Raw genomic sequence first — 112,242 nt, 5'->3', positions numbered from 1 at the left:
TGTTCAAGTCGCAGGCCGGCGGTATCCTCGGCATGTTCAACATGTTCGCCGGCGGCGGTATCAACCGCATGGCGATCTTCGCCCTGAACATCATGCCGTACATCTCGGCGTCCATCATCATCCAGCTTCTGACCACGGTTTCGCCGCAGCTCGAGGCGCTGAAGAAGGAAGGCGAGGCCGGCCGCAAGACGCTGAACCAGTATACCCGCTATCTCACGGTGATCCTCGCCGCGTTCCAGTCCTACGGCATCGCGGTCGGCCTGCAGGGCGCCGGTAACGTCGTCAGCGAGCCCGGGCCGTTCTTCCTGATCTCCACCGCGATCACGCTGACCGGCGGCACCATGTTCCTGATGTGGCTTGGCGAGCAGATCACCTCGCGCGGCATCGGCAACGGTATTTCGCTGATCATCCTGGCCGGCATCGTCGCCGAGTTGCCCTCGGCGCTCGCCAACATGCTCGAACTCGGCCGTCAGGGTGCGCTGTCGACCGCCCTGATCCTGGTCGTGATCGTGATGGCGGTCGTCGTGATCGCCTTCATCGTGTTCATGGAACGCGCGCAGCGGCGGCTCCTGATCCAGTATCCGAAGCGCCAGGTCGGCAACAAGATGTTCGAGGGCCAGTCCTCGCATCTGCCGCTCAAGCTCAACACCTCGGGCGTGATCCCGCCGATCTTCGCCTCGTCGCTGCTGTTGCTGCCGACCACGGTCGCTAACTTCAACGCCGGCAAGGGGCCGGAGTGGTTCCAGTGGCTCAACACCCAGCTCAGCCACGGCCGTCCGCTCTTCCTGTTCTGTTATCTCGCGCTGATCGTGTTCTTCGCGTTCTTCTATACCGCGATCGTGTTCAATCCGACCGAGACCGCGGACAATCTGAAGAAGCATGGCGGCTTCATCCCCGGCATCCGTCCGGGCGAGCGTACCGCCGAATATATCGACTACGTGTTGTCGCGCGTGACGGTGCTCGGCGCGATCTATCTCGCCATCGTCTGCCTGATTCCCGAAGTTCTGATCTCCTACGCCGCGGTGCCGTTCTACTTTGGCGGAACCTCGCTTCTGATCGTCGTCAGCGTGACGATGGATACGGTGGCGCAGGTGCAGGGCTATCTGCTCGCCCATCAGTATGAAGGGCTGATCCGTAAATCCAAGCTCAAGGGCCGCCGTCGATGAAATCTGAGCTGCCGCGCCGGATCGCTATCACGATCGGCGCGCTGCTCATCTTCCGGCTCGGCAGTCATGTCCCGCTTGCGGGCCTCTTGCCACAGATGCAGGCCGGCCTGCTGCTTTCATCGGGCGCTGCCGCCCGCATTTCGATTTTCGCGCTCTTCATCATTCCCTATCTGAGTGTCGCGATCGTCATGCAGCTTGTCGCTGTGGTGTGGGGCCGGCTGAGCGCGCTCGAACGATCGGGTGAGGCCGGCCGCCGCAAGATTGCCCGCTTCACGCTGATCCTGACGCTGCTGCTTGCGGCATTCCAGGCCTTCGGCGTCGCGTCCAGTCTTCAGGACGTTCCCGGCCTCGTCACCGAGCCCGGCGCTTGGTTCCTGCTGTCGGCCACTGCAACGATGGTGGGCGGCGTGTTCTTCCTGGTCTGGCTCAGCGAACAAATCACCCGCTACGGGATCGGCAACGGGCTCGCGCTCATTCTGTTCGTCGGCATCATCGTTTCGCTTCCGGCAGATATTTCCGCCGCCTTCCAGCTGCTGGGACAGGGCGCGATCTCCGGCAGCGTTCTGCTGCTGCTGGCCATCCTCGCGGTCGTGGGCATCGCTGTCATCGTCCTCGTCGAAGGCGCGCGGCGGAACGTGCCGGTGCAATATGCCGCGCGCCAGGCGGGAACACGCCTGCTTCCCGCGCGCTCCTCGGTGCTGCCGATCAAGATCAACAGCGCCGGGTTCCTGATCCCGGCCACCGTGACGCCGTGGATATTCTATCTTCCGCTGGTGCTTGCGACCCTGGCCTTCGGCCAGACACCGACGCTCGCCGCCGCCTACGACCACATCCAGTTCGCCCGGCCGGTCCACATGATCCTCGGATCCATTGCGGTCTTCGTGCTGGCTTTCATCTATACCGCCTATGTGCTTGATCCCGCGCGCATCGCCGAGGTCTTGCACAAGCGGGGCGGCGCGATTACAGACGTGGCGCCGGGCGAACCCACCGCCGACCATCTCGATCGCGTCGTGACGTTGACGACCTTCATCGGAGCCGTCTACCTCGTGGCCGTGTCGCTGATTCCGGAAGCCCTGGTGGCTTACGGTGAGCTGCCCTTTCTTTTTGGTGGTGGGTCGGCGCTGATTGTGGTTTGCACTATCCTTGATATCAAAACGCAGGTGCGCGGGCATTCGCTCACCAAGCCGGGGGGCGAATTGTCATGAGATTGATCCTTTTGGGGCCGCCGGGTGCGGGCAAGGGGACCCAGGCGCAACGGCTGGTCCACAAACACGAACTGATCCAGCTCTCCACCGGCGAGATGCTGCGCGCTGCGGTGGCCGCCCAGACGCCGATCGGCTTGCAGGCCAAGGACATCATGGCGAGCGGGTCGCTGGTGCCGGATGAAATCGTGATCGGCATCATCTCCGACCGCCTCGACCAGCCCGACATGAAGAACGGTTTCATCCTCGACGGCTTTCCGCGCACGGTGCCACAGGCCGCCGCCCTCGATGAGCTGCTGAAGAAGAAGCACATCAAGCTCGACGCCGTGATCGAACTGCGCGTCAACGAGAGCGCGCTGCTCGACCGCGTCGAGAGTCGCGTCGCCGAGATGCGGGCGAGGGGCGAGGAGGTGCGAATCGACGACACTCCGGAGGTGCTGTCGAAGCGGCTGGCGAGCTACCGGACCCTGACCGAGCCGCTGATTCACTACTATTCGGAGCGGCGGAAGCTGCTCACGGTCGATGGTATGATGACCATCGAGCACGTCACCCGGGAAATTAACCGGATCCTGTCCGCGATCGGCGCGGTGGAACCCAAAGCTTCAGCGAAGGCAGCTGCACCGGCCAAACAGGCCAAGGCAGGCGCCAGGAAGACCGCCAGGCCCGCGGGCAAAAAAGCCGCCAAATCCGCCGGGAAAGCCGCCAAATCCGCTCCAAAGGCCGCCAAAACGGCCTCCAAGGGGGCAAAAAAGGCCAAAAAGGCGACCAAGAAAACTGGCAAGAAAACTGGCAAGAAAACGGTCAAAAAGGCGGTCAAAAAGCCCGCCAAGAAGGCCGTGAAAAAGGTCACGAAAAAGCGAGCTAAACGATAGAGACGGTTGACGAAACCGAGTTGAATCCTTTAATAAGCCTCGCATCCAAGTCGGATAGTTTCAGACGATGCCGGGGCCCAAAGAATCTGAGGGGACGGGCGTCGTGTTCGCGTTTGCGGACACCTGCCCGAGTTAGCAAGAACATAGCCCGGTCCGCGAGGGATCGGTGACAGGAGAGAAGTCCGTGGCCCGTATTGCCGGCGTGAATATCCCGACCAACAAGCGCGTCTTGATCGCGCTCCAGTACATCCATGGCATCGGCCAGAAGAACGCGGCCGAGATCATCGAGAAGGTGAAGATTCCCGCCGAGCGCCGCGTCAGCCAGCTCAGCGACCAGGAAGTTCTGCAGATCCGCGAAGTCATCGACCGCGACTATCTGGTCGAGGGCGATCTTCGTCGTGAAGTCGGCATCAACATCAAGCGTTTGATGGACCTCGGCTGCTATCGCGGTCTGCGTCATCGCCGCGGCCTGCCGGTGCGTGGCCAGCGCACCCACACCAATGCGCGCACGCGCAAGGGCCCGGCCAAGTCGATTGCCGGCAAGAAGAAATAAGCTCGCGAACAGCTGACGCGAGGCGGCGAATTTCCATTCGCTCCTCACCGTCTGCTTTTCGCGTTTTAGGTGTAGCCGCTGGCACTACGGCGGCGTTTGAGATCACAGGAAAGGTTTTGGAATGGGCAAGGAAGCCACCCGCATACGTCGCCGCGAACGCAAGAACATCGCCTCCGGCATCGCGCATGTGAATTCGTCGTTCAACAACACGACCATCACCATCACCGACGCGCAGGGCAACACCATTGCCTGGTCGTCGGCCGGCACGATGGGCTTCAAGGGTTCGCGCAAGTCGACCCCCTATGCCGCGCAGGTCGCGGCCGAAGACGTTTCCAAGAAGGCGCAGGAACACGGCATGCGCACGCTGGAAGTGGAAGTTGCGGGCCCCGGTTCGGGCCGTGAGTCGGCGCTTCGCGCGCTGCAGGCGGCGGGCTTCACCGTCACATCGATTCGCGACGTGACGACGATCCCGCACAATGGTTGCCGTCCGCGCAAGCGTCGGCGCGTTTGATTTTTTGGTCGCGGGCGGATTTATCCGCCGCGCGATTGCCTTGGAATTTCGACAGCCGCGGGCTGATCCGCGATCTCCAACGTCAGTTGCGGGCACGACTGGCCCAAAGGACTGACACATGGGTGACACAGTGACGATCCAGAAAAATTGGCAAGAACTTATCCGACCGAACAAGCTGCAGGTAACGCCGGGCACCGATGCGGCCCGGTTTGCGACCGTTGTCGCAGAACCCCTCGAGCGCGGCTTCGGCCAGACCCTCGGTAACGCGCTGCGCCGCATCCTGCTGTCGTCGCTGCAGGGTGCCGCGGTGCAGTCGGTGCACATCGACGGCGTGCTGCACGAGTTCTCCTCGATCGCGGGCGTTCGCGAGGACGTCACCGACATCGTGCTCAACATCAAGGACATCTCGATCAAGATGCAGGGCGAAGGCCCCAAGCGCATGGTCGTGAAGAAGCAGGGCCCGGGCGTCGTCACCGCCGGCGACATCCAGACCGTCGGCGACGTCGTTGTGCTCAATCCCGACCTGCAGATCTGCACGCTGGACGAGGGCGCTGAAATCCGCATGGAATTCACGGTCGCTGCCGGCAAGGGCTATGTCGCCGCCGAGCGTAACCGTCCGGAAGACGCGCCGATCGGCCTGATCCCGGTCGACAGCCTGTTCTCGCCGGTCCGCAAGGTCTCCTACAAGGTCGAGAACACCCGCGAGGGCCAGATCCTCGACTACGACAAGCTGACCATGACGATCGAAACCAATGGTGCGATCACGCCGGAAGACTCGGTGGCCTATGCCGCCCGCATCCTGCAGGATCAGCTCAACGTGTTCGTGAACTTCGAAGAGCCGCGCAAGGAAGTGGCGCAGGAGATCATCCCCGATCTCGCGTTCAACCCGGCGTTCCTCAAGAAGGTCGACGAACTGGAGTTGTCGGTGCGTTCGGCAAACTGCCTGAAGAACGACAACATCGTCTACATCGGCGACCTGGTGCAGAAGTCGGAAGCGGAAATGCTCCGTACCCCGAACTTCGGCCGCAAGTCGCTGAACGAGATCAAGGAAGTGCTGGCCCAGATGGGTCTGCATCTCGGCATGGAAGTGCCGGGCTGGCCGCCGGAGAACATCGACGAGCTCGCCAAGCGCTTCGAAGACCACTATTGATTTAGCAATGACCGCGATGGCCGGGCGAAAGCGCGGCCATTGCATTTTGGGCGAACGCAGGCGGCCCACCTGAGCAACAAGTCCGACGAACCGTCGCGACAGATCAAGTATTGAGGAATTCAACATGCGTCACGGCAAGGTTCATCGGAAGCTCAACCGCACCGCCGAGCATCGCAAAGCGATGTTCGCCAACATGTGCGCGGCGCTGATCAAGCACGAGCAGATCGTCACCACATTGCCCAAGGCCAAGGAATTGCGGCCGATCGTCGAGAAGCTCGTCACGCTCGGCAAGAAGGGCGGTCTCGCCATGCGCCGCCAGGCGATCTCCGAAATGCGCGACAAGGACCAGGTTCGCAAGCTGTTCGACGTGCTGGCATCCCGCTACAAGGACCGCCAGGGCGGCTATACCCGCATCATCAAGGCCGGCTTCCGCTATGGCGATAACGCCCCGATGGCCGTGATCGAATTCGTCGACCGCGACGTCGACGCCAAGGGCAAGGACTCCGGCCCGGTGCAGGAAAAGTCCGCCGAAGCGGCGTAAGGTTTTCCGAAATCAGTTTCCAAAAGCGGCGCTTCGGCGCCGCTTTTTTTGTTTTCGTCGTTCCGGCCTTGAGCTCAGATGCGCAATTGCGCATCGGGGAACCCATAACCACAGGAAGTAGTTTTGCGGCAAGGCATTAGCCACTCTGCCTTATCGAGAGATCACGCGGTATGGGTCCCCCGATGCGCAATTGCGCATCTGAGCCTTCGCCGGGACGACGATAGAGTTGTGTCAGCCATGCCGGCCCACCAATTGCGGCCGCGCCCGCTTCCGATATCTCCATCATCAATGAAGGGAGATATCCAGTGAACATCGATCTTTTGGGAAAAACCGCGCTGGTCACGGGCTCGACCGCCGGCATCGGACACGCCATCGCCAAGGGCCTCGCCGCGACCGGCGCCAGCGTGGTCGTCAATGGACGCTCGCAAGCCAAGGTTGACGCCGCGTCAGGGGCAATCACCAAGGCCGTGCCGGGCGCCAAGGTCCGCGGCGTTGCCGCCGATGTCTCGACCGCTGCGGGATGCAAGGCGCTGCTGGCCGCGCTGCCCAGCGTCGACATCCTGATCAACAATGCCGGGATATTCGAGCCCAAGGGCTTCTTCGATATTCCCGACGAGGACTGGAGCCGCTTCTACGAGGTCAATGTGATGTCGGGCGTGCGGCTGTCGCGCGCCTATATGCCGGGCATGTTGACGCGCAACTGGGGACGCATCGTTTTCATCTCCTCCGAATCCGGGCTGAACATTCCAAAGGAGATGATCCATTACGGCATGACCAAGACCGCGCAGCTTGCGGTCGCGCGGGGCCTCGCCGAACTGACCCGCGGCACCGCCGTAACCGTCACTTCGGTATTGCCGGGGCCGACGATGTCAGAGGGTGTCGAGACCTTCGTCAGGGATCTGGCAAAGCAGAATGGCCAGTCGGTCGAGGAGGCGGCTTCCAGCTTTGTGAAACAGCATCGCCCGACCTCGCTGCTGCAGCGCTTTGCCAGCGTTCAGGAGATCGCCAACATGGTGGTCTATGTCAGCTCGAAGGAAGCCTCCGCCACCAACGGCGCCGCGCTCCGTGTCGAAGGCGGGATCGTGCAAACCATCGCGTGAGGCGGTGCCGGCGTGTGTGCACGGCGCGCGGCGTCGCATATCCGACTAACGCGAATTGCCTAAGACAAAAAGGGCCGCCATTTCGCGCGGCCCTTTTTAGTGCAACTACCAGCGGCGGTAGTAGGCGCGATGGTACCGCGGACCGTAGAAGCGCGGACCGTAGGCGTAGACCGGACGATATACGCGGCGAACATAGGGGCCACCATAGTAGCCGCCGTAGTAGCCCGGTGCGTAACCACCATAATAGGCGGGCGCGTACCCGCCGCCGTAATAGGCTGGCGCGTAGCCGCCGCCATAATACCCGTAGCCTGGGCCGTACCCGTAGCCCGGACCGTAGGCGTAAGCGTTCGACGCAATTCCGCCGATCACCGCTCCCGCCAGCAGTCCGCCAGCGATCCCCGGGAAAAATCCGCCGCCGCGCCAGCGCGCTTCCGCGGGCGAGGGTGCCGCGATCGCCGTCAGGCCGAGGACGGCCGCAAGTGCCAGGATCAAAGGTGCTTTCCTCATGGAACACTCCTTTCCGCAAATCCGTAAAGCAGACGCTCAATAAACACATTCAAGTGAAGTTCGTTGCACGCGGCAAGCGGCCGGACGGCCGGGCGGCAGATTTAATATTCATGAACGGGGGTTCAGGCGGCTTTCAGTGCCGCCGTCGCAAGGCACATGGAGCGCCGGCTGATGTTTGTGAAGGGGGTGGCGCCGGCGTGAATGCGCCCGCGATGCCGGCATCGTCAGTCGAAATCGCGGAATCCCGGCTTGCCGGCAATCGGCTTCTGGCGGCCCAGCCAGGCGAGGTCGGGAACGGGGCGGGCGGTCGCCGGATTGGCTGACAGCAGCGCCTCGATCTCGCGGGCCACCGACAGCGTCGCAAGATCGCCGCCTCGCGGTCCGATCACCTGGATACCGAACGGCATTCCGGCGCCGTCGCGGCCCGCCGGTATCGCCACCGCGGGATGCCCGACATTGGTGACCGCATAGGCCATCGCCAGCCAATGGAAATAGGATTTTGTCGGGCGGCCATCGATGACGGCAGGGTACAATTCCGACCACGGCCGCGGGCTGATCGTGATCGCGGGCGCGAGAACGAAATCGTGCTCGCCGAAAAACTCCTGCCAGCGCCGGTACATCTCGGTCTGCATCGACAGCGCGCGCGCGACGTCCAGCGCCGAATAGCCGAGGCCCTCGGCGACGTTGTCGCGAATGTTGGGGCCGACCTTGTCCGGGTGTTTTTCCGCAAGCTCGCGGTGGCGGCCGAGGAAGGCGACGGCGCGCAGGACCGCGAATACCTCGTCGGCATTGCTGCAATCCGGATGGGTCCATTCGACGCTGCGGAACGCCGATCCGAAGGTTGCAAGCCTGGTCCTGAAGGTTTCGGCGATCGCGCGCTCCGTTGGCGCGAAGCCGAAGTCGGTCGTCGCCGCAATTCGCAGAGCGCCGAGGTCGGTCGTCGGTGGATCGCGATAGGCGGCGGGCGCTGGCGAGCCGCCGGCGTGAAGGATCGCAGAAAGCGGATCCCGCGCGTCGCGGTCCAGCATGCAGGACAGCATCAGGCAGGCGTCCGAAACGGTGCGTGCCATCGGGCCGAGCTGCGAGATCTGCAGCCAGGCCATGTTGCGGCTGTTGCTTGCGATCAACCCGGGCGAGGGACGGAATCCCACCACGCCGCAAAAGGCGGCGGGATTGCGCACCGATCCGCCGGTGTCGGAGCCGGTCGCCAGCGGCACCATGCCGGTGGCAAGCGCCACCGCCGATCCGCCGGACGAGCCGGCCGCGGACCGATCGGGGTCGAAGGGATTGCCGGTCGCGCCATGCAGCGCGTTGCGGGTGTTGCCGCCCGCGCCCCATTCGGGGACGTTGGTCTTGCCGACGACGATCGCTCCGGCGCGCCTGAGCATCGCGACGATGGCTTCGTCATTCCCAGCAATATTGTCGGCGAACAGCACGCTGCCGAAACTCGTCGGCAGCCCCTTGGCGTCGATCAGGTCCTTGACCCCCAGCGGCAGCCCGTGCAGCGGCCCGAGCTGATCGCCGCGCATCACAGCGGCCTCGCTCTGTCGCGCCGTCTCGCGCGCAGAATCGAACCCACGCGCGATCATGGCGTTCACCGCCGGATCGATCGCCTCGATGCGGCCGATGCAGCTATCGAGCAGTTCGACCGGCGAAAGCTTGCGCTCCCCGATCAGCGCCCGCGCCGTCACCGCGGAGAGGTCGCAGGGTTCGGTCATATCAGGATCACTCTTCCTTGATGCCGGCTGCCTGCGCCAGCGCCTTCATCTCGGCGATTTCCTTGCCGACGAATCCCGGCCAGTCCGTATAGCGCTTGAACGCCGGCTCGAATCCGACCTTCTGGAAGCGCTCGATCACCGCCGGGGTCGCGATCGCCTCTTCAAGCATCCCCGCCAGCCTGTCGCGGATCGCGGCGGGCGTTCCCTTTGGCACGACCAATGTACCCCAGGAGATGATGTCGGCCTTGGGATAGCCGAGTTCGGCGAGCGTCGGAACATCCGGGAGGAACGTCGAGCGTTTGGCAGAGAAGATGGCGAGCGGCCGTACGGTGCCTGCCTCGGTCTGAGGCTTGACCGCGATCACCGTGTCGACGTGATACTCGATATGCTTGCCGATCAGATCGTTCATCGCCGGCGCGCTGCCCTTGTAGGGCAGGTGCACCATCTTGATGCCGGCGCTCGACTTGAACAGTTCGCCGGCAAAATGGGAAATGGTCGCCGCGCCAAAGGAAGCCAGCGACAGCTTGTCGGGATTGGCCTTGGCGGCGGCGACGAGGGCGGCGACATCCTTGATCGGGTTGTCGCGGTGGGTCACCAGCACCATGCCGATGGTGCCGATCTGGCCTATCGGCTCGAAGTCCTTTGCGCTGTCGAAGGGCACGGTCTCCTTCACCGCGTTCTGCAGGGTGAAGGTAGAGTTCGAGGAGAAGAACAACGTATAACCATCCGGCGCGGCATTGGCCGCCTCCCGCGCGCCGATGGTGGTGCCGCCGCCGGGGCGGTTCATGACGATCACCGGCTTGCGGAGCCGCCCTTCCAGTTCGCTGGCGATAATGCGGCCGACGACATCGGAGGCCCCGCCGGCCGGGAAGGGCAGGATCAACTGGAGCTGCTTTTCGGGATAGTTCGCCTGCGCCACCGCCACGTTGGCGCTTCCGATCAGGCCGGCCGACGCCATCGCGGCCAATAGAAACATCCGTATCATGTCGAACACGTACTCCTGTCTTACCTAAACCCCGGCAATTCGCGCCGGGGTCTTCGGCGACAGCCGTCCCGGATCGATGAGGGACAAGCTCCCTTGAATCGGGTCCCCGATCAACCCAATTATGGGCCCGCTACCATCCCTCCAGCACGATCTTGCCGCGCGACTTGCCGCTCTCCAGAAGCGCATGCGCGCGTTTGAGGTTGGCGGCGTTGATGCTGCCAAAGGTCTGGTCGAGCGTGGTGCGCAGCACGCCCTTGTCGATGAGGTCGGCAACGTCGTTCAGCAGCATATGCTGGGCGATCATGTCCGGGGTCTGGAACGAAGAGCGTGTGAACATCGATTCCCAATGCACCGAGATCGCCTTGCCCTTGAAGGCGCTCATGGTGAATTCCGGGGGATCGTCGATCAGACCAAATTTGCCCTGCGGCGCCATCAGGTCGGCGATTCCCTTGTAGTGCTGATCGGTGTAGGTGAGGCTGGCGACCAAGCCAACCGGCGGCACTTTCAACTGCTCGATCTGCTCCTTCATCGGCTTGCCATGATCGATCACGGCATGCGCGCCGAGATCGAGGCACCACTTTTTCGATTCCGGCCGGGTCGCGGTGGCAACCACGGTGAGGCCGGTGAGGCGGCGCGCGAGCTGGATCAGGATCGAGCCGACGCCCCCGGCGCCGCCGGTAATCAATAGCGTGCGCGGATCGACGCTCTTGCCCGGCACCGCGCCGAGCCGGTCGAACAACAACTCCCAGGCGGTGATCGAGGTCAGCGGCAGCGCGGCGGCCTGCGCAAAGGAGAGTGATTTCGGTTTGCGGCCGACAATGCGCTCATCGACCAAATGGAATTCCGAATTGGTGCCCTGGCGCAGGATCGAGCCGGCGTAGAACACTTCATCGCCCGGCCTGAACAGCGTCACCTCAGGCCCGACCGCATCAACGACACCGGCTGCGTCATAGCCCAAAATCTTGGTCTCGCCTTCGGGCGGCGCGGCGCGCTTGCGCACCTTGTAATCGACGGGGTTGGCCGAGATCGCCTTCACGGCAACGCGGATGTCGCGGCCTTTCGGCTCCGGCTTGGCGGTCTCGAAATCGATCAGCGAATTCGCTTCCTCGATCGGGAGCGATTTTTGGTATCCGACGGCCTTCATGGCTGCTGTCTCCTGACTGTTCAAAACAGGTGGTCCAAACTTGATGCGTTTTCCGGGAGTGAACCGGTCGCCACCCACGGAGCAATTCCGCGGGCATGCTTCGGTTGAAAACGCTGTGGCCCTACCTGTCGCGCTGGCGTCAATTTGGCAAGTACTGTAAAATCGGGGAACTAGTCCCTGTTTGGATACTATTGGAAAATAACGCATGAAAAGGCGGAATTTTGCCCATCGGCCCGGCTGCTCGGTGGAAGCCACCCTCGACCTGATCGACGGCAAGTGGAAGGGCGTGATCCTGTTCCACCTGCAGGCCGGTACCCAGCGATTTGGGGAGTTGCGGCGGCGGATGCCCGGCATTACCCAGCGCATGCTGACCAAGCAGCTGCGCGCGCTGGAGGATGACAAACTGGTGGTCCGCAAGGTCTATGCCGAGGTGCCGCCGCGGGTCGAGTATACCCTCTCGGAGCTCGGCGAGAGCCTGCGCCCCGTGATCGATACGCTGAAGGCGTGGGGGGAGAGCCATCGGGACCGATTGTCCTGTGGACCCGCGCCGGAAACCATCAAAGCGCCCGATCGCGCAGCGTAGTTGTGGACCGCTTTGTCTTCTCTCGTTGCCGCCCCGCATCTATATCTGACGCACCAAATTACGGGATCTCCTGCATGTTGATTCGCTCTCTTGCCCTGCTACTGGTTTCCGCGATCGTTGCCACGCCGGCGCTGGCGCAGGACCGCCGCGTGCCGTCGTCGGGGGCCGAGCTGCGGCTATCCTTTGCGCCGATCGTGCAGCGGGTGCAGCCGGCGGTGGTAAACGTCTATGCCGCCAAGACGGTGCAGAACCGCAATCCCTTGCTGGACGATCCGATGTTCCGCCGCTTCTTCGGCGTGCCCGGCCAGCAGCCCGAGCAGATGCAACGTTCGCTGGGTTCGGGCGTGATGGTCGATGCCTCCGGCCTCGTCGTCACCAACAACCACGTCATCGAAGGCGCCGATCAGGTCAAGATATCGCTGGCCGACAAGCGCGAATTCGAAGCCGAGATCGTGCTGAAAGACAGCCGCACCGATCTGGCGGTGCTGCGCATCAAGGACTCCAAGGAGAAATTCACGACGATCGACTTTGCCAATTCCGATGAATTGCTGGTCGGCGACGTCGTGCTCGCGATCGGCAATCCCTTCGGTGTCGGCCAGACCGTGACGCAAGGTATCATCTCGGCGCTGGCGCGCACGCAAGTAGGCATCACCGACTACCAGTTCTTCATCCAGACCGATGCCGCGATCAACCCCGGCAATTCCGGCGGCGCGCTGGTCGACATGACCGGCAAGCTTGCCGGCATCAACACCGCGATTTTTTCGCGCTCCGGCGGCTCGCAGGGCATCGGCTTTGCGATTCCTGCCAACATGGTGCGGGTGGTCGTGGCGTCCGCCAAGAGCGGCGGCAAGGCGGTGAAGCGCCCGTATCTCGGCGCCAAGTTGCAGGCGGTGACGCCCGAGATCGCGGAGACGCTGGGGCTCAAATCGCCGACCGGTGCGCTGGTCGCCAACGTCGCGGCGAACAGCCCGGCAGCGCGCGCCGGATTGAAACTGTCCGACCTGATCGTGGCCATCGATGGACAGGTGATCGACGATCCCAACGCGTTCGACTATCGCTTTGCCACCCGTCCGCTGGGTGGTTCGGCGCAGATCGACGTGCAGCGCGCCGGCAAGACCGTGAAGTTGGCGGTGCCGTTGGAAACCGCGCCCGACACCAACCGCGACGAGATCGTGCTGACCGCGCGCTCGCCGTTCCAGGGCGCGAAGGTCGCCAACATCTCGCCGGCGGTTGCCGACGAGCTGCGGCTCGACGCTTCGACCGAAGGCGTCGTCGTGATCGATCTCGCCGATGGCGGAACCGCCGCCGGCGTCGGCTTCCAGAAGGGCGACATCATCCTCGCGGTCAATAGCCAGAAGATCGCCAAGACCAGCGATCTCGACAAGGCGTCCAAGACCTCGGCACGGATCTGGCGCATCACGGTGGTGCGCGGCGGCCAGCAGATCAACGTGACGCTCGGCGGATGAGCCCGAAGCAGCCACGCGAAGCTGCCAACCTCTTTGCCGCGGCAGGGATGGAGCAGGACGCGCCGCGTCCGCTGCCGGACCGGCTGCGCCCGCAGTCATTGTCAGATGTCGTCGGCCAGGATCACATCCTCGGCCCCGACGGCGCGCTGACGCGGATGCTGGAAACGCGCACGCTGGGCTCGCTGGTGTTCTGGGGACCGCCCGGCACCGGCAAGACCACGGTGGCGCGGCTGCTCGCCGATGCCACCGAACTGCATTTCGAGCAGATCTCCGCGGTATTTTCCGGCGTCGCCGATCTGAAGAAAGTGTTCGACGCCGCGCGCGCCCGCCGCGAGACCGGCAAGGGCACGCTGCTGTTCGTCGACGAGGTGCATCGCTTCAACCGTGCGCAGCAAGATTCGTTTCTGCCCGTGATGGAAGACGGCACCGTGGTGCTGGTCGGCGCCACCACCGAAAATCCGTCGTTCGAACTCAACGCGGCGCTTCTGTCGCGGGCCCGCGTGCTGGTGTTTCATTCACTTGATGCGGTGGCGGTGGAACAGCTCTACGCCCATGCCGAAAAGATCGAGAGCAAAAAGCTGCCGCTCGATGCCGAGGCCCGCGCCGTGCTGGTGCGGATGGCCGACGGCGACGGCCGCGCCGCGCTGACGCTTGCCGAAGAAGTCTGGCGCGCCGCGCGCAAGGGTGAGGTCTTCAACGCCGAGAAGTTGCAGGACATCCTGCAGCGCCGCGCGCCGATCTACGACAAATCCGCCGACGGCCACTACAACCTGATCTCGGCGCTGCATAAGGCGGTGCGCGGCTCCGATCCGGATGCGGCGCTGTATTATCTCGCGCGCATGATGGACGCTGGCGAAGACCCGCTGTTCCTGGCGCGGCGGGTGGTGCGCATGGCGGTCGAGGACATTGGCCTTGCCGATCCGCAGGCGCTGGTGATCTGCAACGCCGCCAAGGACGCCTATGATTTCCTCGGCCATCCCGAGGGCGAACTGGCGATCGCGCAGGCCGTGATATATCTCGCCACCGCGCCGAAATCGAACGCCGCCTACAAGGCCTTTGGCGCGGCGATGCGCACGGCGAAGGAGGGCGGTTCGCTGCTGCCGCCAAAACACATCCTCAACTCGCCGACCAAGCTGATGAAGTCGGAAGGCTACGGTTCCGGCTACGAATACGACCACGATGCGCCCGATGCGTTTTCCGGCCAGGACTATTTCCCGGAAGCGCTGGGACGCCAGACATTTTATGATCCGCCCGACCGCGGCTTCGAGCGCGAAATCCGCAAGCGGCTGGACTATTGGGCGAAGCTGCGGCGGGAACGCAGTGGGGGAAGCGCTGAATGATTGGTCTGAAGTGCCCTGGCTTGTTCGCTTTCGCGTGCGCGCTTCTTGCGGTGGGGTTTGCGCATTCCGCGTCGGCTGACATCGTGGAAGTTGCACCGGGGATACAGGTGACGAAGCGTACCTATGCGGCGCCGAGCAAGGAGCAGCCGTTCTTTGGATTCGCAGCCAAGACCGACGCGGAGCGGGAGGAGGACGACAAGTTCGTCAAGGCGCTGGTGCAGGCGGCCGGGACCAAGGAGAAGGCCCTGGACGAAGTGGTCAAGCGTGGTTGGCGGGCGCTTGGATCGGGCAAGTACCCCGAAGCTGCACTGCGATTCAATCAGGCCTATCTCGTGGCTCCCGAACAGAGCGTCGTCTATCACGGCCTGGCGGCGATTGCGCAAATTCGCTTCAAGGACCTCGACTTTGCCGAAGAACTGTTCCGGATTGCGCAGAAGCAGCCCAATCCGTTGAAGATGCTGAATGCGGACTACGGCCGCGTGCTTCTGGTCGCCAAGCGGCCAAAGGAGGCGCAGCCGGTGCTGGAGCAGGCGGTCAAGGACACGCCGGACTTCGGCGACGCCTGGATCAATCTCGCCCACGCCCGCCTGCAAAATGGCGACCGCGAGGCCGCCTGCACGGCGGCCGACGTGGCGATGAAGCAGCGTCCATCCAGCAACGCGAGCGTCGATCTCAATCGCTTGAGAAATGACGCGCAGTGCAAGTGAGCACCCGGAGTTCCGCCTGCTCGAGCGGCCATCAACCTTTCGCGAATTGAACGCAGGCCAGGGCGAACGTAAGCACGCCGGCGATCACCAGATACAGCGCCGTTCGCTTCCGCGACTCGATGGCCCCACGTGCCAGCGAGACGGCCAGAGTTCCTCCGGCTGTCACGACATGCTTCAATACGATTTGCCGCACGAACGGATTGCTGATTTTCATCGCGATGCGTTCGACCTGCTCTCGGCCCTGGCCGGCAAACTCGCTGCTGAGCGATTGGTCGAAAATGCGGAGCGCCATTCGGAATACTAGAACGAAACCTGATCCGACGACAATCATCGCCGTACCCAGGATGGCGATCAGAATTCCCACGAAGATGGACATTCCCGTGATCCCTTCGATTGGCGTCCGCAAGCCGCGCCGGCCCGTTCGGCAAGCTCCACGGGCACGCTCGGCAGATCATGAGCATCTTCGGGAATAGCTCAGTGACAAAGGTCACACCGGCCGGACGCTTTCGTCGTCGCGGATGGAGGACCGCTTCGTGAGGGTTCAGCGCGGGTATTGCCGGGCACATAGAGCCGGGAGCAAAGCTACTTGCCCGTCTTCACGAACTCCAGGATCTCATCGGTCAGCCGCGTATCTGACGTGTTGATCGCGTAGACCTCCGACATGTGGCTGTGCTGCGGCAGCATGAAGGTGCGCGCGCACCCCTCGGCGCTTTTGCAGGTGGCCTGTTTCAGCAATTCGTATTGCTCGATGAAGCGCGGTGGATCGAGTTCGGCGGCAGTGGCCATCAATGGAATCTTTGTCTCCAGCAAGCCTCGCAGCGAGGATCGTTCGGCATAGCGCGAGGGATCGGAACCGAAATAGGTGATCTCGGCGTCCCCGACCGGCGATGCCGTCAGGTCGTAGATGCCGGAGACCATGATCGCCCCCGCAAGGCCGCCGCCCTTCACCTTGTGAAGTTCGGGGTGCGATACGTAGTTGGCGACATGCACCGCGCCGGCGGATTGCCCCATCAGGAAGACGCGCGCCGGATCGCCGCCACGCTCGGTGATTTTCTCGGTCACCCATTGCACCACCGACGCAAGGTCTTCGGCGCTGGCCGGATAAACGAATTGCGGCGCGAGGCGGTAGGTGGCGTTGACGCCGACAAAGCCGTTCTTTACCGCCCACAGCATGATGTTGTCGTAAAAGGGACTGCCGGGATTGCGCTTGTTGCCGGCAACAAAGCCGCCGCCGTGGATGAAGATCAGTACCGGTCGGGCGGATGAATTCGTGTCCGGCGTAAACACGTCGAGCAGATGTCGCTCCGCCGCGCCGTATTTGACGTCGCGCTCGGTCTTGACGCCCTCATAGGGCTCCTTTTGCTGCATCGGCGCGTAGAGCGCGGCGGTCTTGGGCGGGTCAATGGTGCGCCCGAGCTCCAGCAGCTTCCACGCCAGATCCTCCGACATCGGGGGCTGCTGTGCGAGGGCTGAACCTGCCCACATGGCTGCGATCACGGCCAGCAACACCTTCACGGCCCATGTCGTCGATTTCATCCCGCAACTCCCATTTGCATCTAAACCATAATCCGGCCGCTGCCCGACAAGGCTGACAAGCTTCCGCACGCGCACACGAGTATCAGGTGGATCTGGCGCGAGGCCAAATGCAGCGGAAATTGAAGCCGGATCGGCCGGGTTTTGCTCCGACATTCCCCGGAACGGGCCGATTCACCGTGACGATTCGCTGCATTTGCGCTAGGCAACGACCTTATCCGGAGCCAAGCCAATCATGAGCCGTCGCGTCAAAAAACCTCTCCGCCCGGCGGGCGACCGCCCCAAGGGCGCGCGTCCCTATCGGGGCTCGAAAGCCGAGCGGCCGGCCCATCGTCCGGGCGGCAAGCCGCCGGCGCGTTTTGCGGCCGCGGCGCCCCGCGCGCCGAAACCGACGCCTTACGTGCCCGAGCCGGAGAAGATCGTCGCGGAGCCACCGCCGCTGCCGACCAAGGTCCAGACCGTGGTCGTGACCGCGGACGAGAACAACATGCGCGTCGATCGCTTCCTCGAGGCGCGTTTCCCGGGGCTGTCATTCTCCCACATCCAGCGCATCGTTCGCAAAGGCGAGCTGCGCGTCAACGGCAAGCGCGCCGACAGCAAGGACCGGATCGAGGAGGGGCAGAGCATCCGGATTCCGCCGCTCAAGCTCGACACGCCGAAGGTCGGCGGCACGCTCTCGGAGGCCGCGACCAAGACGCTGCAGGCGCTCAAGGACATGATCCTGTTCGAGGATGCCGACGTCATGGTGCTGAACAAGCCGGCGGGGCTTGCGGTGCAGGGCGGCTCCGGCATCACGCGCAATGTCGACGACATGCTGGAAGTGATGCGCGACGCCAAGGGACAAAAACCAAGACTGGTGCACCGGCTGGACCGGGAAACGTCGGGCTGTCTGTTGATCGCAAAGACACGCTTCGCCGCCACCGCGCTGACCGGCTCGTTCCGCCATCGCTCCGCGCGCAAGATTTACTGGGCGATGGTGGCGGGCGTACCGAAGCCGAAGCAGGGCCGCATCTCGACCTATCTCGCCAAGGAGGAGAGCGAGGACGACACCATCATGCGGATCGCCAAGCATGGCGACGAAGGCGCCAGCCACGCGGTGACCTATTACGCCGTGGTCGAGACCTCGGCGCAAAAGCTCGCCTGGGTGTCGCTGAAGCCGGTGACGGGGCGAACCCATCAATTGCGCGCGCATATGGCGCATATCGACCATGCCATCGTCGGCGATCCCAAATACTTCAACAAGGAAAACTGGGACCTGCCGGGCGGCATCCAGAACCGCCTGCATCTCTTGGCGCGCCGGATCGTGATCCCGCATCCGCGCGGCGGTGTGATCGACGCGACCGCGCCGCTGCCGCCGCACATGCTGCAATCCTGGAACCTGCTCGGCCTCGAGGCCGACCGGTTCGATCCGATCGAGAACGCGCCGGAGGAGTAAGACGTTCGATCTGTCAGCGCGCCGCCATCAATTTTCCGGGAGCGCAAGAACGATCAAATCGAGGGCGTGCTAATCAGCTATCGCCCGGTCCGGTTTGTTTTGGCACCAGGCTGCCATCGTGAACAAAGGATCGGCATATGATCGGGACTTGGCTCCGCGCTGCGCTTTTCTGTTTTCTTCTGGGTGAGGCTGCCGCGCTCGGCGCTCCAGCCAGAGCGGAAACTCTCGCGCTAGCGGGTGGCCGCGTGTACGCATCGCCCGACGCAACGCCGCTTGCCGATGCGTTGGTTGTAACGACCGACGGCGTCATCACCGCGATCGGCAGCCGCAGCGAAGTGCAAATCCCACAGGATGCCCGCGTCATCGATTGCACCGGCAAGACCGTCGTTGCCGGCTTCTGGAACAGCCACGTTCACTTCACGCAAGGCGTTTGGAAAAACGCCGGCACCGCGCCGGCGGCGCCGCTGCAGGACCATATGCAGGAGATGCTGACGAAATGGGGTTTCACCACCGTATGGGACCTCGGTTCCGATCCGCGTGACTCGCTTCCTCTCCGCAAGCGCGTCAATGCCGGTGAAATCCTCGGCCCAAGCATATTCTTCGCCGGCAACATTTTCCCCAAAGGCGGCCATCCCGCCTATCTGCCGCCCGAACTGCAACTGCCCGAGGCCGCCACGCCGGAGGAGGCTGCGCAAATGACGCGCGCTTACTTGGGAATGGGCCTCGATGGCATGAAGTTGTTCACCGGCGTCTATATGGGCGACAAGCCCGTCGTGAATATGGACGTGGCGATCGCCAAGGCGGCGGTCGACCTGGCGCATGCGCAGGGCAAGCCGGTGTTCGCGCATCCGCAAAACAAGACTGGAATGGAGACGGTGGTCGAGGCCGGAGTCGATGTGCTGGCGCATATCATTCCCGGGCAACCGGGCTACAGCCCCGAGCAGCTCGCAAAATTCAAAGCGCAAGGCATTGCATTGATCCCGACGCTGTCGCTGTTTGCGAAAACTATCGGCGGTCCAGCCCTGGCTGCGCGCCTCGTCGATTCCGGCGTCCAGCAGATCAAGGCGTTTTCAGGCAACGGCGGCGCCATTCTGTTCGGCACCGATGTCGGCTTCACCACGATCTATGACACGTCGGTCGAATACGAACTGATGCACCGGGCGCTTTCGGAAAAGGAAGTGCTGGCCACGCTCACAACCAACCCGGCCAAATATTTCAAGGCGGCCAGGAAGGGTAAAGTAGAAAAGGGCTTTGACGCCGATCTCGTGGTCCTTGACGGCGACCCGATGGCTGACGTCGGCAACCTTGCGAAAGTCGCCTACACCATCCGTGCAGGGCAGGTGATCTATCGCAAGCCGTGAAGGCTCAGCGCTTGAACTGCGTGAGAAACAGCCGCAAGGAATCTTGTGCGCTTTCGATGTCCGAAATCACCCAACCGTCAGGCCCCTTGACGGCGATGAAATTCAGCGTGACGGCGCGGCCGTTATTATTGAAGCTGGCGGTGACATAGGTCTTGTCGAATTCCGTGCGCAGGATTTTTGTCGAGACCGGGCCGATTTTCCAGCTCGGGCTCTGCACCATGAAATCGTACGGCGCCTCGCGCGGGGCGATCCACGCGCTTCGCAGACTGCGGTCGAAAAACTGCTCCGCGATTTCGGCGCTACGCGGCAATCCCTTCGACAGATCGGACGAGCCCTTACCGTAATAGGCGTAGACATTGCGGACCAGGGATTCCGGCGTGCGGAACCCGGCTTGCGCGGGCAGGGCGGCCAAAACAGCCGTCGAAATCAGGATCGCAGCAAGGAATTTCACGGCTTTCATGGGCTCTGTCTCGGCCTTATCCGGGTTTCACGGGCCTATTTTGCCGGTAAATGACATCAGGCGAAAGCCTTGCGCGCGCTTCGAATCGACCTGTTTTCTCCGCTGAACCGGTGTCCATTTCGCCCAAAAGCGCTATAAGGCGCGAATGCGTGAATTAATCGATGAAGTGGCCGGCCAGTCTCCGTTCGACCCCGAGGAGGCGGTGCGGCGCGCGACGCGCGTGCCACAGCGCAAGCGCTTTTATACCAGTGCCGGCGTCGGCGAGGCGGACGGCGGCTTTACCGTCACGCTTGACGGCAAGCCGATCCGCACGCCCTCCGGCCGCCATGTCGTCGCGCCCAACGCTGTTATTGCGGAGGCGATCGCGGCGGAATGGAATGCGCAAGTCGAGACCATCAACCCCCTGACCATGCCGCTGACACGGTTTGCCAACAGCGTTGGCGAAGGGGTCGTCGATCGTGTCGACGCGGTCGCCGACGACGTCGCAAAATATCTCGGCACCGATTTGCTGTTCTATCGCGCCGGCCATCCCGAAGCGCTGGTCGCAAAAGAAGCCGCGCATTGGGACCCCGTGGTGTTCTGGGCCGCCAATGAACTCGGCGCCCATTTCATGCTGGCCGAGGGGATCGTGCACGTCACCCAGCCGGAAACAGCGATCCAGGCGGCGCGCTCGGTGTTCCCAGGCGATCCCTGGTCGATCGCGGCGATGCATGTGGTGACGACGCTGACTGGCTCGGCGCTGCTGGCGCTGGCGCTGTTCCACGGCGTGCGCAACGCCGACGAGGTCTGGGCCGCCGCCCATGTCGATGAGGACTGGAACATCGAAAAATGGGGCCTCGACGAGGAGGTCGCGGCCCGCAGGGCAGCCCGGCTGGTCGATTTCACCGCCGCGGTCACCATTCTGAAGGCCTTGAAGCCTTGAATCAGGTGGTCGGTTAACGAGAGGTTTACGACGCCGGGGTAGCCTCAAGCCCTGGCCGAGACCTCTGATATGGCGATCTCTATCAACAATTCCGTGCTTCCGGTGCTTGCCGCCCAAGAGGTCGGCGGCGTGGCGCCCGAGCTCGTGCTGGCGCAGGGCAGTGTGGTCAATGCGCAGGTCCTGAAAATTCTCGACGCCAATCTGGTGCGGATCGCGATATCAGCGCTTTCCATCGATGTGGCCACGGAGATTCCGCTGCAGGCGGGACAGTCACTGCAACTGGCGGTGTCGCAGACCAAGGACGGGATCAGGCTTGCACTGGTCGGGCAGGGCGGCGTCGCCAATGATGCCGTCACGCTGTCGCCGCAGGCGCTGGTCGACGCGGCGGCCAACCGACCGACAATCGTAGCCCCCTCCAAAAACGTCCTGACGCCGCTGGAACGCGCGGCGGTGTCGGTCGCAGCGCAGAGTGCGGCGACCGAGCAGGACAGTCTCGCGCCATTGTTCGCCAATCTCGGCGCCGCGGTGTCATCCGCTAACCTGCCGCCGAAACTGCAGCAGGCCATCGCGCAGGTGCTGGCGCAACAGACCAGCCTCGACCAGAATCTCGACGGCGGTGACATCAAGACCGCGTTCCAGAAATCCGGAATTTTCCTCGAGGCGTCGCTGGCCTCAGGCGCGGTGCCATCGTCAGGCGCGCCCGATCTCAAGGCCGCGCTGATCGTGCTGCGCCAGACGCTGCAATCGGCGCTCGGCGGGGACGCAACGGTGACCACGAAAGCGCCGCCGGCACAGGCCGGTTTGCCGAATGCCGCACCCAGCCTTGCGCCTTCTGGGACTCCCGATCTCGACGTCCACGAAATCCTGCTGCCGCAGGCCCGGTTGCCTGTGGCTCAGGAGATTGCCCAAACGCGCGGCGGCCTGCAGGGTGCGCTCGCCCAGGCCCTCAATTCCGGACCGAGCGCGGGCGCGACCATGAACCTGCTGCAGGAAGCGCTGCAGCAACTCGGCACTCCCGCGCGCACGGCAACACTATCGAAGGCCGCACCCGGTGACGACGTCACCGTTCACACCAACACGCCGCCGCCGCCGTTTCGCGGCGCGTCGCCGACCGCGCAGCCGGTCGCGTTACCCTCGCTCGCGCCGGACGCGCCGCTCGCCACCACGGCGCATCATCTGCTCGACGACACCGATGCGGCGATTGCGCGGCAGACCCTGCTGCAGGTCGCCTCGCTGCCGGACCGCATCGACGTTACAGGGCCGAAGGTCGACGCGACGACGCCGCGTTGGAATTTTGAAATCCCGTTCGTGACGCCGCAGGGCACGGCGATGGCGCAGTTCGAGATTGCCCGCGACGGCAGCGCCAGCGAGGTCGAGGCCGCCAAGCGGGTATGGCGGGCGCGGTTTTCTCTCGATGTCGAGCCGACGGGGCCGATTCATGCGCAGGTGTCGCTATCAGGCGAAAAAACATCGGTGCGGATGTGGGCGGAACGATCAGCCACCGCCGCGCAGCTGCGCGCCGGTGCTGCGGAATTGAGCCAGGCACTCACCAGGGCCGAACTGCAGCCCGGCGAGATCGTGATCCGCGACGGCGCGCCGCCGCAGGCCGCCCCCGCCAAAGCCGGGCATTTCCTGGATCGCGCGCTATGAGCGTCGAGGCGAGAAACCAGCTTGCGGTCGCGTTGCACTACGACAAGAAAGGCGCGCCGCGCGTCGTCGCCAAGGGCAAGGGCACCATCGGCGCCAAGATCATCGAACTCGCCAAGGCCCACGACATCCCGATCGAGGAGAACGAGGTGCTGGCGGGCGCGCTGTCCCATGTCGAGATCGGCGACGAAATTCCGGAAGAGCTCTACAAGGCGGTCGCCGAGGTGCTGATCTTCGTCCTGCGGCTGTCGGGGCGAATTCGCTAGCTGCGCTTTGTACCGGTCGCAACCGCGATCACCGCTTCTCCGCCTTCGACAAGCGCCCGCGCAGGGCCCTTCTTGCCAAGCACCTGGCTGTTGGCAAACGCACCGTCAATCAACAGCACAAGCTGATCGGCCAGGCTCTCGGGCGACCTCGCCTTGATTGCCTTGGCGAGCGCCAGGAATCGCTGATGCAGCTCGGACTTGTTTTTTTGCGCAACGGCGCGACCGGGCAGGCCGGGTTGCGGAAACTCGATCGCCATATTGAGAAACGGGCAACCGCGATAGCGCGGACCGGTGATGTAGGCCGCGAGCCATTTCAAATGTTCGCTCAACTCCTGCCGCGGCCGATCCTTGTTCGCCGCAGCCACCTTGTCCCAGTGCGCAAAGAAATCCCGGTGCTCGCGCTCCAGGAACGCGGCCACCAGATCGTCCTTGGTTGGGAACCAGCGATAGAGGCTGGTTTTGGCCGCGCCGGATTCGGCAACGACGGTATCAACCCCGACCGCGCGAATGCCGTCACGGTAAAATAGCTCGCTGGCCACGTTCAGAATCTTCTCGCGCACCGGGCTGCTTTGCCGGGGCCGGCGCTTGTTCGTCGCTTCGGTCGCTTCCGCCATCGCACGGCATCCTCTTTGGAACTTTCACGTCGCTTGACAGTACAGACCTGTCCGTACTACATCAATAGATACAGACCTGTAGCGTTTATGGGTCCGAAACGAAGAGTGGAGGATCCGTGATGACGCATCAGATTGGTATCTACGGCGGCGCGGGGCACACCGCGAAAATGGTGGCGGCCGAACTGCGGGATCGGGGCTTCGTGCCGGTTCTGGGCGGACGCAATCGCGCCAAACTGGAGGCCGCGGCGCAGGGGCTGAACGGCGTGGAGGTTCGCACCGCCGATATCGCGCGTAGCGATGAACTGCGTGCGTTCCTGAGCGGCTGTAGCGCGGTGGTCAATTGCGCGGGGCCGTTTCAGGCCACGGCCATGCCGATTGCCTCGCTCGCGGTAGAACAGGGCATTCACTATTTCGATTTCACGACCGATGCTTCGATCGTCAACGCGCTTCATCTGGAGTTGGGCAAGGCGGCTGCGGCGAAGAAGCTGGTGATTGCACCGGCGATCGGCTTCTACGGGTCGCTCGCTGAATTGATGGTGCGCGCCAGCGCGCCTGATCTTGCTGCGGCCGACGATGTCCTGATCGCCTATTCCGTCATGGGCTGGAAGCCGACGATTGGATCGCTCAAGGCCATGGCCGAACTCGGCGGGCGGCGTGGCGTCCATACCAATGGACGGTTCGAGATCCGCACCGGCGATCCCAGGTTTTCGACGTTCAGCTTTCCCGCGCCGGTGGGAGAGGCGCCGGTCTTGCTGGATTACCCGGCGCCCGAAGTCGTGACCATCCCGCGCTACCTCACAACATCAGAGATAAGGGTGATGATGACGGTAGGGACCGTAAAGGATCTGCGCGCCGCGCCGGCGCCGGATTCCGTATCCGACGAGGAGCGTGCCGGAACTGACTATATCATCGTGACGGAAGTCACCGCGGCGGGCCGGGTCTATCGGGCCACGCTGAGGGGCGGCGATATCTACCGTATCACCGCGCCGATCATCGGCGAATGCGTCGAACGCGCGCTGACGGATCGCGCGTGCATCCATGGGGTGGTTTCCGCAGCGGAGGCTTTCGACGCCGCGGACATGCTGCAGCAGGTCGCCCGGCATGGGCTGACCGTCTCATTCAACTGACCAGGGAGGACGACGATGACTGTTATGACGATGCCTGCAACCGCCATTCCGAATTATCAGGACGTTGCGCGCCGCTATGCGGACGCGTGGAATGCCCATGATGTCGGCGCCATCATGGCGATGCACAGCGACGATACGCTCTACCATCTGCATGGAGAGGTCGAAGTCCATCGCGGCCGCAAGGCGGTGACCGACAAATTCACGACCCAGCTCAAACAGGTGCCGGACATCCATTTCGCGCTGAAGTCGCTCTATGGCAGCGGCGACCATTTTGTGTTCGAGGCCGTGATCACCTACACCCGAAACGGCGAACAGGCGCGGTTCGACGGCATTGACCTCATTACGATTCGCGACGGTCTGGTCGTCAGCAAGAACTCCTATATGGTCAAGGCGGAGTAGGGTCGGCCGTATCGCCACGGTTTTACCACGATGTGAGTGAACTTGGCGGCGGCCGGTCATTGCGTCCGGCCGTTGCAGAGGTGCTCTTTCGTGATCAATCGCCGCCATGCGCTCGGACTTGTTGCCGCCGCAAGTCTTTTGCCTTCGCGCAGCTTCGCCAATGTCTCCTATCAGCGCAGCGAATTTCGCGACGATCTGGCAAAACGGTTTTTCGACCTGGGAACGGTCGGCACCTTCGTCGGCTACAAGGTCGACGATTATCTGATGATCGCCAGCGACAAGGTCCGCTCGGGAGAGGACAAGCTACCGGCTTCCACCTTCAAGATTCCGAATTCGCTGATTGCGCTGGAGACCGGCGTGGTCGAGGACCCGGACAAGGATATCTTCAAGTGGGACGGGGTGACGCGCAGCATCGCGGCCTGGAACCAGGACCACACGCTGCGCTCGGCGATCGCGGTCTCCGCGGTGCCGGTCTATCAGGAGATCGCGCGGCGCATTGGCTTAGAGCGGATGCAGAAATATCTCGACCTGTTCGAGTATGGCAACCGCGACATCGGCGGCGGCATCGATCAGTTCTGGCTGACCGGAAATCTCCGCATCGATCCCATCCAGCAGATCGATTTCGTCGACCGGCTGCGGCGCGGCGTGCTGCCGGTCGGCAAGCGCTGTCAGGAGCTGGTGCGCGACATCCTCCCCGTAACGAAGGTCGGCGACGCCACGATCCGCGCCAAGAGCGGTTTGCTGGGCGCCGAGCAGGGCAAGCCGTCCCTGGGCTGGATGGTCGGCTGGGCCGAGAAGGGCAGCATGCAAACCGTGTTCGCGATGAACATGGATTGCAAGGAGCCCGCCCATATCGCCGCGCGCATGACGGTGACGCAGCAATGCCTGTCGGACATTGTCGCGATTTAATGTCCCCGCTTCTGGCGGCCGGGATCGCGCTGAACTAGCATTCCCTGCGATGGCAAATCGCCATCAACGGGGCTTTGGCATGCTGCATCGCCGCGCTGTCGTGCTGGGTGGGTTGGCGCTTTCGCTCGGTGCCGGCTACGCGCGGGCACAGGCTCCTGCCGAGGAGAGTCTTTCGACGATCCTGAAGGAGCGGGTGGATATCGGCCGCGAAACCACCGGCCTCGTTGCCGTCGTTCTCGATGGCGGCCGGCGCATCGATGCCGCCTACGGCCGCTCCGACGCCGCTGACAACCGTGCGCTCGATGCCGACAGCGTTTTCGAGATCGGATCGATCAGCAAGGTTTTTACCGCGCTGCTGTTTGCCGACATGGTGGTGCGCGGCGAAGTGTCTTCCGGTGATCCCGTCGCCAAATTGCTGCCCGCGAACGTTCGCGTGCCCGAATTCCAGGACAAACCGATCACGCTGCTCGATCTTGCGACCTATATGTCGGGCCTGCCGCGCATGCCTTCCAATTTTGCGGCGAAAGACAAGAGCAATCCCTTCGCCGATTACACGGTCGAGAACCTCTACGCTTTCCTGGCCGACCACCAGCTGCGCTTCATGCCCGGTACCCATTATGAATACGCCAATCTGGGCTTCGGTCTGCTCGGTCATGCGTTGGCGCTCCGCGCCGGCATGAGTTACGAAGAACTCGTGATCTCCCGCATCTGCGCACCGCTTGGCATGGACGATACACGGATCACGCTGTCGGGTTCGATGCAGTCGCGGCTGGCGCGCGGACACAACTCCAGGCTCGAGCCGGTGGCGAACTGGGACATTCCCACACTTGCCGGCGCCGGCGCGCTGCGCTCGACCGCGAATGATCTGTTCAAATTCCTGGAAATGGCCCTCGGCAACAGGTCGTCGCCGCTGGCGCCGGCCATGGCCATGACGCTGGGCGAGCGCCACCCGACCGAGCGGCCGAGAGTGGAGGTCGGCCTCGGTTGGTTCCTGAGCACCAGCTACAAGGATGAGATCGTCTGGAAGGATGGCGGCACCGGCGGCTATGCCACGTTCGTTGGGTTCTCGATGAAATCGCACCGAGCCAGCATCCTGCTGTCCAACACGGCCGACTACGGGCCGAACCTCAGGCTCGGTGTCCATCTCGTCAATTCTGCCTACGCGCTGCCAAAACTGCGCCGCGCGGTGCCGGTCGATCCGGCGGTGCTTGCGAGCTATGCCGGCCGCTACATGCTGGCCCCGACCTTCGTGCTGACGGTCCGCGCCGAGGGCGGTCGGCTGTTCGTCCAGGCGACAGCGCAGCCGGAGTACGAAGTGTTTGCCGAGGACGACACCAATTTCTTCTATCGCGTCGTCGACGCCCAGATCACCTTCGATCGCCTCGACAACGGCGCGACGCTGCCGCTGACGCTGACACTGCATCAGAACGGCAGGGATCGGCCGGGACGGCGGCTGCAATGATCCGGTATTGCGCTTCCCGCTACCCCAATTTGAACAGCGCCTGCAAAAAGTCGCTCACGGCCTTGCGCGCTTCCGCGGCGGTCGCCGGGTTGCCGCCGACATGCGGGTTGAGCTCGATGCAGGCGTCCTTGTAGCTGAACGGCGCCTTGGTATCGGCATTCATCAAGACGCCGCCTTCGCCCTCGCTGAGCTTGCAGCTGCGCGCGGTCTGCGAATTGGCCGAGACCGTCGTCGCGCTGAGGCCGAGCAGGCCGGAATCGAAGCCGTGCGGGGAGTCCGGATATTCGGTCAGCACCACGTCGCGCTTGGCTTCCTGTAGCCGCGCCAGATAGGCCTTGCAGCTCGAGACCGGATTATAATCGTCGGGCGTGCCGTGATGGATCCGGATCGGGCGCGCCGCGATCTCGGTGTCGGTGGCGTAGGTCGTCGAGCAATCCGGATAGAACGGGATGTAGGCGGCGAATTGCGCGCCGGACTTGTTCCACAGTTTGTTGAAGCGATCGAGGCTGGCGTAGAGCGTGGCCTGTCCGCCGCGCGAAAATCCCATCAGCACGATCCGCTCAGGATCGACGCGCGGATGCTTGGCGAGGATCTCCAGCGAGCGGTAGATATCGACGATGAAATTGAGCCGGCCGAGCAGGCCCTGGTTCGGGCCAACAGCGGTGAGACCGCGGCCGGAGAAGCCGTCGATCACGAAGGTCGAAATCCCCAGGCTGTTGAGCTGACGCACCCACGGATCCATCCCGGCGCCGACGCCGCTCGAGCCGTGCATCAGCACCACGACCGGCAGTTTTCCAGTGCCTTGCGCGATGCGGAATGAACCGGCGACGGTGACCTGCTTGCCGTTGGCGTCGCCGTTCAAAAATTGCTGGTCCGAAATCGTCAGCGACGGGATCGCGTAGATTTCGGTCCGCGCGGCGACTTCCTTCGGGATCGATTGCGCGTTGGCCTCAGGCGAGCTCAGGAGAATCCCGCCGCAGAAGATCGCGGCCGTAACGGCGAAGCGCCAGTCTCTCAGCATCGGTGTACCCCCAGTGTTTTTCGTTGTGGGGGCAACTAGACCAAGCAGGGCAATACCTGTCAAACCGGACAGCCCTAGGTCGATTTCTTCCCGATCCGCCCGAGATGGGTGAAGCCAAACCCGGTGGCATATTTCAGCCCGTAGCCGAGCGCGCGGTCGAAGCCGATATGGGCGAGCCAGATCATCGCGACCGACAGCACCAAAGGCTCGGCCGTCACAAAGCCGACCGTCATCAGCGCCATCGGCACCATGTAGGTGTGGGCGGCGTTGTAGAGCATCGCCCCGAAGCGCGGCCCGAAAAAATAGGCGGCGAAGCTGAGGTCGGGCGCCAGGAACAGGGCAGCGTAGACCCACCACGATCCGTCCCAGACCCAGTAGAGCAGCGTCATCCCCAGAAATAGCGCCAGGCCTTCCAGCCGGAGCATGGTTCGCAGGCCCCCGGTAACGGTCCCGGTAGGCTCGGCGGTCGCAGTATCCGTCAATTGCATCCCCTGTGCAGAGGTGCGGATATAGGTGCATTTCCGCACCGGTACCAGAGGGCATGGAGGGGTGTTTCCGGTTCGCAAAAGGCCGTGTTAGAACCCCGGCCAATTCGGACCTATGACGGGCGGCAGCAAATGAAAGATATCCTGGACACCCTCGAAGAACGGCGCGCCGGCGCCAAGCTCGGCGGCGGCGAGAAGCGCATCGAGGCGCAGCACGCCCGCGGCAAGCTGACCGCGCGGGAGCGCATCGAACTGCTGCTCGACAAGGGCTCGTTCGAGGAATTCGACATGTTCGTCGAGCACCGCTCGGTCGAATTCGGCATGGAAAAGAACAAGATCCCCGGCGACGGCGTCGTCACCGGCTGGGGCACCGTCAACGGCCGCAAGACCTTCGTGTTCGCCAAGGATTTTACCGTGTTCGGCGGTTCGCTGTCGGAGACCCACGCGCTGAAAATTACAAAACTGCAGGACATGGCGATGAAGGCGCGGGCGCCGATCATCGGGCTCTATGATGCCGGCGGCGCGCGCATCCAGGAAGGCGTCGCGGCCCTCGCAGGCTATTCCTACGTTTTCCGGCGCAACGTCATTGCGTCAGGCGTGATCCCGCAGATCTCAGTCATCATGGGCCCCTGCGCCGGTGGCGACGTCTATTCGCCCGCGATGACCGACTTCATCTTCATGGTGAAGAACACGAGCTACATGTTCGTCACCGGGCCCGACGTGGTCAAAACCGTCACCAACGAAGTGGTCACGGCCGAGGAACTCGGCGGCGCCTCCGTGCACGCCACGCGCTCCTCGATCGCCGACGGCGCGTTCGACAACGACGTCGAGACGCTGCTGCAGATGCGCCGGCTGATCGACTTCCTGCCCAGCAACAACACCGACGGCGTGCCGGAATGGCCGAGCTTCGACAATATCGAACGCCTCGATATCTCCCTGGACACGCTGATCCCCGACAATCCGAACAAGCCCTACGACATGAAAGAACTGATCCTGAAGGTCGTGGACGAGGGCGACTTCTTCGAAATCTCGGAGACGTTTGCGAAAAACATCGTCACCGGCTTTGGCCGCATCGCCGGCCGCACCGTCGGTTTCGTCGCCAACCAGCCGATGGTGCTGGCGGGCGTGCTCGACAGCGATGCATCACGGAAAGCCGCGCGTTTCGTTCGGTTCTGCGACGCCTTCAACATCCCGATCGTGACCTTTGTCGACGTGCCGGGCTTCCTGCCGGGCACCGCGCAGGAATATGGCGGCCTGATCAAGCACGGCGCAAAACTGCTGTTCGCCTATTCGCAATGCACGGTGCCGCTGGTAACGGTCATCACCCGCAAGGCCTATGGCGGCGCCTTCGACGTGATGGCGTCCAAGGAAATCGGCGCCGACATGAACTACGCCTGGCCGACCGCCCAGATCGCCGTGATGGGCGCCAAGGGCGCGGTGGAAATCATCTTCCGCAGCGACATCGGCGACGCCGACAAGATCGCCGCGCGAACAAAGGAATACGAAGACCGCTTCCTGTCCCCCTTCATCGCCGCCGAACGCGGCTACATCGACGACGTCATCATGCCGCATTCGACAAGAAAGCGGATCGCGCGAGCGCTGGCGATGCTGAAAGACAAGAAGGTCGAGATGCCGGCGAAGAAGCACGACAATTTGCCGTTGTGAGCGCTTCGTAGAGTGGGTTAGCGAAGCGTAACCCACCATCTTTGATCTTCGCGCCGGCAAGTGATGGGTATCGCTTCGCTCCACCCATCCTACGCAGCGTTAGCGGCCCGCCAGAAACCCCAGCACCAGCTCATTGTATTTCCCCGGCGCCTCCAGAAACACCAGATGCCCGGTGTCCGGTATCACCTCGGCGCGGGCGTTCGGCATTTTGGCGGCGAGCACCTTGGCGAGGTCGGCGTTGTGGCCCATCTTCGTCCGCAGCGCTTCGGGTGCATTGGCTTTGCCCGGTGCGTTGTGATCGTCGGCGCCCATGATGAACAGGGTCGGCCGCGTGATCAGCGGTATTTCATGCGCCACCGGCTCGCGGTAGATCATTTGCGCGGAGCTTACGAAGGCGCGCAGCCAGCGCGGATATTCGGCGCTGCCCTTGATGTTGAAGCGCGCATCGATGAACGGCGTCACCTGGTCCGCCGGCAGTTTTAGCGCATAGTTGGTTTCGAGCTGCTTGCGATATCCGTCAGCGGTCAGTTTGTCCTCGTTCTCCAGAATCTTTTCGGTCGGCGTCGGCGGCACATAGAGACGGTAATCCTCGAGCCCGATCGGCGCGGTCAGCACGAGATGATCGACCCGGTCAGGGTAGGCGCGGGCGATCCGCACGCCGAGCATTCCGCCGAGCGAATGGGCGACGATGTCGGCCTTGGCGATTTGCAGATGATCCAGCAGCGCCATCGTGTTGCGCGCGAGCGTGTCGAAATGCAGCTCGCCCTGCGGCTTGGAGGATTTGCCGAAGCCGATCTGGTCCGGCACCACCACGCGATAGCCTGCGTCCGAAAGAGTCTTGATCACCGGCGCCCAATAGCTCGACGGGAAATTGCGGCCGTGCAGCAGCACCACGGTGCGCCCGTTCGGCTGCGTCGGCGCGACATCCATATAGGCCATCCGCACTTGCTCGCCGTCGTTCGTGAGCGGCAGCAGGCTTACCGGATAGGGGTAGGCAAACCCTTCGAGGCCGATGCCATAGGGTTCGCGCGCGGTGGCGCCGGCTGGTGCATGAAGTGAAGCGAGCAGGGCGCTGGCCAGCGCCGCGGCACAAAGACGATTCATTGGGAACTCCGACGGCGTTGGCCTCGCGTGGCGGCATCGGAATCACGACGCGATGTCCACTTCAGGCAACGACATACCGGCGTTATGGTTTCGAGTGGAAGGGGGGAGCCATTCACGAAACGTCACCATCGCTTGATCGGGATCGCGCTCCGTCAAATGGCGCGGAAAAGGGGTTTAGCTCGATGCCTTGATCACCGGCGCCAACAGCGCGTAGGGTGACTTTCCACCAATTCCGGTATCTGCCCGTCAATGATTGAAGACGACCCGACCGAAGAGATTTCACGGATCGAAGCGCGGCTTGAGGAGCTTGCCGAGGCCGCCGAGCGATGCCGGAAGTATATTCTGGCTTCCAAAGCGGCGATCGCCGGCGGCGCCGCGCTATTGCTTGTGACGATGCTTGGCCTGTTCGGAGTCGGCATAGTTTCCGCGCTCGGATCGATCGCGATGATCCTGGGCGGAATTGTCTCGCTCGGATCGAATGTCAGCACCTTGCGGCAGACGGAGGAAGCCATCGGCGCCGCCGAGCTGCTCCGGTCCGATCTGATCAGCAGGATCGACCTGCGGATGGTTGCCGACGCGCCGATGAAACTGGCCTGACGGGCGGCGGTCGCCTTGATGGACGCAGTCGCGCGCGCGAGCCAACAATTATTGTTTTGATCCGGTCCAGCTTCCAGCACATCCATCGGATCGCCGGAACGAACCTCCGCCGCTGCGGCCCGAGAAACGGCGGGACATGGTCCAGCTCAGGCTCCCGGCGCTGCCGGTTCCGGACACCGAGCCGTTCGAGCTGACTTGACCGGTGCCGTATTGCCCCACCATCCTGCCGCTGGTGACGACCACCGTGTCGGTGGAGCTGGCGCAGGGCGTGCCGACGCTGGTAAGAACCCATGCTCCATCCAGATTGCCACCGCCGCCCCCGCTGCTTCGCGGTGCCCGGCGCGGTGCCTCCGCTTCGGGCTTGCTGCGTCGTGCCGGCTTTTCGGGTTCAACCGCCCGGGGCGTCGTGCGCGAACCGGACAGCGATTTTTCGTCATTGCCGATGCTGCCGCCCGCGCTCCCTGATTGCGCACGGGCCATATCAGGCAAGGCGACTATGGCTGACAGCAGGGCGGCTTTGACAATAAATCGAATGACGTTTTGCATAATAAATTGGTGTCCAATGAAGAGGGTCCTGGCGGCCGGACCCATCGGCAAAATAGCGCGCCGATCTGCGGGCAAGACTTGCCGGTCTCGCCGCACTCGTCAAGCGCTGCGCCCTTCGGACTTTGGACAGTGCCGCTAAGCGCGGTAGGCTGGATCAGCTAACTGAAATCCACCAATTAAATCTGGAGCGTCCCCAGGGAGCTACGGCTACGCCCGCGCCATGATTCCCGTTTGGCCTGCTCGCAAGCCGCGACCAGAAAAAATCCACCACGCCGACGCCGCCCACGCACCATGCGAAAAAGAACTCGGCCCGGGCATAGCTGTGCGCGCCCAACAGCGTGTCGAATAGTGCGAGGATGAAGCCCGTTGCAACCCAGACGATATCGCCGTCCGTGGGAGGTTTTCGTTTGAAGGCGTGAAGCACGGCTGCGTAAGCCAGTGCTACTGATACGGCCACGCTGCCCCAGGCCGTAGCGGCGACGACGTACAAGCCCGGCACGGCCTGACAAGCCTCTCCGCACCACGCCTGCGCGGATTGGGCCAAAGCGGAATGATAGGCGGCGTGAGCCACACCGCCGAGCAGCAGGGCGAAGCAGACCACATGACGGAGCGTGCGGAGCGCCGTTTGATGCTGGCTGGTCCAGGCGTCAAAGCGCGCCACCGCTGCGCGGAAAGCTTGTTTAGTGGATTGAACCAACTGCATGGGCAGTTAGACGTGGTGAACGGCTGGAAGGTTCAGGCCGATATCTCTTGTCGTCCCGGCCTTGAGCCGGGACCTATAACCACCGATGCCGATGTTATGCCAAGCTGGAGCTACAATCCCTTTCGCAACCAACGTCGGTGGTTATGGGTCCCGGCGTTCGCCGGGACGACGAGACTCAAATCAGAACCGCCACCCCCTCACTTCATCCCCATGCAGCTCGCATAGAACGTCGTGGTCGCCGGCCAGTCCGAGAACATACCGCGGATGCCGACCTGTTTTGCGAGCACATCGAGCACCGTCAGCGTGTCGCCGTCGCGGTCGATGGCTGGTTTGATCGAGCGATGATAGAAGCCGCCGCCCTTGTTCAGCGGGCCGTCGCGCTCCAGCGACCAGCCGATCAGGTCGAGGCCGGCGGCCTTCGCGGCCTTGGCGTATTCCGACGGAATGATTTCCTTTTTGTCGTTCAGCGTTAGCATGGTCCAGATCGGCGGCGCCAGGATTCTGACGCCAGACGACTTGAGTTCGGCCATCGACGGCTTCCAGGTCTCGGGCTTGGCGGGATCAAGACCCTGCTTCTCGTAACGCTCCTCGAGATAGACCGCCTGCGCGCCGAACGCCGGCTCGGTCTTTATCCAGAACAGCACGTCGGCCAGATTAAAGCTTTGCGCGAACACGTCGCTGGCCGGAATGCCCGCGGCCTTGTACGCCTGCAGCATTTGCGCGGCGTACTTCTCCTGGGTGTAGTCGCCGTCGAACGGCATCGGTACTTCCGGCGACTTCAGCTCGGGCGTGAACTTGGCGCCGAGGCTCTTGATCAGCGCGATGCTTTCGTCATGCGTCATCAGCGTGCCGGAAGCGGCGTAGAGATCCGTGCGCCAGCGCGGCGTGCCGTTCTGGTAATCGGCCACGTTGGTGGCATCGGGATTGAAGCTGTCCATCTTCGCGGTCAGCGACTTGAACTCGGCGAGCGTGATGTCGCTGGTGCAGCACTTGGCGGAGGCCTTCTTGCCGGCGGCCGGGTCGGATGGGCTGAAACCTTGCGTGCATTTGGCGGCTAGCGCCGGCACCGACAGGATGTTGGTGGTGGTGTGCAGATCGCATTGTGCATGCCGGCACACCAGCTGGCGGTCTTTGGTGAAGGTCACGTCGCATTCGATGATGCCGGCGCCCATCCGGGCTGCGGCGGTATAGGATTCCTTGGTATGTTCGGGAAATTGCATCGCCGCGCCGCGATGGCCGATCGAAAAGTCGGTCTTGTGGAACGGGCCGGTGCACTGGCTGAGCTTTTCCTTGAGCGGGCCATCCTTCATCTTGTCGACGAGGTAGAACGGGCGCGGGCCGATCTGCGCCTCGCGGGGCAGGGGCACGCTTTGCGCCGCGGCGGGGGCGGCGGGCGCAAACAGCGCGACCGCGGAGAATAGAACCAGAAGGCGGCGAGAGTGCATGAACGAACCTCGGAAGTGGCGGAGTAAAAAACGGATATCACCACGACATTATGACGTCTGCGTGTGGGGTTGCGCTCGCTTGGCGTTTATCTACAGTTCGCGCGGTCGCACGGTGGCGATCTTGCGCAAAATAACAATCGGGAGGAACCGAAATGCCGAAAGCCCTGTTCGTCGTCCGCGCCACCGTGACGGATGCCGCAAAGCGTCAGGCGTTCGATGCCTGGTATTCGCGCGAGCATCTGCCGGACGCGGTCAAATCGTTCGGCGCCGAGAAAGCGTGGCGCTACTGGAGCCTCAGCGATCCCGCACTGCATCACGCGATGTATCAGTTTTCCGACGAGGCCGCGCTCGATCGCGCGACCAAAGCTCCCGACATGACCCGACTGATCGCCGATTTCAACCGCGACTGGCCCGACGTGACGCGCACGCGCGAGGTGCTGGTGCTGGCGGAGGAGTTTGGGAAGTAACTCACCGTCGTCCCGGCGAAGGCCGGGACCCATAGCCACCGGCGGCAGTTGTTGCGCACGCTGGTGGTGATCTTCCTTTTCCAGCAACAGTGGCCGCGGCGTATGGGTCCCGGCCTTCGCCGGGACGACGTTCGTGGCGACAGGCAAAGCTGAACGCGCAGTTCATCTGGCATTCATCTCGGCGCACCGAAACTCTCCTGCTCAATCCAACCGATCGCAGAGGAGGAGATGTCATGGAGCGCCGGCACTTTCTGAAACTCGCCTTTGGATTTGTAGCAGGTGGTGTCGCACTTGCGGCCGGCGCACAGGCCGCCCCGCTGACGCCGCAGCCGCTGGTTCCGGATGGCCAACTCCCTGCCAATCCGGATGCGCAACCCGCCGTCACGACTGGCGATGAGGTCGATCGGCTTCAGCCAGAGGAAGTGCGCGGGGGTCGAGGCCGTGGCCGCGGATGGGGTCGTGGCCGTGGCTGGGGCCGAGGCCGGGGATGGGGCCGTCGTCGCTGGGGCTGGGGCCGTCGTCGTTGGGGCTGGCGCCGCCGGCGCTGGGGCTGGCGCCGCAGGCATTACGGCTGGCGTCGCCGCTACTGGCGCCGTCGTTACTGGCGTCGCCGCTACTGGTAAGGTTCGCGGGTCCGGGGCGGGGATGGCATTTGCCGTCCCTGCCTTGTTCGGCTCGGCGTGCACTTCATTCCATCCGGCTATCTGATTTTCGGCGACGGCTCGAAATTCGCCTGCGTGTCCTGCGTGTGAAGGCGTTTCAGCTTTCCGCCATCCTCGATCAGATAAAAATGGTTGCCGACGATACCCTTTTCGTTGCGGGCGCCGCGAAAAACGATCATGCGGCTGTTGGCGCGGCTGACGACCGGATCGAAATCATCTGACACCTCGCGCCAGCCGGAGACCGTGAACAGCTCGATGATCTTGCCGGTGCGCGCATCGAGCAAGGTGGGCGCGACGCAGCTCGAGCCGCAGGGCAGCTTGACCACGATGTAACGGCCCGCCGCATCGATCTTCCCGTCGTCGGCTGCGGCGAGAAAAGTCTCCCGGCGGGCGCGCAAATCCGGCGTCACCGGGCGCGGTTTTGCGACTTTGCCGGCGTAGACCTTGGCCGGATGGTCCGCGAATTTGGGTGGTCCTTCGGCATGCGCCGATAGGGTGAGGCAGGCCAGCGCGAGCGCGGTGGCGACAGAGCGGAGGGAATTCATGGCTGCTTGCCTGGAAACGTGCACCCCGCTTCGTCTGCGTGACAAGCCGCCACGTTCAATGTGGTCCTGCCCATAAAAAAGCCCCGCCGGAGCGGGGCCTTTTGCCGAATTAAATCATGTTACCGAACGCGGCAGCGCCCGTAGGCCCAGACCATGCCGTAGGGGCAAACCCGGCCGCCGGGCCGCACCACCACAACCGGGGGCCGCACAACTGCACGCGGCGCGACGTAGACGGCGCGCGGCGCCACCACAACGGCGCGCTTGGGCTGGCAGCCGCCATAGGGACCGCGATAATAGCCAGGGCCGCATCCGCCCGCGGCGTTGGCCGCGCTGAAGCTCGCAAACGAGGCTGCGACCAAGACTGCAGCGAAAAGGTACTTCATGTTTTCTCCCGATTTTAAGCCGCCATGCGGCGCGGTTCCGAACCTAGTCACGGAGACCTGAATAGAAAATGAATGTTGTCGATTCGTGAAACAGCAGCAAGAAATTGCCGGTTGAGCGGCTGTCACATTCCCGTTGCCGCGCCTCATTTGCGGCCAATTCGTAAACAAACGGGCTGCACGAATTAAGCTTCGCTCGGGCCGAACAGCGCCGCGAACCGCTTCTCGCCGTTGCGCGTGAAATTGACGACGCGGCTGCCCGGCGCGGTATCGCGCGCGGCCCAGTTCAATTCGGTGAACCGGCTCATGACAGCCGCACCCAACGTGCCGGCGAGGTGGTGCCGCCGTTCGCTCCAGTCGAGGCAGGCCTTGCAGACCGGCCGGCGCGGATGCGCCAGCGTGTCGGCGTCGATCTGCAGCGACTTCGCCATGAAGCGCTTGCCTTCACCGGTGAGTTCGATGGTCTCCTTGCTTTGCCGGACCAGCTTCTGCTTCTTCATGCTGTCGAGCATTTGCACGCCGAGATCGCCGGCGAGGTGGTCGTAGCAAATCCGCGCCCGGCGCAGCGCCGGATCCTTTGGCCCGGTGCGCACGCGCATGTGGCCGGCACGGGCGGCAAGCCCCGCTAGGCCCTCGAGCACGCCGGCGACATCGGGGTCGGCGAGGCGGTAGTAGCGGTGACGGCCCTGCTTCTCCTGCTCGATCAGCCCGCCGGCTTCCAGTTTGGCCAGATGCGAACTCGCCGTCTGCGGCGTGATCCCGGCCTCGTGCGCCAACTCGGTCGCGGTCAGCGCGCGGCCGGTCATCAGCCCGGTCAGCATGTTCGCGCGCGCGGGGTCGCCGACCAGGGAAGCAACCATTGCGATGTCGGGGCCTGCTTTCATAGTTCGATGATAGCCGAAGCATCGACGACGATCAAGCGGGTAGTGTTGCCTTGAACGTCATTGCGAGCGAAGCGAAGCAATCCATCGCGCCACACGCGGAGGAATGGATTGCTTCGTCGCTGCGCTCGCAATGACGACAACAAAGACCGGAGTCCCACATGACCATCACCGTCTTCATCCGCTACCAGCTCGATCCGTTCAAGCGTGCGATGTTCGAGGAATACTCGAAAAACTGGCTCACCATCATTCCCCGATGCGGCGGCGACCTGATCGGCTACTGGATGCCGCATGAAGGCACCAACAACATCGCCTTCGCGCTGATCTCGTTCGACAGCCTCGCGGCCTACGAGAGCTACCGGGCGCGGCTGCGCGCCGACAAGGAAGGCATGGCCAACTTCAGCTTCGCCGAGGAGAACCAGTTCATCCTCGCCGAAGAGCGCACGTTCCTGCGCAAGGTCGTGGCATGAGCGTCTGGCGGAGGCGGCGTCGCGTACCTATGTTGGCCGCGCCAACAAACAATTCGGGGAGTGACCATGCTGACAACTGCTGACAAACGCGCCGCCTTCAAGAAGTTGCACGAGAGCGGCTGCTTCATCATTCCCAATCCGTTCGACGTCGGCAGCGCGAAGGCGTTGCAGCATCTCGGCTTCAAGGCGCTGGCGTCCACCAGCGCCGGTTTTGCCTGGGCCATTGCCAAGGCCGACAACGCCGTCACCGTCGACGACGTCTGCGATCATCTCGCCGCGATCTCTGCTGCAGTCGACATTCCCGTCAATGCCGATTTCGAGGACGGCTTTGCGCATGAGGCGGACAAGGTCGGCGTCAACGTCGCGCGCGCGGTCAAGACCGGCATCGCCGGCCTTTCGATCGAGGATTTCACCGGCGACAATGCCAAGCCGCTGTTCGACCGTGAGCTCGCTATCGATCGCATCAGGGCGGCGCGCCAGGCGATCGACGCCGACAATAGCGGCGTGCTGCTCACCGGCCGCTGCGAGGCGTTCCTGCGCGGGGTGAAGGACATGAAGCTCGTGATCGACCGGCTCACCGCGTATGCCGAGGCCGGCGCCGACGTTCTCTATGCGCCCGGCATCTCGACGCCGGAAGAAATTTCGGCGGTCGTGAAAGCGGTCGCGCCAAGACCGGTCAATCTTTTGGTCGGCGCGGCCGGGCCTTCGCTGAAAATTGCCGGCGATCTCGGCGTCCGCCGTATCAGCGTCGGCGGTGCGCTCGCGCGGATGGCGTGGGCCGGCTTCATGAAGGCATCGAAGGAGATGGCGGAGCAGGGCACGTTCACGGAGTTCGCGAACGGCTATCCTGGCGGCGAACTCAACAAGATGTTCAGCTAACACCTTCAAAGAAAAACGCAGCGGGCGAAATGCCCGCTGCGCTGTCGTTTCATATCACTCGTCAGATTACGCTTGCTTCAGCCGTTACTGCTTGGCCGGTGCGTCAGCCGGAGCGGGCGGCGCCGCCGGCGAGGGCGCTGCCGGACGCGGCGGCGCGGCACCGGTGGTCGTGCCGGGCTGGTTGTTGGACTTCGGCGTTACGTCACGCATGCCCGGAGGCGCCGCGGGGGTAGCCGGCTGTGTTTGCGCGGTCTGGCTGGACGGCGTGGTGCCGGCCTCGTTGACGCTGGTATTGTTCAGACCATAGAACAACGCACCCATCACCACGGCGATGGCAATCGCGAACATCGCGATCTTGGTGCCGTTGGCCGGAGCCTCGGCGAGCTGCGGGTCGGCCTGTATCTCGTTGTCGAGACTGTTCATACGTGCCTGACGGCGGATTTCGTCATCACTCAGATTGGCACGATACGGGTCGTTCGGATTGTAGGTCATCAATCAGTTCCTCCGTTAGAACCCCAAAGTGTTTAGCGGAGATACAATGGCTGGCGCGGCCGGATGTTCCGCGTCAATCTTGCAACCGGTTAATGATGGAACCCGTGATTCGCAGGTTCCATCGGATCACGAGGTTGCGAAGAGGCTGCAAAAGAGGTTGCCATGTGGGCCCTGCCGCCCAGCGATACCGTGCTGCACCTGCTGTCTTATGTGGCCCTGACCGCGCAGGCGATGACGGCCGCCCTGGCCGCCGGGCGCCGCAGCATGGATTGGGCCGGCGTATGCATGCTGGGTTGCATTACCGCGCTCGGCGGCGGAACCATCCGTGACGTGCTGCTCGGGCACTACCCGCTGGTCTGGGTGAAGAACCCGTCCTACCTGGCGCTGACCGCGATTGCGGCTTTCGTGACCATCCTGATTGCGCGCCATGTGCACCGGCTCAACCTCGCATTCCTGGTGCTCGATGCGATCGGCCTCGTGGTGTTCACGATGGCCGGCTGCGACGTCGCCCGGCAAGTCGGCGCGCCGCTGCCGATCGTGATCGTCGCCGGCATGATCACGGGCTGCGCCGGCGGCGTGCTGCGCGATATCCTCTGCAACGACGTGCCGCTGCTGTTTCGCTCAGAACTCTACGCCAGCGTTTCCGTCGTCACCGGGCTGTTCTACGTCACCGCCTTCGGGTTGCAGTTGAATCACGAGCTCTGGACCGGATTGACGTTCGTGCTCGGGCTGACGCTGCGGCTGCTCGCGATCCGCTACAAATGGGAAATGCCGAAATTCGTCTTCGGCGGCGATCAGCGCTGACCGACGAACGCAGCGCACCATAACGCTTTAGCCAGAATCGCCTGCAGCCAAAGGCCGCTTGGGGCGTTATCCCCAAACGCAGGGCAGCCGGCCACGTCATGCCGTTTCGTGCCGGGGCGGTCCGGCGACACAAAGCGAAACCGGCCGGCGTTCTTCCCGGCACGAAATTGCGATCTTTGATCGCGTGGCTGACTTGCCGAGATTTGTGGTGCGGGAAGCGGAAAATCCGACATAGACTGGTTCTAAGAAGTTCTGACGCCTACATAAAACACAGCCTTGCTCAGAAATCGTCTTGGCGATCAAAGCGGCTGGCAAAAGAGGGCTTAAATGGGAATCAACCAGGGTCCGATCAGTCTCGATCAGAAATACACCCAAGGAAGCGGCCATATCTTCCTGACCGGCATCCAGGCGCTGGTGCGGCTGCCGATGGCGCAGATCCGCCGCGACCGCGCCGCCGGGCTCAACACCGCAGGCTTCATTTCAGGCTATCGCGGCTCGCCCCTTGGCGGTTACGACCAGCAGCTGTTCGCCGCCCGCAAACATCTCGAGCAATACAACATCAAATTCCAGCCCGGCGTGAACGAGGATCTCGCGGCCACCGCGGTCTGGGGCTCGCAGCAGCTCAATCTGTCGCCCGGCGCCAACTATGATGGCGTGGTCGGTATCTGGTACGGCAAGGGCCCCGGCGTCGATCGCTGCGGCGACGTATTCCGTCACGGCAATGCGGCAGGCTCGGCCAAGAACGGCGGCGTGCTGGTTCTCGCGGGCGACGACCACGGCGCCAAATCCTCCACCGTGCCGCATCAGTCGGACCATGCCTTCATGTCGGCGCTGATGCCCTATCTCTATCCCTCCAGCATCCATGAAATGATCGAGATGGGTTTGCTGGGTATCGCGATGTCGCGCTACTCGGGCTGCTGGGTCGGCATGAAGGTGATCACCGAGACGGTGGAAACCACCGCCGAGATCGACCTCACCGACGAGATGACGCCGTTCGTGATCCCGACCGATTTCGAACTGCCGGAGGGCGGCCTCAACCTGCGCTGGCCCGACGACCGCTTTGCGCAGGACCGCCGCTTGCAGGACTACAAGGGCTTTGCCGCGATCGCCTTTGCCCGCGCCAACAAGGTCAACCGCGTCACCATGGATTCGCCGAATGCCCGCTACGGCATCATGGCGTCAGGCAAGAGCTACGAGGATATCCGCCAGGCGCTGCGCGAACTCGGCATCACGCCTGAAATCGCCGCCAAGATTGGTCTCAGGCTTTACAAGATCGGCATGCCCTGGCCGCTGGAGCCGGAAGGGGTCAGGCAGTTCGCGGTGGGTCTCGAAGAAATCTTCATCATCGAAGAGCGCCGCGAGATCGTCGAGAACCAGGTCAAGCAGGAGCTGTTCAACTGGCGCGACGATGTCCGCCCCCGCATCATCGGCAAGATGGACGACCACGACAAGCGCTTCCTGCCGTTTGCCGAAGAGCTCAGCGTCGCCTCGCTGGCAAGCTCGCTCACCGAGCGGCTGCTTCGACTTAATCTCAATCCTGAAATCGCGGCACAGCTGCGCGCCAAGGCCGACTGGTTCAACGGCCGGCAGGCAACGCAGATGCAGGCGGTCGCGCCGATCACCCGCACCCCGTATTTCTGTTCGGGCTGCCCGCACAACACGTCGACAAAAGTGCCGGAAGGCAGCCGCGCCTTTGCCGGCATCGGTTGCCACTTCATGGCGCTGTGGATGGACCGCTCGACCGAGACGTTCACCCATATGGGCGGCGAGGGCGTGCCCTGGGTCGGTGTCGCGCCGTTTACGAAAGAAGAGCACGTGTTCGCCAATCTCGGCGACGGCACGTATTTCCATTCCGGCAGCCTCGCGATCCGCCAGGCGGTCGCCTCCGGCGCCAACATCACCTACAAGATCCTCTATAACGACGCGACCGCGATGACCGGCGGACAGCATGTCGACGGCGAATTGTCGCCGCAGCAGATCACCTTCCAGCTTCACGCCGAAGGCATCCGCGAAATCTATGTGGTCTCGGAAAATCCCGACGCCTATCCGGCCTCCGAGATCGCGCCCGGCGTCAAGACCGCGCATCGCGACGAACTCGACACGGTCCAGAAGACGCTGCGCAAGGTAAAGGGCGCCTCCGCGATCGTGTTCGTGCAGACCTGCGCCGCCGAAAAGCGTCGCCGCCGCAAGCGTGGCACGCTGGAAGACCCGGCGCGTCGCGTCATGATCAATCCGGCCGTCTGCGAAGGCTGCGGCGATTGCTCGGTGCAGTCGAACTGCATCTCGGTCGAGCCGCTGGAAACCGAGCTGGGGCGCAAGCGCACCATCAACCAGTCGACCTGCAACAAGGACTATTCCTGCCTGAAGGGCTTTTGCCCGTCCTTCGTCACCATCGACGGCGGCAAGATGCGCAAACGCGCGGCGGCGGGCGTTGGCGACATCGGCGAGCTGCCGGAGCCTGCCTCGAGGCCGGCGCTGGACCGTCCCTATAACGTCGCCGTCGGCGGCGTCGGCGGCACCGGCGTGCTAACCATCGGTGCATTGCTCGGCATGGCCGCGCATATCGAGGGCAAGGCCAGCATGATCCTCGACATGTCCGGCCTCGCCCAAAAGGGCGGCGCGGTGCTGAGCCATGTACGTCTGTCAGAACACACCGCCGACGTCACCTGTTCGCGCATCGTCACCGGTACCGCCGATCTCGTGCTGGCGGCCGACGAGGTGGTGGCCGTGTCCAAGGAAACCATCACGCTCTGCGAATCCGGCCGCACCACCGGCATCATCAACACCCACCTCATTCCGATCGCCGATTTCATCCTCAACCGCGATTTCAATTTCCAGGCCCGCAAGGTCAACCACGTGCTGGAGACCGCGCTACGCAAGGATTCGTCGTTCTTCGATTTCACCAAGCCTGCCGAAATGCTGCTCGGCGATTCCATCGCCACCAACATGATGATGATGGGCTTTGCCTATCAGAAGGGCCTGTTGCCGCTCTCGGCGAAAGCCATCGAACAGGCGATCGAGGTCAACGGGGTTGCGATCAAGCTGAACATCCAGGCGTTCCAGCTCGGACGCCTCGCCGCGCACGATCCGGCAAAGCTGATCGCGATGATGAAGGACCAGGACGGGAGCGTGGCACCCAAGACGCTGGATGCGATGTCGCTCGAGGAGATCATCGCCCACCGCAGCAACCTCCTGACCGAATATCAGGACGCCAAACTCGCCGCCCGCTATCAGGCGCTGGTCAAGAAGGTCCGCGACGCCGCCATCGATGGCGGTTACGACGAGGCCTTGCCGCGCGCGGTCGCGATCAACTATGCCAAGCTGCTCGCCTACAAGGACGAGTACGAAGTCGCACGGCTCTACACCGACGGCCGCTTCGAAAAGCAGCTTCGCGACCAGTTCGAGGGCGATTTCAAGTTCTCATTCAACCTCGCGCCGCCGATCCTCGGTGGCGGCCTCGACGCGCTGGGCCGGCCGAAGAAGCGCGCGTTCGGCGCGTGGATGATGCCGGTGTTCCGGATGCTGGCGAAGATGAAGGGCCTGCGCGGCACTGCGTTCGACTTCTTCGGCCACAGCGCCGACCGCAAGCTGGAACGCGACCTGATCGCCGGCTATGAGAAGGACGTCGCGACCGTGCTCGGCCTGCTGTCGCCGCTCACGCTCGACATCGCGGTCGAAATCCTCTCGCTGCCCGACCGCATCCGCGGCTACGGCCCGGTGAAGGAAAAGGCCGTGCACGACGCCAAGGCCCGCTATACCCAACTCGCCGCCGACCTCGTCAACCCGCCGCCGGCGCCAAGGCAGATCGCGGCGGAGTAGGGCGAGCCCTCACGACATCGTCGTCCCGGCCTTGAGCTCAGATGCGCAATTGCGCATCGGGGGACCCATAGCCACCGATCTCAGTTTTGCGAATGCTGGAGCTCCAGCATGCCTAAAACGCAAAAGACCTCCGAGCCGAAGCTGGAGGCCTTCACTGTCACGAGGGGTACATCCGCCCTTCGCGACACTACTGGCGCGCATTGCTGCGCTATGGTTGATAGTCATAATCCATGACCGTCAACGTTTTATGACGTTGAAAGTTTCTTTGGCATAGACGCGCTGCGCGCACTCGCGGCCGACCTCGTCAACCCGCCGCCGGTGCCGTGGCAGATCGCGGCGGAGTAGCGAGCGCTCTCACAATGTCGTCGTCCCGGCCTGGTGCGCAATTGCGCACCGGGCCGGGACGACGGAGAGAGCAGAATCCGCCTTACGGACTAGGTTTCGTCATTGCGAGCGAAGCAATCCACCCTTTCTTCGCGCGACCCGGTGGCTCGCAATGACGGCGTGGAGAGAGCGGGTGCGACAAAACAACCCGACGGGCAAATCAATTCTGGTTTACGGAAATCGTGTCAAGCCCTAAATTTCCGAAAATCAAAAATATTTCTCTTTCCTTCGGCCCAAATCACCGGCACATTCTCGCCATCCCGTCCCACTCAGAGGGGCGTTGGCCATCGTCACAACGAGGGACGGGGATGCGGTGGACGCTGATGTTGCGATTGACGGTCGCGGCAAAGGCGTACGGCAAAAGCGTGTGGTCCTGGCGCCCGTAACGGCGTCAAGCTCTGAAGAAGCTAACGCTTCCGAGGGGCGACGGTGGCAATAGAGGCCGTCTCACCGGGGAGAGCGCGTCATAAGCCGTAAAGCCATTGCGCAGGGAAGGCTGGGTGTTCTCCGCTGCCCTGTATGCTCGTGTGCAGCCTACTTAGCACAATTCGCACACGAGACCGCGGGTGCAGCGCGCATCCGGCATTCCCTGCGCCCTCTATTTTCGAGGGCAAGGAAGTTACTTGCAAACCTCGGGCGCAATCCGTCGCGAGAATGCGAAGTCGCGTTTGGATGATGGTGCAATGACAAACACCGCCGTCGTCCCGGCGAACGCCGGGACCCATACGCCGCGGCCCATCGGTAGGAACGCTGGCGTTAGCGACCTGCTCCAACAACAACCGCTGCGGAGTACGGGTCCCCTGATGCGCAATTGCGCATCTGAGTTCGCCGGGACGACGCTAGAGCGGAGCACGCTTCCTCAAAACGCCTTGCTCAAAAACCGCGAGCCCTTGAGCCCGTAGCGCCACGGAAAATCCACGGCCTTGGTGATGCCGATGCGAATGCCGGTGACGATTTCCGCGTCGCCAATCCGCGCATGCAAGCTGATCGGCGGCGCATCGAGCGGCAATTCGCTGTGCTTGATCGTGATGCCCAGCGCCTCGCACAATTTGCCGGGCCCCGAACACAGGGTGCGCTCGTCGTGCAATCCGCGGCGGCGGCGCATCGCGGGAATGCCGTGGGTTGGCTGCAGCGCGCGGATCAGAACCGCGCTGGCCGAGCCTTCTTTCTCGCAGACGAAATTGACGCACCAGTGAATGCCGTAGGAGCGATAGACGTAGGAAAAACCGGGCGGACCGAACATCACGAGGTTCCGCGGCGTCGGCCCCCGGTACGAATGCGCGGCCGGATCGGTGTGATGATAGGCCTCGACCTCGACAATGATGCCGCCGACGCCATCGACCAGCAACGTGGCGCCGATCAGGTCGGGCGCCACCTCATGCACGCTGCGGGCGAAAAACGCGCGTTTCAGCGCCTTGCCGAGGCGAGGGGCCTTTGTTTCGGCCGGTTGGGGGTTTTGAGTCATTTGAGGTGGGAATCAACGGGAACAGGAGGAATGCTCCCAACATGATGCATGTTTCTGCTAGGTTCTGCGAGGTTGCGGCGCAGCGCGACACGGATTAGCTAGGGTTTCCAAGAGTTTTCGGACATTTTCGGACTTAACATGGTCGTTCTCGTCGATACCGTCTCATCCAACCAGGTTCGCCCGCGCCACCCCGAAAAGGTGAACCGGCCGGATGCGCTGTCGCCGCCGAAACCGGACTGGATCAGGGTGCGCGCGCCGAACACCCGCGGCTACGCCGATACCCGCAAAATCGTCAAGGAGAACGGCCTCGTCACGGTCTGCGAGGAAGCCGGCTGCCCGAATATCGGCGAGTGCTGGGACAAGAAGCACGCCACCTTCATGATCATGGGGGACACCTGCACGCGCGCTTGCGCGTTCTGCAACGTCAAGACCGGGATGCCCGGCGCGCTCGATGCCGCCGAGCCGGAACATGTCGCGGAGGCCACCTCCAAGCTCGGGCTCGCCCATATCGTCGTGACCTCAGTGGATCGCGACGATCTCGCCGATGGCGGCGCCGAGCATTTTGCCCAAACCATCCGCGCGATCCGCGCCCGCTGTCCGACCACGACGATCGAGATCCTGACGCCGGATTTCCTTCGCAAGGAAGGCGCGCTGGAGATCGTCGCAGCAGCAAAACCCGACGTGTTCAACCACAATCTGGAAACCGTGCCGTCGCGCTATCTCACGGTGCGGCCGGGCGCTCGCTACTTCCATTCGATCCGGCTGTTGCAGCGGGTCAAGGAAATCGATCCGACCATCTTCACCAAGTCCGGCATCATGGTGGGCCTCGGTGAGGAACGCCACGAGGTGCTGCAGGTGATGGACGATCTGCGCTCGGCGGACGTCGACTTCCTCACCATCGGGCAATATCTGCAGCCGACCCGCAAGCACCACGCGGTGATGCGCTACGTCACCCCGGACGAGTTCGCAGGCTACGAGAAGGTCGCCTACACCAAGGGCTTCCTGATGGTGTCGGCGAGTCCGCTGACCCGCTCTTCGCATCATGCTGGCGATGATTTCGCCAAGCTGCAGGCGGCGCGCGCGGCGCGATCCCGCTGATTCCGGGCGTGGTGTTATGGATCGAATTCTTGTCATGGGCTCGCCCGGATCGGGCAAGTCGACATTTTCGCGTCGGCTATCTCAAATCACCGGCATCCCGGTCGTGTCGCTGGATGCGCTCTATTGGAAGCCGGGCTGGAAGCCGTCGGACGCCACCGAGTTTGAAGCACGCGTCACCGAGGCGGTGCGCCTGCCTCGCTGGATCATCGACGGCGATTATATCTGGTGGGCCGGCGATATCAGGCGCAGCGTTGCCGATGCCGTCATCTGGTTTGACCTGCCAAGGCGAAGCTGCATGGTCGGCCTCATGAGCAGGATCGCTACGAGCTTTGGACGCGTGCGGCCAGAGATGGCGGAGGGCTGTCCGGAACGGATCAACGTCGAGTTCTTGCGCTACGTCTGGACATATCGACGGGAGCAAAGGCCGAAATTGCTGCAATATCTAGAGGGGCTTCGAGCTGATCAATTCCTGATCTGCTTTACCGACAGGGCACAGGCGCACCGGTATCTGGCGAGTTTTGGACGGCGGGAAGGCGCGGAGGGCGTGCACTGATGCCGCGCTTTTCAAGTAAGCGGCGGGCGCATCACACCGCCCAGCAGATGTTCGATCTGGTCGCCGACGTCGAGCGCTATCCGGAATTCGTGCCGTTGTGCCATTCGCTGAAGATCCGCCAGCGCACGGCGCAACCTGACGGTACCGAGATCGTGGTTGCCGACATGACGGTGTCGTTCAAGCTGGTCCGGGAATCCTTCACCAGCCGGGTGACGCTGGACCGTCCCAATCTGAAGATCATGGTGGAGTATCTGAAGGGCCCGTTCAGCAATCTGGAAAACCGCTGGTCCTTCGAACCCAAATCCGAAACGGACTGCGATGTCGGCTTCTTCTTGTCCTACGAATTCAAGAGCCGGATGCTGGCGATGCTGATGGGCACGATGTTCGACGCCGCGTTCCAGCGTTTTGCCGCGGCGTTCGAAAAGCGGGCGGATGTGGTTTATGGAAAGCGGGCGTGACATGACGGCATTGGAACGCGTCGGCTTCATTGGTCTCGGCGGAATGGGGCGCGGGCTGGTCAAGAACCTCCTCGCCAAGGGCGTCGCCGTCACGGCCTACGACCTGAACCCTGAGGCGGTCGCCATTGCCAAATCGCAGGGAGCGACGGCGGCGGGCGGTCTTCGCGATATCGGCGAATGCCGCATCATCATGATTTGCGTCAATGCCGCCGAGGACGTCGAGGCGCTGCTGACGGGACCCGACGGACTGCTCGCCCACCCGGCGCCGAACTTCGTCGTCGTTGATCACACCACCGGCAGCCCGCAAATGGTCGATAAACTCGATCGGCTGGTGCGTGCGGCCGGCGGGCGTTATGCCGAGGCGCCGATGACGCGAACCCCGAAGCACGCGGACGCCGGCAAGGTCAACGTGCTCTACGGCGGGGAGGCCGATTTGCTCGGCGAGCTCAGGCCTTATTTCGAGCGCTATGCGGAGAACATCTTCCACATCGGCCCGCTCGGTCACGCCATCCGCCTCAAGCTGATCCACAACTACATCGCGTTTGCCAACGTCGCGGCGTGGTGCGAGGGGTTTGCGCTGGCGGCAAAGGACGGCCTCGATCTCAAGCAGCTGATCACCATCATCTCGGCCGCGGGCGGCAAGAGCGGCATGCTCGACCTCTACGGCCAGGCGACGCTCGACGGCGACTTTACCCCGCTGATGTCGCTGGCGAACGCCCGCAAGGACGTGCGCTATTACGCGCGCTGGCTGGAAGACGCCGGATTGCCGGGTTTCATGGCCGATGCCGTGCACCAGACCTACCGGCAGGCCGCCTTGCTCGGCCATGACGGCGAGTCCTGCACCGCCGTGATCAAGGCTTACGAGGCCGTCACCGGTGTCGAGGCTCGCGTCCGGCCGCAAGATCGAAATGAAAGCAATTGAATGCTAAACGACATGCGGAACGGAAGGACCCTATGATGGACATCAAGGCACCCATGCGAAGCGGCGGGCATATTCTGATCGATCAACTGGCCCTGCACGGCGCCGACACCGTATTCGGCGTGCCCGGGGAAAGCTTTCTGGCTGCGCTGGACGGCATGTACCAGAACCAGCGGGTCCACTTCGTCAATTCCCGGCATGAGGGCGGCGCGGCCATGATGGCCGACGCCTATGGCAAGCTCACCGGAAAGCCCGGCATTGCCTTTGCGACGCGCGGCCCCGGCGCCACCAACGCCTCCGCGGGCGTTCATGTCGCGTTTCAGGATTCGACGCCGATGATCCTGCTGCTCGGCCAGGTCGGGCGCGACATGATGGAACGCGAAGCGTTCCAGGAAATCGACTACCGTCAGATGTTCGGGCCGATGACCAAATGGGTGGCGCAGATCGACGACGCGCGGCGAATTCCCGAATTCATCTCGCGGGCGTTTTATACCGCGACTTCCGGCCGGCCCGGGCCTGTCGTGCTGGCGCTGCCCGAGGACATGCTGACCGACGAGGCTGACGTTCCGGATGCGCAGCCTTACAAGCCGCAAACCGTCGCGCCGGGCGCGGAAAGCCTGCAACAGTTCGAGGAGTTGCTGGCCGCGGCACGCAAGCCGTTGCTGATCGTTGGCGGCGGCGGATGGAGCGACAAGGCGCGCCGCGACCTCGAAGCGTTCGCGACCGCACATGAGGTGCCCGTCAGCGCTTCATTCCGCTGCCAGGATTATTTCGACAATCTGCACGCCGCCTACGCCGGCCATGTCGGTATCGGCATCTCCCCGAAATTCGCCGAACGGATTCGTGACAGCGATCTGATCATCGCGCTCGGCGCCCGGCTCGGGGAAATCACGACATCGGGCTACAGCCTGTTCGATATTCCGCAGCCGAAGCAGCCGCTGGTTCACATCTATCCGGATCCCGAGGAGATCGGCCGCGTCTATGCGCCGAAACTGGGCGTCATTTCCGGAAGCGCGGCGTTCGCGGCCGCGATAGCCAAGCTGAAGCCGAAGCATCAGCCGCGCGGCGACGAACTCAAGGCGGCGCATGCGGACTATCTCGCCTTCAACGAGCCGACCCGTTCGCCCGGCGACGTCCAGCTTTCGCGGATCGTGCGCGATCTCAGCGATCGGTTGCCGGAGGATGCGATCATCTGCAACGGCGCCGGCAATTATGCCGTCTGGGTTCATCGCTTCTGGCGCTACCGCCAGTTCCGGACCGAACTCGCGCCGACATGCGGTTCAATGGGATACGGCTTGCCGGCGGCGGTGGCGGCCAAGCATCTGCACCCGAACCGGCCGGTGATCGCATTCGCCGGCGACGGCTGCTTCCAGATGACCGGGAACGAGTTCATGACCGCGGTCGAAAATCGGCTGCCCCTCATCGTGATCGTCTGCAACAACGGCATGTACGGCACCATCCGCATGCATCAGGAGCGGCACTATCCCGGCCGGGTGTCCGGCACCAATCTGGTGAACCCTGATTTCGCCGCGCTCGCGCGTGCCTTTGGCGGCTTCGGCGCCCGGGTCGACCGTACCGAAGATTTTGCAAAGGCGTTTGACGAGGCGGTGGCCTCGCGCTTGCCCGCGATCATCGAACTCACGATCAGCCCGGAGGCACTGACGCCGGCGGCTTCGCTCAGCGAAACCCGCGCCAAGGCTTTGGCCGCGGCGAAGTGATAAGGCGGATCGCTAGGATCTCGATGGCCGCCGTCGCTTGACGGCGCTGCCCCGGGTCGATCGCGCGACACGCGGGCGGAGCCGGCTCACGGCCTCGCGGCGCGGTTTGACGGATGCCTGCGGTCCGCGCGCCAGTTCCATCAGCATGCGCAGCGCCTCGACCACCGAGCGCTGGCGCACGGTGGTACGGCCGATCGCGCCGAAACGGCATTCGCGGTGCAGGATGCGGCCGTCACGCGAGGCGACCGCGAAATGCACGAGTCCAACCGGCTTGCCGGGGGTGGCACCACCGGGACCGGCAATGCCGGTGATGGAGACGGCGAGGTCGACGCCGGCCTTCTCCAGGGCGCCGACCGCCATCGCGGTGGCGGTTTCCTTGCTGACCGCACCGAAGGTCGCCAGCGTCGTTACCTTGACGCCGAGCATCGCGCGCTTGGCATCGTTGGAATATGTGACAAAGCCGCGGTCGATGACGTCGGAGGAGCCGGGAATATCCGTGAGCGCGCCCGCGACCAGGCCGCCAGTGCAGGATTCCGCGGTCGCAATCGTCAGCTTGCGCATCCGGCATAGATCGAGCAGCGAGCGGGAGAGGGCGCGGGCGTCGCTGCCGCTCATGCTATTCGCTCCGACCTTGATCGTCCCAAGGCAGACGGATGGTGGCGCTCGCGGTCGCGGCGATGCCTTCCTCGCGGCCGGTAAAACCGAGCCGTTCGCTGGTGGTCGCCTTGACGGCGACGCGAGAGATGTCGAGCCCGGTGATCTCGGCGATGCGCGCGCGCATGACATCGCGCAGCGGGCCGATCTTGGGTCGCTCGCAGATCAAGGTGGCCTCGAGATTGGCGATGCGGCCGCCGCGGGCGGTGACGCGATCGACCGCATATTTGAGGAACTTGTCGGAAGCGGCGCCTTTCCACTGCGGATCGCTGGGTGGGAAGTGCGAACCGATATCGCCGTCCGCCAGCGCGCCGAGGATGGCATCGACCATGGCGTGCAGGCCGACGTCGCCGTCGGAATGGGCGAGAAAGCCGCGGGTGTGCGGCACGCGGACGCCGCAGATCATCAGATGATCGCCGTCGCCGAAGGCGTGCACGTCGTAGCCGGTGCCGGTCCTGATGTCGCCGAGCATGGCGCCGAGGCGGGCTTCCTCGCGGACGAAATCTTCAGGGGTCGTGAGCTTCATGTTCGCAGGATCGCCTTCAAAGGTCGCCACCGTCAATCCCGCCCATTCGGCGAGCGCGGCATCATCGGTGAAATCGCTGCGGCCCTCGCGCGCGGCGCGGCGATGCGCTTCGAGGATCACGTCGAAACGAAACGCCTGCGGCGTCTGGGCAATGCGCAGCCGCGCGCGGTCCGGCGTGGCTTCCACATCGCCGGCCTCACCGACCTGTTTGATCGTATCGGTGACGGCGATCGCCGGCACGGCGGCGCCGGTGCGGCCGGCGGCGTCGATCGCGCGCGAAATCACCGCCGGCGTCACGAATGGCCGCGCCGCGTCGTGGATCAGAACGATGTCGGGCTTCTCGCTGGCAAGCGCCTCGAGCCCGGCATGCACCGACGCCTGGCGCGTCGCGCCGCCGTTGGTGGGGGGGTTATGGCGCAAACCGGCGACGGCCTCATTGAAGACCGCTGCGTCGTCGGAATTCACAACCGGTTGCACGGCGAAGACGTCGGGGTGGCGGCAGAACGCTTCCATCGCGCGGAAGATCACGGTCTGCCCGCCGATCGTACGGTATTGTTTGGGCCCTCCCGCGCCGGCGCGAAGTCCGCGCCCGGCTGCGACGAGGATGGCTGCTGTACGCTCCGGTTTCGACATTTGACTCAATTACGGACGGATCGGGTTGAGGAGAGGGGATCGGGCCCCTGCGGCGCACAGCCCTTACCATGCCGAATGCGTAAAAACAGAGCGTTTCCCAATAGCTGTGGGAAAAGCAGTTTTTGTTGCAGTGCACTTGCACAAATGATAGAACTGTCTAAAGTGTAGGCATGAAGCTTGACTGCACAAGATTTGTGCTCACAATATGCGCCGACAGTAGCAATGCCGCTGCTGCCAGACCAATGAGAACACCGTGACCGGCCTGGACGATCCTCGCCCTAAGACCTTGAAGATAGGCGATATTTCGGTCGCTAACCGGGTTCTCCTGGCGCCGATGTCCGGCGTTACCGACGCCCCCTTTCGACGCCTTGCCGCCGCCCTTGGGGCGGGACTCGTCGTGTCAGAGATGACCGCCAGCGACGATCTCGTACATGGCCGGCCGATGTCGGTGTTGCGCTGCGAGGCGACCGGGATCGGCCCGCACGTGGTTCAGCTTGCAGGCTGTCAAACCCACTGGATGGCGGAAGGGGCCAGGATTGCCGAGGCGGCCGGCGCCGACATCATCGATATCAATATGGGTTGCCCGGCGCGTCACGTGACCGGCGGCCAGTCCGGCTCGGCGCTGATGCGCGATCTCGACCATGCGCTCAAACTGATCGAGGCGACGATCGCTGCCGTCAAGGTTCCGGTGACGCTGAAGATGCGGCTCGGCTGGGACCACGGCTCGCTCAACGCCCCCGAACTCGCGCGCCGCGCGGAAGCTGCCGGCGTGCAGATGATCACGGTGCACGGCCGCACGCGCTGCCAGTTCTACAAGGGCGAGGCGGACTGGAGCGCGGTGCGCGCGGTCAAGGACGCGGTCTCGGTTCCGCTCGTCGTCAATGGCGACATCACGTCGTTCGAGAAGGCGGTGAGCGCGCTCGAAATGTCTGACGCCGATGCCGTGATGATCGGGCGCGGCGCGCAGGGACAGCCCTGGCTGCCCGGCCAGATCGGACGCCAGCTGCAAACCGGAAAGCCCGAAGCCGCGCCCTCGCTGGCCGAACAGCTCGCCCACATCCGCGCGCTCTATGACGAAGTCTGCCGTCTCTACGGTTTGCGTATCGGCCTCAAGCACGCGCGCAAGCATCTCGGCTGGGCGCTCGAGATCGCTGCCGAATGCAGCCGCGCGCCGGCGGAGAAACTCAAGAGCTGGCGGCAGAAGATACTGACGTCGGAGGATCCGCACCGGGTACATCGATCGCTCCAGGACGCCTACGACGATTTTGCATGGAGTGCTGCAGCATGAATTCAGCCGCAGAACAACGCCGGCGACTGCCGTCCGAAAGCGATGCGATCCTCAATGCGCTGCCGAATCCGGTGCTGCTGATCGCGCCCGACGGGCGCATCGTCGACGCCAACATCGCCGCGGAATCCTTTTTCGAGATTTCGACCCAGTTCCTGCAACGACAGTCGCTGAAGGAACTGGTGCCATTCGGAAGTCCGCTGCTGGCGCTGATCGATCAGGTGCGATCGAGCGGCTCGCCGGTCAACGAATACAAGGTCGATCTCGGTACGCCCAGGATCGGCGGCGACCGCCAGGTCGATCTTCACGTCGCGCCGCTGACGGAGCGGCCGGGCCACATCGTCGTGATGCTGCAGGAGCGCACGATCGCGGACAAGATGGACCGGCAATTGACGCATCGGAGCGCGGCGCGTTCGGTGATCGCGCTGGCGGCGATGCTGGCGCATGAAATCAAGAACCCGTTGTCCGGCATTCGCGGAGCGGCACAATTGCTCGAGCAGGCGGCCTCATCCGAGGACCGTATGCTGACGCGGCTGATCTGCGACGAGGCCGACCGCATCGTCACGCTGGTCGACCGTATGGAAGTGTTCGGCGACGACCGGCCGGTGGCGCGCGGTCCGGTCAACATTCATTCCGTGCTCGACCACGTCAAACGGCTGGCGCAATCGGGCTTTGCCCGCAACGTCCGCTTCGTCGAGGAATACGATCCGTCGCTGCCGCCGGTGCTGGCCAATCAGGACCAGCTCATTCAGGTCTTCCTCAATCTGGTGAAGAACGCCGCCGAAGCGGTCGCCGATCTCGGCAGCGACGCCGAAATCCAGCTCACCACCGCGTTCCGCCCGGGGGTCCGCCTGTCGGTACCGGGCAAGAAGTCGCGGGTATCGCTGCCGCTTGAATTCTGCGTCAAGGACAACGGCTCCGGCGTGCCGGAAGACCTGTTGCCGAACCTGTTCGATCCGTTCGTGACCACCAAGCAAACCGGCAGCGGGCTCGGTCTCGCGCTCGTCGCAAAAATCGTCGGCGATCACGGCGGTATCATCGAATGCGAATCCCAGCCGCGGAAGACGACGTTCCGCGTGCTGCTGCCGATGTTCAGCTCCACCAAACAATTCGACCAAAGCAATCGCGATGACGTTTCGGGTACGCCATCGCCTGCCTCACAGGCCGCAAGATGAGGAATAATGATGCCCGCAGGTAGTATACTTGTCGCTGATGACGACACCGCCATCCGCACAGTTCTAAACCAGGCTCTCTCGCGCGCCGGATACGAGGTGCGCCTGACCGGAAACGCGGCGACGCTGTGGCGATGGGTGAGCCAGGGCGAGGGCGACCTCGTCATCACCGACGTCGTGATGCCCGACGAGAATGCGTTCGACCTGCTGCCGCGGATCAAGAAGATGCGGCCGAACCTTCCCGTCATCGTCATGAGCGCGCAGAACACCTTCATGACGGCGATCCGGGCCTCGGAGCGTGGCGCCTATGAATATCTGCCGAAGCCGTTCGACCTGAAGGAGCTGATCACCATCGTCGGGCGCGCCTTGGCTGAGCCGAAGGAGCGCGTGGCGAGTTCTGCCGACGAAGGCGAATTCGACTCTATCCCGCTGGTCGGCCGCTCGCCGGCAATGCAGGAAATCTACCGCGTGCTGGCGCGTCTGATGCAGACCGACCTCACGGTGATGATCTCCGGTGAATCCGGCACCGGCAAGGAGTTGGTCGCTCGCGCGCTGCATGACTACGGCAAGCGGCGCAACGGCCCCTTCGTGGCGGTCAACATGGCGGCAATCCCGCGCGATCTGATCGAGTCCGAACTGTTCGGCCATGAACGCGGCGCGTTCACCGGCGCCAATACGCGGGCTTCCGGCCGGTTCGAACAGGCCGAGGGCGGTACGCTGTTTCTCGACGAAATCGGCGACATGCCGATGGAAGCGCAAACCAGGTTGCTGCGGGTACTGCAGCAGGGCGAATACACCACGGTGGGTGGGCGCACCCCGATCAAGACCGACGTGCGGATCGTGGCGGCGAGCAACAAAGACCTGCGCATCCTGATTCAGCAGGGCCTGTTCCGGGAGGACCTGTTCTTCCGTCTCAACGTGGTGCCGCTCCGGCTGCCGCCGCTGCGCGAGCGCATCGAGGATCTGCCCGACCTGATCCGGCATTTCTTCTCGCTCGCCGAGAAAGACGGGCTGCCGCCCAAGAAGCTGGATACGCTGGCGCTGGAGCGGCTCAAGCAGCACCGCTGGCCCGGCAACGTGCGCGAGCTTGAAAATCTCGCACGCCGGCTCGCAGCGCTCTATCCGCAGGACGTCATCACGGGCTCAGTGATCGACGGCGAGTTGGCGCCGCCGGCCGTGGCGTCGGGTGGCAATGCGCCGCTCGGTGTCGAGAATCTCGGCGGCGCGGTCGAGGCCTACCTGTCATCGCACTTCTCGGGCTTCCCGAACGGCGTCCCGCCGCCGGGCCTCTACCATCGCATCCTCAAGGAAATCGAGGTGCCGCTGCTCACGGCGGCGCTCGCGGCGACACGGGGCAACCAAATCCGCGCCGCCGATTTGCTCGGCCTCAACCGCAATACGCTGCGGAAGAAGATCAGGGATCTGGATATTCAGGTCTACCGCAGCGGGGGCTAGCCGGTTAGATCTCGTCGAAATCCTGGTATCGAACGCTTTCGCGGCGGGGCGCGCCGCGGAATTGTCGCAATTTGGCAACATTGTGATATGAATGCATCAGTCCGCGGCAGGCGGACACAAAGCCTTTCAGCTCACCGATTGCCGGAATGACCACCGCAGAGACCTCGGCGCCTACGTTTGACCCGTCGCTTGCCCAATCCACAGGAGGAATCCTGCGGAAATGGGTGGCGCCGTTTGCCGTCGGGATCGCGCTGCTGTCGGCGTTCCTGACCTTTGTCGTGCTCAGCGGCCTGACGCCGATCGAACCTTCGCGCAACGTCGTCTACTCCTTCCTGTTGATCAATGCCGCGACCATCCTGCTGCTGGTTGCCATCATCATCCGCGAAGTCTGGCTGGTGGTGCAGGCGCGGCGCCGTGGCAAGGCGGCGGCAAGGCTGCACGTCCAGATCGTGGGTCTTTTCTCGGTGATTGCCGTGCTGCCGGCGGTGCTGGTGGCGATCGTGGCCAACATCACCATCGATCGCGGCCTCGACCGGCTATTCTCGGGCCCGACGCGGGAGGTGATCCAGAATTCGCTGATCATCGCGCGGGCCTACACGTACGAGCACGCGCAGCTCATCAATGGTGACATCCTGGGCATGGCCAATGATATCGCCAACGCGTGGCCGTTGTTCGTCCAGGACCGGCGTACGTTTCTGGAATTGCTGACGGCGAGTGCCTCCAAGCGCAACTTGCCGGGCACGATGCTGCTCGACAAGGAAGGCAACGTCGTGGTGTCGGCGCAAACCGGCATCAGGCAAGCCTTTGCGACGCCGCCAAAGGAATTGCTCGACAATGTCGGCGAGGACAAACCCGAGATTTCGGTTTTCCCGGAGGAGAATTACGTCGCAGCGGTGGTCCGCCTGCGGGCCTTCGACGATACCTTTCTCTACGTCGCGCGCCTGCTCGATGCACGGGTGGTTGGCCAGTTGCGGCAGACCCAAGCCAGCGTCGCCGAATATGCCCAGATCGAAGCACGCCGGCTCGGCATTCAGGTCGCTTTCGCGCTGATGTTCGCAGTGATCGCGCTTACGATCCTGATGGCGTCAGTGCTGATCGGGTTGAACTTTGCCAACTGGCTGGTGGCGCCGATCCGTAATTTGATGAGCGCCGCCAACATCGTCTCCACCGGCGATCTGCATGTCCAGGTACCCGTCCATAAATCGGAAGGCGATCTGGCCCAATTGGGCGAGACCTTCAACAAGATGACCCAGGAACTGCGCACCCAGCGCGACGAACTGGTCAGCGCCAGCGACCTGATCGACAGCCGCCGCCGTTTCATCGAAGCGGTGCTGTCCTCGGCCAGCGCGGGCATCATCGGCGTCGATGCCTCCGGCAGCGTCGGTATCCTGAACCGTTCGGCGGAAAAACTCATCGGTCACGTGGAATCAGAAACGCTCGATCATCCGCTGTCGGACGTGCTGCCCGAACTCGACGACATGATGAAGACCGCGCGCGAGGGTACGCAGAAGCTGGTGCAGGGCCAGATCACCATCACCCGCGACGGCCATGAGAGCAATCTGTCGGTCCGCGTCAGCGCCGAACAGACTGGGCAATCGCGCGACAGTTACATCATCACGCTCGATGACATCACGGATCTGGTTTCCGCGCAGCGCACCTCGGCCTGGGGCGACGTGGCGCGCCGCATCGCCCACGAAATCAAGAATCCGCTGACGCCGATCCAGCTTTCGGCCGAACGTATCCGACGCAAGTTCGGCAAGGTCATTATCGAGGACAAGGGCATCTTCGAGCAATGCACCGACACCATCGTGCGCCAGGTCGACGACATCAGGCGGATGGTCGACGAGTTCTCCCGCTTTGCGCGGATGCCGAAGCCGGTAATGGAAGGCGAGGACGTCGCCGATACCGTACGGCAGGCGGTATTCCTGATGAAGGTCGGGCATCCCGACCTCGATATCGAGACCGAAATCAAGCAAGACCCGATCCGGGCGCAGTTCGACCGCCGGCTGATTTCGCAGGCTTTGACCAACATCATCAAGAACGCGACCGAAGCAATCGAGCAGGTTCCGCCGGACGAGCTTGGCAAGGGTCGTATCGATGTCGTCGCCGCGCAAGAGAACGACGACATCGTGATCGACGTGATAGACAACGGTATCGGCCTGCCGAAGACCGCGCGTTCGCGCCTGCTAGAGCCTTACGTGACGACGCGGCAGAAGGGCACCGGCCTTGGGCTCGCGATCGTCGGGCGGGTGCTGGAGGACCATGGCGGCCGCATCGAGCTCAAGGATGCGTCTGACTTTCGGCCGGGGCAGCGCGGGGCCTGGATGCGGCTCCGCTTTGCCGTCTCCGGCCAGGCGCCGAAGGCCGAATCGAAAGAACCGGCTGCGGCCGTAAAAGGGCAGGGCGACGAAACAAAAGCGCCGGCTTCCGAAACCAATGAGGCGGCAAACGCGACTAATGATGAACCAAAAATCAAAGCCGCAACAGGCAACTGACAAGACAGGTGTAACCCATGGCCAGTGACATTCTGATTGTCGACGACGAAGCAGATATCCGGGACCTTGTTGCGGGCATTCTGGACGATGAGGGTTTCAGCACCCGGACCGCGCGTGACAGCGATTCGGCGCTTGCCGAGATCGCCAACCGCCGCCCCCACCTGGTGTTTCTCGACATCTGGCTGCAGGGCTCCAAGCTCGACGGCCTGCAATTGCTCGAGCAAATCAAGAAGGATCACGCCGACGTGCCGGTGGTGATGATCTCCGGCCACGGCAACATCGAGACCGCGGTCGCCGCCATCAAGCGCGGCGCCTATGACTTCATCGAAAAGCCCTTCAAATCGGACCGCCTGATCCTGGTGGCGACGCGGGCGCTGGAAACCTCGCGCCTCAAGCGCGAGGTAAAAGAACTCAAGCAACTGGCTCCGGCTGCTAGCGTTCTGACCGGGCGCTCGGCCTGCATGAACCAGCTGCGCCAGACCGTCGACCGGGCCGCCAAGGCCAACAGCCGCATCCTGATCGTCGGCCCTCCTGGTTCAGGCAAGGAGCTGGCGGCGCGGACACTGCATCACGCCTCGAGCCGCGCCGAAGGGCCGTTCGTCGTCATCAACGCAGCGGCGATCACGCCGGAGCGGATGGAAGTCGAAATGTTCGGGGTTGAGCAGACCAATGGCGAACAGGCGCGCAAGGCTGGCGCGCTCGAAGAGGCTCATGGCGGCACGCTGTTCATCGACGAAATCGCCGACATGCCGCGCGAAACCCAGAACAAGATCCTGCGCGTGCTGGTCGATCAGACCTTCCAGCGTTCGGGCGGCACCGCCAAGGTCCATGTCGACGTCCGCATCGTCTCCTCGACCGCGCGCAATCTGGAAGAGGAGATCGCCGAAGGGCGATTCCGCGAGGACCTTTATCACCGGCTATCGGTGGTGCCGATCCGGGTGCCCCCGCTGTCGGAACGCCGCGAAGATATTCCCGAACTGATCGACTACTTCATGGATCAGATTTCGATCGCGACCGGCTTGCCGAAACGCCAGATTGGCCAGGATGCGATGGCGGTATTGCAGTCGCATGTCTGGCCCGGCAACGTCCGCCAGCTCCGCAACAACGTCGAGCGGGTGATGATTCTGGCCGGCGGCGGGCCGGAAGCGATCGTCACTGCCGACATGCTGCCGCAGGACGTCGGCTCGATGGTGCCGGCCATGCCGACCAGCAACAATGGCGAGCACATCATGGGCTTGCCGCTGCGCGAAGCGCGCGAAGTGTTCGAGCGCGATTATCTGATTGCCCAGATCAGCCGGTTCTCGGGCAACATCTCTCGCACAGCGGAATTCGTCGGCATGGAGCGCTCGGCCCTGCATCGCAAGCTCAAAGCGCTCGGGGTTGGTTGAAGTTTATGCCGATCGGCATCCGGCCGGCGGCCGCGCCGATCCATGCACTTGCTTGAGAATATTCGTCTCTTTCCGGAGTTTTACGGAGAATGGTCACTGGGTTCCGCGGGGGTGACGCGCGAACTGGCTTGCCTAAAAAGCGCGCCTGCCTTCTAATCATTCCGCCGAGCCGACCAGAGGGGGATCTCAGGGGAAGCCGGCGACCGGGGCAGGCTCCGTGAGAGAGCAACAACCGGTTAAATAAAAAGAAGCACAAGACGGCGGGACAAAAACAATGGCGGCAGACCGCGCACAAAACCTACAAGACACCTTCCTAAATCACGTTCGCAAAACCAAAACGCCACTAACGATCTTTCTGGTCAACGGAGTAAAGCTGCAGGGGATTGTCACCTGGTTCGACAATTTCTGCCTGCTGCTTCGGCGCGACGGTCACTCGCAGCTTGTATACAAGCACGCGATCTCGACCATCATGCCGGGCGCTCCGATCCAGTTGTTCGAAGGCGGTGAGGATGCTCCGGCTTGAGAGTGACCTGATTGGAACCCCTCAATCGTGAAGGGGGCGCCGACCGTCCGCGGTCGGCGGGGGGCAGACAGACCGGGCGGGTGATCGTCATCGGTCCTTATTTGCGTATGCGCCGCGGCGACGCCGATGCGCAGGCGAACGAGGCTGTGCGCGATTCCGAGGCGCGGCTGGAGGAGGCCGCAGGTCTGGCGCGCGCCATCGACCTGGCGGTCGCCGATTCCCTGATCGCTCCGATCAGCCAGATCAGGCCCGCGACCTATCTCGGCAAGGGCAAGGTCGAGGAGATCCTCGGCCTCATCAAAGGCCATGACATCGAACTCGTGGTGATGGACTGCGCGTTGTCGCCGATCCAGCAGCGCAATCTCGAGAAGGCCTGGGACACCAAGGTGCTCGACCGTACCGGATTGATTCTGGAAATCTTCGGCCGTCGCGCCAAGACCAAGGAAGGCTCGCTGCAGGTCGAGCTTGCGCATTTGAATTATCAGCGCAGCCGGCTGGTGCGATCATGGACCCATCTGGAGCGCCAGCGCGGCGGCTTCGGATTCATGGGCGGCCCCGGCGAGACCCAGATCGAGGCCGACCGCCGCCTGATCGGCGACCGCATCACGCGCCTTGAGAACGAAATCAAGAAGGTGCAGGCGACGCGACGGCTGCATCGTGCCGGCCGGCAGCGGGTGCCGTATCGCGTCGTCGCACTGGTCGGCTACACCAACGCCGGCAAATCGACGCTGTTCAACCGCCTGACGCGTGCCGACGTGCAGGCCGCCGACATGCTCTTTGCTACGTTGGATCCTACATTGCGCGCGCTGACCCTGCCGCATGGCGGCAAGGCGATGCTGTCGGACACCGTGGGATTCATCTCCAACCTGCCGACGCAACTGGTTGCGGCGTTTCGCGCGACGCTGGAAGAGGTGCTCGAAGCGGATATCATCCTGCACGTCCGCGACATCTCGCATGAGGACGCGGAAGCTCAGGAGCGCGACGTCGACGCCGTGCTGCGCCAACTGGGGATCGATCCGGAAGCTGGCGCGCGCATCCTCGAAGTCTGGAACAAGATCGATCGCTTCGATCCCGAAGAGCGCGACAATCTGCGCAACATCGCCGCGCGCCGACCGCCGGAGCGGCCGTGCTTTCTGGTTTCCGCCGAGACCGGCGAGGGGATCGAAGCTCTGCTAACCGCGATCGAGGATCGGCTCGCCGCCTTCCGCATGACGCTCGATCTTTCGATCGACGCCTCCGATGGCGCCGGCATCAGCTGGCTGCATCGTAACGCCGAAGTGCTCACCAAGGAGCTTCACGGCGAGCGGTTCGACATGACGGTGCGGGTAGACGAGACCAAGCGCGATATCGTGGTGTCTCGGTTCGGGGCCGTGCCCCACGCGGCCTAGGCCGCGAGGGCAACAAGCGACAGGGCGAACGCTGCCAGGCAGATCAGCACACGCGCCCGATGCCAGCCGGCCCAGCGCGCCAGTACGGCCGGCAAATCCTCAGGCGACACCGCGTGCCGTGCAAAGGCATCGTTCGCCGACCTGAAATAAACCAAATAGATCGCGACCAGACTCCACGCCAGAACGGCTGCGGTGATCGCCGCGGTGGTGCGCGGCCCAAACCCCTCGGATTGCAGCACGATCTGTATCGCAGCCAGCACAGCGGCCATTGGCGCAGCCGTTGTCAACGGCGCAAAGAAGCGGTACAGGCGCGGCCCATAGCTTGGATGTAGCGCGTAGAACGTGTCCGCAGACAGCGTGCGCCAGTAAGGCAGCAGCAGCCGGTCTTCGGCCAGCAATGCACCAGCGAGAAGGCCAAGGCTGGCGGCCGCCACGAAAGGAAGCAGTTGGCTCACCAAACCGCTCAAAGGCATGGCCCCTCAATTGAGACAATATCGCGGGACGGTATCGGCCAGCTGATGCAGGTTCAAGCCTTCGCTACCGTTGTCGGCTCCGCCGGCCGCTCCTCGCCCTTGGCCTCATTCCACAATGCGTCCATCTCGGCGAGCGAGGCGTTATCGAGCGAGCGGCCCTTGGCCGTCAACGCGCGCTCGATGTAGGCAAAGCGGCGCTCGAATTTCGCGTTGGTGCCGCGCAGCGCGGCTTCGGGATCGGCGCCGACATGCCGCGCCAGATTGACCAGGGCGAACAGGAGGTCGCCGGTTTCGCTTGCGAGCTCCTCGGTATCGCCCTTGTCGAGCGCGGCCTCGATCTCGTCGGCCTCTTCGCGGATTTTATGCAGCACGGCCCGAGGATCGTTCCAGTCGAAGCCGACGGTCGAGGCCTTGCGCTGCAATTCCATCGCGCGCGTCAGCGCGGGCTGACCGGCCTTGATGCTCGATAGCAACGATTTGGGTCCGGCCGGCTCCGGCGGCCGGCGCGCGGCACGTTCGGCCTTCTCCTCGGCCTTGATGCGCTCCCAGGCGCTCTTGACGCCGGCCGGCTGGATGTTGCCGTCCTTGTCGGCGAAGACGTGCGGGTGCCGCCGGATCATCTTTTTCGTGATCGCCTCGACTACGTCGCCGAAAGCAAAGGCGTTCTGTTCTTCGGCCATACGCGCATGATAGACGACCTGCAGCAGGAGATCGCCGAGTTCCTCACGGAGATCATCGAGATCGCCGCGGGTGATGGCGTCGACGACCTCATAGGCCTCTTCGATGGTGTAGGGCGCAATCGTCGCAAAATTCTGTTCGAGATCCCACGGGCAACCGGTGACCGGCGTGCGCAGCGCCGCCATGATTTCGAGCAGCCGGGAAATATCGCGGGAAGGGGTCATGGGTTTACCGACGCCGGGGAAAGGACAGACCTTGGCTTTATGCCGCAAGCGGCGAACCGATCCCAGCGGAACGCGCCGAAACCGGATTGATTTCCACCGATTGGCCTGCGCGCCCGGGAATGGTAATGGGGCTCCATGAGCGATCCGTTCCAATCCGAAACCGCGCTGGTGCTGTTTTCCGGCGGACAGGATTCCACCACCTGCCTGGCCTGGGCCCTGCAGCGCTTCGCGCGCGTGGAAATGTTGGGATTCAGCTACGGCCAGCGCCACGCAATTGAGCTTGGGTGCCGGGATCGTCTGCTATCGGGCATCAAATCATTGCAGCCGGATTGGGCCGCGAGGCTCGGGGAGAGCCATACGCTGGAGATTCCGACGCTGGCGGAGATTTCCGACACCGCGTTGACGCGCGATGTCGCCATCGCGATGGGCGAGGACGGGCTGCCCAATACGTTCGTGCCCGGCCGCAATCTGGTGTTTTTGACGTTTGCCGCGGCGCTGGCGTACCGGCGCGGCATCCGCCACATCATCGGCGGCATGTGCGAGACGGATTATTCCGGCTATCCGGATTGCCGTGACGAGACCATCAAGGCGCTGCAATCCGCGCTCAATCTCGGCATGGCCAGACAATTCGAACTGCACACACCGCTGATGTGGCTGGACAAGGCCTCGACCTGGAAGCTTGCACATGATCTCGGCGGGGCAGGGCTGGTCGACCTGATCCGCGAACATTCCCACACCTGTTATCTCGGCGAGCGGGGCGACCAGCACGATTGGGGCTATGGCTGCGGCGAATGCCCGGCCTGCGCCTTACGCGCCAAGGGCTGGCGCGAATATGCGGCTACCTAGTTATTTGTCTTGACGCATTTTCTTAACGCGAACCGGTGTCCACCCCGGATCAAGTCCGGGGCAGGCTTTCGCTCGAAAACGCTTTAGCTAGTGAAATCCGAACGAGTGCGGCAACCACAGCGACACGGCGGGGATGTAGGTCACGATCATCAGCACCGCGAACATCACGTAATAGAACGGCCAGATCTCGCGCATGATGTCGTCGACCGACACCTTGCCGATCGCGCAACCGACGAACAACGTTGTACCCACCGGCGGCGTCAACAGGCCGATGCCCAGATTGAGCAGCATGACGATGCCGAAATGCACGGGATCGATGCCGAAGCTCTTGACCACCGGCAGCAGGATCGGTGTGCAGATCAGCAACAGCGGCGCGAGATCGAGCGCCGTGCCCAGCACCAGCAGCATGATGTTGAGCCACATCAGCAGCACGTATTTATTGGCTGAAATGGCGACGAAGAATTCCGTCATCTTGGCGGGCATCTGCATCACGGCGGCGATGTAGCCGAAGCAGGATGCGGTGGCGACCAGCGTCAGCACCATGGCCACGGTCTGCAGCGTCCGGTAGGCCAGCTGCGGCAGTTCCGACCATTTGTAGTCGCGGTAGATGAACATGGTGACGAAGAACGCCCAGACGCAGGCCACCGCGCCGGCCTCGATCGGCGTAAAGACGCCCGTGAGGATGCCGCCGAGCACGATCACAAGCGTCACGATGCCCCAGAGGGCTTCGACCAGCATTTTGGCGGCCTGTCGGATCGGCACCGGCTCGCCCTTCGGATGCTTGTCGCGATAGGCGTAGAACAAGCACAACAGCATCAGCGAGAAGCCCAGCAGCAGGCCGGGCAGGATTCCCGCCAGGAACAGGCTCGTGATCGAGACGACCCCGCCGGTCGCCAGCGAATAGATCACGGCGTTGTGGCTCGGCGGCACGACGATGGCCTGCAGCGAGGCGCTGATGGTGACGTTCGTTGCGAAGACCCGCGGGTAACCCTTTTTGGCCATCTGCGGGATCATGACCGAGCCGATCGCGGACGTATCTGCGACGGAAGAGCCGGAGATGCCGCTCATGATCGTCGTTGCAAGAATATTGACTTGCGACAGTCCGCCGCGAATACGCGTGAAACCGACGATGACGGCGGCAAAGTCCACCAACCGTCGCGCCATGCCGCCCTCGGCCATGATCGCGCCGGCCAGGACAAAAAACGGAATGGTCAGCATCGACACCTTGCCGACACCGCTAGACAGTTGCTGCATGATCGCGGCGACCGGAAGGTCGATCCACAGCGCGCCGACCAGCGCGGACAGCGCCATGGCATAGGCGATCGGCATGCCGATGGCGAAGAACACACACATGCTGAGAAGGAGAACTGCGATATCCATCGGACGTCCGTGCTGGAAGAGAAACGTTATTCGATAGGGACGTGGGGATCGCCGCCGCTTGACGGCGGAGGCCCGATGGTCAGCCGTTCGATCACGAACAGCAGCATCATCGCGCCGCTGATCGGGATCGGCAGGTAAGTGATGCCGACGGAAAGCCAGGGAAACTCATCGACTGAATTTCCCCAAGTCGCCAGAGCGAGCTTCATGCCCCACACCATCATGAAAACCGCCACGGCCCCCATCAGCAGTTCGCTGATCACGGCTGCTGCCCCGCGCAGGCGAGGGGGCAGAAGATCGGTGCCCACGGTCATGTTCATGTGGATGCGCTGGCGATAGCAATTCGCGGCGCCGATGAAGGTGATGCCAACCGTCAGCAAGACGGCCAGCGGCTCAGGCCAGGACGAGGCGCTGTTGAGAACGTAGCGGGTGTAAACCGCCCAGGGAATGATCGCCGAGACCAGGACGAGCGCCGCACACGCGATCACGGCGCCGGTCCAGTAGACTGCGTTCATGGCACTGCGGAACAGTCCGGCTCCGGGATCGCCGGCCACTCCAGTCTGCGTACTCATCCGCCGGGCCTACTTCACGGCGTCGATGCGCTTGACCATCTCGGCATATTTGGCGCCGTATTTGTCCCACACCGGCTTGACCGCCTCGCGCCACGGCTTCTTGTCGACGTCCATGATCATCTCGGTGCCGGCGGCCTTCATCTTGTCGATCGCGACTTTCTCCGCCTCGTGCCACAGCACGCGCTGTTCGGCCTGGCATTCCTTCGACAGTTTCTTGATCAGCGCCTGATCGGCCGGCGTCAGTTTCTGCCACGAGATCTTCGAGAAGACGAGCAGTTCGGGAATGATCAGATGCTCGGTCATGGTGAAGTATTTTGCGACCTGATTGTGGTTCTGGGCGATGAAGGAGGGCGGGTTGTTCTCCGCGCCGTCGATGACGCCGGTCTGCATCGAGCTGAAGACCTGGTCGAAGCCCAGGGCGACGCCGTTGCCGCCAAGCGCGTTCATCGTATCGACGAACAGCGGGTTACCCATCATGCGGACCTTGAGGCCCTTCAAATCCGCCATCGTCTTGATCGGCCGCTTGCTGTTGTAGATGTTGCGCGAGCCCGCATTCATCCAGCACAGCGCGATCAGATTGGTCTTCTCATTCGCCGAAATCTTCGCCAGCAGCTCGTCGCCGATCTCGCCATCGATCACCGCTTCCATGTGCTTGGAATCGCGAAACACGAACGGCATGTTGAAGACGTTGACGTCGTCCACGACCGGGCCGACGGCGCCGACGGAAATCCGGGCCATCTGCAGCGCGCCGAGCTGAGCCTGCTCGATCATCTCCTTTTCGCCGCCAAGCTGCATCGACGGGAACATCTGAATGCTAAGGCGGCCGTCGGTGGCGGTTTCCAGCTTCTTGCCCATGCGCACCACGGCCTCGACCGTCGGGTAGCCGAGCGGATGAACGTCCGATGCTCTGATGACCATCTTGGTCTGGGCGAACGCGCGTCCCGCACCGCCGATGCCGCCCGTCGCAGCCAACGCAAACGTCGCGGCTCCAGCTCCGAGAAAATCTCTGCGCTTCATGATTGTCCTCCCTCGATGTTTTATTTGTCGCTGCCGGCATCGTTGGCCGACAGCCTTATTTTCGTGAACAGACTATGCAGTCCGGATTGGCGAAGTAAACAGGGACCGATGCCGCGGCAGATTAATTATTGGATCGAATGATCCATTGATTGGATGGTTCAGGCACCGGCGGCCAATCGCGGGCGATCGACACGTTGGAAACAACGGGCCTCAAAGGGCGCGTACGTGAGCCTAGCCGAAATCGCCCGGCGTCAGCTCGATCGGCGCACCGTGCGGGGTACGGTCGGCGGCGTGATCCCAGGCATCCCGATAGCGGTGCAGGACATCCGACGTCGTGACGCCCTTGGCGGCGACCAGCGTCTCCAGCGTCGCCAGCCAGTGCTGGTAATAGGTCTCGCCCGTATCGGGATCGCCGGCGGCCTGGGCGCGCTTGATCTCTGCGCCGAGTGTCTCCGCCCATTCCTTCCAGGTGAAAACCCCGACTTCGTGCAGTGCCAGCGCCATGGCAAAGGCGCGGGCTTCCCAGGGCTCCCGAAACACCGGGCCATCCTCGTCGCGGGGCACGCCGGGGACGGCAACCGCCGCCCGCATCGCCTGTTGCGGGGTCAAGTTCATCACACGCGCTCCAGGTAGGATTCCCAGGCGTCGACGGATATGCTGAGCGTCGGATCGGTGTCCTTGCCCCACAATTCAGGTCCGTCGAACCGCACCGTATAGAGCCATTGCGGGCTCTCGCCGACGCCGAGCGAATTGAGATCGGCGAACACGTGGCACCCGTGATTGAGCTCGATCGTGCCGAGATGCCCGCGGACATATTGCGGCAGCCGCGTGTGCGTCTGCGGATGAATCTCTTTCATCCGCACCGTTTCGCCGACCGCGAACAGCGCAGGCGACGTTGCCGTCCGTTCGGTCGACGCGCCACGCCGGATCGTCGGCACGACGTCTTGCGGGGGCAGGGTCTTTACGTCGGGCTTGGGCGGCGAGAGCACCTTGCCGGCCTCGATTTCCTCTGATGTCACCAGTCCGCGTTCGATCATCAACGTTTCCAGACCGGCGAGCCAGATCTGGAAATAGCTCTTGCTGAGGTAATCCTCGGGCGGACGGTTCTCGCGCGCAAAGCGCGACATGTCGATGTTCCAGCCGCCGGGACGTGACATCGCGACCGTCAGCGCAAAGGCGCGGCGCTCCCATTCGCCATGAAACACCGGCTCGTTCGGCTCGGGCACGACGGGGCCAAAGCCTTTGGCGCCGCCCATATCGTGCGCGCCGTCCATCAGGCGGTCTCGCCAGGCTGTTTCGGCAATCCGGTGCCGATCATGCTGTCGCGGGTGACGAGTTCGGCCAGCTGCTCGGCGCTCCAGCCGTCCGTGCCTTTGGGCCGCATCGGCAGCACGAGGTAGCGGATTTCGGCGGTGGAATCCCAGACGCGGATCCTTGTCGTCTCGGGCAGGGCGACGCCAAAATCCTGCAACACGCCGCGCGGATCGGAGACGGCGCGGGAGCGGTAGGGCGCGGATTTGTACCACACCGGCGGCAGCCCGAGCACCGGATGCGGATAGCAGGAGCACAGCGTGCACACGACCATGTTGTGCTGTTCGGGCGTGTTCTCGACCACCACCATGTGCTCGCCTTGCCGCCCGCTATAGTCGAGCTCGGCGATTGCCGCCGTCGCATCCTTCATCAGCCGCGCGTGATAGGCCGGATCGCTCCAGGCTTTTGCGACCACGCGGATGCCGTTGCGCGGGCCGATCTTCTTTTCATACAGGTCGATCAGGAGGTCGAGCGAGGCCGGATCGACATAGCCCTTTTCGGTCAGGATCGATTCCAGAGCCCGCACCCGCAGCTCGGTCTCCGACAATTCCGAATGGTCGTGATCGTGGTGGTGATGATGGTCGTGATGATCGTGGTCATGGCCTGTCATGCGGCCAAGATAGTCGCAAAATCCGGGCTATGTCGAGGCGAAGACTCTGCTAGCATTTGGCCATGGGGATTGGGGCAGGGCGCATCGCAATCGCGGCGGCAGCGGCCATTTCGGCTTGGCTTCCGATTTGGTTTCCGGCCGGCGATGCGCGCGCTGCCAACGGCGCCTATGCGGTCGATGCCGCCGACATCGCCGAGGTCGGCTCCTGCAAGGTCGAGAGCTGGCTGCAGGCGGCGACCAATACGGATTTTACAGCCGTGGCCAATCCATCCTGCGCGGTGAATATTTTCAGGCCGGTGGAATTAAGCATGCAGACGGTCCGGTCGCGCAGCGACGGCGACTGGAGCACCAGCCTCGCGCCCAAGGCCAAGTGGAACTTCATTCCGACCGGAGTGGGACGGTTCGGCCTGTCGTTTTATGCAGGCGGATCGTTCGACGCGTTGACCGGAGATAACCTCACCGCGTTCGCGGTCGTGCCGGTGACCTACAGGCTGTCCGAGACGATGCGGATCAATCTCAACGGCGGCTGGATGTGGGACCGCATGGCCGACCGGCATTACCTGATCTACGGCGCCGGCTTTGACTGGAAGCTCTCGGACACGTTGCAGTGGACCATCGAAGCGTTTGGCCAGGCCGGCCAGTCGGACGAGCCGAGCGCGGTCCGGCCGCGATTCCAGACCGGCATTCGCTACCGGCCCAACGACATATTCTCGGTCGACCTGATCTACGGCCACAATATATCGGGCGAAAACGCCAACTGGATCACGCTTGGCACCACGATCCGCTTTCCGGTCCCGGGAGGCAAACCCGACCACCAGCGTACGGGCCATTTGTGAGCCTCCACACGGCCGGTTGCACCGCCGGGCGGGAGGGGCCGGCATGCAAACAGCGTGCGGGCCGACCGCGGACTTCTGCGCTAAGGTTCTCAAAAATCACGGGTAGGGAGACGCCGCTTGACCGGGTTTGTCACCATTGAAAGAGGCCTTGGGCCCGATGGCCGTATCGCCGTCGTCCGCTTCGACCGCGGCGATGGCATCAACGCAATGTCGCCGGAGGCGATGCGCCAGCTTACCGATGCCGCCCGCAGCTTTGAGGATGACGGCGCGACCTCGGTCGTGGTGCTGACCGGCGCCGCCAAGGCATTCACGGCCGGCTTCGATCTCAAGGACCCCGAGGGCCGGGCGCGGAAAACCATGGACCTCGGCACCCTGCGCCGCCACCTGAAGCTCGGGCCGCGCCTGACGCGGGCCTGGCAGGACATGGAACAGATCACGATCGGCGCTATCGAAGGCTTCTGTGTCGGCGGCGGCGTCGCGCTGGCGGTGGCGCTGGATTTCCGGGTCATGGCCCGTGATGCCCATTTGCGCGTGCCCGAGGTTGGGCTCGGCATGAACATGAGCTGGCAGAGCGTGCCGCGCATGCTGCACCTGATGGGACCGGCGCGGACCAAGCAGGCCGTGATCCTGGCCGACCACCGCATCACGGCGGCCGAGGCTCATGAATGGCGGCTGGTCGAGGAGGTCGCCGATCCCGGCAAAGCATTCGACGCCGCCATGGCGCTCGCCGGCAAGGTCGCGGCCCAGCCACCGCTGTCGGTCGCCATGACCAAGCTGACGGTCAACCGGCTCACGCACGCGCTCGACGATCTCACCAGCCATATGGACGTCGACCAGTTCGCGCTGGCGAGCCTGAGCGAGGATCACAAGGAAGGTGTCGCTGCGTTCCTGGAGCGGCGCAAGCCGCGGTTCAAGGGGCGGTAGGATCGGGCTTCGAGCGGGCGTAGCCGTGCCGCCTCGTGGCTGTTGCCAATATCCGAGATTCGCATAAGGTATATTATGGAATATTTATATCTACAATTAGATCAGATATTTAGTGTGAATTCCTTCCAAGCCAGGTCAGATTGATCCGGTTTTTCGATCCAGACTGCCGGCCCCAAACATCTCGCAAAAGCCAACGCATGACTGCTCGCGGCTGTGTCCCGAAAACCGATATTGCCGCGGCCGGCGGACGCTGCAATAAGCCGCCCGGCGAGATCGCTCGCAGCATCCGGTCCGCATAGGATTGGGTCTCAAGAACAACAACCCTCAAGGGAGAAACCAGATGAGCTTTTCACGACGCACGCTTCTCAAGGCATCCGCTGCGTCAGCGGTGCTGGGTGGCATCGGCGCGCCGTTTGTGGCGCGTGCCCAGACCGCCGAATTCACCTACAAATATGCCAACAACCTCCCGGACGGCCATCCGCTGAACGCCCGCGCCAAGGAGATGGCGGCGGCGATCAAGGCCGAGACCAATGGCCGGTTCGACCTGCAGATTTTCCCGAACAACCAGCTCGGTTCCGACACCGACATGTTGAGCCAGATCAGATCCGGCGGCGTCGAATTCTTCACGCTGTCAGGCCTGATCCTGGCGACGCTGGTGCCGGCGGCGTCCATCAGTGGCATCGGCTTCGCTTTCCCGGATTACGACACGGTCTGGAAGGCCATGGATGGCGGGCTGGGCGCCTATGTCCGCGGCGAGATCACCAAGGCCAACCTCGTGGTCATGGACAAGATCTGGGACAACGGGTTCCGCCAGACCACGTCGTCGAGCAAGCCGATCAACGGGCCTGAGGACCTCAAGGGCTTCAAGATCCGGGTGCCGGTTTCGCCGCTGTGGACCTCGATGTTCAAGGCGTTCGATGCGGCGCCCGCCTCGATCAATTTCAGCGAGGTCTATTCCGCGCTGCAGACCAAGATCGTCGAGGGCCAGGAAAATCCGCTGGCGATCATCTCGACCGCCAAACTCTACGAAGTTCAGAAATTCTGTTCGCTGACCAACCACATGTGGGACGGCTTCTGGTTCCTGGCCAACCGCCGCGCGTGGGAAAAACTCCCGGAGGATGTCCGGACCATCGTCACCAAAAACATCAACGCCGCGGGCGTCAAGGAACGCGAAGACGTCGCCAAGCTCAATGCCGGACTGCAGCAGGAATTGGCCGGCAAAGGCCTTGTCTTCAACCAGCCCAACGTGACGCCGTTCCGAGACAAACTTCGCTCGGCCGGCTTCTATGCGGAATGGAAGGGCAAATACGGCGAACAGGCTTGGGAGCTGCTGGAAAAGTCCGTCGGCAAGCTGTCGTAGCCGGATAGGGGTCTCAGACCCTTATCCTGTCTTTTGTTCATGCTGTGGTGCAGGGCGCTGCGATGGCTCATGCCGAACTGACCGAGAACGTGACCGGCGAGGTGGCAGAGCCCCCTCGCCGCCGTTCCCTGCTCGCGTCCACTGAAAACTTCCTTGGGATGCTGGTTGAGATCCCGGCAGCGCTCCTGGTCGTCGCCGAGATCGTCATCCTGTTCGCGGGCGTGGTGGCGCGCTACGGGATGCACCGGCCGTTGATCTGGTCGGACGAACTGGCCTCGATGCTGTTCCTGTGGCTGGCGATGCTGGGGGCTGCCGTGGCGTTCCGGCGAGCCGAGCACATGCGGATGACGGCAGTGGTCGCGAGCGCCAAGCCTGCGCTGCGCGCCTATCTCGATGTGGTAGCGACTTCGGCCGCGCTGGCGTTCCTTCTGATGATCGCCTGGCCGGCCTTTGAATATGCCTACGAGGAAAGTTACATCACCACGCCGGCACTGCAGGTCACCAATATCTGGCGGGCGGCGGCGCTACCGGTCGGCATCGCTCTGATGGCGCTGTTTGCGTTGCTGCGGCTGATGCGGGCGGGCAACGTCCGTACCGTATGCGCGGCCATCCTGTCCGTTGCGCTTGTCATCGCGGCCTTCTGGCTGCTGAAGGGCTCGCTAAAGCCGCTGGGCAATCTCAACCTGATCATCTTCTTCGTCGGCGTGGCCGGCTTCTGCGTGTTCGCGGGCGTTCCCATTGCGTTCGGCTTTGGGCTGGCGACCTATGGCTATCTCGCGCTGACGACCAATACGCCACTGATGGTGCTGGTCGGCCGCATGGACGAGGGCATGAGCCACCTCATCCTGCTGTCGGTGCCGCTGTTCGTGTTTCTGGGGTTGCTGATCGAGATGACCGGCATGGCGCGCGCCATGGTGGCGTTCCTGGCGAGCCTGCTGGGGCATGTCCGGGGCGGGCTGCATTACGTGCTGGTCGGCGCGATGTATCTGGTTTCGGGCATCTCCGGCTCCAAGGCCGCCGACATGGCTGCCGTTGCCCCGGTGCTGTTTCCGGAAATGAAGGCGCGGGGCGCCAAGCCGGGCGATCTGGTCGCCCTGCTCTCGGCCACCGGCGCCCAGACCGAAACCATCCCGCCCAGTCTGGTGCTGATCACGATCGGCTCGGTCACCGGCGTATCGATTGCGGCGCTGTTCACCGGCGGCCTGCTGCCGGGCGTGGTGCTGGCGATCACCCTGTCGGCGCTGGTGTGGTGGCGCTACCGCGACGAGGACCTGACACATGTCGCCAGGGCCAGCGGCGGCGAGATCGTCCGTGCGTTCATCATCGCCCTGCCCGCCGTGGCGCTGCCTTTTGTAATCCGCTACGCCGTGGTCGAGGGCATCGCGACCGCGACCGAGGTCTCCACCATCGGGATCGTCTACGCCTTCGTCGTTGGCTACCTGATCTACGGGCTGTTGATCTACCGCAATTTCGACTGGCGGCGGATCATGCCGATGTTGGTCGAGACCGCGTGCCTGTCGGGCGCCATCCTGCTGATCATCGGTTGCGCCACCGGAATGGCCTGGGGCCTGACCCAGTCCGGCTTCTCGCGGACGCTGGCGGCGGCCATGACCGGCCTGCCCGGCGGTTCGGCGACCTTCATCGCGGTGTCGATCGTGGCCTTCGTTATCCTCGGCAGCGTGCTCGAGGGCATCCCGGCGATCGTGCTGTTCGGGCCGCTGTTGTTTCCGATCGCGCGTGCGGTCGGGGTGCACGAGGTTCACTATGCCATGATCGTTATTCTGGCGATGGGTATCGGGCTATTCGCGCCGCCGTTCGGAGTGGGCTATTATGCCGCCTGCGCCATCGGACGCGTCGATCCGGCCGAAGGGATCAGGCCGATCTGGGGCTATCTGCTGGCGCTGATGGTCGGACTCATTATTGTGGCGATCTTTCCGTGGATTTCGATCGGGTTCTTGTAGGTTCAATTTTACTGACGGGACAAAGCCGATGAGCGCAGCCCAAACTCCAGACCAAGGTCAATACAGCATCGGATTGGACAAGACGCCGGCGAATTACGTGCCGCTGACGCCGCTGAGCTTCCTCGCCCGCAGCGCGGCTGTCTATCCCGATGCCGTCAGCACCGTCTACGAAGGCCGCGTCTTCACCTGGTCGGAGACCCATGAGCGCTGTCGGCGCTTTGCCTCATACCTCGCCGGTCGCGGCATCGGCCATGGCGATACGGTGGCGGCGATGCTGCCGAATATTCCCGCGATGAACGAATTGCACTTCGCGGTGCCGATGGCGGGCGCGGTGCTGAATGCACTCAACATCCGGCTCGACGCGCCCTCGATTGCGTTTCAGCTCGATCATGGCGGCGCCAAAATCATCCTGGTCGATCCGGAATTTTCCGGCGTGATCGCGGAAGCGCTGACGCTGATGAAGGGACCCAAACCTTATGTCATCGACGTCGACGATGCGGCATTTGCCGGCGGCAAGCGGATCGGCGAACTCGAATATGAAGCGGCGGCGGCGCAGGGCGATGCTGGTTTTGTGGCACGACTGCCCGGCGATGAATGGGACGCGATCGCGCTGAGCTATACGTCGGGCACCACGGGCAACCCGAAGGGCGTCGTGACGCATCACCGCGGCGCCTACCTCAACGCCGTCAGCAACATCCTGGCGGGCAATCTCGGCCAGCATCCGGTCTATCTCTGGACGCTGCCGATGTTTCACTGCAACGGCTGGTGCTTTCCGTGGACGGTCGCGGCCTCCGCCGGCATCAATGTCTGCCTGCGTAAGGTGGATCCGTCGAAGATTTTCGAACTGATCCCCAAACACCGCGTCACCCACATGTGCGGCGCGCCGATCGTCTACAACACGCTGATCAATGCGCCGGACGCCCCGAAGGGCGCCAAGGCGCGGCCCGTGGTCGGGTTGATTGCAGGCGCAGCGCCTCCTGTTGCCGTGCTCGAAGGCGCCGAGAGCATCGGCATCAAGCTGACGCATGTCTACGGCCTGACCGAGGTCTATGGCCCGGCGTCGGTCTGCGCCGAGCAACCGGGCTGGGACGAACTGCCGGCCGATCAGCGCGCGCAGCTCAAGCGCCGGCAGGGCGTGCCCTACCCGCTGCAGGAAGGCGTCACGGTGCTCGATCCCGAAACCATGCGCGAAGTGCCGCGCGACGGCGAGACCATCGGCGAGGTGATGTTCCGCGGCAACATCGTGATGAAGGGCTATCTGAAGAACGAGAAGGCGACGAGCGAAGCGTTTGCCGGCGGCTGGTTTCACACCGGCGATCTCGGCGTGCTCGATGCGAGCGGCTACGTCATCATCAAGGACCGCTCCAAGGACATCATCATTTCCGGCGGCGAAAACATCTCCTCCGTCGAGGTCGAGGACATCCTCTACAAACACCCGGCCGTGCTGTTCGCGGCTGTGGTCGCCAAGCCGGATCCGAAATGGGGCGAAGTGCCCTGCGCCTTCGTCGAGCTGAAGGACGGCGCGAAAGCAACCGAAGCCGACATCATCGCGTTCTGCCGCGGCCACATGTCCGGCTTCAAGACCCCGAAGGCCGTGGTGTTCGGGGTCATTCCGAAAACGTCGACCGGGAAGATTCAAAAATTCCTGCTGCGCAACCAGGTGGATTCCGCGAAGGCGATTTCGGCCTAGGTTTGTAGGGTGGGCAAAAGCGAAGCGTGCCCACCACGCTTGCGCGAATCTGACGAACGATGGTGGGCACGGCGCTTACGCGCCTTTGTCCACCCTACAGCCTACCCCTGCTCTCTCCTGACCGGTGGATAATACTGCGGCGCCTCAGCTCGCTCGTACATGCCGTAGTCGCGCATGACCTCGAAGACGCGGAAATACTCCGTCGTGGGATCGGTAAATAGCCGCGCACCGAATGCGGCACCGCCCGCTTCGTCCGGCACGTCGATCAGGTGGGCATACTGTCCTTCGCGATAGACGCTCGTGAACGCGTCACGGCGCCAATCGGTTGCGACTGGAAGTTCGGCGCTTCGCGATTCCGCCGCCAGCACATAGGTCGGCGGCCGGCGCGAAGGATCGTTGTAGGGCGTCCGCTTCTTCGCCTGCCAGACAGGTTGTCCCGGCCTTTCTTCGTGAATGACCTGAGCGACGCGAATGCGGTAGTCCGAAAAGACCTTTTCGCGGCCGGCCGTCTGGACCTCGTGATGGTGGCCGTGGGCCCGCCAGGCCGTCAGGGCGCCCTCGTCCTGCCATATCTGGTAGGACAGCAGCAGGTTCTCCTGTGTCAAACTCCTGAAGCGATCAATGAAAAGACAGCCACCCATGGCCTCAAGCTCGGGCTTCAGTGAAGCGGCGAGATTGAGATACTGGTCCCGGCGCCCGGGCCTTGTTTGAACTTCGAAGAACAGGCCGATCATTAAACTACCCTGCTTTTCTCCCAACGTAGTCCGTTTGCTCCACCCGCTCCAGCGTCAACCGTCATGGGCCGGATCACGCCAGCCTGCAGAGGCTGGCGCAGCACTTCATAATCCTGTTGGTGATGACAAGAAGCGGCGCGGCTTGAAGCGTGCGCGGACGATCTAGCTCTTTCCGCTCGCCGGCGGCTGCTCGACGAACACGACCGGCGTTCCCTTTTTGATGCTCCTGCCCAACAAGCCGGCATCCCAATTGGTCAGCCGAACGCAACCGTTGGATTCAGACTTGCTGACCGTCGAAGGGTTGGACGTGCCGTGGATGCCGTATCCTTCGGCCGACAACCCGATCCAATAGGATCCCGCCGGATTATTCGGGCCGGGTTTGATGGTGAACACCTCTTTTGATTTAACGCCCTTGAATTTGTAGTCGGGATTATAGCGATAATTCGGGTTGGCATCGACGGACACCACCTTGAGCGTGCCGCTGGGTGTCGGCTTTTCCTTACTCCCCACTGTCGCTGGAAAAAACCCGACAAGCTCACCGGACGAGGTGAAGACCTTTACCGTCTGACCTGATTTGTCCACCTCGATGCGGTCACCTTTCAATTTGGCGTCCTTGCCAGGCACGGCCGCGACCAGAACGATTTCACTAACCTGGTCGAACTTCTTCTTGGGGTTGAGAGCTTCCAGCAGCCCTTCACTCATGTGAAATTTCTCGGCGATGGCTTCGCGCGGGCTGGTGTAGCCGAGAGCTTTGAGGTGCCGCATATCTTCCATCCTGGCGGGCAGCTTTTCCAGGAAGGGTCCCTTGATGTCGCCGCTGGAAATCTTGTACTCGATAACGACAGCGTCCGAGCTCGTCCCCGCAAGCGCTTTCCATACCTCTGGCGTCAGCGCCTGAGCAGGCTTCAAGCCTTTCGCCTCGGCGAAGGCCTTTAACGCCTTCTGCGCGTTTTCGCCGAGCTTGCCGTCGATTTCTCCCGGAGAAAACCGCGCGCGATCCAGCAGGACTTGGGCCTTAATGACGAGAGGATCGACTTTCCTTTCTGCCGGAGGTTTTGCAGATTCAAATTCTGCATTGTTGATCGACGCGGCGTCCAGTCCGGCCGCCGGCAATACCAGAGAGACCCACAGAACCGGTGCGGCCAACAAGCGGCGGATCATCTCGGCTCTCCTGAAAGCGGAACTCCGGTGATAATCAGTTCGTGCCGACGAAGTTCCGCCGGGCTGCCGGAGCCTCAGCCGGTCCGCTCCAGCGTTAGCCGCATCCCGTCAAAAGCCGGGATCACGTCAGCCGGCAGGCTCTGGCGCAGCACCTCGTAATCGAGGTCGGAATGCATGTTGGTGATGACGGCGCGGCGCGGCTTGAAGCGCCCGATCCAGGACAGCGCGTCGTTGATGCTGAAATGGCTGGGATGCCCGGCATAGCGCAGCCCGTCGATGATCCAGAGCTCGAGGTTTTCGAGCAATGGCCAGCTCTCCTCGGGAATGTCGTGGACGTCGGGTGTGTAGGCGGCATCCCCAATGCGAAATCCCAGCGCGGGAATCTTGCCGTGGTGAACCAGGAAGGCGGAAAGCTCCACCGGGCCGCCCTTCCCTTGCGTGGTGTGGCTCTCGCCAGCTTCGATGGAATGACGCGTCAGGATTGGCGGGTAATCGCTACCCTCGGGCGAGATGAAGCAATAGGAGAACCGCGCCATGATGTCTTTCGCGGTCGACTGATTGAAGTAGACGGGAATGCGGCGGCGCTGGTGCAGCACGACCGAGCGCAGATCGTCGATGCCGTGGGTCTGGTCGGCGTGCTCATGCGTCAGGAACACCGCGTCGATATGGTCGACATTGGCGTCGATCAATTGCTCGCGCAGGTCGGGCGAAGTGTCGATCACGATCCGCGTGGTGCCGTGGGCGCCCGTGCGCTCAACCAGCAGCGAACAACGGCGGCGACGATTCCTGGGGTTGTCGGGATCGCAGGCACCCCAACCGAGCGCCGGACGCGGCACGCCGGCGGAGGAACCACAGCCGAGGATTGTCAGCGTCAGCGTCATGCGGCCGCTTTCGGCGCGGGTACCTTGGAGAACAGGCGAAAGAAGTTTTCGGTGGTCTGCCGCGAGATCTCCTCGAGCGAAACCCCGCGCGCCTCCGCCAGCACCTTGGCCACCTCGACCACGTAGGATGGTTCGTTGCGTTTGCCACGGAATTTGCCGGGCGCCAGATACGGCGCGTCGGTTTCGACCATGATGCGATCGGCCGGCAGGTCGGCGGCGAGTTCGCGCAAGGCTTCTGATTTCTTGAACGTCAGGATGCCCGTGAACGAGATCGAAAGTCCCAGCGCGATCGCCTGCATCGCCAGTTCGCGTCCGCCAGTGTAGCAATGCAGCACGGCACGAAACGGTCCCTTGGCCATTTCCTCCTCGAGGATGCGACCGCAACCTTCATCGGCGTCGCGGGTGTGAATGACCAGCGGCAGGCCGGTTGCGCGCGCGGCGGCAATGTGGGCGCGAAAGCCGCGCTCCTGCGCCTCCGGCGAGCCGTCGTCGTAGAAATTATCCAGCCCCGCCTCACCCAGTGCGACCACCTTCGGGTGCTTCGTCAGCTCGATCAGCTCGGCTGCCGGAATGCCGTCTTCCTCATCGGCGTGATGCGGGTGGGTGCCGACCGAGCAATAGACGTTCGGAAACCGCTCGGCGATTTGCAGCAAGCCGCCAAGCCGCCTCACCCGCGTCGAAATAGTGACGATGCGGCCGATTCCGGCGCTCTCGGCGCGCGCAACGATGCCGTCGAGATCCTCGGCGAAATCGGGAAAGTCGAGATGACAGTGGCTGTCGACGAGCATGGCGTTCGAACCGATCAATCTGCCTTTGGTTCGACGTAGCGCGGAAACACCCCGACCGGCGCCGGCAACGCGGTGCCGGCGGCGATCCGCGTGGAAAGCGCTGCAAAATTGCGCGACTTGATGTCCGTTGGGATGCCGAGGCTGTCGAGCAGCTTGCCGGAGGATTCCGGCATCACCGGCTGTGCCAGGATGGCGATCTGGCGCACGACTTCCGCGGTCACGTACAACACGGTCTTCTGCCGCGCCGGATCGGTCTTCGCCAGCGCCCACGGCGCCTCGCCCGCGAAATAGCGGTTGGCTTCCGCCACCACGGCCCACACCGCGCTCAGCCATTGATGGATCTGCTGCGTCGCCATCGCCGTGCGCGACGCCTCCAGCATGGCATCGGCCTGCGCCAGGATCGCCTTGTCGTTGTCGCTGAACTCGCCGGGCTCCGGCAGGATGCCGCCGAGTTGCTTTGCGATCATCGACAGCGAACGCTGCGCCAGATTGCCGAGATCGTTGGCAAGGTCCGCATTCGTCCGAGTGACGATGGCCTCGTGGTTGTAACTGCCGTCCTGACCGAACGACACTTCACGCATAAAGAAATAGCGCACCTGATCGACGCCGTATTGCGCCGCCATCGCGAAGGGATCGACGACGTTGCCGACAGACTTCGACATCTTCTCGCCGCGGTTGAGCAGGAAGCCGTGGCTGAAGACCCGTTGGGGAATCTCGACGCCAGCCGACATCAGGAAAGCGGGCCAGTATACGGCGTGGAAGCGCACGATATCCTTGCCGGTGACATGCAGACTGGCCGGCCAGTAACGCTGGAAGTCGGCGCCATCAACATCCGGATAGCCGGCGGCCGTGATATAATTCGTCAACGCATCCAACCAGACGTACATGACATGCGACGGGGAGCCCGGCACCTTGATGCCCCAGTCGAACGTCGTCCGCGAGACCGACAGGTCCTGCAAACCACCTCTGACAAAACTCGCGACTTCGTTCAGCCGCTCGCGGGGGAGCACGAAGTCGGGAACGCGCGCATAGAGGTCGAGCAGCTTGTCCTGATAGGCCGACAGGCGGAAGAAATAAGTCTCCTCCTCGGTCCACTCGACCGGCGAGCCTAGCGGCTCGCGGCGAACACCGTCGGCGTCAACGGTGGTTTCCGTTTCGTCGAAATAGGCTTCCTGACGCACCGAATACCAGCCGGCATATTTGCCGAGATAGATGTCGCCGTTGTTCTCGATCGCGCGCCAGAGTGCCTGGCAAGCCCGTTCGTGGCGCGGCTCGGTGGTGCGGATGTAATCGTCATATGAGATGTTGAGCGCGGTCATCATGTCGCGGAAGCGCGCAGAGTTGCGATCCGCAAGAGCGAGCGGCGTGAGGCCCTCCGCAACCGCGGTTTGCTGCATCTTGAGCCCGTGCTCGTCGGTTCCCGTCAGAAAGCGGACATCGAACCCGTCGAGCCGCTGAAAGCGGGCGATCGCGTCGGTGACCATCGCGGTGTAGGCATGGCCGATGTGCGGTATGCCGTTCGGATAGAAGATCGGCGTCGTGACGAAGTAACTGTTGCGTGGCGTCGCCACCGCTGGCGTTGCGGCAACGGGTGCCTCCGGGCGCGGCGTGGCGGCCTTCGGGCGCTTCGGTGCGGATGGCTTCTTTTCGGCTGACGAGGTCCTGCCGACGGCACTCGGCGTTTTGGGGGCTGCAACGGATTTCTTCGCCGCCGGTTTCTTCGCTGGTTTCTTCGAAAGTATCTTCGAAGACTTCTTGGTGGTCTTCTTCGCAACCGACTTCTTTACGGCTTTCTTCACCGTCTTCTTCACTGCCTTCTTGGCAGCCTTCTTCGGCGCCTTGCGCGTTTTTTTCACGACGCGTTTTTTGGCGCCGGCCTTTTTGGTGGCGCGCGCAGGCGAAGACTTGCGGGCCTTGGCCTTTTTCTTTTTGGAGGTCTTCTTGTTAGCCTTCGCCACCACGAATTTCCTTTAAGCGTTCAAATCAGATTGTCCGGATTAATATCGAACGGAGAGTCACCGCCGGAGAGTCACCGCGTGGCTTCCGCGAGCATCCCGAACACCGAGAAAACCAGCGGTTTTCGTTCCAGATTGTACGATTCCGTATCGCGCGCGGCGCGGATGATCTTTTCCCATACCTCCGCCAGCCGTGCAAGGCGCGGCAGGTTGGCGTTGGCGTCACCAGCGCGCAGCTTTTCGCCGATCCAGCGATCGATGCCGTCGACGAAGGCCGCAAGGGCCACGCGGTCGCTGCCGCCCAGAGCGTCACCCAGCGCATGCAATTCGCGCGGGTCAACATGCGGCAGGGTCGCCAGCAGCGCCGCGGTCCGTTGTTGCAGCTTGAGCGCATCGCCGCCGAGCAGCGTGACCGCGCGCGAGACGCTCCCCTCCGCCGCCTCTGCGGCTTCCGCGAGCGCTGGATCATCGGCCATCATGTTCGCAGCCTGTGCGGCTGCGCGGATGACGCCTTCGGTCGCCAGCGGCCGCAACGGCAATTTGCGGCAACGGGACAGGATGGTCGGCAGCGCCCGCGCCGGCGAATGACTGACGAGCAGGAACAGTGATCGCTGCGGCGGCTCTTCGAGAATCTTGAGCAGCGCATTCGCCGCGTTGGGATTGAGCTCGTCGACGGTATCGACGATGCAGACCCGCCAGCCGTCGACTGCCGCGGTCGAGCCGAAGAACGAGATCGTCTCGCGCGTCTCGTCGACCGTAATGACGGTGCGCATCACGCCGCGGTCGTTCAGGCTGCGCTCCAGCACCAGCAGCCCGCCATGGGCGCCATTGGTAACCTGCCGCGCAACGGGATCGGTGGGATCAACAGCCAGCGTGTCCGCGCGTTGCACCACTGGCGACAGCGGGTTGGGATGCGTCAGCACGAACCGCGCCATGCGATACGCCAGCGTCGCCTTGCCGATGCCCTGCGCGCCGCCGATCAGCCAGGCATGCGGAATGCGGCCACTGCGGTAGGCGTTGAGCAGCGCGGTCTCGGCATCGCGATGCCCGAACAGATCAGGCGTTTCGCGGGGATGCCGGACCGTGGTTTCCTGCTCGACCTTGCGGGCGCTCATGCGGAACTCGCCGTCGAGGAAATAGCGAACAGGTGATCGCGCAAGGCCTTCCAGACGTGGGTGGCGACTGTGTCGGTATCGGCATTGGCATCGATCAGCGCGCAGCGCTGCGGGTCTTCGGCGGCGATCTGCTGGTAAGCGTCGCGCAGATCCTGATGGAACTTGACGTCCTCCGCCTCGAAACGGTCGGGAGCGCCGGTGCCGCGGCGGACGGCGGCGCGCTTCAGTCCGACTTCAACGGGGATATCGAGGATGATGGTCAGGTCCGGCTTGAGGTCGCCGATGGTGACCCGCTGCATGGCGTTGAGCACGGCGGGCGAGACCTGTCCCAGCCGCCCCTGATAGGCACGCGTCGAATCCGAAAACCGGTCGCACAGCACCCAGATCCCCTGGCTGAGCGCGGGCTGAATCACCGTGCGCACATGGTCGTCGCGGGCGGCGGCGAACAGCAGCGTTTCCGCCTCCGGCCCCAGCAATTTGCCCATGCCCGACAGCACGAGATGACGGATGATTTCGGCGCCCGGCGAGCCGCCGGGCTCGCGGGTGACGATCGCGCGCAGTTTTGCCGTTGCAAGCCGATCGGCAAGTTTCTTGATCTGCGTGGACTTTCCGGAGCCCTCGCCGCCTTCGAACGAAATGAACTTTCCGCGTCCCGAAGGCCGGCTAACCGTTGCTTCGGCCATAATCAGAGCTTCTCTGCGCTCGCGCGGAACATGCCGATGACAAGCTCGCTGGCGCCGTCGATCGCCCGGCGCATCGTCGAACCGGTCGCGACCGCCTCCGCAGCATAGACCGGCGCCTCCATCGCGACATTGCCGCCGCGCCAGACCCGCACCACTCCGACCGGCTGGCCCTCGGCGACCGGCGCCCGCACCGGGCCGTTATAGACCAGGCGCGCGATCAGTTTTTCGCTACCGTTCTTCGGCACCATCACCTTGATCGGCTCGCGGCTCGCCAGCTTGACCGATCGGCTTTCTCCGCCGAACACCTTGGCGTATCCGACCTGTTGATTGGCCGCGAACAGCGTCCGCGCCTCGAAATTGCGGAACCCCCATTCCAGCATTTTCTTGGCTTCCGACGCGCGATCGTCGGGGTCTTCAAGCCCGTTGATCACGACAATCAGCCGGATGTCGTTCTGGACGGCGGAGCCGACCATCCCGTAGCCGCCGTCCTTGGTGTAACCGGTCTTCAGCCCGTCGGCACCGTTAAGCGAGTTCAACAGCGGATTGCGGTTCTGTTGCCGGATCTTGTTCCAGATGAATTCCCTCTCCGCGAACAGCTTGTACATGTCCGGATAGGTCAGGATGATATGACGCGAGAGGTTGGCCAGTTCCCGCACCGTCATCTTGTTGGCGGGATCGGGCAGCCCGTTTGAATTGCCGAAGGTCGACCTGGTCATGCCGAGCTCGCGCGCCCGCTTGGTCAAGAATTCGGCGGCAAAGATCTTTTCGTTTCCGGCCATCCCCTCGGCGAGCGCGATGCAGGAGTCGTTGCCGCTCTGGATGATCGCGCCCTTCAGGAGATCGTCGACCGAAACCTTGCTGTTGAGGATGGCAAACATGGTCGAGCCGCCCGCCGGCGCGCCGCCTTTGCGCCAGGCGTTTTCGCTGATGCGGTATTCGTCGGTCAATTTGACCTTGCCGGTCTTGACGGCGTTGAACACCACCTCGGCCGTCATCAGCTTCATCATGCTCGACGGCGCCCGCAACTCGTCGGCATTCTTCTCGAACAGCACGCTGCCGCTGGTGCCTTCGATCAGGATCGCGGTCGGCGCGTCGCCGTCAAAGCCACCCTCCGCTTCCTTCTTGGCGCCCTGCACGCTGTTGTTGGCGGCGTAGACGATCCCGCCCCATCCGACGGCCAGTGCCAGCGTGGTCGCGATCAGGCCCCGCCACGGACGTGCGGCCGCGGCGTCAGATTTGCGGGAAACGGGTCTGTCGGCAGCCATTGGCGATGTCCTGAATCCCGGCGTTCTAACAGTTGGAAGTATCGCAAACAACACAGGTTTTTGGACTTGTGGATCAGCCGATCCAATTGCGGCGCCGACCGAACGACCGTATCCTTCCCAAGCGCTGCAATTTCCCGACAAGATACGAAAAACAGGGCGGAAACGCGATGCCATCCTCACGCACCATTTCCGCAAGCGGGATCGAGTTGTTTGTGCTCGAGCAAGGTCAGGGTCCGCTGGTGCTGCTCTGTCACGGCTGGCCGGAACTGTCCTATTCGTGGCGGCACCAGATCCCTGCGATCGCGGCAGCCGGATTCCATGTCGTGGCGCCGGACATGCGCGGCTTTGGCCGCAGCAGCGCGCCCGCCGAAATCGGGGCTTACAGCATCTTCGACAATGTCGGCGACATGGTCGCGCTGGTGTCGGCGCTGGGCGAAAAGCAGGCCGTCATTGTCGGCCATGATTGGGGCGCGCCGGTTGCATGGCACGCGGCGATGTTCCGCCCGGACGTCTTTACGAAAGTCGCGGGCCTCAGCGTACCGCCCCCATTCCGCGGCCGCGGCCGGCCGCTGGACAGCCTGCGCGACGGTGGAATCACCAATTTCTATTGGCAATACTTTCAGACCCCCGGCGTTGCCGAGGCCGAGTTCGAGCGGGATGTCGCCTTGACCATGCGCCTGGTGCTTGGGCGCGGGGTGTCCGACCCGGCCGCGCTCTACATCACCGAGGGTAAGGGCTTTCTCGGCAACATCAGCCCCGTCGTGAAGCTGCCGGATTGGCTTGATGAGGCCGACATCGCCTATTTTGCCAAGGTCTATCGCGAATCCGGCTTCCGCGGCGGACTGAACTGGTACCGCAATCTCGACCGCAACTGGGAACTGACCGCCCCCTGGCAGGGCGCCCAGATCCATCAGCCGTCATTGTTCGTCGCGGGGTCGAAAGATTCCGTTATCACCGGCCTGATCGGCGCCAAGCGCGTCACGGAACTGGAGCGGGTGCTGCCCAACCTGCGGCAAAAGCTGATCATCGACGGCGCCGGTCACTGGATTCAGCAGGAACGGCCCGATGAGGTCAACGCCGCTTTGATAGCCTTCCTGAAGAATCAGTAGAGCCCGCGCCCGCTCAGAACCTCGCTCGGGCCCCGCGGATCGATCGGCAGATAGGCCGAGCGCGGCGTGGCCGCATAGCCCGCCTCGTTTTCGTAAGACACCGCACGTGGATTTTCCAACGCCCGGCCGCGCGAGCGGTTGGAGGCCGATATTTCCGAGGTGGCATTGATCGAGGCGTAGTCGGCCGAGCTGTTGCCGAGGCTATAGGGCCGCCCTTCCGGCATCGGAACTTCGCCCCGGATCCGCCCCGCGGAGGACGGCATCTCGGGAACGAACGGCCGGGCGGAAGCCACCCGCACCGTGGATGGTGATGGCGCCGGAACGCCGGTCCGCAAGGTCGCCATCAGCTGGCGGTCGTCGGAACCCTCCAAGGGGGCCCGCCCGACATATTCAACACGTACCTTGGCGACACCATTGCTTTTGAAATCAAGGAGTTCGGCCGCCTTGTTCGAGACGTCGATGAGGCGGTTGCCATGGTATGGGCCGCGGTCATTGACGCGGACGACCAGCGATTTGCCGTTACGCAAATTGGTGACGCGGGCGTAGCTGGGGATCGGCAGCGTTGGATGGGCTGCGGTCAGCGAGAGCATGTCGAATACTTCGCCATTGGCGGTCAGCCGGCCATGGAAATCGTCGCCATACCAGGAGGCCATGCCTTCCGCACGATAGTCGGGGTCTTCCTCGGGCACGTAGACCCGGCCGGCCACGGTGTAGGGCTTGCCGATCCGGTAGGTGCCGCCGCCCTTCGGCACGGGTTCACCCATCGCCACCACCCGGGGGCTTGAGGAAACGCCGTATTTGGGATCGACGCGGCTCGCGAACTTGCCCGACGAGGCGCAATTGGCAAGCAGGAGACAGGCGGCCACGGCAGCAGCACCACGCGCCACCCGGACCATCGATTTCGACCGTCGAATCCCCATTTGCCCCAAATACCATTCTCGCGGCCGCATGCCTACGTAGAGGCTGCATGGCCTGATTCCTTGATACGGCCCACCTCCGCACCAAGTCGTAAAGATATCGCAACCCGAACACGGCGGAAATGCGGTGCGCGCCGCCGTGGTGAATCAATGGTTGCTATCCACCGTCGCCTCGGGATTGCCTCGGTCCCCCGGCGATTTACGGGCTTCATTGTGACGATCGCCCATAGACCATCCCTGCCCTGTCCCGCTTTCAGACAATCTGTTGCAGCAAATCATCACTCGGCCCGGACTTTCGTTTTGGCCACGGAATCTTTTTGACTGTGCAACGGCGCAGTCGTTCTGTGCGTGCAGGGGCGCAAAGGATTTGTGCGATGATTGAGACGGTTACAGCGATTATGGGCCTGGTGAGCGCGGCGATTTTCCTGGCTCATGCATTCGAAGGCTATCGATCCCGGGCCTGAGTTTCAGGCCCTGCTTGAGGCTGAGCCCCAAGCAGAAAGACGCATCACCTCTTTCGAGGCGGGAGATTCGGAAAGCTTTAATCAATTCGGACGAGCATCCAGAGTGGCAGGTGTATCATGCGCAACCACGATTTGGTCTCTAACGGATTCCTCGCACTGACCACGGCCAGCCTGGTGCTGCTGTGCTCAAGCTTGCTGGCTTTCGCGCTCGGCTAGACCGCAAGCCTTCCGCATTGCTGGGCGGGATGGCACCGTCACCGCGCGAATCGACGCTTTCCCCGGCGGCACGCCCCTAGCAAAATGGTAGCAAGCCCGTTCACCACTTGTTCGTAGGCGGTGACTTCCTTAAGCCGATTCCGAAATTTTTAATAAATGCGGACCAGCCTCCAGTTAGCGGCAGGAGGTGTACCATGAGTAATCATGACTTCGTGTCTGACGGGTTCCTTGCGCTAATGGTCACCGCCCTTGTGCTGTTGTGCTCAGGTTGGCTCGTTCTCGCCTTCAGCTAGTCCTGGGAGGGGGGCCTCGTCCCACCTCTGGACGTAGGGCGTCGCGCCGGGCGATTGAAAAAGGCCACCTGAGGCCAATCGGCCGAGGGCTTGCGTGGTCCTTCCGGTGGATTTCCCTGCGAGTTAGGCAGCGTGCGGCGCACAACGGGGAGTACCGGGCCTGAAGGCGAAAGGAATAAAATGAGTGACTCGCTTTTCTGCGAGCGGAAAAAGTTGGGAATTGCGGTTTACGGGCTCGTTAATGCGGGACTATTCGCACTGAGCGCGTCGGTCGCAGCCGCTGCCGAGATAAAGTCCCTTAATCTCAAAGACGATCACGTCGAAATTTCCATCTCCGGCAATATTTTGCCTGGCGATGCTGACTTACTGCAAGCGCGCATCAAAGCGGCGAATGACGCGGGTAAACTGGTGACCTTGCTGCGGTTGCACTCTGATGGCGGCAACTTGCGAGAAGGTGTCCTGCTGGCAGCCGTGGTCAAGTCTGCAAAAATCTCAACGAATGTAGGGCGGGACGCAACTTGCGCATCGGCGTGCTTTCTCATTTTTGCGGCCGGGGAAACAAAAACCGCAAACCATCGCGCCCGCATCGGAGTGCATGGCGCCGCCGATAAAGGGACCGAGTCTCGTTCTGCAACACAGTCGATGGCTAGCGTTGCAAAAGAATTGGGAGTTTCCTCGTCAATCATTCGCCGCATGTTAATCACGCCATCCAGCGAAATGGTCTGGCTTAGTCTCGCAGATCTTCAATCGATGGAAACGAATGTCACTCGCGGCGGCGACGGGCCAGAGCGATAATGAGCCAGGTGACTATAGAGTACCAGTCGGTCGCGCCTAGTGCCAAAGAGCCCGTAAATACCAGGGTTTTCACAGCCGAGTTGATTCTCTGGTCCTGTCTCGTTCCACTCCGTCCCAAGCAGTTGGTTTGCAAAAGTGTTAGCAAACCTCACACCTTCTGGAACGGCCGCTGTATCGGGAGCCGGGGATTTGGAGTTACCCAAGGGGCGTCATCGACCGGACCACGGGTAATATGAGAGTGTTGTGCTCCCGGCTTCAAGGGACGCGACACATGTCCAAATTCGACCCGCCGAGACTTCCTTTTAAGCGCCCACGTTTCGATTGGCTGTTCTGGGCATCCGTTGTCGGGTCAACGGGTTTGCTTGCGCTGTTCATAGGCGCACTCGGCACATAGGCGGGGTCGCCCGTCAGAATCATCGGCACACCGGCGCTCCTCGGGAACGATAACGCGGCATCCGAATTTGCGCCGACGAAGAAGCCCCGCCATTCTCGGCGGGCAAGTGGGAAAAAAACGCGGGGCATTGTTACCGCAAGTCGCTTGACCCTTTCGAACTAGTTCGGAGTACCCCCGGGGCTGGCGGTGATCAGGGTCGGTGACGGACAGTAGGCCCGCCTGCGCGCAGACGAGTGATTCACCCAACGATCGTCACAGTAATATTGATTCCCGCTCAGGTGTTGCAGCGCGATCACACATGCGTCCGCCCGATTTGATAGAGTGAATCGGGTCATCGATTAAGGGATGCTGGGAATGAATCGTCTGCTGCTTGGTTTGGTGATCGCGGTCGCCACGGTTGCATCAGCTCAAGCGGCGGATCTCGCGGCAAGGCCGGTAAAGGCTCCGATCGCCGCGTCGGTCTACAGCTGGACCGGTTTCTATGTTGGCGGCAATTTCGGATATGGAGTCGGGCATAATCCCAGCGAACCGTTCTTCGGCGCACCTCCGACCGACAGGGTAACACTCGCCCCGCGCGGTGTGCTCGGTGGCCTACAGATCGGATATAATTGGCAGGTAGGCAATTGGGTGCTCGGCGCCGAAGCCGACTGGCAGTGGACGGACCAACGGGATTCGTATTGCTTTAACTGCATCAGTTTCCCTCCTGGCGTTATTGGTCGTGGTGTCGCCCAGGAGATGCCGTGGTTCGGAACCGTGCGCGGGCGGTTGGGATATGCGGCCGGACCGGCCCTGTTCTACGCCACCGGCGGCGCGGCTTATGGGGAAATCCGACAGACCCTGGATTGCTGCTTCGGAGCGCCGTCGGCGACCGCAACCAATAGCAAGACGGGATGGACCGCCGGCGGCGGCATCGAGGCCGTACTGGCCGGCAACTGGACTGCCAAGGTCGAATATCTCTACGTCGATCTCGGCAGTGTTTCGAACACGCAGATCATCCCTCTCGCCTTCGGCGGTGGTACGCAAGTCGCCACCAGCGACGTGCGCAACCATGTCGGACGCGTCGGCGTGAACTATAGATTTGGCGCCCCGCCGGCCCCGGCAGCTGCGCCTATGTTCGCCAAAGCTCCCGTTCTGCTCGCCTACAATTGGACCGGCGCTTACGTCGGCGGCAATGTCGGCTATGGCGTCGCCCGCAATGCAGCGGTCCAGACCTTTGTACTGCCCAATGATCAGCTCACCATCGCGCCCGACGGCGTCGTCGGTGGCGCGCAGGTTGGCTACAATTGGCAGGTCAGCAATGTCGTGCTGGGTCTGGAAGGCGACTTTCAGTGGAGCGGCCAGAAGGACACGATCTGCAGACTATGCCAGCCGACGCTGGGTACCCTGACGCAGAATTTCACCCAGGAGCTGTCGTGGCTCGCAACGGCGCGCGGACGGCTGGGCTATGCCGCCGGACCCGCGCTGTTCTACATCACAGGCGGTGCTGCGTTCGGTGAGATCAAGACCACCATCAACCAGCAGGTTCCACCCCTGAACCAGACCACGCACTTCAGCGACACCAAGACCGGCTGGACAATCGGCGGCGGCATCGAGGCCGCGCTCGGCGGCAACTGGAGTGCCAAGGCCGAGTATCTCTACGTCGATCTCGGCAGCGCCACCTACGCGGTAACCCAACCTGGATTCGGACCGCTCACGCTGGTCACAGACGTGCGCGATCACGTCGGACGCGTCGGTGTAAACTACAAGTTCGGCAGCGGTCCGGTCGTCGCCAAGTATTGAGACGGCGAGCGAGCGGCGTTGGCAGCAACTCTCGCCCGGTCGATCATCGGAAACCAGGAATCGATGGCCGATCCTTTCGTTCAAGCCAACGCCGCTGCTGCGCGCTGCATATTGGCCGGCATGTCGCCTGTCACCGCGCTCTGCTCGTTTACGGCAGCCGCGGTACTCGTCACGTATTCATTGACTGTCCAATAGCCGCTTTGATCGTACCCAGGGCCGCAGCACCCAGGCGCGCAGCCTGGGCGTCTGCCGCCCCGATTTGGGAATCCTACCCTGCCCTCAGCCTCTGGCGGGCCGCAGAGTCCAATGAAAAACTTGTCTAAGGCCGCTTGTGAAAATCCCAAGGATACAGATGCGCCATCTAGAAGAGAGTATAAATAAAAGGCGCGATCGCGGAGCCTTTCGTCAGCACCACAAGTCCGCCAAGCACGACCATCATGATCAGGATCGGCAACAGCCAAAACTTCTTTCGGAACCGCATAAATCGCCAAAGCTCAGCTACGAATTCCATGTTTCGTCCTTCAGAACATTCTTTCATCGTCTCGGCCGCAAGGGTGCTGCCGGCTTCGCTTTCTGGGGATCAAAATTGAGAGGCAGGCAACTACGGATTCCATAGACATCATCAGAGTTTGTCGATCACAGCGCATCAGGAACAATAATACCATATCGCTTTGTGATTAAGGAACTGCCGAGCGTGGTGTTGCCTGGGGTTGCGCCTCTGGGCAGGCCGCTTTCGAGCGCGCTAACCGCCTCTACCAGTCGCGGATCGACGCCGTTCTTCTTTGCGAGAAAGCGCGCGGTCTCAACGTAAGTGACATCTCGTGGCCCGGTGAGCTGGGCGATGACCGACAAGCGTTCCTCCATCATTCGAGCGCTCGATATCGCCACCAGATCTACCGGTGTGGGTGCCATTGTCAGGTCGCTGAAGGCACGAATCGCACGTCCACGCGCTAACTCCTGCGTCCATGTGGACAGCAGCGCCATTCCGGGCGAAACCACCTTGGCAAGACGAAGTACTCCGATTGGTGCACCGTCGGCCATGCGCTTATGCAGCAAACTTTCTGTTTCAGCCTTCTGTCGACCATATTCGCTGACAGGCGACATCGGTGCGTCTGCGGCGACATGGGGAGTATCGCCGTCGAAAACCTGATTGGTAGACAAGAACAGGGTGTAGATGCGCCGCGCCACCAGCAGGTCGATCAGAGCCATCGTCCGCTTGACGTTGATGAGAGATGAACCCGCCCGATCGGCTTCACAGGCAGCGAGTCGAGCGACCGCGACGAAAATACAGGCGCATCGTACCCCTTCAGGTATCGCGAAACTCTCAATTGGGGAGTTGAAATCGAGCTGCACCTGATGAGACGAAGTCAGAGCCCGTCTGCGTGCTGAGAGCGCCTAGCCAAATCTCGGTGAGCAGAGAGCCTGTCGGCTTCGGTGAGCTTTCTTGGTCAAGCCGGAGCAGCACGTTGCGGCTGCGGCTTGAGAGCCCCGTCACCGGCCGGCTTCACGCGCAATTCATCATACGCATTTTTGGAGCTCCGCAGTTCCGCGAGATTATTCAATCATCTCACATTGATCTTGACCACAAGAAGGAAGCGAACGTTGACATCAACTTCCCTCAATCGACGGACAAGATCGCCCGCAGGGCCATCGAAACTTGGCTGAGCTGGGAAGGCACGGACGATTTCCGTCTTAGAGACTTGCCGTCGATTTGCTAGACCGGCGTTTTCATACAGCGAGCTGAGCATCGTAGGCCCTATCTAGGGGCGACGAGCGTGGTTTGCTTTTGCGGAATTGGGCGGTGTCGCTTAACGTGAGATCGCAGTTTTTGGATGGGCCGGTCGATGCAGAAGTGTAGTAACGAGAGACATCAGGAAGCCGCTGAGAACGTAGAACGAAAACACCGCTTGCCAAGCTATCCACGGCGCGCCCCAGGCGAGCAGATGGCCCTGTACGACAAGGAGCGCCAACACGAACCGATAGACATCAAGCATGTTTAGCCAGTTTCGAATTCAGGGCCGAAGCGACCCAGCTCATTAACATATTTTCGAAAGGCGAGACGCTCACAGCTTGGTCCAGAAAAATTCTCCGGATTCTTTTTGGAGGTTTTTACGTGGATGAGCGTGAAACGGATGAGAATAAAAACGCCCGACCTCGGTGGAAGGTCCCCGGTGGGGGTGGTCCCTCTCCTGCATTGAGCCGCCCGGCGGCCGTCAGGCCGCGACGGGCTGCAGACGCTTCTTGATCTTCGCGATCGTCGCGCGGCTGCATCTGGTGGCGCGCTGGATCATACTCCAGGACTGCCCGGCGGTGATCATGGCGCCGATGTCTTCGTTGCGCTTGGTGTCCTCCAGCCTGCCCTTGTCGGCCTTCGCCTTGGCTTGACCCTGCGCCTGTCGGCGGCGGCGATCATCGTAGTCCTTGCGGGCGCAAGCGCCGAGCATGTCGAGCAGAATCGCGTTGACGGCCTCGAACATGCGGCTGGTGAATTCGTCGGCGCTCGTCGTCGCCATCGTCCATGACGTCGGCAGGTCGAGCGCCATAACGCGCACGTGCCGTGACGTCAGTTCGACCTTGAGGGGTTGCCAGTCGGCCGAGGTGAGGCGCGACAACCGGTCGACCTGTTCGGTCAAAGGTTGCCCGCCGCACCGGGGTAATCGGTTTCGCTAGCACCCGCTTCCACGACTTGCGGGCATCGATACCACCGCCCTCCTCGACGCTGGCATCCCGGTCCACACCGTGGCGCTGCGCATCGGCGACGATCCGGCGGTTGTCCTCCGGAGCTACGCCAAGCGCAAACGGAGCAAGGCGGCCCACGCCAATCTGGCGGATGCCATCGGGAAGTTTGCGGCCGGTTTCCTCGATCGGCGCTGAGATTGGCCCCAAATTGGCCCAGAAAGACTTGTTCACAGACCGTTCTTGATCTCCTGCCCCCTAAGTGCTTGATACCGCAGCAACGGAAGGGTGGCCGAGTGGTTTAAGGCACCGGTCTTGAAAACCGGCGTGCCTGCAAGGGTACCGTGGGTTCGAATCCCACCCCTTCCGCCACTACACTGTTCTCCCATGTTCGCCGCCGTCCGGAAGACTCAATAAAAACAGCGTGTTAGTGCGCCAGGTGTATTTACTAGTTCACCGGCGTTCGCCAAGATCGGCACGATGTTCGTAGTTTTTTCCGTGAGTTTGGCGGACGAATTTTAGGAGAGAACATTGGCTGGAAAGCTCAAACCTCTTGATGTCGACCGTCTTGTTGCACCTGGAAAATATTCGGACGGAGACGGTCTCTATCTCGTCATTGCCGGACCCAAATCCAAGAATTGGTCCTTTCGCTACTGGATCCGCGGCAAGGAACGCTGGCACGGCCTGGGCTCGTTCAACGACGTTTCCTTACGTGAAGCTCGGGTCAAGCGTGATGCGGCGCGCCAACAAGTGCGCTCCGGCGTAGATATCGTTCAAGCGAAGCGGTCAGCCCGCGAGGAGGCGAAGACTTTAGCGGGGGTGGCCGCGGCGCCCACGTTCCAGGAATGTGCCGATCGGTTCATCGAAGAAAATTGGACAAATTGGAGCAAGAAGCACAGCGCCCAGTGGCCCTCCTCGCTCAAAAGCTATGCCTACCCCGCGATCGGCCACCTAAAGATCGGTGAGATCAAGCCGAGCCATATCTTTGAGCTGCTCCAACCGATCTGGGTCGAAAAAGCTGAAACTGCAAATCGGGTTCGTGGCCGCATCGAGACCGTGATTGCGAAAAACGTCGACCTTGACGACACTGAATTTAGAAATCCCGCGGAATTGACCAAGCAGTTGCGGGAAAAGCTTCCAAAACGTCCGAAGCGAACTCAGCGGCATCATCCCGCCTTACCTTATGTGGAAGCCCAACAGTTCTGGAAGGAGTTGACCGGTGCTGCTGGGACGGCCGCCGTAGCGCTTCAGTTTCTGATCCTTACTGTCGGTCGCACCAATGAAGTGCTGGGAGCTCGTTGGTCAGAGATTGACGTCACGCAGACCGTCTGGCGGATACCCGGCGAACGCATGAAAATGGGCGAATATCACAGCGTGCCTCTTTCGGACGCTGCCCTGGCCGTTCTCGGTCAGATGCGCGATGGAACCCAAAGCGATCTGATCTTTTCGAATGATGTTGGTGAACCGTTCTCGGATATGGCGATGCTCGCCGTTCTGAAACGCATGAATTACGGGCACGTCACAGTTCATGGGTTTAGAGCAACGTTTGCGACATGGGCTGAGGAATGTACGGATTATCCCGATGGCGTCCGCGAAGCGGCTCTAGCTCACAAGTACAAGAACGAGACGACGGCTGCCTATCAGAGGGGCGAGAAACTTGAAAAGCGCCGCGCGCTAATGAATGACTGGAGCAGCTATTTGGTCACCGCAGAAGCGCGCACTGCTGCACAAAGTGCTGCCTGATTGAATGCCTGTGTACGCCTCCTTTCATATGCGACCGCACTGTGATATCTTTCTCCGGTTAGGTGGGACCGCGGGCCGCGGTCGTCGCATCTAACCCACGCATCCTGTTTTCTCGCGCCGAGAAAAAGGTGGAGCAATCCACGGCGGTCATTGACCGGTGAGGTTTGCTTTGCCGAAAGGCGCAGAGCTGGCCATGAACCGGAGATCGATGCCGCCTCTGCATGGAGGCGAGAGTGTCTATTTCAGGTGGAACGTCGGAAGCATCAGCTCCAAATCGTGAGAATTCTGAACCAGCTCAATCGTTAGCTAGCAAGCTTCGTGCTCGAAGCATTGATCAGTTTTGCCAATGCTTCGGCATCGGACGAACAACGGCGTACGAACAGATCAAATTGGGTCGGCTGCGTGCTCGGAAGGTCGGCAAGCGGACCATTATCGCTGATGACGACGCGGAAGAATGGCTCCGGAATTTACCGCAGGTGGAGACGAAGCGATGAGCACCGCCTCCACTACCGACAAACACGTATCGACGGCGGCCCGATCACGGCACGAGCAAACTGAACTTAGAATAGTGGTCAGCCCAGCCTTCGATCAAAGCGGACGTCGCCGGCACGAAAAGTTCGAAGCTAGGCTATCGGGGGATAGTCAAGTTCTATGCGTGTCTCGGCAGCCCTTGCTGGACGCCGCTCGTGCTCTGCTGAAGCATCGAATGGAACCGTCAACCGTGCTGGCCATGGTCCACGCCGGCAACCCATCAGTGGTGGCCATCAAATCCCCAATTGGCGTCGCAGCGGCTCGTGACGTGATGGGGACGCGCTTCGTCCACCGGAAAACCTGTCCAGTGCCTATGCCAGCCTCGGTGGCGCGTTCGAGGGAGACCGGTGTCTCTGATCTACCTGAGCCAGAATTTCGGACTGTAGGAGCCTCAGATAAACGTCGAGGCGGTCGAAGCCCAGCGACCTCGGGAAGACCAATAGCTCACAGCAACACCTCCGGCGGGTACGCCCGCTGCAAGGTCGCGCTGACCTAACGGCCGCGGTGGTCTGGTGCAAGCGCGCTCTGATGATGGTGCACGGAGGACCCTCCACCATCAACGCTCTACACAAGACCAACGCGAGAATAGTGACGGGTCGAGATCGGCCATGATCCCGTTGCCGGTGAGACGAGGGTTTGCCCAGTTTGCCGTTGATGAATGACCCCAAGGCGCCGCACCTCAAAGCGGCAGCGTGCCAGCGCTACACCGGCGAGACCGGATCGGAATTAAACAGGTATCCCGTGACCCATAGGGACCTGACCCATACGGTACCGCGCAACCCGCGGAACGGTCGAGGGCATCGGACACCGCCAGCGGTTTGACCCCCGTTCGGAATCCGATGTGAGAGCGCCGAAAAAAGCTCTCGGAGCCGTCACGAGGACAACGTGGCGGGCCAGTGATGGCGAAGGGAAACGAGTATCCGGTCTGTCTGAAGCAGACTCCGCTTGGTCAGCGGCTACGGGAGGGGGCCATAGCCCCAGACCGTGGGGAGAAAGGGTGAAACTTTGAGCAAATTAAGGAATGGAGATGAAAATGAGTCATAAAACGCTAAATCGCAGAATGCCCAATCCTTACGAATGGCGTCTTATCAACGAGCGAGACATAGTTGAGCTAGCCGGGCGCATCATGGCGGATCCGCGCGTCTCAGCCAATGCGGCTCTCGCTGCAATTGCTATCCTCCAGCACGTTGATCCTGACACCGGATGGGCGATTGTGAGTGACAAAGCCCTGTGTCTCCAAACAGCATCCAAAACCGACAGTCGCAGAATGGAATTTGCACGAGAACGGCTTCGGCGTACGAAATGGCTGGTGTGGACGGCCATCGACGGTAATGGAGAAGAGTCCAAGTTCGCTTACGTGTTTCCGAGTCTAGGTCGCCTCCAACGATTGCAGTGACAAATTCTGCTCGCGAGATCTCGCTCCAACACTCTGGCACGTGTGCGCTAGACGTTATGCTGCGGATAATTTTGTGATAAGGATTGATGCTAATCACGTTCGAGCGCGCGCCATGCCTGCACTAGTAAAGTCGAAACACGAGATTGTCGCTCAAGCTTTGGCCGCTGGTAAAAGTCAGGCGGATGCCTACCGGGCCGGCGGCTACATCTACAAAGCAGCCAATGCGCATCGGCTCTGCAGAAGCGTCACGATTGAGGCTCGCGTCCAAGAAATCATCGACGAGCGGGCTAAGAGCGACGTTAAGGCAAGAGAAATAGGAGTCCAGCGCGCCGGCCTTACCGAAGAGTGGGTAATCGTGCGGCTCAAGCACGTGATTGATCTGTCGATCCGTGGCCTGCCCATCTACGATCGCGGAGGCAATCCTACCGGTTTGTTCAAATCCAACTTAGAGGCAGCTATCAACGGGCTGAGGACGGCGGCACAGATTTTAGGACTGCTGGTCCAAAAACGCGAAGTCGGCAACCCTGGGTCATTCGCACGAATGACAGATGCGGAACTGACTGACGCATTGCTGGTTCAGTGCAAAGCTATCGGCCTGTCTGACGGGACGCTGGAAGAGATTCGAGCATCGGTCATTGCCTGTTAGGCCGAGACAAAAAAGAACGAGGGTTACCGTAGACGGATGCACCATCCTCCAACCTCGTGAGCATTCTCCCGGCGTGGCACATTCTTTGGCCCGCCGGTCGCAATACCTACGGCTCGAAACCACGCTCATTCCAGTTGGGTTTCGATATTTCCTTGTCATGGTGGAGTAACGGATTTCTACTCCGTGGGTTGCAGGTTCGAATCCTGCTGGGATCGCCACTAGTAGAAATTTCTCGTTCATTTCCAGTACCTTGACCTCTCGTTAGTCACCGCTTCTAAAATGGTTAGTCACTGCCTGTTGCCGTTTTGGCCTCTGCCGCACTGCGCTTGTCCATGGCTGACCCCGCCATGCGCTCTTGTTCGACCTCGTCGATGTAGACTTGAACCTGCGCCAGCGTGCTGTGGCCGCTGACGGCCATGATCTCCGGGCCCGTGCACCCTGCATGGGCCAACTGCTTACAGGCGGCCTTGCGGAGCCCGTGGGCGCGGTAGTTTCTGACCCGGCCATCATCGCATAGCACTGGCTTAAGGCCCGCGGCGTTGCACCAGTCCGCGAACTTGTTGCCAAACGCGGCTGCGGATTTGAACGGCCTGCCGTAGTCATTGACGAGGAAGGTCAAGGCATCGCCTTGCGGCATAGCATCTAACGCAGCCTGGAGCGCTGGCATCACTCGGATAGTGAGCACCTTCGCAGTGCTCCGCAGCGTCTTGTGCGGACGCCACGTCAGGTTACCGCCGCGCAGGTGTTGCCGCCCGATCAGGTGCGCGTCATGTCGCCGGGCACCAATGTTGAGAAAAAGCTCCAACGCAAGCCGCGCTGTGGTGCCTAAGCCGTACCGTTCGCGATATTGCGCAATCTGCGGATCGTGCCACGTCATGTGCCCCGAGCTCTTGATGGCCTTCAGCGGCTTGACGTCTTTGCTGGGATCGACCGTACATTCCCCTTTTGCGATTGCAAACGCAATCAGGTGACGCAACGTCTTCAACCAGTTCTTTTGCGCGTTCGAAGTCTTGCCTTCCAGCAACGCCGTGATGTTCTTGGGCTGGATCGTCGCGAGACGGTTGTCACCGTAGCGGCGTCCGCTCGGCGTGCGGAATTCGCGGAAATGATCCAGGATGGGACGACGCATGGCCTGCGTCGCGGACGCCAGTCCCTTTTTGAAAGCATCATGCTTGAGGTAACCGACGATAAGCGCGTCGATCGTCCCAGCCTTGGTGCGACCCGCACCGATATCGGCAACAGATAGTGGCCCACCAGTTCGTTCTAGTAGTGCGTGGTAGGCGTCCATAAATTCGGGTGAGCCAGGACGCCCCTTTATCGTCACCCGCTTGTGGCCTTTGCGGCGAAATTGGTGACGCAGCTTTCCGCGAGCGTCGTAGAAGGAATTTACATAGTCCAATTTGAATTCCGCCATCGAACTAATTCCACTCGTCTACGTTGACGGGGATTTCGTTGGCATTGTTGAAAATCTCAACCTTGCTGGCAAAAACTACGATCTTGCCGGCCTGATCGATCTCGACGCGCTGAACTTCTAAGCCAGCGTTCACCGCGCCTTTGACGGCCTTGGTGACATCGCCCTGTTTGAAGGTTTGCGCGCCGCGAGACATCAGCCAGCAACCCTCTCCGGCTGCTTCTGCATCCTGGCCCGAATACTACGGATGATCTCGCTGTTCTGGCTGGCGCCGTTGTACGAGGCCTCGCTTTCCAGCCAAGTCTTTACGTCCCTGGGCAAACGAACAAGCAGCCGCTCAGCTTCCGCACCTTTAACCATTTCAGGTATCCTCTCGTTTGAGAAACTCGCGCCGCTTCAGGTATTCGGGATAATACCCTGCGTGTATCGGCCAGGCCACGCGGGTCATCGAAATAGTTGGGCTGAACGACTCCGCATCTCAAAATGTCAAAAGTACTTGTTTTGAAGGTAGATGAACGAACATGGCGCCCTCCTAGAGAACACTTGCGCCGTACTGCGAACGGAGGGATCGAATCACGCCTTCGTTACCGCGCACTCTGGCCGGCCCGCCCACCTCGGCACAAACGGCCCCGGCGCGGGGACGCTATGCTGCACCAAGGCCGCCAACCCAGTGGTGATTTTCTCCCGGTTGGAGGTAAGGGGCATATACCGGGAGGCCGGAATCGACTCCAGCGGAGTTGCTTAAGCCGTCGGCGGACGCGTGCGGGTACGCTCGATCCCGTTGTTAATTTCGTTGATGCACGCTTCGACGGCGCTCTCTCGCCTCGGAAATGTGTCAGGGCTAACCACCGGGCTCGCGTCAGCCGTGAAAATAATCCAAATCCATCTGGAGGGCTCGATCTGGCGAACGTGGTATTTGACCGCGCGGTGCTCCATTTAATCAAGACATCACAGTGGCCTAGTTTGTTCCAGCGAGTGGCTAATTCGGCCAGTACCCGACGCCGATCCGACTCGCGTTTTCAATGCCCTCGCCTATCTAATGCGGATGCGTACCAGTGCTTTCGAACCCTGCATCCCGACCCGCGCAGACCTCCAAAAATTGGCTTCATGAAGTCAAGATGGACGGCTACCGCCTGATCGTGCACCGCGAGGGCAAGCGCGTGCGCCTGTTCACACGGAACGGTTTCGACTGGAGCGACAAATATCCGCTGATCACCGAGGCCGCGCTGCGCATCCGGTCAACATCGTTCGTCCTGGACGGCGAGGCGGTGCTGCTGGGCGTTGACGGGATCTCCGACTTCGACGGACTTCATTCCCGGAAGCATAACGATGAGGTGCAGTTCTATGCCTTCGATATGCTCGTGAGCGACGGAGCAGATATTAGGAAGCTGCCGCTCAGCATGAGGAAGACCAACCTCGCCCGGTTGCTTGCGCGGCGTGTGGACGGCATCTTCATCTCAGACTTCGAGCGCGGCGAGATTGGCCCCGAACTCTTCCGGCACGCTTGCCTCATGGGACTCGAGGGCTTGGTGTCGAAGCTCGCCGATCGACCGTACCGGCCGGGCCGGTCACCCAACTGGGTAAAGGTAAAAAACCCTGCCTCTCCCGCCATGCTGCGCGCCAAGGACTTAAACTTCAATCAAGCCCGCCGACCATGATCGACAATCTCGCTCCTTCGGTCCATCTCGCGCTCATATGCGGCTTCAGCCGGGGTCAGCGGATGTTCCTCATTAGTATATGCGCGGGCCTCTACCACGGTCATGCCCATCTCACGCCCCCGCTTGAATGTGCGAGCCCGCAACGCAATTCTGAGATTCAGTAACATCTTCCTGAAGATGTTCATTGCGTGTTCCATTTCAGACTCGTTTAACGGATGCGATTCACACTTTATCCGCAGCATATCCACAGGATACCAACAGCGTCGATTTGCCTAGATTTATAGCCGCACCAAAGACTTGCTGCAGGCGAACTCACAGGCAGGAAAAAAGCCGCCACCGGGGTTGAGAGCGGTGACGGCTTTCCGTGTGACCCCTCGCACGAAAGGTCCAGGCCCAATCTGGCAACTCCCGGTTAATGCGTCGTTACCGAAAAGCCCGCCGGGCTACTGGCTTGACCTGGCCGCTAATGTGTAGGTTTTTTGGAGTCGTTTTTGGATTGCCTCAACGCGCCTTGCCCAGAGAGGCCGACGCGTTTGGACATTGCTCGGCGTTAGCGCGCGCCAACTTTCATTAGCCGTCGGCACGATCGCAATTGGAATCCCGTGAAGTGGGAAGTCGTCGAACGCCTGCAACTCCTCGTGAAATTTCCATACGAGATCGTGCTTGAAATATTGGTTTTTGCCATGCGTTACTCCCACCCTAGAAAACTTAGCACCTGGACTGCCCTCGAAGGTAGACGCCGCCCGAAGAAAAACCCGCCGGCGTAAACCGGCGCCACTACTCTCCAATCATCCGCTGTAGGAACCTTTCGCAGGCGGCGGAGTCGGACTCGTCGCCCTCCGGTCATCTTCCCCCGTTGGCCGGTTGGCAATCTAAGTGACGGCTCCAGTGCACCGCCGCGCGCTGGGGCCGTTCTTCCAATACTCCGAGGATTCGCATTCCCGCCCCCTCGCCTATCTAAGCCCGATGCGAATTAGCGGTTGATGGGCTTCAGAGGGCCGCCTTGCGCTTTTGCGGCAGCCGCTTGATTAAGCGCGGCGTTGAGTTCTTGCGAAAGCTTCGACCGTTCGTCGGGTGTCATGGCAGGTATTTTTCGCTTCGGCGACGGATCAAACGCCGCAGGATAACTGCTAGTTTTCTGGACGTCGGCACTTCAGCCCGCGCGTCCATCAGTGACGAGCCAGTTGAACTCGCACATCCTCCGAGCAACAGGCTGGATAGCAGGAACACCGCTGGGGCGAACGGGGGCAGCTTTAGCTGATATGCAATACTCATGGTCCCGTCGTCTATGAGAATTACGTATCAATTGTGTCCTGCGAAGTTCCTTTCAGAAATGAGCGTGAACCAGTACGCGCCGATCGACGAGACCGCAGGGCGGGCCTGCACACGTTGCCTTTGTGCATTTAGTGCGGTCTCGCTCGCGGAGTTCCATGCAGTGCGCGCATAGTGCTCATCGAAACCTGCCCCGTTAGGCGGACGTAGCTCGATGCGCTGGAGGAATTGCTAATCCAGGCCTAAAGCCCTCGTCGCCAAGCATCTTATTTCAGGCTTGGCTGCGGGGGTGTCCCGGGGACCTTTAAGCCCCCGCGCGCGTTCAGTGTGTGTTGGGGCGATCCAGAACGGAAAGCCTCAGCCATGAGCATTATTCCAATCCACCTTCAAAGACGCTTCGAGCAGCGATGGGCTTCTCGGTTCGGTTCGCTGGCAAAGCCGGCCGTGCCAAGGACCGTCCGATTGAAAGGCTCACCGGTCAAGATTGCTCCGCGCGCAGCAAAGCCAAAGAAACAGCCTGACAAGCCTGCCCCTTCCGAAGCGTTCCGTCGGCTTGTCGAGATAGGGCTGGGGTCGAGGGGGAAATGAAGTTATGGAGATGGCTTCGCGACGCGCTTGCTCCAAAGGGAACGCCAGTTTTTCTGGCAGCAATCATCGCGTTTCTGGTGTCCGTGCTTTGCTCGATTTACCTCCGGTCATTGCTACGCTGAAAGGCAAGTTTGTCGAGATCGGGCTGAAAGCGAAGAAGTGACATACGACGGGCCAACCGAAGAGCGGGTAATATACCGCCAACACTTCCGTGCTGAGCATTTCGATTTTCGGGGCAAGACACGCGTTTTGATGCTTGCGAATTTGTGAATTGCACGCTCCTCATCGACCAGGGAACGGAGCAATTGGCTTTTACCGAGTGCATCTTTAAAGACTGCAATATCGATAAACTGGAACAAGACGAAAGTCGCGGGTTGTTCGTCAGGTATAACACTTTCTACCGCCCACTTGAGGAAAGGCGGGCCGAATTTGAGAGCAGACTGGCGCGGGCGCTGGCTGCCGGAAAGTGACGGGAAAATGACGCCGGCGCCTTTAGGGCTGATCTTCACAATCGACGTTGACGGCAAGCCAACGGTCGCTTTCGAGGCTAGGCAATTTCGAGAAGCCGCCGAACTTACAAAGGAAGTGTGGTTTCGGACCGACTTGACTAAGCTAAGCTCAAATGGCGAGCCGGTCTGCGGGATAGGCTCAAAACTAAAAGCCAGGATCGCAACCGAATCCGAGAGGGGCGTGTACCGCCAAGCCGTACAAGAAGCGGAAGCTACCGACGATATCTTGCTAGTGTATTTGGTCGAGCTGGACGCGATATGAAATTGCTCACTGAATATCTTGAGCGCGCCGTAAGCCTCGAACGCTTAGCGGCGGGCGAACAAGACTCAACTTTCAAAACTCAGCTGCTAAACCAGGCTGAGGCATATCGGAAGTTGGCGGCCAAGCGAGCTAAAGAGTACGGCCTTCCGCCTCCTAGCCCACCAGAATTATAAGAAGTCGGCATTTCCACGTCCACGACATGCTGTAACTGCGCGCCGTTCCGATCCCCAAGGGATTGATAATTTGCCGTAGGTGCGCCGCCGCGCTTCAATAGCGTATGCCCGAACTCACCCGCCGCCCTCACCCCGAACGCTCCGACTGCTGGCACGTCCTTTACGGTGACGTTCAGGTCGGTACGATCGCAGTCCAGTCGGGGCTGCCGATCCACGCCAAGCAGTGGCGTTGGGATGTCGGCTTCTATCCGGTGAGCCACCGCGGACAATCCCGTACCGGGTATGCGGCAAGCTTCGAACAGGCGCGGGCCGGTTTTGAAGCCGCATGGAAAGATTATCTGCCCCGATGCAGCGAAGCTGACTTCCACGAACATCGCCGCCAGCGCGCTTGGACCGCATGGAAATACTCCATGTATGACGCCGGCCTCCCGCTGCCGACGCAATCGAGCAGTGGACGGGCACGGTGTTTCTGTGGCGCCGCGATCGACATAGCGGTAACACCCCATCACGTTCAGGATGCACATATGGATTCGCAGCACGCATGAAGTTCAGCACTGACCGCCCCTATTCCGATCCTGAAAAGGCCGCGCGCAAGCTGCTGGATATCGCCAACGCGACCGAGCCGGTACACGGAAAGATTTACATCGAGAAGATAAACGCGCCGATGCTGTCAGGAGCGCGCCACCCCGGCCGAATACAAAGCCGGGCTTGATCTGGCAATATCGCGCGGTTGGCTGTTGCTGCACGAGTCCGGAACCTTCGTGAAATTCACGCCCGCCGGCGCGGATCTGTTCGCCTGAGGGCTGGCCCTTGCCCCGGCGGCTCCATGTGCGGCGGGTTTGGCTTGCGCCCTCTCGCATCAATTAGTGCTCGTCCAAAATCTTGCTGACGTCGGGCTGATCGCGCCCATTGGCGCGCTGGCATTCGCACGGCATTCCCGCGCCGCATTCGCAGCCGTTGTCCCGGTCCCATGCCTTGTCGGGGTGGTTCTCGCACACCCAGCCAAGGCCGGCGCAAATGGGGCAGTCGGGATCTATCATTTCGCGAAGCGTACCTCCGTCGCGGACAAAACTCCTGACGCCAGAGCAGGTTCCCGGAACGAATTGGTCGTCACTTGCTTGAATCCCGGTTCTGTTGCGTAGGAGTTTTTGTGATGCGTACCCCCTCGATCGTGCCAGACGATCAGGAACAGACGATCTATCTGGTCGCCGATGATTTCGGCAAGATCGGCCGCGCGTGGCGCGAGACCGATTATTATGAGAGCGCGGACCTCGAGACTGTCATTCAGGACCTGCTCACCGGCCAATACAGCAACCCGATACGTATCGTCGCATTCAACACCTCCGAGCGTTGGTCGGAAGACGTTTCCGCTGACGTAGCGCATGAACTGCGCCGTCGCTGCGATTTGCAGATGCGCGATCTCCCCTCTGCGCTCTCTGATTTTGTTGAACGCCATGAGGGAGCGGATCGGCGCCAGTTGACGCTCCGACTGGTCTAACTTGCCTGTTCCCTGAGGGGCAGACTGGGGGCTGAGGGCGAAGAAAAATAAAACCTGACACCATGGATCAAGCCGCGCTACTCCAACTGGTGCCCGTCGGCGAAGAAAACGCCGTATCCGCCCGTTCGATCTGGCAAATAGAAGGAGTGTGGACGCCGGCGTCGATCAAGACAAAATTACACCAACTCGCCAATGAAGGGCTAATCCAACGAAGGTTCGTCCCCTTGGGCCAGAATCGGAAAACGCTATACTTCAGGAAGGCAACCGAGGCGGGATCGTGAAATCACCAGTAACGTTGGACAGACGCAGACAAGGAATTGCCCAACGTTCACGATGCGCATATGGATTCGCAACGCGCGCAATCATCGCATAACCCGTTTGGGTGAGGCGACCGCAGGCGTGTCTCGGTACAAATACCAAGTTTTCCCGAATCTCCTTTCCGGCAATGAACTCCGCTGTTAGGTTTTCGGTTGGCGCTCACCAAACCGCCGCCGGGAGCGCTTTGGAATGCCCCCGTCCGCGTCAGCCCCCCGGACGGGGGTTTCATTTCATTGAAGGCGCTGGAGTTTCGATTCGGAATCACTGCACACATGCCATTTACAGTGTTTGCCGCCGTTGACGATCATCTCGTTTCCGCGACTGCCGAAACCGCGAAAGAAGCATTTGCCAAAGCGGTCGAATGGCAGGTCGTCCGCAAGCTCGCCGACGTTACTATTAGCGACGGCATCAAGCGCTATTCGATTGACGAGTTTTCATCAATTATCGCGAACGATAGCGACGGCCTATAGCGCTAGCCATGCTACTTCTTTTCCCCGGAATGGCTCTGCCGCTCCAGGGCCGCCTCAGTTGTCGGCCTTTTCATTTCGCGAGCCGCAAAAAAGCGGCCCCAGCAGCGGCGGGAGCCTGCGCCTGGGGCCGCTCATTCCAACCGAAACGCCGAAGCGCCAACGGCGACCAAAGCTAACGCAGCTTGGTTGAATCGTTCCCAGCTACTTTGGAGTACCTCCGCGGCGCTTTCGTAAACAAGCCGGCCGTTGGAACGCTGGGCCGGGAGATGAGTTTCTACGCGGTTGTTTTATCGGAGAGTAAAATTGTGAGTGACGTGCAAGAATTTAATAGGTTGGCCGTCGGCGCTCGCTTCAAGATCAGTGAACTCGGAGCCACTCGATTGCGATCGCTGGCCGGCAAGACGGGGATTGTGGTCGAGGTTTTTCGAAGCAATACAGGCGTCACCGTGCTGTTCGATGGTGCCAAAAGACCAACCTGCCTGCACAGGGATTTTATTACCCCGATCTCGCGTAACGCATCGGCATCGGCCGCGACGCCGGGCCGAAAAACTCGACAAGATAGCTCAGCCGGAAACGAATTACTCGCCTAACGGGAAGAGCGTTCGCGTTGCCAACCCCTCACCGGGCGGGGACCTTGCGCCAGTACATCCGTGGTCGCAAATTCTTCATGCATTAGTTCAGTTCCAATATTTCACCCGTAACGGGGTCCATCGGCTCTTCAGCCTCTAGGCCCATTTGCTCTTCCGCAAGCCGCTCCTCTTCGTCTTCTTCCTTGAAGTCGGGACCGAGAATGCCGCGGCGCTTCAGCTCAGAGCGTTCAGTTTTTGCCGAGATGACATTGCGCCTTTGCGCGTCGCCAATGATTTTTGCCTCGTCAGTGCTGCCGGTCAGCGCCGCGAAGTCGGTTGAAACATTCGCTGTGACGGTGTCGGCAATGCCGAGCCACTGCGCGGTGAAGGCCAAGCCTTCATCGAGGCCGTTCTTTAGATTGCCGGCCCATGCTTCGATGGCGGAATGCGCCCGCGAGTTATCGACACCGGCAGCCGTTGCAGTCACGCCGGCCTTGGGAACGGTTGGCTCCATAGCCAACTTGCTGAACACGTCCAGGACGCGTTCGGGACCCTTGCCAATCTCCCCAACGAGCGCAGCGTCGGGACCAAGGATTTCCCATTTCGAACCGCCAGTGCCATCCGATGGCGGTGCGAACAATACCGTGTTGGGCCCAAGCTCGATTTCTTCTGTACCCTTCGCAATCCCCTGCCCGGCCAGCATCGGCCAGCCAGAAAAGTTTTCGATCTCGGTTTGACGCGCGAGGCTGCGGTAGTATTCGAGTGCAACGTGGCAAAGCTCGTATGACCACGGCTTGTTTGCGATCGTCCCCTTTTTCTTGCCGGTGAACACTCGAACCAACGGGACTTCCGTCATCGCCGTCAATACGCCGCTATCGGTCTGGGCGAAGTCGCCATTGCTCTGCTGCTGCCAGATGGTCCAATAAACCAGTCCGCCGTCCTTGATCTCGATGACGCGAACCTGCGGAATACAGGACTCAGCGAAGCCATCGGCAATCTTTGGGTACTCTAACCATCTAGCATGCGTTACGCGCTCTCGGCCCTTGATGAATTGGGTCCGCACGTCGATCAGATCGCACACGGGGATATGGCACCAGAACGGCCGCACACCCTCCGCCTTATCGTCGGCGATTGACTTTGGCCGACCATCCTGCCGAGCAACGTTCCGGGTAAAGTCAACGAGAAACACTGCGACGCCGTGCGCGACGGCATCATCAAGGATATTGCGCGCAAAGATATTGATGCTGTTACCTTGGCCGTCAACGTCCTCGGCAAAGGCTGTCATTCGCGAGCTTGCGTTGCCGCTCAGTGTTACCGGGGACGTGAAGGGTCGCGAGGTGATGTTTTCGAGCGCATCCGGAACGATCGGGCGCCACGGTGCATCATGAAGCCGGCGCTTGTACTTCGCATCTGATTCTTTGGCGAACCGGGGCAGGAAGCGCTCACCGCCGCGCTTGATCGCGTCGTGCCCCTCCAGTACGTCATCGATCAGCTTCCATTTGTGTTCCATGGAAGCAATATCGTCCGACTTCGTGTCGGGACCGGCGATGCCGCGTGTTGCGCCGCTCGACGCGGCGGTGAGGTAACGCGGGCCTTGTCCGAATAAGTCCGTGAGCCAACCCATTATGCAGCCCTCTGGATTTCATCAGCCGAGGCATCACGCCAGATACGAGCGTTCATGTCGTAAACCCGACAAATCTCCTGATCCTGGCCATTAATGGTGATGGTCTCCACGCGGAACGGCAATTCGCCGTTATTTGCCTCAGCGACCTTCGCAATTTGCTCGAAGATTTCGCGCCCGCAGCCAATCGTCTCGCGCAGCTCATCCCGCGCAAGCGTGGTAACTTTCTCGGCGACGCGGACCACTTCTTCCAGATCGCGAAGCTCTGCGATTGTCTCGCCGTGTTCGCGCTCCAATTGCTCGGCAACGATGTTTTGGTGAGCCGAATGGTGCAGCCCACTCAAGGCGGGAATGGCGCCGGCAATTGCCGATGCAACAACCGGGTTCTGCCGATTCTGCTTCAGGAATTCGTCGCGACCTGCTGGCGTCATGGCCCGCATGGCGCTGCGAATTTCCTCTTGCTCCTTGCGCTGTTCGTCGCTCGGCTTGGCCAGCGTGAGGCTGGATGCCTTCGCCGCAATATCCGCTTTGACTTTCTCGACCGCGGTCCAGGCTCGGCGCAATGCCGGCAGCGAGTCCGTCAAGGCAACCTCGCCAAGCGCCTCAGTTACACCGAGCGGTGTAAACCGGCGGGTAGCTTCCGTTTCCTCCCGCTTGCGCCGCAGCCCATCCACAATGGCCAAGCCGTTGACATACGCGCTCTTCAGCTTCGCAATGGGCGAACCCTCTGGTCCGTCAAACGCGAAATAGCTGATCCGCTTTCGGTCCCTTTCCATGTCGGTTTTTGCTGGTCCGATATAGATACGGCCGGGCCAAGGATTGGCCGGATCACGAGACTTGTAAAAGCGATTATTCATGGGTTACCCCCAACTATAGGAGCCGATCTGCGCGACCGGGATGCGTGAGCGACCGGACGCACACCAAACGGCACCAGCCGCTGCGTTTGCAAAGTCGTCATGTTCGTTTGGAATGTGGTCGATGCGGGCGCCGCGAACGACCAAACCGAGCAACTGCTCCTGAAGTTTCGGAATGTCAGGTAACTCGACTTCGCCAGCGTTCAGCTTTGGCTCTAACTCTTCATACAAAACGGTCTTTGACTGAGCGCAGGGGATATACGTGATCCCCATCTCTTCAAAATCATGCTTGAAGGTAGAGCCGGCATAGTTATCGCCGGTCACCCGGCGCAGCCCGTATGACTTCAGCAGCGTGGCAAACCTCAACACCGCGTGACGCGGATTGAACGGCGCATCGCCAACCTGCTTGGTCACAAGGTCAACAATCGTCTTGCCGTTTTCCTGATGTGCAATGCCAAGGGTGGCGTCGTCCGATGAACCGCCGGACATATCGACAAAACCGCAGTATTCCTTGCCCTGCTGGAACGAGAGAGACTGCCGTTTGCTAACGATCGCAGACAGCACGTTGTCGGGGTCCAGAAAGGCGCCCGTAGGCGCGCCCGGCATGTTGAGGTGCAACCGCCTGAACTTGTGCGTCGGCAGCCGGCGGCGTTGCTGGTCGATGTAGGCAATGCCCTCAGGCCAGGAACCCATTGACGGGTTCGCCCGATACTCAGGGGGCATCTCGGCGAAGTCCGGATCGGTGCAAGTCTCGCCTGAGTACCACGAGAACAACATCCGCGGATCATCGCCGGCAATGCCGCGCTGTTTAAGGTCATGCAGCGGAATGCCGGGGCTGTTGTAAATGGTGTCATAGGACGTGATCCAAATCCGGGTGTCCGGACGGGTCGGATCGGGCGCCATCGCCTCAAGCAGATCGTAATCCCTCCAACCATGGATCTCATCGAGACCGAGGAACAGATAGGTCTTGCCATGCGCGCCGATGCTGTCACGCGCCGGAAGGATTTGCAGGAAGCCCCGACCGTCTACGCGTTTGATCTCTTCGGAGAATATCTCGACCTCGCCGCCGATCTCATCGGCGTTCGCCTCGACCAGCTTTTTGGCCAGGCTTAGGTCGTCGCCGGCCTGCTTCAGGTCGTTGGCGATGATGTAGCATTCATTGCCCTGGGGGCTTTCGAGGCAGAGCAGGCAATAGATGCCGGCCAGCACCAAATCGCACGATTTGAAGTTCTTCTTGCCCCGGCCAGCCAGCATCATGTTGTAGAGCGGCGCCCCATCGTCCCGGAACGTGTACAGCGCCCGCATGAACAGGTCGCGGCGGTACGGCTCGATGGTATCGAGTAACGGCCTGCCGTCGATCCACTTCAGGCGATCAAAGAACTCGATTGGTGACGGATGGGTTTCGAGGCTCGGCAGTGCGTTCATTCAGCGCCGGCCCTCAAGCGGTCACGGATCGGTGGATGGCCCGCCGGTTGGCGCTTACTGGCCTTTTCGCCGAGCGCCGAGAGGATGCGCTTTGCCGTACCGGTCAACCGAATGAGCTGATCGCCGTCCACCGGGTTGCCGTTGACCAGGTCGGATTGAAGGGTTTCAGCCTTGAAGGTGAGCGCCGCGGCTTGCCGGATCATGCCGCGCTCGACCTCGGTCAGATTTCCACCGACCTCCGTCTCATAGGCGCGGACCAAATCACGGAATCGACGCGCCGAACTGGACCGGCCATCGACATTTTGAAGCAAGCGCGTTCCGTTGGAGACCTTGCTCCGACTGGTAGCGCATGAGGTAGCGAGGGTATCGCGAGCATGTTGCATGTCGATAAGATGACACGCGCGCGCGAACTGGCAACCGGCGGAAACCCTTGTACGGCAGGCTAAACGTTGAATAGCGTTGAGGCGGATTGAGCAGCGTTATTGGGCGGGGAAATATATTTTCAATTAAACCGAACAAAGCCGCCGAGCGGAGTGACCGCCTGACGGCTTCGCTTGAGTGTGAGTTTACAGCCGAAGCGTGGGGACTTCGATTGCGCCGCGATAGTTGCTCTCCATAAGCTGCTTCTGCGCAATTGCGAATTCCCTACGGGTACCCATGCCAGTAGCCAAAAAATGGACATACCCCCCGCCAGTGACTGCTGCGAGGTCGTTCTCGGTGAGTTTGCAAAGTTCGTTCTGATTTCCGGTAGACATGGCTCATCCTCCCTTAGCTCGACCGGCGCGATCATTCGCCCCGTTCCGTCGATGCCGGAAAAATGCCCGATCTTGCAATGACGCGCTGTTCCCCAGGTGACAGGCAATGCGTGACTAGTGTCACACGCCGACGGCCGATGTCAGCATCACGCGTTGCACCACGCTGGTACCGATACCGAGAGTGCGCCCGATCTTCAGAATGCCCATCCCGCTGGCCTTGAGCTCTCTGATACGGGCCTCAATGGCGGGCTTCACTGTACGGCGACCCAGCTTCGTACCCTTCGCCTTGGCCCTCGCTAGCCCGGCGTTGACCCGTTCACGGATGATGCCCCGTTCGAACTCGGCAAACACACCTAGCATCTGAAACATGGCCTTGCCCGCGGCGGTCGAGGTGTCGAGCCCCTGCTGGTGCAGGAACAGATCCACGCCCTTGTCGTGCAGGCCTTGCAGGATGCCGAGCAAATCGGTCAGCGATCGGCCCAGCCGGTCCACCGACCAGGCAGCGACCATATCGAACTCGCGGGCATTGACGGCCTTCAGCATGGCGTCGAGCCCAGGGCGCTTGTCCCGCCCCTTGGCGCCGCTGATGCCGGCATCCTCGTAAACCCCCGAGCACGATAGATAACCTCCAAGACGGCCCTGGATTTCGTGCACCAGGGCCGTCGCTTTTTTAAGGGCGG

The 112,242-nt window shown here is 62.1% G+C and carries 113 protein-coding genes and 2 tRNA genes (1 of these 115 only partly in view); 66 read left to right on the top strand and 49 right to left on the bottom strand.

All coding sequences use genetic code 11. The annotated features are described in order from the left end of the window. The 8 genes from secY to JQ611_RS17065 all read left to right on the top strand — a co-directional run. Nucleotides 1–1,166: the 3' portion of a preprotein translocase subunit SecY gene (gene secY, locus JQ611_RS17100; RefSeq protein ID WP_192733852.1), read on the top strand. 166 nt of this gene lie to the left of the window's left edge; 1,166 of the gene's 1,332 nt are visible here — the last part of the coding sequence; its start codon lies off the left edge, out of view; the stop codon is at nt 1,164–1,166. After that, complete coding sequence (locus tag JQ611_RS17095) at nt 1,163–2,371, top strand: preprotein translocase subunit SecY (protein WP_212466077.1); 1,209 nt, start codon at nt 1,163–1,165, stop codon at nt 2,369–2,371. Before secY ends, JQ611_RS17095 begins: the two co-directional genes overlap by 4 nt. After that, on the top strand, nt 2,368–3,240 hold the full coding sequence (locus tag JQ611_RS17090) for an adenylate kinase (RefSeq protein ID WP_212466076.1): 873 nt from the start codon (nt 2,368–2,370) through the stop codon (nt 3,238–3,240). The genes JQ611_RS17095 and JQ611_RS17090 overlap by 4 nt, the downstream gene beginning before the upstream one ends. Before the next feature lie 184 nt (nt 3,241–3,424). Next, nucleotides 3,425–3,793, top strand: coding sequence for a 30S ribosomal protein S13 (rpsM, locus tag JQ611_RS17085; protein WP_192733849.1), 369 nt, complete (start codon nt 3,425–3,427; stop codon nt 3,791–3,793). Nucleotides 3,794–3,914: 121 nt separating this feature from the next. Next, the gene (gene rpsK / locus JQ611_RS17080) at nt 3,915–4,304 is read left to right on the top strand and encodes a 30S ribosomal protein S11 (RefSeq protein WP_192733848.1); all 390 of its coding nucleotides are present in this window, start codon (nt 3,915–3,917) and stop codon (nt 4,302–4,304) included. A gap of 118 nt (nt 4,305–4,422) precedes the next feature. Next, nucleotides 4,423–5,454 carry a DNA-directed RNA polymerase subunit alpha gene (locus JQ611_RS17075; protein WP_192733847.1) on the top strand — a complete coding sequence of 344 codons (1,032 nt, stop codon included), beginning with the start codon at nt 4,423–4,425 and terminating at the stop codon, nt 5,452–5,454. A gap of 124 nt (nt 5,455–5,578) precedes the next feature. After that, the gene (gene rplQ / locus JQ611_RS17070) at nt 5,579–5,995 is read left to right on the top strand and encodes a 50S ribosomal protein L17 (RefSeq protein WP_192733846.1); all 417 of its coding nucleotides are present in this window, start codon (nt 5,579–5,581) and stop codon (nt 5,993–5,995) included. A gap of 305 nt (nt 5,996–6,300) precedes the next feature. Next, nucleotides 6,301–7,095, top strand: a complete 795-nt coding sequence (locus tag JQ611_RS17065; protein ID WP_212466075.1) for an SDR family NAD(P)-dependent oxidoreductase — start codon at nt 6,301–6,303, stop codon at nt 7,093–7,095. 105 nt (nt 7,096–7,200) lie between these two features. Here JQ611_RS17065 and JQ611_RS17060 read toward each other — a convergent pair whose 3' ends face one another. The 4 genes from JQ611_RS17060 to JQ611_RS17045 all read right to left on the bottom strand — a co-directional run bounded on the left by JQ611_RS17060 (nt 7,201) and on the right by JQ611_RS17045 (nt 11,449). Continuing rightward, nucleotides 7,201–7,602: a hypothetical protein gene (locus tag JQ611_RS17060; protein WP_212269280.1), complete on the bottom strand. Its 402-nt coding sequence runs from the start codon at nt 7,600–7,602 to the stop codon at nt 7,201–7,203. 224 nt (nt 7,603–7,826) lie between these two features. Further along, nucleotides 7,827–9,320, bottom strand: a complete 1,494-nt coding sequence (locus JQ611_RS17055) for an amidase (protein ID WP_212466074.1) — start codon at nt 9,318–9,320, stop codon at nt 7,827–7,829. Nucleotides 9,321–9,327: 7 nt separating this feature from the next. After that, nucleotides 9,328–10,305 carry a Bug family tripartite tricarboxylate transporter substrate binding protein gene (locus tag JQ611_RS17050; protein WP_249133234.1) on the bottom strand — a complete coding sequence of 326 codons (978 nt, stop codon included), beginning with the start codon at nt 10,303–10,305 and terminating at the stop codon, nt 9,328–9,330. 130 nt (nt 10,306–10,435) lie between these two features. After that, entirely contained in the window at nt 10,436–11,449 is a 1,014-nt protein-coding gene (locus tag JQ611_RS17045; protein WP_212466073.1) for a zinc-binding alcohol dehydrogenase family protein, read from the bottom strand. 205 nt (nt 11,450–11,654) lie between these two features. Between JQ611_RS17045 and JQ611_RS17040 the strand changes: the two genes are divergently transcribed. The 4 genes from JQ611_RS17040 (at nt 11,655) to JQ611_RS17025 (ending at nt 15,545) form a co-directional block, all read left to right on the top strand. Then, nucleotides 11,655–12,032: a helix-turn-helix domain-containing protein gene (locus JQ611_RS17040; protein ID WP_212211758.1), complete on the top strand. Its 378-nt coding sequence runs from the start codon at nt 11,655–11,657 to the stop codon at nt 12,030–12,032. Nucleotides 12,033–12,106: 74 nt separating this feature from the next. Beyond that, nucleotides 12,107–13,498 carry a DegQ family serine endoprotease gene (locus JQ611_RS17035; protein ID WP_212466072.1) on the top strand — a complete coding sequence of 464 codons (1,392 nt, stop codon included), beginning with the start codon at nt 12,107–12,109 and terminating at the stop codon, nt 13,496–13,498. Further along, entirely contained in the window at nt 13,495–14,838 is a 1,344-nt protein-coding gene (locus tag JQ611_RS17030; protein WP_212269276.1) for a replication-associated recombination protein A, read from the top strand. Before JQ611_RS17035 ends, JQ611_RS17030 begins: the two co-directional genes overlap by 4 nt. Before the next feature lie 107 nt (nt 14,839–14,945). Then, on the top strand, nt 14,946–15,545 hold the full coding sequence (locus JQ611_RS17025; protein WP_312012023.1) for a tetratricopeptide repeat protein: 600 nt from the start codon (nt 14,946–14,948) through the stop codon (nt 15,543–15,545). Nucleotides 15,546–15,576: 31 nt separating this feature from the next. Here JQ611_RS17025 and JQ611_RS17020 read toward each other — a convergent pair whose 3' ends face one another. After that, on the bottom strand, nt 15,577–15,909 hold the full coding sequence (locus tag JQ611_RS17020) for a hypothetical protein (protein WP_212269274.1): 333 nt from the start codon (nt 15,907–15,909) through the stop codon (nt 15,577–15,579). A gap of 218 nt (nt 15,910–16,127) precedes the next feature. Beyond that, complete coding sequence (locus JQ611_RS17015) at nt 16,128–17,081, bottom strand: alpha/beta hydrolase (protein WP_212466070.1); 954 nt, start codon at nt 17,079–17,081, stop codon at nt 16,128–16,130. Nucleotides 17,082–17,313: 232 nt separating this feature from the next. Between JQ611_RS17015 and JQ611_RS17010 the strand changes: the two genes are divergently transcribed. Further along, nucleotides 17,314–18,513 carry an RluA family pseudouridine synthase gene (locus tag JQ611_RS17010; RefSeq protein WP_212466069.1) on the top strand — a complete coding sequence of 400 codons (1,200 nt, stop codon included), beginning with the start codon at nt 17,314–17,316 and terminating at the stop codon, nt 18,511–18,513. Between the two features lie 245 nt (nt 18,514–18,758). Beyond that, complete coding sequence (locus JQ611_RS17005) at nt 18,759–19,874, top strand: amidohydrolase family protein (RefSeq protein WP_212466068.1); 1,116 nt, start codon at nt 18,759–18,761, stop codon at nt 19,872–19,874. A 4-nt stretch (nt 19,875–19,878) separates the two neighbouring features. On the opposite strand, the gene JQ611_RS17000 is transcribed toward JQ611_RS17005, so the two are convergent. After that, on the bottom strand, nt 19,879–20,334 hold the full coding sequence (locus JQ611_RS17000; protein ID WP_249133232.1) for a hypothetical protein: 456 nt from the start codon (nt 20,332–20,334) through the stop codon (nt 19,879–19,881). A gap of 145 nt (nt 20,335–20,479) precedes the next feature. Between JQ611_RS17000 and JQ611_RS16995 the strand changes: the two genes are divergently transcribed. The 3 genes from JQ611_RS16995 (at nt 20,480) to JQ611_RS16985 (ending at nt 23,169) form a co-directional block, all read left to right on the top strand. Continuing rightward, nucleotides 20,480–21,256: an ATP12 family chaperone protein gene (locus JQ611_RS16995; protein ID WP_212466067.1), complete on the top strand. Its 777-nt coding sequence runs from the start codon at nt 20,480–20,482 to the stop codon at nt 21,254–21,256. 69 nt (nt 21,257–21,325) lie between these two features. After that, the gene (locus tag JQ611_RS16990) at nt 21,326–22,906 is read left to right on the top strand and encodes a flagellar hook-length control protein FliK (RefSeq protein ID WP_212466066.1); all 1,581 of its coding nucleotides are present in this window, start codon (nt 21,326–21,328) and stop codon (nt 22,904–22,906) included. Continuing rightward, a complete protein-coding gene (locus JQ611_RS16985) occupies nt 22,903–23,169 on the top strand; it encodes an EscU/YscU/HrcU family type III secretion system export apparatus switch protein (RefSeq protein ID WP_212269268.1) in 267 nt (88 codons plus the stop codon). Before JQ611_RS16990 ends, JQ611_RS16985 begins: the two co-directional genes overlap by 4 nt. Here JQ611_RS16985 and JQ611_RS16980 read toward each other — a convergent pair. Further along, nucleotides 23,166–23,783 carry a TetR/AcrR family transcriptional regulator gene (locus JQ611_RS16980; RefSeq protein WP_212387921.1) on the bottom strand — a complete coding sequence of 206 codons (618 nt, stop codon included), beginning with the start codon at nt 23,781–23,783 and terminating at the stop codon, nt 23,166–23,168. The genes JQ611_RS16985 and JQ611_RS16980 overlap by 4 nt on opposite strands. Nucleotides 23,784–23,902: 119 nt before the next feature. Here JQ611_RS16980 and JQ611_RS16975 point away from each other — a divergent pair, with 119 nt between their 5' ends. The 4 genes from JQ611_RS16975 to JQ611_RS16960 all read left to right on the top strand — a co-directional run bounded on the left by JQ611_RS16975 (nt 23,903) and on the right by JQ611_RS16960 (nt 27,680). After that, nucleotides 23,903–24,910: a saccharopine dehydrogenase NADP-binding domain-containing protein gene (locus JQ611_RS16975; RefSeq protein ID WP_212466065.1), complete on the top strand. Its 1,008-nt coding sequence runs from the start codon at nt 23,903–23,905 to the stop codon at nt 24,908–24,910. A 15-nt stretch (nt 24,911–24,925) separates the two neighbouring features. Continuing rightward, complete coding sequence (locus JQ611_RS16970; RefSeq protein WP_212466064.1) at nt 24,926–25,309, top strand: nuclear transport factor 2 family protein; 384 nt, start codon at nt 24,926–24,928, stop codon at nt 25,307–25,309. Between the two features lie 90 nt (nt 25,310–25,399). Further along, nucleotides 25,400–26,218 (top strand): class D beta-lactamase, encoded by an 819-nt coding sequence (locus JQ611_RS16965; protein WP_212466063.1) that lies wholly within the window; start codon nt 25,400–25,402, stop codon nt 26,216–26,218. 79 nt (nt 26,219–26,297) lie between these two features. After that, complete coding sequence (locus tag JQ611_RS16960; protein WP_212466062.1) at nt 26,298–27,680, top strand: serine hydrolase; 1,383 nt, start codon at nt 26,298–26,300, stop codon at nt 27,678–27,680. Nucleotides 27,681–27,699: 19 nt separating this feature from the next. Here JQ611_RS16960 and JQ611_RS16955 read toward each other — a convergent pair whose 3' ends face one another. Further along, on the bottom strand, nt 27,700–28,701 hold the full coding sequence (locus JQ611_RS16955) for a dienelactone hydrolase family protein (RefSeq protein ID WP_212387942.1): 1,002 nt from the start codon (nt 28,699–28,701) through the stop codon (nt 27,700–27,702). Nucleotides 28,702–28,775: 74 nt separating this feature from the next. Then, nucleotides 28,776–29,126 (bottom strand): DUF4260 domain-containing protein, encoded by a 351-nt coding sequence (locus tag JQ611_RS16950; RefSeq protein WP_409411280.1) that lies wholly within the window; start codon nt 29,124–29,126, stop codon nt 28,776–28,778. A 192-nt stretch (nt 29,127–29,318) separates the two neighbouring features. Between JQ611_RS16950 and JQ611_RS16945 the strand changes: the two genes are divergently transcribed. Continuing rightward, complete coding sequence (locus JQ611_RS16945; protein ID WP_212466060.1) at nt 29,319–30,851, top strand: acyl-CoA carboxylase subunit beta; 1,533 nt, start codon at nt 29,319–29,321, stop codon at nt 30,849–30,851. A 99-nt stretch (nt 30,852–30,950) separates the two neighbouring features. Here the strand turns inward: JQ611_RS16945 and JQ611_RS16940 are convergent, their stop codons facing one another. Continuing rightward, nucleotides 30,951–31,955, bottom strand: coding sequence for an alpha/beta fold hydrolase (locus tag JQ611_RS16940; RefSeq protein WP_212466059.1), 1,005 nt, complete (start codon nt 31,953–31,955; stop codon nt 30,951–30,953). 249 nt (nt 31,956–32,204) lie between these two features. Here JQ611_RS16940 and JQ611_RS16935 point away from each other — a divergent pair, with 249 nt between their 5' ends. Further along, nucleotides 32,205–32,552: a hypothetical protein gene (locus JQ611_RS16935; protein ID WP_212466058.1), complete on the top strand. Its 348-nt coding sequence runs from the start codon at nt 32,205–32,207 to the stop codon at nt 32,550–32,552. 48 nt (nt 32,553–32,600) lie between these two features. On the opposite strand, the gene JQ611_RS16930 is transcribed toward JQ611_RS16935, so the two are convergent. The 3 genes from JQ611_RS16930 to JQ611_RS16920 all read right to left on the bottom strand — a co-directional run bounded on the left by JQ611_RS16930 (nt 32,601) and on the right by JQ611_RS16920 (nt 35,246). Next, nucleotides 32,601–33,098: a hypothetical protein gene (locus JQ611_RS16930; protein ID WP_212466057.1), complete on the bottom strand. Its 498-nt coding sequence runs from the start codon at nt 33,096–33,098 to the stop codon at nt 32,601–32,603. Nucleotides 33,099–33,252: 154 nt separating this feature from the next. After that, nucleotides 33,253–33,801 (bottom strand): hypothetical protein, encoded by a 549-nt coding sequence (locus tag JQ611_RS16925; RefSeq protein WP_212387952.1) that lies wholly within the window; start codon nt 33,799–33,801, stop codon nt 33,253–33,255. A 197-nt stretch (nt 33,802–33,998) separates the two neighbouring features. Next, entirely contained in the window at nt 33,999–35,246 is a 1,248-nt protein-coding gene (locus tag JQ611_RS16920) for a glycerophosphodiester phosphodiesterase family protein (protein ID WP_212466056.1), read from the bottom strand. A 152-nt stretch (nt 35,247–35,398) separates the two neighbouring features. Here JQ611_RS16920 and JQ611_RS16915 point away from each other — a divergent pair, with 152 nt between their 5' ends. After that, nucleotides 35,399–35,713: a hypothetical protein gene (locus JQ611_RS16915; protein ID WP_212440502.1), complete on the top strand. Its 315-nt coding sequence runs from the start codon at nt 35,399–35,401 to the stop codon at nt 35,711–35,713. A 700-nt stretch (nt 35,714–36,413) separates the two neighbouring features. Here JQ611_RS16915 and JQ611_RS16910 read toward each other — a convergent pair. The 3 genes from JQ611_RS16910 to JQ611_RS16900 all read right to left on the bottom strand — a co-directional run bounded on the left by JQ611_RS16910 (nt 36,414) and on the right by JQ611_RS16900 (nt 38,184). Next, complete coding sequence (locus JQ611_RS16910) at nt 36,414–36,920, bottom strand: hypothetical protein (protein WP_212466055.1); 507 nt, start codon at nt 36,918–36,920, stop codon at nt 36,414–36,416. Between the two features lie 119 nt (nt 36,921–37,039). Beyond that, the gene (locus JQ611_RS16905; protein ID WP_212266115.1) at nt 37,040–37,303 is read right to left on the bottom strand and encodes a GCG_CRPN prefix-to-repeats domain-containing protein; all 264 of its coding nucleotides are present in this window, start codon (nt 37,301–37,303) and stop codon (nt 37,040–37,042) included. 182 nt (nt 37,304–37,485) lie between these two features. Further along, nucleotides 37,486–38,184 (bottom strand): helix-turn-helix transcriptional regulator, encoded by a 699-nt coding sequence (locus tag JQ611_RS16900; RefSeq protein WP_212266116.1) that lies wholly within the window; start codon nt 38,182–38,184, stop codon nt 37,486–37,488. A 158-nt stretch (nt 38,185–38,342) separates the two neighbouring features. On the opposite strand from JQ611_RS16900, the gene JQ611_RS16895 reads away from it, so the two are divergent. Together JQ611_RS16895 and JQ611_RS16890 are read left to right on the top strand one after the other, a co-directional pair. Next, entirely contained in the window at nt 38,343–38,651 is a 309-nt protein-coding gene (locus tag JQ611_RS16895) for an NIPSNAP family protein (protein ID WP_212266117.1), read from the top strand. A gap of 66 nt (nt 38,652–38,717) precedes the next feature. Continuing rightward, nucleotides 38,718–39,530, top strand: a complete 813-nt coding sequence (locus JQ611_RS16890) for an oxaloacetate decarboxylase (RefSeq protein ID WP_212387967.1) — start codon at nt 38,718–38,720, stop codon at nt 39,528–39,530. 84 nt (nt 39,531–39,614) lie between these two features. Here the strand turns inward: JQ611_RS16890 and JQ611_RS16885 are convergent, their stop codons facing one another. Continuing rightward, a complete protein-coding gene (locus tag JQ611_RS16885) occupies nt 39,615–40,022 on the bottom strand; it encodes a hypothetical protein (RefSeq protein WP_212387978.1) in 408 nt (135 codons plus the stop codon). A gap of 162 nt (nt 40,023–40,184) precedes the next feature. On the opposite strand from JQ611_RS16885, the gene JQ611_RS16880 reads away from it, so the two are divergent. Continuing rightward, entirely contained in the window at nt 40,185–40,826 is a 642-nt protein-coding gene (locus JQ611_RS16880; RefSeq protein ID WP_212266120.1) for a trimeric intracellular cation channel family protein, read from the top strand. A gap of 327 nt (nt 40,827–41,153) precedes the next feature. Continuing rightward, complete coding sequence (locus JQ611_RS16875; RefSeq protein WP_212466054.1) at nt 41,154–44,645, top strand: indolepyruvate ferredoxin oxidoreductase family protein; 3,492 nt, start codon at nt 41,154–41,156, stop codon at nt 44,643–44,645. 1,243 nt (nt 44,646–45,888) lie between these two features. Here JQ611_RS16875 and JQ611_RS16870 read toward each other — a convergent pair. After that, on the bottom strand, nt 45,889–46,494 hold the full coding sequence (locus JQ611_RS16870; RefSeq protein ID WP_212466053.1) for a DNA-3-methyladenine glycosylase: 606 nt from the start codon (nt 46,492–46,494) through the stop codon (nt 45,889–45,891). Nucleotides 46,495–46,632: 138 nt separating this feature from the next. Between JQ611_RS16870 and lipA the strand changes: the two genes are divergently transcribed. The 5 genes from lipA to JQ611_RS16845 are packed head-to-tail and all read left to right on the top strand — an operon-like array spanning nt 46,633 to nt 51,240. Next, entirely contained in the window at nt 46,633–47,592 is a 960-nt protein-coding gene (lipA, locus tag JQ611_RS16865; RefSeq protein WP_212466052.1) for a lipoyl synthase, read from the top strand. A 16-nt stretch (nt 47,593–47,608) separates the two neighbouring features. Further along, the gene (locus JQ611_RS16860) at nt 47,609–48,145 is read left to right on the top strand and encodes a DNA topology modulation protein (RefSeq protein ID WP_212466051.1); all 537 of its coding nucleotides are present in this window, start codon (nt 47,609–47,611) and stop codon (nt 48,143–48,145) included. Next, nucleotides 48,145–48,603, top strand: coding sequence for a type II toxin-antitoxin system RatA family toxin (locus JQ611_RS16855; RefSeq protein ID WP_212466050.1), 459 nt, complete (start codon nt 48,145–48,147; stop codon nt 48,601–48,603). Before JQ611_RS16860 ends, JQ611_RS16855 begins: the two co-directional genes overlap by 1 nt. 1 nt (nt 48,604) lies before the next feature. Beyond that, a complete protein-coding gene (locus JQ611_RS16850) occupies nt 48,605–49,525 on the top strand; it encodes an NAD(P)-dependent oxidoreductase (RefSeq protein ID WP_212466049.1) in 921 nt (306 codons plus the stop codon). Nucleotides 49,526–49,557: 32 nt separating this feature from the next. Continuing rightward, complete coding sequence (locus JQ611_RS16845; RefSeq protein WP_212466048.1) at nt 49,558–51,240, top strand: thiamine pyrophosphate-binding protein; 1,683 nt, start codon at nt 49,558–49,560, stop codon at nt 51,238–51,240. Between the two features lie 12 nt (nt 51,241–51,252). Here the strand turns inward: JQ611_RS16845 and JQ611_RS16840 are convergent, their stop codons facing one another. Together JQ611_RS16840 and JQ611_RS16835 are read right to left on the bottom strand one after the other, a co-directional pair. After that, nucleotides 51,253–51,855 (bottom strand): CinA family protein, encoded by a 603-nt coding sequence (locus tag JQ611_RS16840; protein WP_212466047.1) that lies wholly within the window; start codon nt 51,853–51,855, stop codon nt 51,253–51,255. A gap of 1 nt (nt 51,856) precedes the next feature. Further along, the gene (locus JQ611_RS16835; protein ID WP_212466046.1) at nt 51,857–53,053 is read right to left on the bottom strand and encodes a bifunctional 2-C-methyl-D-erythritol 4-phosphate cytidylyltransferase/2-C-methyl-D-erythritol 2,4-cyclodiphosphate synthase; all 1,197 of its coding nucleotides are present in this window, start codon (nt 53,051–53,053) and stop codon (nt 51,857–51,859) included. Between the two features lie 286 nt (nt 53,054–53,339). Here JQ611_RS16835 and dusB point away from each other — a divergent pair, with 286 nt between their 5' ends. The 7 genes from dusB (at nt 53,340) to hflX (ending at nt 62,759) form a co-directional block, all read left to right on the top strand. Beyond that, the gene (dusB, locus tag JQ611_RS16830) at nt 53,340–54,341 is read left to right on the top strand and encodes a tRNA dihydrouridine synthase DusB (RefSeq protein ID WP_212466100.1); all 1,002 of its coding nucleotides are present in this window, start codon (nt 53,340–53,342) and stop codon (nt 54,339–54,341) included. Further along, nucleotides 54,338–55,513 carry a nitrogen regulation protein NR(II) gene (locus JQ611_RS16825; protein WP_212264669.1) on the top strand — a complete coding sequence of 392 codons (1,176 nt, stop codon included), beginning with the start codon at nt 54,338–54,340 and terminating at the stop codon, nt 55,511–55,513. The genes dusB and JQ611_RS16825 overlap by 4 nt, the downstream gene beginning before the upstream one ends. Before the next feature lie 9 nt (nt 55,514–55,522). Beyond that, the gene (gene ntrC, locus JQ611_RS16820) at nt 55,523–56,965 is read left to right on the top strand and encodes a nitrogen regulation protein NR(I) (protein ID WP_192735943.1); all 1,443 of its coding nucleotides are present in this window, start codon (nt 55,523–55,525) and stop codon (nt 56,963–56,965) included. 146 nt (nt 56,966–57,111) lie between these two features. After that, on the top strand, nt 57,112–59,460 hold the full coding sequence (locus JQ611_RS16815; protein ID WP_212466045.1) for a PAS domain-containing sensor histidine kinase: 2,349 nt from the start codon (nt 57,112–57,114) through the stop codon (nt 59,458–59,460). Between the two features lie 17 nt (nt 59,461–59,477). After that, nucleotides 59,478–60,848 (top strand): sigma-54 dependent transcriptional regulator, encoded by a 1,371-nt coding sequence (locus JQ611_RS16810; protein ID WP_212264664.1) that lies wholly within the window; start codon nt 59,478–59,480, stop codon nt 60,846–60,848. Between the two features lie 274 nt (nt 60,849–61,122). Then, on the top strand, nt 61,123–61,371 hold the full coding sequence (gene hfq / locus JQ611_RS16805; protein ID WP_006020546.1) for an RNA chaperone Hfq: 249 nt from the start codon (nt 61,123–61,125) through the stop codon (nt 61,369–61,371). A gap of 11 nt (nt 61,372–61,382) precedes the next feature. After that, entirely contained in the window at nt 61,383–62,759 is a 1,377-nt protein-coding gene (gene hflX / locus JQ611_RS16800) for a GTPase HflX (RefSeq protein WP_212466044.1), read from the top strand. Here hflX and JQ611_RS16795 read toward each other — a convergent pair. Further along, a complete protein-coding gene (locus JQ611_RS16795; protein ID WP_212466043.1) occupies nt 62,756–63,232 on the bottom strand; it encodes a hypothetical protein in 477 nt (158 codons plus the stop codon). The genes hflX and JQ611_RS16795 overlap by 4 nt on opposite strands. Nucleotides 63,233–63,285: 53 nt before the next feature. After that, nucleotides 63,286–64,134 carry a nucleoside triphosphate pyrophosphohydrolase gene (gene mazG, locus JQ611_RS16790; protein WP_212466042.1) on the bottom strand — a complete coding sequence of 283 codons (849 nt, stop codon included), beginning with the start codon at nt 64,132–64,134 and terminating at the stop codon, nt 63,286–63,288. A 135-nt stretch (nt 64,135–64,269) separates the two neighbouring features. On the opposite strand from mazG, the gene queC reads away from it, so the two are divergent. Further along, nucleotides 64,270–64,980 carry a 7-cyano-7-deazaguanine synthase QueC gene (gene queC / locus JQ611_RS16785; RefSeq protein ID WP_212264656.1) on the top strand — a complete coding sequence of 237 codons (711 nt, stop codon included), beginning with the start codon at nt 64,270–64,272 and terminating at the stop codon, nt 64,978–64,980. Between the two features lie 87 nt (nt 64,981–65,067). Here queC and JQ611_RS16780 read toward each other — a convergent pair whose 3' ends face one another. From JQ611_RS16780 to nthA, 6 genes are all read right to left on the bottom strand, one after another. Next, nucleotides 65,068–66,360, bottom strand: a complete 1,293-nt coding sequence (locus JQ611_RS16780; RefSeq protein WP_212264655.1) for a TRAP transporter large permease — start codon at nt 66,358–66,360, stop codon at nt 65,068–65,070. Between the two features lie 26 nt (nt 66,361–66,386). Then, nucleotides 66,387–66,929, bottom strand: coding sequence for a TRAP transporter small permease (locus JQ611_RS16775; protein WP_212264653.1), 543 nt, complete (start codon nt 66,927–66,929; stop codon nt 66,387–66,389). Between the two features lie 9 nt (nt 66,930–66,938). After that, complete coding sequence (locus JQ611_RS16770) at nt 66,939–67,946, bottom strand: TRAP transporter substrate-binding protein (protein ID WP_212466041.1); 1,008 nt, start codon at nt 67,944–67,946, stop codon at nt 66,939–66,941. Nucleotides 67,947–68,177: 231 nt separating this feature from the next. Beyond that, nucleotides 68,178–68,561 (bottom strand): nitrile hydratase accessory protein, encoded by a 384-nt coding sequence (locus JQ611_RS16765; protein WP_212389215.1) that lies wholly within the window; start codon nt 68,559–68,561, stop codon nt 68,178–68,180. Next, nucleotides 68,561–69,220: a nitrile hydratase subunit beta gene (gene nthB, locus JQ611_RS16760; protein ID WP_212466040.1), complete on the bottom strand. Its 660-nt coding sequence runs from the start codon at nt 69,218–69,220 to the stop codon at nt 68,561–68,563. The genes JQ611_RS16765 and nthB overlap by 1 nt, the downstream gene beginning before the upstream one ends. Then, on the bottom strand, nt 69,220–69,867 hold the full coding sequence (gene nthA / locus JQ611_RS16755) for a nitrile hydratase subunit alpha (RefSeq protein WP_212466039.1): 648 nt from the start codon (nt 69,865–69,867) through the stop codon (nt 69,220–69,222). Before nthA ends, nthB begins: the two co-directional genes overlap by 1 nt. Nucleotides 69,868–69,929: 62 nt before the next feature. Between nthA and JQ611_RS16750 the strand changes: the two genes are divergently transcribed. The 5 genes from JQ611_RS16750 (at nt 69,930) to JQ611_RS16730 (ending at nt 76,638) form a co-directional block, all read left to right on the top strand. Further along, nucleotides 69,930–70,703 (top strand): hypothetical protein, encoded by a 774-nt coding sequence (locus tag JQ611_RS16750; protein WP_212466038.1) that lies wholly within the window; start codon nt 69,930–69,932, stop codon nt 70,701–70,703. A gap of 117 nt (nt 70,704–70,820) precedes the next feature. Continuing rightward, nucleotides 70,821–71,627 carry an enoyl-CoA hydratase/isomerase family protein gene (locus tag JQ611_RS16745; RefSeq protein WP_212466037.1) on the top strand — a complete coding sequence of 269 codons (807 nt, stop codon included), beginning with the start codon at nt 70,821–70,823 and terminating at the stop codon, nt 71,625–71,627. Nucleotides 71,628–71,967: 340 nt separating this feature from the next. Next, a complete protein-coding gene (locus JQ611_RS16740; protein WP_212389210.1) occupies nt 71,968–72,987 on the top strand; it encodes a TRAP transporter substrate-binding protein in 1,020 nt (339 codons plus the stop codon). 62 nt (nt 72,988–73,049) lie between these two features. Then, nucleotides 73,050–74,948, top strand: coding sequence for a TRAP transporter large permease subunit (locus JQ611_RS16735; protein ID WP_212264640.1), 1,899 nt, complete (start codon nt 73,050–73,052; stop codon nt 74,946–74,948). 28 nt (nt 74,949–74,976) lie between these two features. Beyond that, entirely contained in the window at nt 74,977–76,638 is a 1,662-nt protein-coding gene (locus JQ611_RS16730) for an acyl-CoA synthetase (protein WP_212466036.1), read from the top strand. 101 nt (nt 76,639–76,739) lie between these two features. Here the strand turns inward: JQ611_RS16730 and JQ611_RS16725 are convergent, their stop codons facing one another. The 5 genes from JQ611_RS16725 to metG all read right to left on the bottom strand — a co-directional run bounded on the left by JQ611_RS16725 (nt 76,740) and on the right by metG (nt 81,773). Further along, complete coding sequence (locus JQ611_RS16725) at nt 76,740–77,372, bottom strand: antibiotic biosynthesis monooxygenase (RefSeq protein WP_212264637.1); 633 nt, start codon at nt 77,370–77,372, stop codon at nt 76,740–76,742. 162 nt (nt 77,373–77,534) lie between these two features. Continuing rightward, on the bottom strand, nt 77,535–78,533 hold the full coding sequence (locus JQ611_RS16720; protein WP_212264635.1) for a L,D-transpeptidase: 999 nt from the start codon (nt 78,531–78,533) through the stop codon (nt 77,535–77,537). A 74-nt stretch (nt 78,534–78,607) separates the two neighbouring features. Continuing rightward, nucleotides 78,608–79,414 (bottom strand): MBL fold metallo-hydrolase, encoded by an 807-nt coding sequence (locus tag JQ611_RS16715; protein ID WP_212466035.1) that lies wholly within the window; start codon nt 79,412–79,414, stop codon nt 78,608–78,610. Beyond that, nucleotides 79,411–80,202, bottom strand: a complete 792-nt coding sequence (locus JQ611_RS16710) for a TatD family hydrolase (RefSeq protein WP_212466034.1) — start codon at nt 80,200–80,202, stop codon at nt 79,411–79,413. Before JQ611_RS16710 ends, JQ611_RS16715 begins: the two co-directional genes overlap by 4 nt. A 14-nt stretch (nt 80,203–80,216) precedes the next feature. Beyond that, the gene (gene metG, locus JQ611_RS16705) at nt 80,217–81,773 is read right to left on the bottom strand and encodes a methionine--tRNA ligase (protein ID WP_312012022.1); all 1,557 of its coding nucleotides are present in this window, start codon (nt 81,771–81,773) and stop codon (nt 80,217–80,219) included. On the opposite strand from metG, the gene JQ611_RS42720 reads away from it, so the two are divergent. Continuing rightward, nucleotides 81,757–82,176 (top strand): hypothetical protein, encoded by a 420-nt coding sequence (locus JQ611_RS42720; protein WP_312012021.1) that lies wholly within the window; start codon nt 81,757–81,759, stop codon nt 82,174–82,176. The genes metG and JQ611_RS42720 overlap by 17 nt on opposite strands. A 55-nt stretch (nt 82,177–82,231) precedes the next feature. Here JQ611_RS42720 and JQ611_RS16700 read toward each other — a convergent pair whose 3' ends face one another. Genes JQ611_RS16700 through JQ611_RS16690 form a run of 3 tightly spaced genes read right to left on the bottom strand, consistent with a single transcriptional unit; the run spans nt 82,232 to nt 85,220 of the window. Next, the gene (locus JQ611_RS16700; protein ID WP_212466032.1) at nt 82,232–83,272 is read right to left on the bottom strand and encodes a DNA polymerase III subunit delta'; all 1,041 of its coding nucleotides are present in this window, start codon (nt 83,270–83,272) and stop codon (nt 82,232–82,234) included. Then, entirely contained in the window at nt 83,269–83,955 is a 687-nt protein-coding gene (tmk, locus tag JQ611_RS16695; RefSeq protein WP_212264627.1) for a dTMP kinase, read from the bottom strand. The genes JQ611_RS16700 and tmk overlap by 4 nt, the downstream gene beginning before the upstream one ends. Nucleotides 83,956–83,957: 2 nt before the next feature. After that, nucleotides 83,958–85,220: a D-alanyl-D-alanine carboxypeptidase family protein gene (locus tag JQ611_RS16690; RefSeq protein ID WP_212466031.1), complete on the bottom strand. Its 1,263-nt coding sequence runs from the start codon at nt 85,218–85,220 to the stop codon at nt 83,958–83,960. 167 nt (nt 85,221–85,387) lie between these two features. Between JQ611_RS16690 and JQ611_RS16685 the strand changes: the two genes are divergently transcribed. Beyond that, nucleotides 85,388–86,329, top strand: a complete 942-nt coding sequence (locus JQ611_RS16685; protein WP_212264624.1) for an alpha/beta fold hydrolase — start codon at nt 85,388–85,390, stop codon at nt 86,327–86,329. Here JQ611_RS16685 and JQ611_RS16680 read toward each other — a convergent pair. After that, complete coding sequence (locus JQ611_RS16680) at nt 86,323–87,249, bottom strand: septal ring lytic transglycosylase RlpA family protein (protein WP_212264622.1); 927 nt, start codon at nt 87,247–87,249, stop codon at nt 86,323–86,325. The genes JQ611_RS16685 and JQ611_RS16680 overlap by 7 nt on opposite strands. 1,150 nt (nt 87,250–88,399) lie before the next feature. Here JQ611_RS16680 and JQ611_RS16675 point away from each other — a divergent pair. Beyond that, a complete protein-coding gene (locus tag JQ611_RS16675) occupies nt 88,400–89,014 on the top strand; it encodes a hypothetical protein (protein WP_212466030.1) in 615 nt (204 codons plus the stop codon). Nucleotides 89,015–89,762: 748 nt separating this feature from the next. After that, on the top strand, nt 89,763–91,187 hold the full coding sequence (locus JQ611_RS16670; protein ID WP_212466029.1) for an outer membrane protein: 1,425 nt from the start codon (nt 89,763–89,765) through the stop codon (nt 91,185–91,187). Nucleotides 91,188–91,548: 361 nt separating this feature from the next. Here the strand turns inward: JQ611_RS16670 and JQ611_RS16665 are convergent, their stop codons facing one another. Together JQ611_RS16665 and JQ611_RS16660 are read right to left on the bottom strand one after the other, a co-directional pair. Beyond that, entirely contained in the window at nt 91,549–91,698 is a 150-nt protein-coding gene (locus JQ611_RS16665) for a DUF5989 family protein (RefSeq protein WP_212264617.1), read from the bottom strand. Between the two features lie 125 nt (nt 91,699–91,823). Next, complete coding sequence (locus JQ611_RS16660) at nt 91,824–92,540, bottom strand: sugar nucleotide-binding protein (protein ID WP_212466028.1); 717 nt, start codon at nt 92,538–92,540, stop codon at nt 91,824–91,826. A 113-nt stretch (nt 92,541–92,653) separates the two neighbouring features. Here JQ611_RS16660 and JQ611_RS16655 point away from each other — a divergent pair, with 113 nt between their 5' ends. Then, nucleotides 92,654–92,905: a hypothetical protein gene (locus JQ611_RS16655; protein WP_212264614.1), complete on the top strand. Its 252-nt coding sequence runs from the start codon at nt 92,654–92,656 to the stop codon at nt 92,903–92,905. Between the two features lie 495 nt (nt 92,906–93,400). Here the strand turns inward: JQ611_RS16655 and JQ611_RS16650 are convergent, their stop codons facing one another. Further along, entirely contained in the window at nt 93,401–93,820 is a 420-nt protein-coding gene (locus tag JQ611_RS16650) for a recombinase family protein (RefSeq protein WP_212466027.1), read from the bottom strand. Between the two features lie 106 nt (nt 93,821–93,926). On the opposite strand from JQ611_RS16650, the gene JQ611_RS42470 reads away from it, so the two are divergent. From JQ611_RS42470 to JQ611_RS16620, 7 genes are all read left to right on the top strand, one after another. Continuing rightward, complete coding sequence (locus JQ611_RS42470; protein ID WP_283816757.1) at nt 93,927–94,061, top strand: hypothetical protein; 135 nt, start codon at nt 93,927–93,929, stop codon at nt 94,059–94,061. Between the two features lie 84 nt (nt 94,062–94,145). After that, nucleotides 94,146–94,235, top strand: a tRNA-Ser gene (locus JQ611_RS16645). A gap of 159 nt (nt 94,236–94,394) precedes the next feature. Beyond that, entirely contained in the window at nt 94,395–95,606 is a 1,212-nt protein-coding gene (locus JQ611_RS16640; protein ID WP_212466026.1) for a phage integrase central domain-containing protein, read from the top strand. Nucleotides 95,607–95,827: 221 nt separating this feature from the next. Further along, entirely contained in the window at nt 95,828–96,100 is a 273-nt protein-coding gene (locus JQ611_RS16635; protein WP_212466025.1) for a helix-turn-helix domain-containing protein, read from the top strand. Nucleotides 96,101–97,170: 1,070 nt separating this feature from the next. Beyond that, nucleotides 97,171–97,533, top strand: a complete 363-nt coding sequence (locus JQ611_RS16630) for a hypothetical protein (protein WP_212466024.1) — start codon at nt 97,171–97,173, stop codon at nt 97,531–97,533. Nucleotides 97,534–97,645: 112 nt separating this feature from the next. Further along, nucleotides 97,646–98,179 carry a hypothetical protein gene (locus JQ611_RS16625; RefSeq protein ID WP_212466023.1) on the top strand — a complete coding sequence of 178 codons (534 nt, stop codon included), beginning with the start codon at nt 97,646–97,648 and terminating at the stop codon, nt 98,177–98,179. A gap of 137 nt (nt 98,180–98,316) precedes the next feature. Beyond that, nucleotides 98,317–98,397 (top strand) — tRNA-Arg (locus tag JQ611_RS16620). Between the two features lie 65 nt (nt 98,398–98,462). On the opposite strand, the gene JQ611_RS16615 is transcribed toward JQ611_RS16620, so the two are convergent. Genes JQ611_RS16615 through JQ611_RS16605 form a run of 3 tightly spaced genes read right to left on the bottom strand, consistent with a single transcriptional unit; the run spans nt 98,463 to nt 99,950 of the window. After that, complete coding sequence (locus tag JQ611_RS16615; protein WP_212466022.1) at nt 98,463–99,593, bottom strand: tyrosine-type recombinase/integrase; 1,131 nt, start codon at nt 99,591–99,593, stop codon at nt 98,463–98,465. A gap of 4 nt (nt 99,594–99,597) precedes the next feature. Then, entirely contained in the window at nt 99,598–99,786 is a 189-nt protein-coding gene (locus JQ611_RS16610) for a hypothetical protein (protein ID WP_212466021.1), read from the bottom strand. Next, on the bottom strand, nt 99,786–99,950 hold the full coding sequence (locus tag JQ611_RS16605; protein ID WP_212466020.1) for an Arc family DNA-binding protein: 165 nt from the start codon (nt 99,948–99,950) through the stop codon (nt 99,786–99,788). The genes JQ611_RS16610 and JQ611_RS16605 overlap by 1 nt, the downstream gene beginning before the upstream one ends. A 758-nt stretch (nt 99,951–100,708) precedes the next feature. Between JQ611_RS16605 and JQ611_RS16600 the strand changes: the two genes are divergently transcribed. From JQ611_RS16600 to JQ611_RS16565, 8 genes are all read left to right on the top strand, one after another. Further along, nucleotides 100,709–101,248: a DNA ligase gene (locus tag JQ611_RS16600; protein ID WP_212466019.1), complete on the top strand. Its 540-nt coding sequence runs from the start codon at nt 100,709–100,711 to the stop codon at nt 101,246–101,248. 1,864 nt (nt 101,249–103,112) lie between these two features. Further along, on the top strand, nt 103,113–103,271 hold the full coding sequence (locus JQ611_RS16595; RefSeq protein ID WP_212466018.1) for a hypothetical protein: 159 nt from the start codon (nt 103,113–103,115) through the stop codon (nt 103,269–103,271). Between the two features lie 266 nt (nt 103,272–103,537). Further along, a complete protein-coding gene (locus JQ611_RS16590; protein WP_249133230.1) occupies nt 103,538–103,879 on the top strand; it encodes a hypothetical protein in 342 nt (113 codons plus the stop codon). A 277-nt stretch (nt 103,880–104,156) separates the two neighbouring features. Beyond that, nucleotides 104,157–104,597 (top strand): hypothetical protein, encoded by a 441-nt coding sequence (locus JQ611_RS16585; protein ID WP_212466017.1) that lies wholly within the window; start codon nt 104,157–104,159, stop codon nt 104,595–104,597. Continuing rightward, nucleotides 104,594–104,764 carry a hypothetical protein gene (locus JQ611_RS16580; RefSeq protein WP_312012020.1) on the top strand — a complete coding sequence of 57 codons (171 nt, stop codon included), beginning with the start codon at nt 104,594–104,596 and terminating at the stop codon, nt 104,762–104,764. Before JQ611_RS16585 ends, JQ611_RS16580 begins: the two co-directional genes overlap by 4 nt. A gap of 441 nt (nt 104,765–105,205) precedes the next feature. Beyond that, on the top strand, nt 105,206–105,550 hold the full coding sequence (locus tag JQ611_RS16575; RefSeq protein WP_212466016.1) for a hypothetical protein: 345 nt from the start codon (nt 105,206–105,208) through the stop codon (nt 105,548–105,550). 470 nt (nt 105,551–106,020) lie between these two features. After that, on the top strand, nt 106,021–106,338 hold the full coding sequence (locus tag JQ611_RS16570) for a hypothetical protein (protein ID WP_212466015.1): 318 nt from the start codon (nt 106,021–106,023) through the stop codon (nt 106,336–106,338). A 266-nt stretch (nt 106,339–106,604) separates the two neighbouring features. Then, nucleotides 106,605–106,928, top strand: a complete 324-nt coding sequence (locus JQ611_RS16565; protein ID WP_212466014.1) for a hypothetical protein — start codon at nt 106,605–106,607, stop codon at nt 106,926–106,928. Nucleotides 106,929–107,010: 82 nt separating this feature from the next. On the opposite strand, the gene JQ611_RS16560 is transcribed toward JQ611_RS16565, so the two are convergent. The 5 genes from JQ611_RS16560 to JQ611_RS16540 form a co-directional block, all read right to left on the bottom strand. Then, nucleotides 107,011–108,531, bottom strand: coding sequence for a DUF4055 domain-containing protein (locus JQ611_RS16560; RefSeq protein ID WP_212466013.1), 1,521 nt, complete (start codon nt 108,529–108,531; stop codon nt 107,011–107,013). Beyond that, nucleotides 108,531–109,385 carry a hypothetical protein gene (locus JQ611_RS16555; protein WP_212466012.1) on the bottom strand — a complete coding sequence of 285 codons (855 nt, stop codon included), beginning with the start codon at nt 109,383–109,385 and terminating at the stop codon, nt 108,531–108,533. The genes JQ611_RS16560 and JQ611_RS16555 overlap by 1 nt, the downstream gene beginning before the upstream one ends. Nucleotides 109,386–109,388: 3 nt before the next feature. Then, nucleotides 109,389–110,807 carry a hypothetical protein gene (locus JQ611_RS16550; RefSeq protein ID WP_212466011.1) on the bottom strand — a complete coding sequence of 473 codons (1,419 nt, stop codon included), beginning with the start codon at nt 110,805–110,807 and terminating at the stop codon, nt 109,389–109,391. Continuing rightward, on the bottom strand, nt 110,804–111,010 hold the full coding sequence (locus JQ611_RS16545; protein ID WP_212466010.1) for a hypothetical protein: 207 nt from the start codon (nt 111,008–111,010) through the stop codon (nt 110,804–110,806). Before JQ611_RS16545 ends, JQ611_RS16550 begins: the two co-directional genes overlap by 4 nt. Before the next feature lie 672 nt (nt 111,011–111,682). After that, nucleotides 111,683–112,242 (bottom strand): recombinase family protein (locus JQ611_RS16540; protein WP_212466009.1); only part of this gene is annotated, 560 nt, incomplete at its 5' end.

Source organism: Bradyrhizobium sp. AUGA SZCCT0182 (assembly GCF_018130185.1).
Classification (GTDB): Bacteria; Pseudomonadota; Alphaproteobacteria; order Rhizobiales; family Xanthobacteraceae; genus Bradyrhizobium.
The sequence above is the reverse complement of the archived record's forward strand: the minus strand, read 5'-3'. Positions and strand labels throughout refer to the sequence as shown.

Excerpts from the sequence above, each read along its gene's own strand:
- JQ611_RS16895 (WP_212266117.1), top strand. The coding sequence starts at position 38,343 with ATGACCATCACCGTCTTCATCCGCTACCAGCTCGATCCGTTCAAGCGT.
- JQ611_RS16780 (WP_212264655.1), bottom strand. The coding sequence starts at position 66,360 with ATGGATATCGCAGTTCTCCTTCTCAGCATGTGTGTGTTCTTCGCCATC.
- JQ611_RS16890 (WP_212387967.1), top strand. The coding sequence starts at position 38,718 with ATGCTGACAACTGCTGACAAACGCGCCGCCTTCAAGAAGTTGCACGAG.
- JQ611_RS16960 (WP_212466062.1), top strand. The coding sequence starts at position 26,298 with ATGCTGCATCGCCGCGCTGTCGTGCTGGGTGGGTTGGCGCTTTCGCTC.
- JQ611_RS16910 (WP_212466055.1), bottom strand. The coding sequence starts at position 36,920 with ATGAATTCCCTCCGCTCTGTCGCCACCGCGCTCGCGCTGGCCTGCCTC.
- JQ611_RS16970 (WP_212466064.1), top strand. The coding sequence starts at position 24,926 with ATGACTGTTATGACGATGCCTGCAACCGCCATTCCGAATTATCAGGAC.
- JQ611_RS16725 (WP_212264637.1), bottom strand. The coding sequence starts at position 77,372 with ATGATCGGCCTGTTCTTCGAAGTTCAAACAAGGCCCGGGCGCCGGGAC.
- JQ611_RS16870 (WP_212466053.1), bottom strand. The coding sequence starts at position 46,494 with ATGACTCAAAACCCCCAACCGGCCGAAACAAAGGCCCCTCGCCTCGGC.
- ntrC (WP_192735943.1), top strand. The coding sequence starts at position 55,523 with ATGCCCGCAGGTAGTATACTTGTCGCTGATGACGACACCGCCATCCGC.
- JQ611_RS16835 (WP_212466046.1), bottom strand. The coding sequence starts at position 53,053 with ATGTCGAAACCGGAGCGTACAGCAGCCATCCTCGTCGCAGCCGGGCGC.
- JQ611_RS16580 (WP_312012020.1), top strand. The coding sequence starts at position 104,594 with ATGAAGTTCAGCACTGACCGCCCCTATTCCGATCCTGAAAAGGCCGCG.
- JQ611_RS16945 (WP_212466060.1), top strand. The coding sequence starts at position 29,319 with ATGAAAGATATCCTGGACACCCTCGAAGAACGGCGCGCCGGCGCCAAG.
- JQ611_RS16635 (WP_212466025.1), top strand. The coding sequence starts at position 95,828 with ATGGAGGCGAGAGTGTCTATTTCAGGTGGAACGTCGGAAGCATCAGCT.
- JQ611_RS16710 (WP_212466034.1), bottom strand. The coding sequence starts at position 80,202 with ATGCTCGTCGACAGCCACTGTCATCTCGACTTTCCCGATTTCGCCGAG.
- JQ611_RS16845 (WP_212466048.1), top strand. The coding sequence starts at position 49,558 with ATGATGGACATCAAGGCACCCATGCGAAGCGGCGGGCATATTCTGATC.
- JQ611_RS16700 (WP_212466032.1), bottom strand. The coding sequence starts at position 83,272 with ATGAGCGCCCGCAAGGTCGAGCAGGAAACCACGGTCCGGCATCCCCGC.
- JQ611_RS17010 (WP_212466069.1), top strand. The coding sequence starts at position 17,314 with ATGAGCCGTCGCGTCAAAAAACCTCTCCGCCCGGCGGGCGACCGCCCC.
- JQ611_RS16560 (WP_212466013.1), bottom strand. The coding sequence starts at position 108,531 with ATGGGTTGGCTCACGGACTTATTCGGACAAGGCCCGCGTTACCTCACC.
- JQ611_RS16555 (WP_212466012.1), bottom strand. The coding sequence starts at position 109,385 with ATGAATAATCGCTTTTACAAGTCTCGTGATCCGGCCAATCCTTGGCCC.
- JQ611_RS16550 (WP_212466011.1), bottom strand. The coding sequence starts at position 110,807 with ATGAACGCACTGCCGAGCCTCGAAACCCATCCGTCACCAATCGAGTTC.
- JQ611_RS16545 (WP_212466010.1), bottom strand. The coding sequence starts at position 111,010 with ATGATCCGGCAAGCCGCGGCGCTCACCTTCAAGGCTGAAACCCTTCAA.
- JQ611_RS16940 (WP_212466059.1), bottom strand. The coding sequence starts at position 31,955 with ATGAATCGTCTTTGTGCCGCGGCGCTGGCCAGCGCCCTGCTCGCTTCA.
- JQ611_RS16840 (WP_212466047.1), bottom strand. The coding sequence starts at position 51,855 with ATGAGCGGCAGCGACGCCCGCGCCCTCTCCCGCTCGCTGCTCGATCTA.
- queC (WP_212264656.1), top strand. The coding sequence starts at position 64,270 with ATGAGCGATCCGTTCCAATCCGAAACCGCGCTGGTGCTGTTTTCCGGC.
- JQ611_RS16935 (WP_212466058.1), top strand. The coding sequence starts at position 32,205 with ATGATTGAAGACGACCCGACCGAAGAGATTTCACGGATCGAAGCGCGG.
- JQ611_RS17015 (WP_212466070.1), bottom strand. The coding sequence starts at position 17,081 with ATGAAATCGACGACATGGGCCGTGAAGGTGTTGCTGGCCGTGATCGCA.
- JQ611_RS16595 (WP_212466018.1), top strand. The coding sequence starts at position 103,113 with ATGGAGATGGCTTCGCGACGCGCTTGCTCCAAAGGGAACGCCAGTTTT.
- JQ611_RS16985 (WP_212269268.1), top strand. The coding sequence starts at position 22,903 with ATGAGCGTCGAGGCGAGAAACCAGCTTGCGGTCGCGTTGCACTACGAC.
- JQ611_RS16955 (WP_212387942.1), bottom strand. The coding sequence starts at position 28,701 with ATGCTGAGAGACTGGCGCTTCGCCGTTACGGCCGCGATCTTCTGCGGC.
- tmk (WP_212264627.1), bottom strand. The coding sequence starts at position 83,955 with ATGGCCGAAGCAACGGTTAGCCGGCCTTCGGGACGCGGAAAGTTCATT.
- mazG (WP_212466042.1), bottom strand. The coding sequence starts at position 64,134 with ATGACCCCTTCCCGCGATATTTCCCGGCTGCTCGAAATCATGGCGGCG.
- JQ611_RS16625 (WP_212466023.1), top strand. The coding sequence starts at position 97,646 with ATGCCTGCACTAGTAAAGTCGAAACACGAGATTGTCGCTCAAGCTTTG.
- JQ611_RS16900 (WP_212266116.1), bottom strand. The coding sequence starts at position 38,184 with ATGAAAGCAGGCCCCGACATCGCAATGGTTGCTTCCCTGGTCGGCGAC.
- JQ611_RS16675 (WP_212466030.1), top strand. The coding sequence starts at position 88,400 with ATGAGTGACTCGCTTTTCTGCGAGCGGAAAAAGTTGGGAATTGCGGTT.
- JQ611_RS16995 (WP_212466067.1), top strand. The coding sequence starts at position 20,480 with ATGCGTGAATTAATCGATGAAGTGGCCGGCCAGTCTCCGTTCGACCCC.
- JQ611_RS16735 (WP_212264640.1), top strand. The coding sequence starts at position 73,050 with ATGGCTCATGCCGAACTGACCGAGAACGTGACCGGCGAGGTGGCAGAG.
- JQ611_RS16905 (WP_212266115.1), bottom strand. The coding sequence starts at position 37,303 with ATGAAGTACCTTTTCGCTGCAGTCTTGGTCGCAGCCTCGTTTGCGAGC.
- JQ611_RS16930 (WP_212466057.1), bottom strand. The coding sequence starts at position 33,098 with ATGCAAAACGTCATTCGATTTATTGTCAAAGCCGCCCTGCTGTCAGCC.
- JQ611_RS16920 (WP_212466056.1), bottom strand. The coding sequence starts at position 35,246 with ATGCACTCTCGCCGCCTTCTGGTTCTATTCTCCGCGGTCGCGCTGTTT.
- JQ611_RS16605 (WP_212466020.1), bottom strand. The coding sequence starts at position 99,950 with ATGGTTAAAGGTGCGGAAGCTGAGCGGCTGCTTGTTCGTTTGCCCAGG.
- JQ611_RS16855 (WP_212466050.1), top strand. The coding sequence starts at position 48,145 with ATGCCGCGCTTTTCAAGTAAGCGGCGGGCGCATCACACCGCCCAGCAG.
- JQ611_RS16880 (WP_212266120.1), top strand. The coding sequence starts at position 40,185 with ATGTGGGCCCTGCCGCCCAGCGATACCGTGCTGCACCTGCTGTCTTAT.
- JQ611_RS16575 (WP_212466016.1), top strand. The coding sequence starts at position 105,206 with ATGCGTACCCCCTCGATCGTGCCAGACGATCAGGAACAGACGATCTAT.
- JQ611_RS16715 (WP_212466035.1), bottom strand. The coding sequence starts at position 79,414 with ATGACGCTGACGCTGACAATCCTCGGCTGTGGTTCCTCCGCCGGCGTG.
- JQ611_RS16565 (WP_212466014.1), top strand. The coding sequence starts at position 106,605 with ATGAGTTTCTACGCGGTTGTTTTATCGGAGAGTAAAATTGTGAGTGAC.
- JQ611_RS16825 (WP_212264669.1), top strand. The coding sequence starts at position 54,338 with ATGAATTCAGCCGCAGAACAACGCCGGCGACTGCCGTCCGAAAGCGAT.
- JQ611_RS16685 (WP_212264624.1), top strand. The coding sequence starts at position 85,388 with ATGCCATCCTCACGCACCATTTCCGCAAGCGGGATCGAGTTGTTTGTG.
- JQ611_RS16775 (WP_212264653.1), bottom strand. The coding sequence starts at position 66,929 with ATGAGTACGCAGACTGGAGTGGCCGGCGATCCCGGAGCCGGACTGTTC.
- nthB (WP_212466040.1), bottom strand. The coding sequence starts at position 69,220 with ATGGACGGCGCGCACGATATGGGCGGCGCCAAAGGCTTTGGCCCCGTC.
- JQ611_RS16770 (WP_212466041.1), bottom strand. The coding sequence starts at position 67,946 with ATGAAGCGCAGAGATTTTCTCGGAGCTGGAGCCGCGACGTTTGCGTTG.
- JQ611_RS16690 (WP_212466031.1), bottom strand. The coding sequence starts at position 85,220 with ATGGCTGCCGACAGACCCGTTTCCCGCAAATCTGACGCCGCGGCCGCA.
- JQ611_RS16990 (WP_212466066.1), top strand. The coding sequence starts at position 21,326 with ATGGCGATCTCTATCAACAATTCCGTGCTTCCGGTGCTTGCCGCCCAA.
- JQ611_RS17045 (WP_212466073.1), bottom strand. The coding sequence starts at position 11,449 with ATGAAGGCCGTCGGATACCAAAAATCGCTCCCGATCGAGGAAGCGAAT.
- JQ611_RS16630 (WP_212466024.1), top strand. The coding sequence starts at position 97,171 with ATGAGTCATAAAACGCTAAATCGCAGAATGCCCAATCCTTACGAATGG.
- JQ611_RS16875 (WP_212466054.1), top strand. The coding sequence starts at position 41,154 with ATGGGAATCAACCAGGGTCCGATCAGTCTCGATCAGAAATACACCCAA.
- JQ611_RS16740 (WP_212389210.1), top strand. The coding sequence starts at position 71,968 with ATGAGCTTTTCACGACGCACGCTTCTCAAGGCATCCGCTGCGTCAGCG.
- JQ611_RS17075 (WP_192733847.1), top strand. The coding sequence starts at position 4,423 with ATGGGTGACACAGTGACGATCCAGAAAAATTGGCAAGAACTTATCCGA.
- JQ611_RS16680 (WP_212264622.1), bottom strand. The coding sequence starts at position 87,249 with ATGGGGATTCGACGGTCGAAATCGATGGTCCGGGTGGCGCGTGGTGCT.
- JQ611_RS16815 (WP_212466045.1), top strand. The coding sequence starts at position 57,112 with ATGACCACCGCAGAGACCTCGGCGCCTACGTTTGACCCGTCGCTTGCC.
- JQ611_RS16750 (WP_212466038.1), top strand. The coding sequence starts at position 69,930 with ATGGGGATTGGGGCAGGGCGCATCGCAATCGCGGCGGCAGCGGCCATT.
- JQ611_RS17050 (WP_249133234.1), bottom strand. The coding sequence starts at position 10,305 with ATGATACGGATGTTTCTATTGGCCGCGATGGCGTCGGCCGGCCTGATC.
- JQ611_RS17055 (WP_212466074.1), bottom strand. The coding sequence starts at position 9,320 with ATGACCGAACCCTGCGACCTCTCCGCGGTGACGGCGCGGGCGCTGATC.
- rplQ (WP_192733846.1), top strand. The coding sequence starts at position 5,579 with ATGCGTCACGGCAAGGTTCATCGGAAGCTCAACCGCACCGCCGAGCAT.
- JQ611_RS17035 (WP_212466072.1), top strand. The coding sequence starts at position 12,107 with ATGTTGATTCGCTCTCTTGCCCTGCTACTGGTTTCCGCGATCGTTGCC.
- JQ611_RS17060 (WP_212269280.1), bottom strand. The coding sequence starts at position 7,602 with ATGAGGAAAGCACCTTTGATCCTGGCACTTGCGGCCGTCCTCGGCCTG.
- JQ611_RS16980 (WP_212387921.1), bottom strand. The coding sequence starts at position 23,783 with ATGGCGGAAGCGACCGAAGCGACGAACAAGCGCCGGCCCCGGCAAAGC.
- JQ611_RS16860 (WP_212466051.1), top strand. The coding sequence starts at position 47,609 with ATGGATCGAATTCTTGTCATGGGCTCGCCCGGATCGGGCAAGTCGACA.
- JQ611_RS16585 (WP_212466017.1), top strand. The coding sequence starts at position 104,157 with ATGCCCGAACTCACCCGCCGCCCTCACCCCGAACGCTCCGACTGCTGG.
- JQ611_RS16615 (WP_212466022.1), bottom strand. The coding sequence starts at position 99,593 with ATGGCGGAATTCAAATTGGACTATGTAAATTCCTTCTACGACGCTCGC.
- JQ611_RS16975 (WP_212466065.1), top strand. The coding sequence starts at position 23,903 with ATGACGCATCAGATTGGTATCTACGGCGGCGCGGGGCACACCGCGAAA.
- JQ611_RS17090 (WP_212466076.1), top strand. The coding sequence starts at position 2,368 with ATGAGATTGATCCTTTTGGGGCCGCCGGGTGCGGGCAAGGGGACCCAG.
- lipA (WP_212466052.1), top strand. The coding sequence starts at position 46,633 with ATGGTCGTTCTCGTCGATACCGTCTCATCCAACCAGGTTCGCCCGCGC.
- JQ611_RS17030 (WP_212269276.1), top strand. The coding sequence starts at position 13,495 with ATGAGCCCGAAGCAGCCACGCGAAGCTGCCAACCTCTTTGCCGCGGCA.
- JQ611_RS16925 (WP_212387952.1), bottom strand. The coding sequence starts at position 33,801 with ATGCAGTTGGTTCAATCCACTAAACAAGCTTTCCGCGCAGCGGTGGCG.
- JQ611_RS16950 (WP_409411280.1), bottom strand. The coding sequence starts at position 29,126 with ATGCTCCGGCTGGAAGGCCTGGCGCTATTTCTGGGGATGACGCTGCTC.
- JQ611_RS16915 (WP_212440502.1), top strand. The coding sequence starts at position 35,399 with ATGCCGAAAGCCCTGTTCGTCGTCCGCGCCACCGTGACGGATGCCGCA.
- JQ611_RS16720 (WP_212264635.1), bottom strand. The coding sequence starts at position 78,533 with ATGATCCGCCGCTTGTTGGCCGCACCGGTTCTGTGGGTCTCTCTGGTA.
- JQ611_RS16765 (WP_212389215.1), bottom strand. The coding sequence starts at position 68,561 with ATGAACTTGACCCCGCAACAGGCGATGCGGGCGGCGGTTGCCGTCCCC.
- nthA (WP_212466039.1), bottom strand. The coding sequence starts at position 69,867 with ATGACAGGCCATGACCACGATCATCACGACCATCATCACCACCACGAT.
- JQ611_RS16670 (WP_212466029.1), top strand. The coding sequence starts at position 89,763 with ATGAATCGTCTGCTGCTTGGTTTGGTGATCGCGGTCGCCACGGTTGCA.
- JQ611_RS16600 (WP_212466019.1), top strand. The coding sequence starts at position 100,709 with ATGGACGGCTACCGCCTGATCGTGCACCGCGAGGGCAAGCGCGTGCGC.
- rpsK (WP_192733848.1), top strand. The coding sequence starts at position 3,915 with ATGGGCAAGGAAGCCACCCGCATACGTCGCCGCGAACGCAAGAACATC.
- JQ611_RS17000 (WP_249133232.1), bottom strand. The coding sequence starts at position 20,334 with ATGAAAGCCGTGAAATTCCTTGCTGCGATCCTGATTTCGACGGCTGTT.
- JQ611_RS16850 (WP_212466049.1), top strand. The coding sequence starts at position 48,605 with ATGACGGCATTGGAACGCGTCGGCTTCATTGGTCTCGGCGGAATGGGG.
- JQ611_RS16795 (WP_212466043.1), bottom strand. The coding sequence starts at position 63,232 with ATGCCTTTGAGCGGTTTGGTGAGCCAACTGCTTCCTTTCGTGGCGGCC.
- JQ611_RS16665 (WP_212264617.1), bottom strand. The coding sequence starts at position 91,698 with ATGGAATTCGTAGCTGAGCTTTGGCGATTTATGCGGTTCCGAAAGAAG.
- JQ611_RS17095 (WP_212466077.1), top strand. The coding sequence starts at position 1,163 with ATGAAATCTGAGCTGCCGCGCCGGATCGCTATCACGATCGGCGCGCTG.
- JQ611_RS16810 (WP_212264664.1), top strand. The coding sequence starts at position 59,478 with ATGGCCAGTGACATTCTGATTGTCGACGACGAAGCAGATATCCGGGAC.
- JQ611_RS16610 (WP_212466021.1), bottom strand. The coding sequence starts at position 99,786 with ATGTCTCGCGGCGCGCAAACCTTCAAACAGGGCGATGTCACCAAGGCC.
- hfq (WP_006020546.1), top strand. The coding sequence starts at position 61,123 with ATGGCGGCAGACCGCGCACAAAACCTACAAGACACCTTCCTAAATCAC.
- JQ611_RS17040 (WP_212211758.1), top strand. The coding sequence starts at position 11,655 with ATGAAAAGGCGGAATTTTGCCCATCGGCCCGGCTGCTCGGTGGAAGCC.
- JQ611_RS16885 (WP_212387978.1), bottom strand. The coding sequence starts at position 40,022 with ATGACCTACAATCCGAACGACCCGTATCGTGCCAATCTGAGTGATGAC.
- JQ611_RS16730 (WP_212466036.1), top strand. The coding sequence starts at position 74,977 with ATGAGCGCAGCCCAAACTCCAGACCAAGGTCAATACAGCATCGGATTG.